The sequence below is a fragment of the Fervidobacterium sp. 2310opik-2 genome, assembly GCF_011057735.1.
Classification (GTDB): domain Bacteria; phylum Thermotogota; class Thermotogae; order Thermotogales; family Fervidobacteriaceae; genus Fervidobacterium; species Fervidobacterium nodosum.
The window spans coordinates 1-115,343 of record NZ_LNGG01000005.1 but is presented as its reverse complement, the minus strand read 5'-3'; the positions used below and the strand labels follow the sequence as shown (position 1 = coordinate 115,343).

At 35.3% G+C, this 115,343-nt stretch carries 113 protein-coding genes, 10 tRNA genes and 1 CRISPR repeat array (1 of these 124 running past the window's edge); of the genes, 64 read left to right on the top strand and 59 right to left on the bottom strand.

Annotation, left to right across the window (positions count from 1 at the left end; all coding sequences use genetic code 11):
• The 4 genes from AS161_RS03165 to AS161_RS03150 all read right to left on the bottom strand — a co-directional run.
• Nucleotides 1-786, bottom strand: partial view of an AEC family transporter gene (locus AS161_RS03165; protein WP_011994215.1) — the 5' portion only. It extends 99 nt beyond the left edge of the window; only the first 786 of its 885 coding nucleotides appear in the window; the start codon lies at nucleotides 784-786; its stop codon lies beyond the left edge, outside the window.
• 26 nt (nucleotides 787-812) lie between these two features.
• Nucleotides 813-2,219 carry a hypothetical protein gene (locus AS161_RS03160; protein WP_164541753.1) on the bottom strand — a complete coding sequence of 469 codons (1,407 nt, stop codon included), beginning with the start codon at nucleotides 2,217-2,219 and terminating at the stop codon, nucleotides 813-815.
• Nucleotides 2,201-2,428: a hypothetical protein gene (locus tag AS161_RS03155; protein WP_011994213.1), complete on the bottom strand. Its 228-nt coding sequence runs from the start codon at nucleotides 2,426-2,428 to the stop codon at nucleotides 2,201-2,203. The genes AS161_RS03160 and AS161_RS03155 overlap by 19 nt, the downstream gene beginning before the upstream one ends.
• Nucleotides 2,429-2,511: 83 nt before the next feature.
• Entirely contained in the window at nucleotides 2,512-3,264 is a 753-nt protein-coding gene (locus AS161_RS03150) for a C40 family peptidase (RefSeq protein WP_164541752.1), read from the bottom strand.
• Nucleotides 3,265-3,373: 109 nt separating this feature from the next.
• Here AS161_RS03150 and AS161_RS03145 point away from each other — a divergent pair, with 109 nt between their 5' ends.
• Together AS161_RS03145 and AS161_RS03140 are read left to right on the top strand one after the other, a co-directional pair.
• A complete protein-coding gene (locus AS161_RS03145; RefSeq protein ID WP_164541751.1) occupies nucleotides 3,374-4,324 on the top strand; it encodes an alpha/beta hydrolase in 951 nt (316 codons plus the stop codon).
• Nucleotides 4,318-5,325: an alpha/beta hydrolase gene (locus tag AS161_RS03140; protein WP_011994210.1), complete on the top strand. Its 1,008-nt coding sequence runs from the start codon at nucleotides 4,318-4,320 to the stop codon at nucleotides 5,323-5,325. The genes AS161_RS03145 and AS161_RS03140 overlap by 7 nt, the downstream gene beginning before the upstream one ends.
• A gap of 161 nt (nucleotides 5,326-5,486) precedes the next feature.
• Here the strand turns inward: AS161_RS03140 and pepV are convergent, their stop codons facing one another.
• Together pepV and AS161_RS03130 are read right to left on the bottom strand one after the other, a co-directional pair.
• The gene (pepV, locus tag AS161_RS03135; RefSeq protein WP_164541750.1) at nucleotides 5,487-6,881 is read right to left on the bottom strand and encodes a dipeptidase PepV; all 1,395 of its coding nucleotides are present in this window, start codon (nucleotides 6,879-6,881) and stop codon (nucleotides 5,487-5,489) included.
• 251 nt (nucleotides 6,882-7,132) lie between these two features.
• Complete coding sequence (locus AS161_RS03130) at nucleotides 7,133-7,426, bottom strand: extracellular solute-binding protein (RefSeq protein ID WP_041256924.1); 294 nt, start codon at nucleotides 7,424-7,426, stop codon at nucleotides 7,133-7,135.
• 301 nt (nucleotides 7,427-7,727) lie between these two features.
• On the opposite strand from AS161_RS03130, the gene AS161_RS03125 reads away from it, so the two are divergent.
• From AS161_RS03125 to AS161_RS03040, 18 genes are all read left to right on the top strand, one after another.
• A complete protein-coding gene (locus tag AS161_RS03125) occupies nucleotides 7,728-8,552 on the top strand; it encodes a VIT1/CCC1 transporter family protein (RefSeq protein ID WP_164541749.1) in 825 nt (274 codons plus the stop codon).
• Nucleotides 8,553-8,586: 34 nt separating this feature from the next.
• Nucleotides 8,587-9,354: a TSUP family transporter gene (locus AS161_RS03120; protein ID WP_164541748.1), complete on the top strand. Its 768-nt coding sequence runs from the start codon at nucleotides 8,587-8,589 to the stop codon at nucleotides 9,352-9,354.
• 31 nt (nucleotides 9,355-9,385) lie between these two features.
• On the top strand, nucleotides 9,386-9,874 hold the full coding sequence (locus AS161_RS03115; protein ID WP_164541747.1) for a GNAT family N-acetyltransferase: 489 nt from the start codon (nucleotides 9,386-9,388) through the stop codon (nucleotides 9,872-9,874).
• Between the two features lie 154 nt (nucleotides 9,875-10,028).
• Nucleotides 10,029-10,104, top strand: a tRNA-Glu gene (locus AS161_RS03110).
• Between the two features lie 34 nt (nucleotides 10,105-10,138).
• A tRNA-Val gene (locus tag AS161_RS03105) sits at nucleotides 10,139-10,213 on the top strand.
• Nucleotides 10,214-10,272: 59 nt separating this feature from the next.
• Nucleotides 10,273-10,348, top strand: a tRNA-Phe gene (locus tag AS161_RS03100).
• Between the two features lie 146 nt (nucleotides 10,349-10,494).
• Complete coding sequence (rpmH, locus tag AS161_RS03095; protein ID WP_011994204.1) at nucleotides 10,495-10,629, top strand: 50S ribosomal protein L34; 135 nt, start codon at nucleotides 10,495-10,497, stop codon at nucleotides 10,627-10,629.
• Entirely contained in the window at nucleotides 10,626-11,015 is a 390-nt protein-coding gene (gene rnpA / locus AS161_RS03090) for a ribonuclease P protein component (protein ID WP_011994203.1), read from the top strand. The genes rpmH and rnpA overlap by 4 nt, the downstream gene beginning before the upstream one ends.
• On the top strand, nucleotides 10,996-11,253 hold the full coding sequence (yidD, locus tag AS161_RS03085) for a membrane protein insertion efficiency factor YidD (protein ID WP_164541746.1): 258 nt from the start codon (nucleotides 10,996-10,998) through the stop codon (nucleotides 11,251-11,253). The genes rnpA and yidD overlap by 20 nt, the downstream gene beginning before the upstream one ends.
• A gap of 2 nt (nucleotides 11,254-11,255) precedes the next feature.
• A complete protein-coding gene (gene yidC, locus AS161_RS03080) occupies nucleotides 11,256-12,602 on the top strand; it encodes a membrane protein insertase YidC (protein WP_206518752.1) in 1,347 nt (448 codons plus the stop codon).
• A gap of 99 nt (nucleotides 12,603-12,701) precedes the next feature.
• Nucleotides 12,702-13,373 carry an RNA-binding cell elongation regulator Jag/EloR gene (gene jag / locus AS161_RS03075; protein WP_164541745.1) on the top strand — a complete coding sequence of 224 codons (672 nt, stop codon included), beginning with the start codon at nucleotides 12,702-12,704 and terminating at the stop codon, nucleotides 13,371-13,373.
• Nucleotides 13,330-13,668, top strand: a complete 339-nt coding sequence (locus tag AS161_RS03070) for a cupin domain-containing protein (protein WP_041256920.1) — start codon at nucleotides 13,330-13,332, stop codon at nucleotides 13,666-13,668. Before jag ends, AS161_RS03070 begins: the two co-directional genes overlap by 44 nt.
• 108 nt (nucleotides 13,669-13,776) lie before the next feature.
• Nucleotides 13,777-13,853, top strand: a tRNA-Pro gene (locus AS161_RS03065).
• Between the two features lie 3 nt (nucleotides 13,854-13,856).
• Nucleotides 13,857-13,932, top strand: a tRNA-Gly gene (locus AS161_RS03060).
• Nucleotides 13,933-13,959: 27 nt separating this feature from the next.
• Nucleotides 13,960-14,036, top strand: a tRNA-Arg gene (locus tag AS161_RS03055).
• Nucleotides 14,037-14,071: 35 nt separating this feature from the next.
• Nucleotides 14,072-14,147, top strand: a tRNA-His gene (locus tag AS161_RS03050).
• Between the two features lie 31 nt (nucleotides 14,148-14,178).
• Nucleotides 14,179-14,255: transfer RNA gene (locus AS161_RS03045), tRNA-Arg, on the top strand.
• Between the two features lie 105 nt (nucleotides 14,256-14,360).
• Entirely contained in the window at nucleotides 14,361-14,624 is a 264-nt protein-coding gene (locus AS161_RS03040) for a stage V sporulation protein S (protein ID WP_011994198.1), read from the top strand.
• Between the two features lie 56 nt (nucleotides 14,625-14,680).
• Here the strand turns inward: AS161_RS03040 and AS161_RS03035 are convergent, their stop codons facing one another.
• The 27 genes from AS161_RS03035 to AS161_RS02905 form a co-directional block, all read right to left on the bottom strand.
• Nucleotides 14,681-15,862 (bottom strand): TIGR04013 family B12-binding domain/radical SAM domain-containing protein, encoded by a 1,182-nt coding sequence (locus tag AS161_RS03035; RefSeq protein ID WP_164541744.1) that lies wholly within the window; start codon nucleotides 15,860-15,862, stop codon nucleotides 14,681-14,683.
• 8 nt (nucleotides 15,863-15,870) lie between these two features.
• The gene (locus AS161_RS03030) at nucleotides 15,871-16,113 is read right to left on the bottom strand and encodes a DUF370 domain-containing protein (RefSeq protein ID WP_011994196.1); all 243 of its coding nucleotides are present in this window, start codon (nucleotides 16,111-16,113) and stop codon (nucleotides 15,871-15,873) included.
• A 23-nt stretch (nucleotides 16,114-16,136) separates the two neighbouring features.
• Nucleotides 16,137-17,201 (bottom strand): DUF933 domain-containing protein, encoded by a 1,065-nt coding sequence (locus AS161_RS03025; RefSeq protein WP_164541743.1) that lies wholly within the window; start codon nucleotides 17,199-17,201, stop codon nucleotides 16,137-16,139.
• Between the two features lie 36 nt (nucleotides 17,202-17,237).
• Entirely contained in the window at nucleotides 17,238-18,164 is a 927-nt protein-coding gene (gene truB / locus AS161_RS03020) for a tRNA pseudouridine(55) synthase TruB (RefSeq protein WP_206518751.1), read from the bottom strand.
• A gap of 24 nt (nucleotides 18,165-18,188) precedes the next feature.
• Nucleotides 18,189-19,175, bottom strand: coding sequence for a phenylalanine--tRNA ligase subunit alpha (pheS, locus tag AS161_RS03015; protein ID WP_164541742.1), 987 nt, complete (start codon nucleotides 19,173-19,175; stop codon nucleotides 18,189-18,191).
• Nucleotides 19,176-19,199: 24 nt separating this feature from the next.
• Entirely contained in the window at nucleotides 19,200-20,039 is an 840-nt protein-coding gene (locus tag AS161_RS03010) for a DUF368 domain-containing protein (RefSeq protein ID WP_164541741.1), read from the bottom strand.
• Nucleotides 20,032-20,661 (bottom strand): metallophosphoesterase family protein, encoded by a 630-nt coding sequence (locus tag AS161_RS03005; protein WP_164541740.1) that lies wholly within the window; start codon nucleotides 20,659-20,661, stop codon nucleotides 20,032-20,034. Before AS161_RS03005 ends, AS161_RS03010 begins: the two co-directional genes overlap by 8 nt.
• Nucleotides 20,662-20,777: 116 nt before the next feature.
• Nucleotides 20,778-22,796: a type I DNA topoisomerase gene (gene topA / locus AS161_RS03000; protein WP_241241321.1), complete on the bottom strand. Its 2,019-nt coding sequence runs from the start codon at nucleotides 22,794-22,796 to the stop codon at nucleotides 20,778-20,780.
• Between the two features lie 57 nt (nucleotides 22,797-22,853).
• Nucleotides 22,854-23,837 (bottom strand): HD domain-containing protein, encoded by a 984-nt coding sequence (locus tag AS161_RS02995; RefSeq protein WP_011994189.1) that lies wholly within the window; start codon nucleotides 23,835-23,837, stop codon nucleotides 22,854-22,856.
• Entirely contained in the window at nucleotides 23,834-24,928 is a 1,095-nt protein-coding gene (alr, locus tag AS161_RS02990; protein WP_011994188.1) for an alanine racemase, read from the bottom strand. The genes AS161_RS02995 and alr overlap by 4 nt, the downstream gene beginning before the upstream one ends.
• A 47-nt stretch (nucleotides 24,929-24,975) precedes the next feature.
• Nucleotides 24,976-25,347: a hypothetical protein gene (locus AS161_RS02985; protein WP_041256917.1), complete on the bottom strand. Its 372-nt coding sequence runs from the start codon at nucleotides 25,345-25,347 to the stop codon at nucleotides 24,976-24,978.
• Between the two features lie 31 nt (nucleotides 25,348-25,378).
• Nucleotides 25,379-25,600 carry a 50S ribosomal protein L28 gene (gene rpmB / locus AS161_RS02980; protein WP_011994187.1) on the bottom strand — a complete coding sequence of 74 codons (222 nt, stop codon included), beginning with the start codon at nucleotides 25,598-25,600 and terminating at the stop codon, nucleotides 25,379-25,381.
• Between the two features lie 162 nt (nucleotides 25,601-25,762).
• Nucleotides 25,763-27,178 carry a pyruvate kinase gene (pyk, locus tag AS161_RS02975; RefSeq protein WP_164541739.1) on the bottom strand — a complete coding sequence of 472 codons (1,416 nt, stop codon included), beginning with the start codon at nucleotides 27,176-27,178 and terminating at the stop codon, nucleotides 25,763-25,765.
• 156 nt (nucleotides 27,179-27,334) lie between these two features.
• Nucleotides 27,335-27,772 (bottom strand): hypothetical protein, encoded by a 438-nt coding sequence (locus AS161_RS02970; protein WP_011994186.1) that lies wholly within the window; start codon nucleotides 27,770-27,772, stop codon nucleotides 27,335-27,337.
• Between the two features lie 7 nt (nucleotides 27,773-27,779).
• Nucleotides 27,780-28,142 carry a glycine cleavage system protein GcvH gene (gcvH, locus tag AS161_RS02965; RefSeq protein WP_164541738.1) on the bottom strand — a complete coding sequence of 121 codons (363 nt, stop codon included), beginning with the start codon at nucleotides 28,140-28,142 and terminating at the stop codon, nucleotides 27,780-27,782.
• A gap of 63 nt (nucleotides 28,143-28,205) precedes the next feature.
• Nucleotides 28,206-30,536 (bottom strand): ATP-dependent DNA helicase RecG, encoded by a 2,331-nt coding sequence (recG, locus tag AS161_RS02960; RefSeq protein WP_164541737.1) that lies wholly within the window; start codon nucleotides 30,534-30,536, stop codon nucleotides 28,206-28,208.
• Nucleotides 30,537-30,562: 26 nt separating this feature from the next.
• Nucleotides 30,563-31,696: an RNA methyltransferase gene (locus AS161_RS02955; protein ID WP_011994183.1), complete on the bottom strand. Its 1,134-nt coding sequence runs from the start codon at nucleotides 31,694-31,696 to the stop codon at nucleotides 30,563-30,565.
• Nucleotides 31,680-32,246: a hypothetical protein gene (locus AS161_RS02950; protein WP_011994182.1), complete on the bottom strand. Its 567-nt coding sequence runs from the start codon at nucleotides 32,244-32,246 to the stop codon at nucleotides 31,680-31,682. Before AS161_RS02950 ends, AS161_RS02955 begins: the two co-directional genes overlap by 17 nt.
• Entirely contained in the window at nucleotides 32,243-32,947 is a 705-nt protein-coding gene (gene rlmB, locus AS161_RS02945) for a 23S rRNA (guanosine(2251)-2'-O)-methyltransferase RlmB (RefSeq protein WP_011994181.1), read from the bottom strand. Before rlmB ends, AS161_RS02950 begins: the two co-directional genes overlap by 4 nt.
• Nucleotides 32,948-32,974: 27 nt before the next feature.
• Complete coding sequence (gene mazG / locus AS161_RS02940; protein WP_011994180.1) at nucleotides 32,975-33,730, bottom strand: nucleoside triphosphate pyrophosphohydrolase; 756 nt, start codon at nucleotides 33,728-33,730, stop codon at nucleotides 32,975-32,977.
• The gene (locus AS161_RS02935; protein ID WP_011994179.1) at nucleotides 33,703-34,692 is read right to left on the bottom strand and encodes an NAD(P)H-dependent glycerol-3-phosphate dehydrogenase; all 990 of its coding nucleotides are present in this window, start codon (nucleotides 34,690-34,692) and stop codon (nucleotides 33,703-33,705) included. Before AS161_RS02935 ends, mazG begins: the two co-directional genes overlap by 28 nt.
• A gap of 38 nt (nucleotides 34,693-34,730) precedes the next feature.
• Nucleotides 34,731-35,678, bottom strand: coding sequence for a tRNA (guanosine(46)-N7)-methyltransferase TrmB (gene trmB / locus AS161_RS02930; protein ID WP_241241320.1), 948 nt, complete (start codon nucleotides 35,676-35,678; stop codon nucleotides 34,731-34,733).
• A gap of 42 nt (nucleotides 35,679-35,720) precedes the next feature.
• Nucleotides 35,721-37,604 carry a hypothetical protein gene (locus AS161_RS02925; RefSeq protein WP_164541735.1) on the bottom strand — a complete coding sequence of 628 codons (1,884 nt, stop codon included), beginning with the start codon at nucleotides 37,602-37,604 and terminating at the stop codon, nucleotides 35,721-35,723.
• Between the two features lie 34 nt (nucleotides 37,605-37,638).
• A complete protein-coding gene (locus AS161_RS02920; protein ID WP_164541734.1) occupies nucleotides 37,639-39,153 on the bottom strand; it encodes an NAD(P)H-hydrate dehydratase in 1,515 nt (504 codons plus the stop codon).
• 5 nt (nucleotides 39,154-39,158) lie between these two features.
• Entirely contained in the window at nucleotides 39,159-39,641 is a 483-nt protein-coding gene (locus AS161_RS02915; protein WP_238374569.1) for a lytic transglycosylase domain-containing protein, read from the bottom strand.
• A 73-nt stretch (nucleotides 39,642-39,714) separates the two neighbouring features.
• Nucleotides 39,715-40,419 carry an A24 family peptidase gene (locus AS161_RS02910; protein ID WP_041256912.1) on the bottom strand — a complete coding sequence of 235 codons (705 nt, stop codon included), beginning with the start codon at nucleotides 40,417-40,419 and terminating at the stop codon, nucleotides 39,715-39,717.
• On the bottom strand, nucleotides 40,416-41,495 hold the full coding sequence (locus AS161_RS02905) for a tetratricopeptide repeat protein (RefSeq protein WP_011994173.1): 1,080 nt from the start codon (nucleotides 41,493-41,495) through the stop codon (nucleotides 40,416-40,418). Before AS161_RS02905 ends, AS161_RS02910 begins: the two co-directional genes overlap by 4 nt.
• 279 nt (nucleotides 41,496-41,774) lie before the next feature.
• Here AS161_RS02905 and AS161_RS02900 point away from each other — a divergent pair, with 279 nt between their 5' ends.
• The 4 genes from AS161_RS02900 (at nucleotide 41,775) to AS161_RS02885 (ending at nucleotide 46,023) form a co-directional block, all read left to right on the top strand.
• Nucleotides 41,775-43,136, top strand: a complete 1,362-nt coding sequence (locus AS161_RS02900) for a Do family serine endopeptidase (RefSeq protein ID WP_164541733.1) — start codon at nucleotides 41,775-41,777, stop codon at nucleotides 43,134-43,136.
• Nucleotides 43,137-43,264: 128 nt separating this feature from the next.
• Nucleotides 43,265-44,236, top strand: a complete 972-nt coding sequence (locus tag AS161_RS02895; RefSeq protein WP_164541732.1) for a TIGR00269 family protein — start codon at nucleotides 43,265-43,267, stop codon at nucleotides 44,234-44,236.
• Nucleotides 44,214-45,338: an FtsW/RodA/SpoVE family cell cycle protein gene (locus AS161_RS02890; protein ID WP_164541731.1), complete on the top strand. Its 1,125-nt coding sequence runs from the start codon at nucleotides 44,214-44,216 to the stop codon at nucleotides 45,336-45,338. The genes AS161_RS02895 and AS161_RS02890 overlap by 23 nt, the downstream gene beginning before the upstream one ends.
• 46 nt (nucleotides 45,339-45,384) lie before the next feature.
• Complete coding sequence (locus AS161_RS02885) at nucleotides 45,385-46,023, top strand: hypothetical protein (RefSeq protein ID WP_164541730.1); 639 nt, start codon at nucleotides 45,385-45,387, stop codon at nucleotides 46,021-46,023.
• A gap of 18 nt (nucleotides 46,024-46,041) precedes the next feature.
• Here the strand turns inward: AS161_RS02885 and AS161_RS02880 are convergent, their stop codons facing one another.
• Nucleotides 46,042-47,655 carry a sensor domain-containing diguanylate cyclase gene (locus AS161_RS02880; protein WP_241241319.1) on the bottom strand — a complete coding sequence of 538 codons (1,614 nt, stop codon included), beginning with the start codon at nucleotides 47,653-47,655 and terminating at the stop codon, nucleotides 46,042-46,044.
• Between the two features lie 155 nt (nucleotides 47,656-47,810).
• Here AS161_RS02880 and AS161_RS02875 point away from each other — a divergent pair, with 155 nt between their 5' ends.
• Genes AS161_RS02875 through AS161_RS02860 form a run of 4 tightly spaced genes read left to right on the top strand, consistent with a single transcriptional unit; the run spans nucleotide 47,811 to nucleotide 52,466 of the window.
• A complete protein-coding gene (locus AS161_RS02875) occupies nucleotides 47,811-49,142 on the top strand; it encodes a hemolysin family protein (protein WP_164541728.1) in 1,332 nt (443 codons plus the stop codon).
• A complete protein-coding gene (locus AS161_RS02870) occupies nucleotides 49,108-49,524 on the top strand; it encodes a cytidine deaminase (RefSeq protein ID WP_274376813.1) in 417 nt (138 codons plus the stop codon). The genes AS161_RS02875 and AS161_RS02870 overlap by 35 nt, the downstream gene beginning before the upstream one ends.
• A 43-nt stretch (nucleotides 49,525-49,567) precedes the next feature.
• Nucleotides 49,568-51,076 carry an AAA family ATPase gene (locus AS161_RS02865; RefSeq protein ID WP_011994165.1) on the top strand — a complete coding sequence of 503 codons (1,509 nt, stop codon included), beginning with the start codon at nucleotides 49,568-49,570 and terminating at the stop codon, nucleotides 51,074-51,076.
• A 31-nt stretch (nucleotides 51,077-51,107) separates the two neighbouring features.
• Nucleotides 51,108-52,466: a PP2C family protein-serine/threonine phosphatase gene (locus AS161_RS02860; RefSeq protein ID WP_011994164.1), complete on the top strand. Its 1,359-nt coding sequence runs from the start codon at nucleotides 51,108-51,110 to the stop codon at nucleotides 52,464-52,466.
• A gap of 3 nt (nucleotides 52,467-52,469) precedes the next feature.
• Here the strand turns inward: AS161_RS02860 and AS161_RS02855 are convergent, their stop codons facing one another.
• On the bottom strand, nucleotides 52,470-53,105 hold the full coding sequence (locus AS161_RS02855; protein WP_164541727.1) for a pyroglutamyl-peptidase I: 636 nt from the start codon (nucleotides 53,103-53,105) through the stop codon (nucleotides 52,470-52,472).
• Between the two features lie 239 nt (nucleotides 53,106-53,344).
• Between AS161_RS02855 and AS161_RS02850 the strand changes: the two genes are divergently transcribed.
• The 7 genes from AS161_RS02850 (at nucleotide 53,345) to nuoF (AS161_RS02820) (ending at nucleotide 59,611) form a co-directional block, all read left to right on the top strand.
• Nucleotides 53,345-53,611, top strand: coding sequence for a cupin domain-containing protein (locus AS161_RS02850; protein WP_164541726.1), 267 nt, complete (start codon nucleotides 53,345-53,347; stop codon nucleotides 53,609-53,611).
• Between the two features lie 24 nt (nucleotides 53,612-53,635).
• A complete protein-coding gene (locus tag AS161_RS02845; protein WP_011994161.1) occupies nucleotides 53,636-54,460 on the top strand; it encodes a DMT family transporter in 825 nt (274 codons plus the stop codon).
• Between the two features lie 139 nt (nucleotides 54,461-54,599).
• Nucleotides 54,600-55,100: an NAD(P)H-dependent oxidoreductase subunit E gene (locus AS161_RS02840; RefSeq protein WP_187146480.1), complete on the top strand. Its 501-nt coding sequence runs from the start codon at nucleotides 54,600-54,602 to the stop codon at nucleotides 55,098-55,100.
• On the top strand, nucleotides 55,097-55,477 hold the full coding sequence (locus tag AS161_RS02835; protein WP_011994159.1) for an NADP oxidoreductase: 381 nt from the start codon (nucleotides 55,097-55,099) through the stop codon (nucleotides 55,475-55,477). Before AS161_RS02840 ends, AS161_RS02835 begins: the two co-directional genes overlap by 4 nt.
• 61 nt (nucleotides 55,478-55,538) lie before the next feature.
• The gene (gene nuoF / locus AS161_RS02830) at nucleotides 55,539-57,371 is read left to right on the top strand and encodes an NADH-quinone oxidoreductase subunit NuoF (RefSeq protein ID WP_011994158.1); all 1,833 of its coding nucleotides are present in this window, start codon (nucleotides 55,539-55,541) and stop codon (nucleotides 57,369-57,371) included.
• Nucleotides 57,372-57,509: 138 nt separating this feature from the next.
• A complete protein-coding gene (nuoE, locus tag AS161_RS02825; RefSeq protein ID WP_011994157.1) occupies nucleotides 57,510-57,995 on the top strand; it encodes an NADH-quinone oxidoreductase subunit NuoE in 486 nt (161 codons plus the stop codon).
• A complete protein-coding gene (gene nuoF / locus AS161_RS02820) occupies nucleotides 57,992-59,611 on the top strand; it encodes an NADH-quinone oxidoreductase subunit NuoF (protein ID WP_164541725.1) in 1,620 nt (539 codons plus the stop codon). The genes nuoE and nuoF (AS161_RS02820) overlap by 4 nt, the downstream gene beginning before the upstream one ends.
• A 65-nt stretch (nucleotides 59,612-59,676) precedes the next feature.
• On the opposite strand, the gene AS161_RS02815 is transcribed toward nuoF (AS161_RS02820), so the two are convergent.
• Entirely contained in the window at nucleotides 59,677-60,687 is a 1,011-nt protein-coding gene (locus AS161_RS02815) for a polysaccharide pyruvyl transferase family protein (protein ID WP_164541724.1), read from the bottom strand.
• A gap of 74 nt (nucleotides 60,688-60,761) precedes the next feature.
• Here AS161_RS02815 and AS161_RS02810 point away from each other — a divergent pair, with 74 nt between their 5' ends.
• The gene (locus tag AS161_RS02810; protein WP_011994154.1) at nucleotides 60,762-61,511 is read left to right on the top strand and encodes an MBL fold metallo-hydrolase; all 750 of its coding nucleotides are present in this window, start codon (nucleotides 60,762-60,764) and stop codon (nucleotides 61,509-61,511) included.
• A gap of 3 nt (nucleotides 61,512-61,514) precedes the next feature.
• Here AS161_RS02810 and ybeY read toward each other — a convergent pair whose 3' ends face one another.
• From ybeY to AS161_RS02795, 3 genes are read right to left on the bottom strand one after another with little or no spacing between them, the layout of a single operon-like run.
• Nucleotides 61,515-61,958: an rRNA maturation RNase YbeY gene (ybeY, locus tag AS161_RS02805; RefSeq protein WP_011994153.1), complete on the bottom strand. Its 444-nt coding sequence runs from the start codon at nucleotides 61,956-61,958 to the stop codon at nucleotides 61,515-61,517.
• A gap of 21 nt (nucleotides 61,959-61,979) precedes the next feature.
• Nucleotides 61,980-63,362 carry an HDIG domain-containing metalloprotein gene (locus AS161_RS02800; protein WP_164541723.1) on the bottom strand — a complete coding sequence of 461 codons (1,383 nt, stop codon included), beginning with the start codon at nucleotides 63,360-63,362 and terminating at the stop codon, nucleotides 61,980-61,982.
• 2 nt (nucleotides 63,363-63,364) lie between these two features.
• Nucleotides 63,365-64,321: a PhoH family protein gene (locus AS161_RS02795; protein WP_164541722.1), complete on the bottom strand. Its 957-nt coding sequence runs from the start codon at nucleotides 64,319-64,321 to the stop codon at nucleotides 63,365-63,367.
• Between the two features lie 125 nt (nucleotides 64,322-64,446).
• Here AS161_RS02795 and rpe point away from each other — a divergent pair, with 125 nt between their 5' ends.
• The 28 genes from rpe (at nucleotide 64,447) to AS161_RS02655 (ending at nucleotide 95,713) form a co-directional block, all read left to right on the top strand.
• Nucleotides 64,447-65,085 carry a ribulose-phosphate 3-epimerase gene (rpe, locus tag AS161_RS02790; RefSeq protein WP_011994150.1) on the top strand — a complete coding sequence of 213 codons (639 nt, stop codon included), beginning with the start codon at nucleotides 64,447-64,449 and terminating at the stop codon, nucleotides 65,083-65,085.
• Nucleotides 65,086-65,089: 4 nt separating this feature from the next.
• On the top strand, nucleotides 65,090-67,651 hold the full coding sequence (locus tag AS161_RS02785; protein WP_164541721.1) for a DNA polymerase III subunit alpha: 2,562 nt from the start codon (nucleotides 65,090-65,092) through the stop codon (nucleotides 67,649-67,651).
• 53 nt (nucleotides 67,652-67,704) lie between these two features.
• Nucleotides 67,705-68,739 (top strand): AmmeMemoRadiSam system radical SAM enzyme, encoded by a 1,035-nt coding sequence (gene amrS / locus AS161_RS02780; protein WP_241241318.1) that lies wholly within the window; start codon nucleotides 67,705-67,707, stop codon nucleotides 68,737-68,739.
• A complete protein-coding gene (locus tag AS161_RS02775; protein WP_241241317.1) occupies nucleotides 68,709-69,797 on the top strand; it encodes an FAD:protein FMN transferase in 1,089 nt (362 codons plus the stop codon). Before amrS ends, AS161_RS02775 begins: the two co-directional genes overlap by 31 nt.
• A 42-nt stretch (nucleotides 69,798-69,839) precedes the next feature.
• Nucleotides 69,840-70,199, top strand: coding sequence for a YbaB/EbfC family nucleoid-associated protein (locus AS161_RS02770; protein WP_011994146.1), 360 nt, complete (start codon nucleotides 69,840-69,842; stop codon nucleotides 70,197-70,199).
• A 169-nt stretch (nucleotides 70,200-70,368) separates the two neighbouring features.
• Complete coding sequence (locus AS161_RS02765) at nucleotides 70,369-71,043, top strand: rhomboid family intramembrane serine protease (protein ID WP_164541720.1); 675 nt, start codon at nucleotides 70,369-70,371, stop codon at nucleotides 71,041-71,043.
• 27 nt (nucleotides 71,044-71,070) lie between these two features.
• Nucleotides 71,071-72,198, top strand: coding sequence for a hypothetical protein (locus AS161_RS02760; protein WP_164541719.1), 1,128 nt, complete (start codon nucleotides 71,071-71,073; stop codon nucleotides 72,196-72,198).
• 40 nt (nucleotides 72,199-72,238) lie between these two features.
• On the top strand, nucleotides 72,239-74,041 hold the full coding sequence (locus AS161_RS02755) for a TIGR03960 family B12-binding radical SAM protein (RefSeq protein ID WP_206518750.1): 1,803 nt from the start codon (nucleotides 72,239-72,241) through the stop codon (nucleotides 74,039-74,041).
• A complete protein-coding gene (locus AS161_RS02750; RefSeq protein WP_164541718.1) occupies nucleotides 74,038-75,333 on the top strand; it encodes a nicotinate phosphoribosyltransferase in 1,296 nt (431 codons plus the stop codon). Before AS161_RS02755 ends, AS161_RS02750 begins: the two co-directional genes overlap by 4 nt.
• Nucleotides 75,334-75,447: 114 nt before the next feature.
• Nucleotides 75,448-76,740 carry a glycine cleavage system aminomethyltransferase GcvT gene (gene gcvT / locus AS161_RS02745; RefSeq protein WP_164541717.1) on the top strand — a complete coding sequence of 431 codons (1,293 nt, stop codon included), beginning with the start codon at nucleotides 75,448-75,450 and terminating at the stop codon, nucleotides 76,738-76,740.
• A 36-nt stretch (nucleotides 76,741-76,776) separates the two neighbouring features.
• Nucleotides 76,777-78,102: an aminomethyl-transferring glycine dehydrogenase subunit GcvPA gene (gene gcvPA, locus AS161_RS02740; RefSeq protein WP_164541716.1), complete on the top strand. Its 1,326-nt coding sequence runs from the start codon at nucleotides 76,777-76,779 to the stop codon at nucleotides 78,100-78,102.
• Nucleotides 78,099-79,532, top strand: coding sequence for an aminomethyl-transferring glycine dehydrogenase subunit GcvPB (gene gcvPB / locus AS161_RS02735; RefSeq protein WP_011994139.1), 1,434 nt, complete (start codon nucleotides 78,099-78,101; stop codon nucleotides 79,530-79,532). Before gcvPA ends, gcvPB begins: the two co-directional genes overlap by 4 nt.
• Before the next feature lie 15 nt (nucleotides 79,533-79,547).
• Nucleotides 79,548-80,687: an aspartate aminotransferase gene (gene aspC, locus AS161_RS02730; protein ID WP_011994138.1), complete on the top strand. Its 1,140-nt coding sequence runs from the start codon at nucleotides 79,548-79,550 to the stop codon at nucleotides 80,685-80,687.
• Nucleotides 80,688-80,898: 211 nt separating this feature from the next.
• Nucleotides 80,899-81,075, top strand: a complete 177-nt coding sequence (locus tag AS161_RS02725; protein WP_164541715.1) for a hypothetical protein — start codon at nucleotides 80,899-80,901, stop codon at nucleotides 81,073-81,075.
• Entirely contained in the window at nucleotides 81,029-81,763 is a 735-nt protein-coding gene (locus AS161_RS02720; RefSeq protein ID WP_011994137.1) for an ABC transporter ATP-binding protein, read from the top strand. The genes AS161_RS02725 and AS161_RS02720 overlap by 47 nt, the downstream gene beginning before the upstream one ends.
• Nucleotides 81,760-82,716 (top strand): PfkB family carbohydrate kinase, encoded by a 957-nt coding sequence (locus tag AS161_RS02715; protein ID WP_164541714.1) that lies wholly within the window; start codon nucleotides 81,760-81,762, stop codon nucleotides 82,714-82,716. The genes AS161_RS02720 and AS161_RS02715 overlap by 4 nt, the downstream gene beginning before the upstream one ends.
• 1 nt (nucleotide 82,717) lies before the next feature.
• Nucleotides 82,718-83,185, top strand: a complete 468-nt coding sequence (locus AS161_RS02710) for a CBS domain-containing protein (protein WP_164541713.1) — start codon at nucleotides 82,718-82,720, stop codon at nucleotides 83,183-83,185.
• Between the two features lie 6 nt (nucleotides 83,186-83,191).
• Entirely contained in the window at nucleotides 83,192-84,499 is a 1,308-nt protein-coding gene (mtaB, locus tag AS161_RS02705; RefSeq protein ID WP_164541712.1) for a tRNA (N(6)-L-threonylcarbamoyladenosine(37)-C(2))-methylthiotransferase MtaB, read from the top strand.
• A complete protein-coding gene (locus AS161_RS02700) occupies nucleotides 84,471-85,220 on the top strand; it encodes an aminotransferase class IV (RefSeq protein WP_164541711.1) in 750 nt (249 codons plus the stop codon). The genes mtaB and AS161_RS02700 overlap by 29 nt, the downstream gene beginning before the upstream one ends.
• Nucleotides 85,208-85,486: a DUF721 domain-containing protein gene (locus AS161_RS02695; RefSeq protein ID WP_011994132.1), complete on the top strand. Its 279-nt coding sequence runs from the start codon at nucleotides 85,208-85,210 to the stop codon at nucleotides 85,484-85,486. The genes AS161_RS02700 and AS161_RS02695 overlap by 13 nt, the downstream gene beginning before the upstream one ends.
• Nucleotides 85,487-85,533: 47 nt before the next feature.
• The gene (gyrB, locus tag AS161_RS02690) at nucleotides 85,534-87,486 is read left to right on the top strand and encodes a DNA topoisomerase (ATP-hydrolyzing) subunit B (protein WP_164541710.1); all 1,953 of its coding nucleotides are present in this window, start codon (nucleotides 85,534-85,536) and stop codon (nucleotides 87,484-87,486) included.
• Nucleotides 87,487-87,666: 180 nt separating this feature from the next.
• Entirely contained in the window at nucleotides 87,667-87,906 is a 240-nt protein-coding gene (locus AS161_RS02685; RefSeq protein WP_011994130.1) for a S4 domain-containing protein, read from the top strand.
• A 44-nt stretch (nucleotides 87,907-87,950) separates the two neighbouring features.
• Nucleotides 87,951-90,287, top strand: a complete 2,337-nt coding sequence (locus AS161_RS02680) for a diguanylate cyclase (RefSeq protein ID WP_011994129.1) — start codon at nucleotides 87,951-87,953, stop codon at nucleotides 90,285-90,287.
• Nucleotides 90,288-90,402: 115 nt separating this feature from the next.
• Nucleotides 90,403-92,100 (top strand): ABC transporter ATP-binding protein, encoded by a 1,698-nt coding sequence (locus tag AS161_RS02675; RefSeq protein WP_049751095.1) that lies wholly within the window; start codon nucleotides 90,403-90,405, stop codon nucleotides 92,098-92,100.
• The gene (locus tag AS161_RS02670) at nucleotides 92,100-92,972 is read left to right on the top strand and encodes a radical SAM protein (protein WP_164541709.1); all 873 of its coding nucleotides are present in this window, start codon (nucleotides 92,100-92,102) and stop codon (nucleotides 92,970-92,972) included. Before AS161_RS02675 ends, AS161_RS02670 begins: the two co-directional genes overlap by 1 nt.
• 34 nt (nucleotides 92,973-93,006) lie before the next feature.
• Nucleotides 93,007-93,774 carry a flagellar biosynthetic protein FliR gene (locus AS161_RS02665; protein ID WP_164541708.1) on the top strand — a complete coding sequence of 256 codons (768 nt, stop codon included), beginning with the start codon at nucleotides 93,007-93,009 and terminating at the stop codon, nucleotides 93,772-93,774.
• Between the two features lie 26 nt (nucleotides 93,775-93,800).
• On the top strand, nucleotides 93,801-94,937 hold the full coding sequence (gene flhB / locus AS161_RS02660; RefSeq protein WP_164541707.1) for a flagellar biosynthesis protein FlhB: 1,137 nt from the start codon (nucleotides 93,801-93,803) through the stop codon (nucleotides 94,935-94,937).
• Nucleotides 94,934-95,713 (top strand): hypothetical protein, encoded by a 780-nt coding sequence (locus AS161_RS02655; RefSeq protein WP_011994124.1) that lies wholly within the window; start codon nucleotides 94,934-94,936, stop codon nucleotides 95,711-95,713. Before flhB ends, AS161_RS02655 begins: the two co-directional genes overlap by 4 nt.
• A 40-nt stretch (nucleotides 95,714-95,753) precedes the next feature.
• Here the strand turns inward: AS161_RS02655 and AS161_RS02650 are convergent.
• From AS161_RS02650 to AS161_RS02555, 20 genes are all read right to left on the bottom strand, one after another.
• Nucleotides 95,754-95,830, bottom strand: a tRNA-Met gene (locus tag AS161_RS02650).
• A gap of 41 nt (nucleotides 95,831-95,871) precedes the next feature.
• A tRNA-Leu gene (locus AS161_RS02645) sits at nucleotides 95,872-95,961 on the bottom strand.
• A 35-nt stretch (nucleotides 95,962-95,996) separates the two neighbouring features.
• Nucleotides 95,997-97,721, bottom strand: a complete 1,725-nt coding sequence (locus tag AS161_RS02640) for a phospho-sugar mutase (protein WP_164541706.1) — start codon at nucleotides 97,719-97,721, stop codon at nucleotides 95,997-95,999.
• A gap of 39 nt (nucleotides 97,722-97,760) precedes the next feature.
• Nucleotides 97,761-98,525 carry an SIMPL domain-containing protein gene (locus AS161_RS02635; protein WP_011994122.1) on the bottom strand — a complete coding sequence of 255 codons (765 nt, stop codon included), beginning with the start codon at nucleotides 98,523-98,525 and terminating at the stop codon, nucleotides 97,761-97,763.
• A 134-nt stretch (nucleotides 98,526-98,659) separates the two neighbouring features.
• The gene (locus AS161_RS02630) at nucleotides 98,660-101,872 is read right to left on the bottom strand and encodes a DUF3201 domain-containing protein (RefSeq protein WP_164541705.1); all 3,213 of its coding nucleotides are present in this window, start codon (nucleotides 101,870-101,872) and stop codon (nucleotides 98,660-98,662) included.
• A 191-nt stretch (nucleotides 101,873-102,063) separates the two neighbouring features.
• On the bottom strand, nucleotides 102,064-102,315 hold the full coding sequence (locus tag AS161_RS02625; RefSeq protein WP_011994120.1) for a hypothetical protein: 252 nt from the start codon (nucleotides 102,313-102,315) through the stop codon (nucleotides 102,064-102,066).
• A 24-nt stretch (nucleotides 102,316-102,339) separates the two neighbouring features.
• On the bottom strand, nucleotides 102,340-102,852 hold the full coding sequence (gene def / locus AS161_RS02620; protein WP_164541704.1) for a peptide deformylase: 513 nt from the start codon (nucleotides 102,850-102,852) through the stop codon (nucleotides 102,340-102,342).
• Nucleotides 102,830-103,609, bottom strand: coding sequence for a 5'/3'-nucleotidase SurE (gene surE, locus AS161_RS02615; RefSeq protein ID WP_164541703.1), 780 nt, complete (start codon nucleotides 103,607-103,609; stop codon nucleotides 102,830-102,832). The genes def and surE overlap by 23 nt, the downstream gene beginning before the upstream one ends.
• Before the next feature lie 17 nt (nucleotides 103,610-103,626).
• Nucleotides 103,627-104,715, bottom strand: a complete 1,089-nt coding sequence (gene ispG, locus AS161_RS02610; protein ID WP_011994117.1) for a flavodoxin-dependent (E)-4-hydroxy-3-methylbut-2-enyl-diphosphate synthase — start codon at nucleotides 104,713-104,715, stop codon at nucleotides 103,627-103,629.
• Between the two features lie 34 nt (nucleotides 104,716-104,749).
• Nucleotides 104,750-106,237, bottom strand: coding sequence for a site-2 protease family protein (locus tag AS161_RS02605; RefSeq protein WP_011994116.1), 1,488 nt, complete (start codon nucleotides 106,235-106,237; stop codon nucleotides 104,750-104,752).
• Nucleotides 106,221-107,333 (bottom strand): 1-deoxy-D-xylulose-5-phosphate reductoisomerase, encoded by a 1,113-nt coding sequence (gene dxr, locus AS161_RS02600; protein ID WP_164541702.1) that lies wholly within the window; start codon nucleotides 107,331-107,333, stop codon nucleotides 106,221-106,223. Before dxr ends, AS161_RS02605 begins: the two co-directional genes overlap by 17 nt.
• Nucleotides 107,312-107,923: a thiamine diphosphokinase gene (locus AS161_RS02595; RefSeq protein ID WP_164541701.1), complete on the bottom strand. Its 612-nt coding sequence runs from the start codon at nucleotides 107,921-107,923 to the stop codon at nucleotides 107,312-107,314. Before AS161_RS02595 ends, dxr begins: the two co-directional genes overlap by 22 nt.
• A 14-nt stretch (nucleotides 107,924-107,937) precedes the next feature.
• Nucleotides 107,938-108,378 carry an SRPBCC domain-containing protein gene (locus tag AS161_RS02590; RefSeq protein ID WP_011994113.1) on the bottom strand — a complete coding sequence of 147 codons (441 nt, stop codon included), beginning with the start codon at nucleotides 108,376-108,378 and terminating at the stop codon, nucleotides 107,938-107,940.
• 15 nt (nucleotides 108,379-108,393) lie between these two features.
• Nucleotides 108,394-109,272, bottom strand: coding sequence for a deoxyribonuclease IV (locus AS161_RS02585; RefSeq protein ID WP_011994112.1), 879 nt, complete (start codon nucleotides 109,270-109,272; stop codon nucleotides 108,394-108,396).
• Between the two features lie 14 nt (nucleotides 109,273-109,286).
• A complete protein-coding gene (locus AS161_RS02580; RefSeq protein WP_011994111.1) occupies nucleotides 109,287-109,730 on the bottom strand; it encodes a GNAT family protein in 444 nt (147 codons plus the stop codon).
• A 24-nt stretch (nucleotides 109,731-109,754) separates the two neighbouring features.
• Nucleotides 109,755-111,497, bottom strand: a complete 1,743-nt coding sequence (gene abc-f / locus AS161_RS02575) for a ribosomal protection-like ABC-F family protein (protein ID WP_011994110.1) — start codon at nucleotides 111,495-111,497, stop codon at nucleotides 109,755-109,757.
• A 36-nt stretch (nucleotides 111,498-111,533) separates the two neighbouring features.
• Nucleotides 111,534-112,373, bottom strand: a complete 840-nt coding sequence (locus AS161_RS02570) for a DMT family transporter (RefSeq protein WP_011994109.1) — start codon at nucleotides 112,371-112,373, stop codon at nucleotides 111,534-111,536.
• Between the two features lie 298 nt (nucleotides 112,374-112,671).
• Nucleotides 112,672-112,914 carry a hypothetical protein gene (locus AS161_RS02565; RefSeq protein WP_164541700.1) on the bottom strand — a complete coding sequence of 81 codons (243 nt, stop codon included), beginning with the start codon at nucleotides 112,912-112,914 and terminating at the stop codon, nucleotides 112,672-112,674.
• A gap of 150 nt (nucleotides 112,915-113,064) precedes the next feature.
• Entirely contained in the window at nucleotides 113,065-113,283 is a 219-nt protein-coding gene (locus AS161_RS02560; RefSeq protein ID WP_164541699.1) for a hypothetical protein, read from the bottom strand.
• Nucleotides 113,280-113,630, bottom strand: coding sequence for a hypothetical protein (locus tag AS161_RS02555; RefSeq protein ID WP_164541698.1), 351 nt, complete (start codon nucleotides 113,628-113,630; stop codon nucleotides 113,280-113,282). The genes AS161_RS02560 and AS161_RS02555 overlap by 4 nt, the downstream gene beginning before the upstream one ends.
• Before the next feature lie 73 nt (nucleotides 113,631-113,703).
• A CRISPR array of direct repeats spans nucleotides 113,704-115,109; the repeat unit is 29 nt; unit sequence CTTTACATTCCTCATAGTTCAGATAAAAC.
• Nucleotides 115,110-115,343 lie beyond the last annotated feature (234 nt).

The following is a 115,343-nucleotide window of genomic DNA, read 5'->3' as shown; positions in this document are numbered from 1 at the left end:
GTGTTTGAATGTGTTTATAACAACGACGCTGTTCACTCCTATAGGCATAGCGCTTTCAAGGACAAATACTTTCGCTTCAAATGGGTTTAATAGCAACGCGAATAATGTCATTACTAATGGTATGAATATCAATCTTTCAAAACTTAGCAAAACGTAGTCTTTCATGTCATGCCAATCAAATTCTATGCGCGAAATAGATAGCCCTACTTGCAAAAGTAAAAATGGTATAGCCATATCTCTAAGCCAGTTGAAACCCGTTAATATTCCTTGTGGAAGTTGTTTGTATGAAATACCTGCAAAACCTAAGCCCCATCCTAAGAATATCGCATAAATAAATGGGAGTTTCAATGCATTCTTAAGCTCTAATTTTCCACTTATCATGCTTGGTAAGAATGTACTTCCAAATAACACGTTTACAAAAGAATAAACTACACCTAAAGCTAAGGCTTTTTCGCCCCATAGGGCTAATAGTACAGGGTAACCCAAATAACCTGAGTTAACGTAAACATTACCTGTGAAGAATATCTCTTTATGTTCTTTGTGGGCTTTTGATATTAAATACGATATTACGAACATTAAAGCGAATCCAGCCGTGTACCTAAGTAAAACATCGATTTTAGGGATGTAGTCGTTCATGAAAGTGAATGTGATTAATGGTGCCATCAGCCAAGTTGCGATTTTGTTGAATATCCCAATTTCTGAATCTTTAAAGATTTTCCCGTACAAAAATCCAACGAACATTAGTAAGAACGATGGAAGAACCGCATTGAAACCTTCTTTGAGCATTATTTACAACTCCTAAAATAATTGTGTTAGAAATTAAATTCAAAGTTTAATCCAACAACCAAGGAGAAAAATGGTATGTTATTACCAGATACAGGTCTCATAAGTGGTTTTTTAACGTTGTCTGTGGTAACTTCGGTAAGTTCTGATTTGTTCCAGATGTATCCCAAAGATGTATTTAGCCATATGTTCAGCCCATCTAATATTTTGAATGAGTAATTTGCGTTTCCAACAAGTCTGTGCTCAAGAACCGGATCGTCGAGTAAGTGTGTTCCTTCCTTGAATGTTGTCAAATCATTCCAAGGGTTGACTGGGGAGCGTTCGCCTAAAATTACGTATTCTAAAGAAGTTTTCAAATTACTGATAAAATTTGGAGAGTAATTAATCAAAAAAGTAAGGTTGTTTTCACCGTATTTGTAACCTGCGTACAGCAATTCTAATGGAAATATTGTGTTTGTCCCATTGTAAGTGAAATAGTGGAAATATGTGTATCCATAGTACATTTGGTTTCCACTTTCCGAAGATGGTTGGAATGTGTATTTCGTCGCTCCAGCGTGGTGTATTTCTATTTTACCTACGTTGGTTGAAAAACTTCCACCAAACGACCATGCGATTTTATCCGGATTTTGGTATGAATCTGGGTGTAAAAATCTGTTCATGTTTATATCGTCGATAAGAATTTGTGTGTAAAGATATTTTTCCTTATCTGAATAATCCCCAAAAAATCCCATTATAAAATTTGATTCACCCAAACCTTCAGGGTACGGTCTACCTGCGCTGTTGACATATTGGATAAAAAAGCCGGGTATCGGATTAGCAAAATACTCAAAATCGAAGTTCTTTCCAATGTATACATTTACTTCTTCGTATCCAAATCTAATATTTGGGAATTTTACAGCGTAAACTTTGTAATTTGCGCTTCGGTATTTTTCTTGTAAGTTCGATGAATTAATCAGGTTGTTTAATTCTATCCATCTTGTAACGTAAATAAATTTATCATCTTCGTATCTGTATTCAAGAGTGTTTCTTGGATAATTCACAGATGAAACGAAAAGTGAATAAGGTGATTTGACCATATCACCAAGGTGTGTTTTTCCAAAAGATATTTTCGAGTTTCCGAGGTTAAGCGATATCGAGCCATCGTTTATGTAAAAATAAAATCCACCGTAGTAACTTTCGGAAAATGGGTCATTGTAGGCTTTGTTGTTTAAAAATGATACATCTGCGTTGAAGTGGATATTTTCAGATAAATAAGTTAAATTTGCGATGAACTCAAAGTACGTTTTAGGAGTGTTAGAATTATAAAGCGAAAATATGCTATCGCCGTAGTTGTATATAGCCGAAGTTTTTACTTCTAAAGAAAAAACGTTCAGAGATAAGAGTATGATGAGTGCTATAGATAGGATAAGATTTTTATTTATCCTTCTTTTTTCCATATTACGTTCCCCTTGTAAGTTACTAGTTTAACTTCTTCAGGGATTGACACCCCGGCGTTGAAGGCTTGGATTATGACATCTGTAGGTAAAGACGTTTCAAACCATATCTCTTCTATTTTTATTTCTTCCCAACCTCTTTCAGCAAATCTTAAGATAACTTTTTCAACGGCTTTTCTGTATTTTTCTATATCAAGTTCGTATTTGCCCATCTTTATCCCTCCAATTACCATTTTATTTTATAACACTTATGATTTTACCATATATTCTATGATACGTTAATTGCTTTATTTAATTATCCAGTTATTCTCCCGATTTTACGGATTTTGCTTTTCAGATAACTCCCGTAATTTTCTCTATCCAAATCGGTTATATTTACGCACATATCATGACCGTTTGCGTGGATTATTTTGTTATTTCCGATGTACATCATAACGTGTCCTTCCATGAATAATAAGTCTCCTGGTTGTGGAGTTTCAATTGATTGTAAATTTTCTTCTTGTTGATTAGCATCCCTTGGAAGAATTATGTCAATTACATCGTATACTCTATTTACAAAACCTGAGCAATCAAAACCATACGATGATGTGCCTCCCCAAAGATACGGTACTCCTAAGAATTGTATGGCGATTTCCATAGGCTCAGTTGATTTATAGAATGGTGTATCGACGAGTTTATAAACATTACCGTTTGGTAAGTAAAATTCAGTATATTCTGAAGAACTGTTAGTGTACAATCTGCTCCCAAATGGTAAGAGGTACTCTATGGCTCCGTAGCTTTTACAAAATGGTACGGAAATTTTTACCTCGTTTAATTTTGAGAAATCTTTGTATTCTTTTTCATCCAATATGAATAATGTATGTTTGTTTACGTATCCGCAGTAATTTAGTCTAATGTCGCAGGCGTAGATATAGTCGTTTTGTTTGATATTGTCGTTTTCATCTTTTATTAAAACTACTTCACCAAACACCAATTGATGAATTCGTTCACTTCTGAATTTCGGTTCGGAACGCATATCGGAGACAGGATACTTTACGATTCCGTACATTGTCTTAAGCCTCCTTAAGCATTGTTATGAATTTCAATATATTTTACCACATTTTAAATGATATAATTGGATGAGAAATAGATAGAAATAGATTTTTGGAGGGTATTAGATGAATAAAAAGAACATATTGTGGAGTGTAAAAAGCAAGTTGATTTTATTCTTTAAGATGTTATTTTACATATTTTCTATATTTTTGGCTTTTTGGAATTTTTCTATTTTTGTTTTCATAATCTTTTTGGTGAATATTCCAATCCTTAGAAAATCTATTTTCGGTAGATTACCGAATGACCCAAAAATGCCTACTTGGAAGTATGCAGAATCTGTAAGGTATACAGAAAAAAACTCGCTTGATATATTTTATCCAGACCTTGAGAGACTCAATTTGACAAAGTTTAAAGGTATAGTAGTCTTTGCCCACGGTGGTGGGTGGATTAGTGGATATCGCAGACAACCGAATAATATTTCTTGGTACAGGTATCTTGTTAGCAAGGGATTTATTGTGGCTACAATAGATTATACACGCGGTTATAAGGCTGGTATTGAAAAACTTATAGATGAACTTATAGAAGCGGTTGATTTTGTCATGAAAAAGTTTGAAAATCAGCATAAGATAGCTCTTATGGGACTTTCGGCTGGAGGTCATCTCGCGCTTCTCACAGCGTCACGCATTCCGGAAAAAATAGAAAAGGTGATATCTTACTATGCGCCATGTGATTTGTTAGATATTTGGGAATCACCTTCTTTATTCGCAAGGTTTGCTTCTGCGACAACGTTGAAGCGATTACCGAGAAAATCGAAAGAGGTATATGAAAAATATTCGCCTGTAAATAATATTCCTGATAATTTTCCAAAAACACTCTTAGTCCATGGATTAAGAGATACTGTTGTACCTTATGTTTCCTCAGTTAAAATGTTTAAAAAGCTAAGAGAAAAAAAGATACCTTCCAAACTTTTGCTCCATCCATATGGTAGTCATGGATTCGAATTTGTTTTGAGAGATGAAAAGACGTTAGATATGATTGAAAAAACTGCTATGTTTTTGGAGGGAGATGTATGGTAAGTTTTGAATATGCGGGTAAAGTAGAAGAATTTACCCAAGGATATATATTAAAAGCTAAAAAATTCAGAGGTTCATACGTAAGATTTAAGACACTTTACCCAGAACCGATAAAAGGTACTGAAATAGTTGAATATTACTTATTTGATCCAAAGGACGAACCTGTTGGGATATTATTTATACTCCATGGACTTGGAACTTCGAATATACCATTCTTGCTTTGGATGGCAACGCATTTGGCAAATGCTGGAGTTAGGGTGGTTGTACCTATACTACCTGGCAATTTTACGCGAGTTGCACACGGTTCAGTAAGTGGAAAAGATTTCTTCGATTCAGATGTGGAAAGGGCGACTAAATTCTGGGAACAATCTGTCGTTGATGTTTTAACGATAATCGACCATGTCAAAAGTCAACGTCTATGGATTGATAACGCTTATCTATTTGGTTTTTGTTTGGGCGGAATGATTTCTGTTATGATTAACGCTATCAGAGATGAATTCAAAAAGACGATACTTATGACCGTTGGTGGTGAGATGTCGACTTTAATGTGGCATTCACCTACGCTTGCGTTTTTTAGAAGAAGTGTTGAAAAATTGAAAGAAACGGGAAAGATAAAACACTTTATTGAAGACCAAAAGAAAATGAAGGAAATCTTCGAAGAACAATTGAAAAGTTTAAAGAGTTTTAAAAGCGTTCAAGAAATGCAAAATAGCGATATACATCCATATTTAAAATTAGATCCAATTGCGTATGCTCAGTTTGTTGATACTAAAAAAATTATATTTGTTGAAGCTCTTTTTGATAAAGCCTTACCGCTGAGAAGCAGGAAGTTACTATGGTATGCGCTTGGTAAACCAAAAAGGTACATAATTCCAAGCGGGCACGTAACGTGGTTACCTCTTCAATTCTTCATCGCAAGGTTTATACTTATGAATATGGGCATTAGGGAATTCAAGAAGCAAATGGAAATTTTAAGGAAGATAGAGCTTGAAGAAAAGAAATAAAAGAAATACTAATATCCGGGCCAACCAAAGTCAACACTTCCGCCAAATTCAAATTGAAGTTTTTTACATAAATAAACACTAAAATAGCACAATTTTTAGAAGAAAAACAGGGGATAAATCCATAATCCCCTGTTTGTTTTTCGATATGTCGATGTTTTATCTTATTCTGTGAGCCATCTGTATATTAATTTGGTGTATATTCTAATGAATTTTTTGAAAGATTCTAATGACCAATTTTCATTTGGTTCATGCATGTGTGTTTCTTCGCCTGGGAAAACAGCACCATAGGCTACTCCGTAAGGTACACTTCTTGCGTATGTGCCACCGCCTATAGCAAGTGGTTGTGTTTCGTCTTTGGTTTCTGAATAGTATATTTCCATAAGTGTTTTAACTAAGTCGCTGTCTTTTGATACGTAAAGCGGTTTGCTGTAACTCATCTGTTCAACTTCAAATCCTTTCATTGCTTCTTTGATTTGGAGTGTTATCATGTCTACGTTAAAGAATATTGGATGCCTTATATTTATTATTGCTTCGATTTTTCCATTTTCTAATTTCAGTACTCCGAGGTTGCACGTTAGTTTTCTACTTACGTCATCCTGACCTGAGATACCAAGTCCTATTCCGTAATAATCTTTTCCAAGCTTTTCGTAAAGCATCCTTATTGTCTCTGTCTCAGGACCTAAATCCAGCCTCGACAGTAATTCCAACATACCACCTGCAGCGTTTAATCCAGCTTCTGGGTGTGCACCGTGCGCAGATTTCCCAAGCGATTTTATGGTTATTTTATTTCCATCAATTGAATATTCATATCTGCAGGCGCTTTTGTAATTTTCCACAACATATGCTATTTCCTTAACTTTGTCACTTTCGATAACGGCAATGCATTCTTCTGGTACAACATTTGCCGCTGTTCCAGCTTTAAGTTCAACAATTTTTGTGCTGTAATTCTGAGACATGTTTTTGCTTATTTTATAAGTCACTATACCTTTTTCTGCAAAAACAAGCGGGAAATCACCATCAGGAGTTACTGCGGCATCAGGATAAGGTTCTTTCGTAAAGTAGTATTTCAAACATTTGGAACCATTTTCTTCGTTTGTCCCGAATATTATTCTTACTCTATTTTTTGGTTTATCAACCAATTCAGAAGCTATCTTCAAAGCAAATAGTGCACCTATACTTGGCCCTTTGTCGTCTGAAACTCCCCTTGCGTACATCTTCCCATCTCTAATTGATAATTTGTATGGATCTGTTTCCCATCTTTCTAAATCTCCTTCAGGTACAACATCTAAATGACCAAGCACGGCGTAGTATTTTCCATCTTTCGAACCGTATTCAACATGCCCTGCGTAGTTATCCACATTTACCGATTCAAAACCAAGTTCTTCTGCAATCTTCAATGTCTCTTCCAAAGCTTTTGCCGGACCTTCGCCAAATGGCATTCCTTCCTTCGGCTCTCCCATTACAGACCTAATAGCGATAACCCTATCAAGTGCCTTTAAAATACTATCAAAGTGCTTATCTACTAATTCTTTGATTTTTCCATCGATGTTTTCCATTTATTAGCCCTCCTTTTCATGTATGTGCCTTATAGATTTTACACGGTTTTACACAAGTATTATTATAAATCTTAAATCAATTTAAAACAAAATGATTTTTAAAATCATTAGTCTATGTTTTTGGTTTTAATTTATATTTTTCGCTTACTTATTCAATTATAATAAAAAAACCACACAATTACAAATATTGTGTGGGAATGGTGTGATACTACAAAGATAACACAAATATGGGCAAGAGACTAGACGACTTATTAGCGTTTTGCCACACTTTCTCTTTCTATAAAAGGCTCATCAACAGTTACTAAGTCATAGTCTGTCTTATCTGGCGCTACACTCACACCAATTTTTTGGAGCAAATTTCCGGATGGAATTAATTCAAGTACAACCTTTATACCTGTGGCTTTCTCGAACTCAGGCAATCCCTCTTTAAGTGCTTGTGTCAGTGCGTCATCCCAAGCAAGAACTTTGATGGTTGTATTGTACGGCGCACCAAAAACCAAAATCGCCATAAGGGCAGCGACAAGCAGAAAAACCGTTCTCTTCATATTCATGTTCCACCCTTGAAAAAGTTTTTGTTACCACATATGTGGTAACGTTATCACAATTTAACCACATTAGCGTAGAAAAAACGAAATTATTTTATTGTTATTTTTTGATTTATGAACTCAATAACGAGTAAAGAATTATATAATCTTTTGAATTTTGCCGAATATCTCAAAAAAATGTGGTAACGTTAAACATATTATCGTAAGAACAGCTTAATTCACGAATATAATATGTTATAATTTAATTGGCCTGATTAATTTATCCGGTTATTGAAATTTATCTGTGAAAGGGGGAAGAACATTGTTTGGGTTTTTTTCAAGACGTAAAACACGCGTTGAAAAGGCAAGAGAAGCGTTTTTTAAAGGTGATTTAGAAACACATAAAAAATTGCATGCGCCTGAAGAAATAGGTAAAGAACCTTGGCATAAAACAGAACAAGGTAAATACATAGGTCAAGCAGTTTATGGTGCAAGTGATGGTATTGTAACAACCTTTGCAGCTATCTCTGGTGTTGCCGGTGCGAATTTAAGTCCAAAGGTCGCTCTTATCGTTGGTTTGGCTAATTTATTTGCTGATGGTATTTCTATGGCAATTGGAGATTACTTGTCAGAAAAATCGGAGAAAGATTACTTAGCAGCTGAAAGGGAAAGGGAAAGATGGGAAGTTGAACATATGCCTGAAGCTGAAAAGCATGAAATAAGAGAAATATACAAAAGAAAAGGGCTTTCTGGCGAAAAATTAGATAAACTTGTCGATGCGATTACAAGCGACAAAGATTTATGGGTAGAAACGATGTTACACGAAGAACTTGGGTTGTTTGAAGATGATTCTTCGCCTCTAAAAAGTGCTTTAGTTACATTTTTCGCATTCATAATTGCCGGATTTATGCCACTTATAGCCTATGTATTTGCTTCACAATGGAATTTTCTTGCAAACAATCAATTTTTGATATCGTGTATAATTACAGGTATAACGTTATTCGCGGTTGGTGCCCTTAGGCAGATAGTTACAGGTGTTAAGTGGTTTATCGGTGGATTTGAGATGCTTATGATAGGCGGCCTATCTGCTACTGTTGCATATTTGATTGGGTGGATTCTAAAAGCTGTTTTTAATATTGTAGTTTGATTTCTTGATGTTATACAAAAGAAGGTGAATTATTTTGCAATTTACTTTAATTGATAAATTTATACTTTTTCCACTGATTTTTTTGGCTGGATTTGTAGATTCAATAGCTGGTGGTGGAGGTTTAATCTCCCTGCCAGCTTATCTTTTCATTGGTGTTCCAAGTCATTATGCTTTAGGCACCAACAAACTTTCTTCTACTATTGGTACAATATTTAGTACACTAAGGTATGCAAAAGGTAGGGCGATAATTTACTCTGTAGGGTTACCATCCGTTGTCGGTTCTCTGATTGGTTCGTATATTGGTGCAAAACTCGCGTTACTTTTATCTCCGGATAGATTGAAAATAATATTGACTATTTTAATACCTTTGGCGGCTTTATTTGTATTTTTTGGGCGAAAAAATGAACAATCAGTTGAAAAACAAATCAATTTCAAAAGTGTTAGAACTTATATAATGTCTTTTCTAATAGGCTTATCAATTGGAACATACGATGGTTTTTTTGGACCTGGGACGGGTACTTTTCTTATAATTTTGTACGTTTCAATATTGTCAATAGACCATGTATCTGCTTCTGGAACGGCAAAGATTGTGAATCTTGCTTCAAACATAGGGGCTCTTGTAACCTTTATTTTTGGTGGTAAAGTGATTTATTCACTCGGACTTCCAGCAGCTTTATTTGGAATAGCTGGTAATTGGCTTGGATCTGGTCTTGCGCTTAAGAAAGGTTCGAAGGTTATAAAACCGATAATGTTGGCAGTACTGGTAATTTTATTCGTAAGAATTATCGCTGATATGATTTGATATTTATTTTTAAACCAAGCGAGGTGATGTTATGCCGGATTTACTGGTAAAGTTGTACGAATTACCAAAATTGGCGCCCATAATAGAAAAACTAAAAGCTCAAGGAATAGAAATCAAACGCCCCATAGGACCGGAAAAATATTTCGTGGTAGAGTGGGTAAGGAAAATGTTTGGAAATCATTGGGCAAGCGAAACGGATATGACGTTTTCCAACAAACCCATATCATCGTTTATAGCTATCGATACAAATAAAGAAAACAAAATTATTGGTTTTGCTTGCTATGATGCAACCATGCGTGGATTTTTTGGCCCCACAGGGGTTGACCCAGATTATCGAGGAAAAGGTATCGGTACAGCATTACTACTTGCTTGTTTATATGACATGTTCAATGTTGGATACGCCTATGCAGTTATCGGAGATGCTGGACCAGTTGATTACTACAAGAAAACTGTAGATGCGATAGAAATTGAAAACTCCGAACCCGGGATATATAGGCATATGATCCGAAATATCGATTAATTCAATAATTTAAGAGCTTTTGCGATTAGCTGTAACTCAAAGTTAACTATCTTTTTTCATACATAATTTATATAAACTACTTGACAAAAAATTTTTCTTTGGTATCATAGGTAACGGTTACTCACTTCATGGGAGCATGAAGAAGTATGGTAACGCCCCCATCGTCTAGCGGTCTAGGACACTGGCCTTTCAAGCCAGCGGCACGGGTTCGAATCCCGTTGGGGGCGCCAGATTTTTCTAAAAAGAAAGTTATGAAAGCAGAGTGGGTGCGTAGCTCAGAGGGAGAGCGTCTGCCTTACGAGCAGAAGGTCGTAGGTTCAAGTCCTGCCGCACCCACCAAATGGAAGAAAATAAATCGAAGCGATTAACAGATAAAGCACATAAAACATATTACAGGTGGCCAGGTAGCTCAGTTGGTAGAGCAGTGGACTGAAAATCCACGTGTCGACGGTTCGATTCCGTCCCTGGCCACCAGTTGTTTTTTTAATATATAACATAATTATTTCAACTTGTATATTGCAGTTATTGAATTTTTTGATATAATTTCTTATAGTCCGATTTTTAAAATCCAAAGAAATAATACTACATCAGATTTTGGAAAAGAAAAGGAGGAAAGAGTTATGAAGAGAACATACCAACCTTCACAAAGAAAGAGAAAAAGAACACACGGATTTTTGGCGAGAAAGTCTACACCAGGCGGAAGAAAAGTTCTTAGAAACAGAAGAAGAACAGGTAGATGGAGACTCACAGTTTGATAGAACCTAAAGAAGTAAGAAGATATACTTTCAGGAAAAAAGAACGCCTGAAACTCAGGAGAGATATAACCCTTTTATTTAAAGAAGGTAAGTCCGTACAGAATGAGTATTTTGTTATTATTTACAGAAAAAATGGACTTGATTACAGTAGGATAGCTATTTCTGTAAAGAAGAAGTTTGGGAAAGCGAACCGGAGAAATAAATTGCGAAGATGGGTAAGAGAATGTTTCAGGACAAATAAGTATAATATTTCCAAAGGTTTTGACTTTCTCATTATTGCAAGGAAGAATTTGTCGGAAAAGTTTGATAAAGCAGATTACCGGAGTATTTGCAGTTCACTATTGAACGTTTTTGAGAGGATAATTGATGCGGAAAGTAATACTTAAGTTGATTAGATTTTACCAAAAGTATATTTCACCACTTAAACCACCAACATGCAGATTTGAACCAACATGTTCCACTTACACTTATCAGGCAGTGGAACGTTTTGGTATTCTTAAGGGTTTGCTCCTGGGTTTCTGGCGTGTTCTTCGTTGTAATCCTCTCTCAAAAGGTGGACATGATCCAGTTCCTACTGAATTTTACCTTTTTAAAAAATCAAATAATAGTCTAAGGAGGCGGTAAAATTGAAAAAATCAACCGTCGTTTTTTTGTTATTTGTACTGTTGGGGATATTAATCAGGGGCGTTGGATTTTCTAGTATTTTTGTGGAAGAACGTGTTGACTCTATTGTTGTTACAAGTAAGTATTTACAAATTGAAATAGGAAAAGATGGTAATCTTTCTAAAGTTTCTCACCTTCTTGGTAGAGCGTTTTTGTTTTATGTTAACGATAACGATGGTTTTGATATTTATAATGAGAATAATATTGAGATTTCAGAAGGCACACCTACATATACTATAAATTATGGTGAAAAGGCAGAGAAAGATAGTTATAAATCATTACAGATAACTTTTGATTATCCAAATCGGCTGAAAAAAACCTATATATTTGATGATAAACTTATAACGTATTCTTATAAGGTAAAGATTGAATCACCAGATTCAGTAAAAATTGCGCTTCCATTGATATGGTCAAATGATACGGTTAGATCCGCTATGAACTTCTTTGTTTCTTTTAGACCTGATAAAGATTACGCTTCGATTGTAAAATTTTCCGGTAAGTTAGATGGTACAAAGGTTGTAGGGAATAGCTTAGAGTTCTTTGTTTATATGGGACCTTACAAGAAGACAGTTTTAAAGCATGTTTTTGGAGAAGATAGTGGAAGGCTTATAGAACTTATCAAAACAATTCCTGGTGTTGGTACATGGTACAGTTTCATTGCCGATGGACTTACCGAGTTTTTCAATTGGATAAACACATTTACAAGAAATTTTGGATTGACGATTATAGTCTTTACGATAATTGTAAGGTTAATATTGTATCCATTCTACCATGCGCAGACAAAACAGATGATTCAAATGAGGAAACTCCAACCAGCTGTTGAAGCTATAAAGAAAAAATATAAGGATCCTCAGAAACAGCAAGAAGAGCTCATGAAGCTTTACAAAGAGAATAAGATAAATCCATCGAGTGGTTGTTTGATGTTGCTCATACAATTACCAATTTTTATGCTCCTTTACGGTGTTATCCAAAGTTATCAAGAACTTTTCTCTGTTTCGGGTGGATTTTTGATTTGGAAGGACCTCTCAGCAGGTGGTTGGGGAGCAAACTGGTTGTTCCTTATTATCACTATTCTAACATCCTATTACCTCGCGCTTATAACAAGCCAAGATTCAAGAACGGCATGGCAGCAGATAATAATGGGTGCCATATTCCCATTCTTCTTTATTAACTTGCCAAGTGGTATATTCTTGTACTGGACGATGAACTCTATCATTCAACTTGTTATAACATTCTACATTTACAAGCGATACAAAATACAAGGTTTAACACAACACGAACTTTGGGGAATAAGGCCGAAGAAAAAATAATAAATTTATTTTCTTGTAAAATATGATGTGGTTAGTTGAACTGGATGGAGAAAGTGTGAATGGAGAAAGTGTGAATGGAGAAAGTGTGAGGTGATAGACTTGAAGAGATTAAACTACATTGGAAAGACAGTGGATGATATTCTTGAGCAGTTTAAGATTGACTATGATGTTTTGGAAGGTGAGTACGAGGTAAACGTTATTGATAAGGGAACACACGGTATATTTGGTTTGTTTGCACGTGACGCTGTTGCGGAAATAACTATTACAAATAAGTATTACGAGAGAAAATTAAAAGACTTTTTGGAGAATATATTTAAATACTTCGGTATTGATTATTTTATTGAAGTCACAAGTAGGGGAAAAACATTTCTTGCTTCATGTCACAGCGAAGAGATTGGAAAAATTATCGGTAAGCACGGTAAAGGTTTGGGTGCTCTTCAACATTTGGCGAATATATTCTTAAATAGAATAACAGATACAAAGGTTACGGTAATTATCGACGCTGGTAACTACAGAGAAAAAAGAAGAGAGCAACTTGAGCAGATAGTTGAACATGCAATTGAGAAAGTAAGGAAGATTGGAAAGGTCAAACTTGACCCAATGTTTGCTTTTGAGAGAAAGATTGTCCATGAGATAGCCAAGAAGTATTCTGATATACACACATATTCTGAAGGTTTAGAACCTTACAGGTACGTTGTTATAGAAAAGAGAAAGGGGGCGCACAGGAATGAAGATAGGAAACATCAACGAAATGCAACCACAAGAAATTAATGGTGGCCAGATATTAAAACGTGTTTTGATAGGTCCAAGGGATGGTGCACCAAATTTTGTTATGAGATTGTTTACGTTAAAACCCGGTGCAGCAACACCTTATCATACACATCCATGGGAACATGAAGTATTTATAGTTGAAGGGGAAATAGATGTTATAAGAAAAGACGGTAAGCAAAGAGTCACAAAAGGTTCATATGTTTTTGTTGAACCAAACGAAGAACATCAATTTCAAAATAATGGAAATACAGAAGCATCATTTATATGTGTCATTCCAAAAGAAGGCGGAGAATAATCGAAATAACTAAAAATGGAATAAATACAATTTTAACTTTAATGTTTCACACTCTGATACTTGACATGCTAATAAGCACATGTTATAATAACTCACGGTCTTGGTAATCGGGGCGTAGCGCAGTTGGCGAGCGCGCCGGTCTTGGGAACCGGAGGTCGCTGGTTCAAGCCCAGTCGCCCCGACCAGTTGCGGGTGTAGCTCAATTGGTAGAGCATCGGCCTTCCAAGCCGAGGGTTGCGGGTTCGAGTCCCGTCGCCCGCTCCAATTTTTTTAATTTTTAGATTTCAGGCAGCGGCCGTAGCTCAACAGGATAGAGCATCGGACTTCTAATCCGAGGGTTGTGGGTTCGAGTCCCGCCGGCCGCGCCAGAAGATTCAAAAAATTAATAGTAAGATTATTTGTGGTGGCTATAGCTCAGCTGGCAGAGCGCCTGACTGTGGATCAGGTGGTCGAGGGTTCAAATCCCTCTAGCCACCCCAGTTTTTTTATAGATAGTATCTTTATTTGTGCGCGCTCGTAGCTCAACTGGATAGAGCGTCGGACTTCGGATCCGATGGTTGCGGGTTCAAGTCCTGCCGGGCGCGCCAGTAAGGTAAGAAATTTAGATAATTTTTTAATTTTTGCCGTTCAAACACTCTGATTAGACTACAAAGATTGTGATTTTCAGACGTCAGAAAAAAGGAGGTATTACCATGGAAGTACTAAAGGTTTCTTCAAAATCTAACCCAAACAAGGTTGCAGGCGCTTTAGCAGGTGTTATTAGAGAAAAAGGAAAAGCTGAAATTCAAGCGATCGGTGCAGGAGCTGTTAACCAAGCAATTAAGGCTGTTGCAATTGCAAGAGGTTACCTTGCACCAAGTGGTTATGACTTGGTTTGTGTCCCAGCTTTCACGGACGTCAACGTTGAAAATGAAACAAGAACAGCTTTAAAGTTTATTATTTTCCCAAGAGAGTAAAAAAATTATAATTAAAAGGCTGGTTTCAAAACCAGCCTTTTTGTTTTATTACTGGATTATTCAATTTTTTGTGAAACAACTTTTCTTGCAAGTTCTTCTTGTGTGGTCCAATACCCATCTAATATTCCTTGCGATGCAAGTGTACCTAAGAATTTGTAATGATAGTTTTTTAGTATTCCCGGTCCAACATTCCAAAGGGGTGTGCCCGGAAGAGGCATAAATGTATGGGCGTGGATTTTTGCGTTGTATTTTTTCACTATTTTTTCTATGAATTTAAATGTTTCTTCGACATCTTCTTTTGTTTCGAATGGGAAGCCGAATATGAAATCAACTTTTGCGTAAAAGCCATTCTGAGCCAATATTTCTAACGCCTCTTCTACTTTTTCTACAGTATGACCACGTTGGATTTTCTCAAGTATCCTGTTGCTCCCACTCTGTGCACCTATTACTATGTAATCGTGGTTTACGTACTTTTTTATTATTTTTAAGACTTCGTCAGTAACACTCTCTGGTCTTACATCTGATGGGAATGTACCAAAATATATCTCAGTCACACCGGTGGCTTTTACTTTATAGAGTAACTCGTCTATTGCTTCAAGATTAGGTGTAACACCGTTCTTACTCCCGTATCCAAACGCGTTCGGAGTGATGAATCTCGCGATTGTTTTGCCATATTTGACAGAAATTTTCTCGTATTCTACAATCTGTTCTATACTTCTGTGTCTTACAATTTTTCCTGCCAAGCGTGGAGTTTGACAATACCCACAGTTAAATGGACAGCCTCTTGATATTTCTAATGGCATAAATAGTTTTTTCTTTTCGCAAATGGCAGGATACTCATCAAGGTTAATACGCTTTGATATTCCATCAAAAATTCGATTTTCTGGTCTCTCGCCTAAGAGAAATCTTACGATATTTTCCTCACCATCACCGGTAAAGACATAATCGAAACCAATTTTTAGCGTTTCTTGAGGCAACGCTGTTGCGTGCGGTCCACCTGCTATGATTATATATCCGTGTTTTTTCAATTCTTGCACTTCAACCTTAACGATATCTATGTCAAAACTCATAAATGAATAAGCAACTACAGTACCCTCAACAGGGTACTGTAGTATATCGCTTATGCTTTTTGATTCAATTACATCTATATCAATCCGCGATAATATCGCGCCAACTAACGCGGTTATACTGTAACGATTATGTTTGTTTGTTCTAAATAATATTCTTTGGAATTCCATCTAATTATTTAATCACCCCATACTTTTTTCCTAACTTCTTTTGCACTTTCAGCTAAAAGTAAACTGTGACCACTGTTTAGAAATATAACAGTTCGACATTCTTTCCCATACGAAACGTTAAGCATTTTTCCTCCAAGCTGGTTGCTCGCTCTAATTCTTCTTGAGATAGTTGAACTTATAGGAACAATTGCAACTACCCTGTCTCTAACAACGTATACATTGTCGTTTATTTTGACAATAGGGTCTGACATGTTAGCCCTCCTCTCATTAAATTTTAAATGTTAAACCTAATAGTAATTATATCACCATCTTCTATGATGTGTTCTTTTCCAACCAATTTCATTAATCCAGCATCTTTTACAGCCTTTTCAGAGCCTAGTTTTATTAAATCTTCGTATTTTATAATTTCTGCTTTTATAAATCCTCTTGCAAGGTCTGTGTGAATTACTCCAGCGGCATCGACAGCTGTTGAACCTTTTCTCAATGTCCATGCACGGACTTCGTCTTTTCCTACTGTAAAGAATGATATTAGACCAAATTGACTGTAAAGAGCATTCGAAAGTCTTTGGATGCCGGTTTCTTCAACACCTAAGTCTCTTAGTAATTCCATTTTTTCCTCTTCGCTTAAAGTGTTTAATTCCATTTCAAGTTTTCCGCAGAGTTCAACGTATGCAAATCCATTTTTCTCACATAATTTCACAATTTCATCTTTTGTTTCATAGTTTTTATCTGTGAATTGCTCCTCATCTAAGTTTACGACTATGGCGATAGGTTTAAGTGTTGCTAAAGAAAACCCACCTAACATTTTTTTCTCTTCTTCGCTGATTTCAATTTGTGAAAGTAGCTGTTCATTTTCAAGAGCTTCTTGTATTCTTTTAAGCAGTTTCAATTCAATTTCTTCTTTTGGTTCCAACTTTCTTTTGGCGTTTTCCAGTCTTTCTATACGTCCCATCACAACATCAAGGTCTCTGAATAAAAATTCATCTAATGTTGCTTTGAGTTGGTCTATAGGTTTTTCTACTTCAGGGTACGGTACGGAATCGTTTTTAAAAGCTCTAACTACAATAAGCATTGCCTCAACATTTTGTAGTAAGTTGAAAACCGCTATTCGTTCTTTCTTGTCGTTTATCTTTAAAGCTGGTGTATCGAAAAATTCTAATGTTGCGTAAGTAACTTTTTTTGGTTCGTACATTTTAGTTAATATATCTACTCTTTTATCGTGTACCTTTGCCGTTCCTCTTTGGTGTTCTTGAGAGAAAAGGTCAACTTCTATACCAGTTAAAAGTGAGAATATTGTTGTCTTTCCAACTTGTGATAATCCGACGATGCCAACTTTCATAGCCATGCCTCCCGTCTACTTACATTAATTGGTTTCCTAATCAAGTCTAAATACTTTTTCCAAAGTTAATATGCGCTCGTTTCTCGATTGTTTTTTTAGTGTTTCTATAAAGCTTGAGTTACGTTCAGCCATTGCGATGGCTATTAATTTTCCATCGGCAAATATTTGAACTAAGTCATCTTTTTTGAAATTATCGTATGATATTAAATCTTCCACTTTTGGGTGAATTCCGTTGTATACTTTTGTTTTATCTAAGATGACAATTTTTGGTAAGTCTAAGATTTCTTCCATAGGGATTACATGTCCTTTTACCTTTTCAATGTTTTCATCTATTCTTACCGCATTTCCAACATCAAATTTTCCTACTTTTGTTCTTCTCAATTCAACTGTGGTTGCTCCGCAGCCTAGTTTGTAGCCTATATCCATACAAAGGCTTCTTATGTATGTTCCCGCGGAGACTTTTGTTGTGAATTCAACGTATGGTAATTCGATTTTTATATCAGATATTTCATATATCGTTACTTCTCTTGGTGGAAGATTTATTATCTTGCCTTCTCTTGCAAGTTCGTACAACTTTTTACCCTGGTATTTTTTCGCAGAATAGGCAGGTGGAACCTGCTTGTAAGTGCCGATAAATGAATTAATCGCTTCTATGATTTCCCTTTCCGAGTTGTTAATGTTATTTTCTTCCATTACTGTACCGGTTATATCGAATGTGTCTGTGATAATTCCTAATTGCATTTTTACTTTGTATACTTTTGTTTCGCCTTGTAGGTATTCAAGAAGTCTAGTTGCTTTACCAATTCCTACAAGCAATAAGCCCGTTGCGAATGGGTCTAACGTTCCAGCGTGTCCTACTTGTTTTATGCTGAAAATATTTCTGACTTTGTTAACTATATCATGTGATGTCGGACCTTTGTCTTTATCAACGAGCAAAAGTCCTGAAATTATTTTCTGTTCCATTGTGTTCCTCCATTTTAGCGAATTTTACCAATTTTCAAGGAACCTCACATCGTTCCTGACAAGATCTCTTATGTCTTTAATTCCGTATTTGACCATTGCGATTCTTTCGATACCGAAACCGAATGCAAGTCCTCTCCATTCTTCTGGATCGTAACCAACATTTTTAAATACGTTTGGATGGACCATTCCGGAACCTAGAACTTCGAACCATCGGTTGTTGAAATATATGTCAACTTCAAAGCTCGGTTCTGTAAATGGGAAGAAGCTTGGTCTTAGACGTATTTTTGTGTTTTCACCAAGCAGTCTTCTTGCGAATTCTTCTAAGAAGTATTTTAAGTGTTTTACCGTAACGTCGTGGTCAACGTAAAGTCCTTCCATTTGGGTGAACATCGGAAGGTGCGTTGCATCATAGTCTCTTCTGTACACCCTACCTGGTGAGACTATTGCGAGTGGAGGTTTTCTTGATAACATTGTTCTAATTTGAACCGGTGATGTGTGGGTTCTTAAGAGATGTTCATTATCTATATAGAATGAATCGTGCTCATCTCTTGCAGGGTGCCACTCTGGGGTGTTAAGCGCGTCGAAATTGAACCAAGGGGTTTCTACCTCTGGACCTTCAACAACAGAAAAGCCCATTGAAATGAATATATCTTCAAGCTCATTCCTTACTTTTGTGAGTATGTGTAGATGTCCAACTGACCTAATCGCACCTGGCATTGTTGGATCTACCCAAAGCTTTTTGTAAGCTTCTTCTTTTTCATATTCGGTTATCTTTTCCTTTTGTTCATCTAAGAGTTTTTCTATGCTTTCTTTCAACTCATTGACAACTTTACCGAAAATAGGCTTTTCTTCATTTGGAAGGTCTTTGAGTTGTTTCATTAAACTTGTAACGATACCGGATTTACCTAAGTATTTAACTCTTAAGTCGTTTAATACTTTACTATTTTCAGCATTTGTAATTTCATTTTTTGCCTGTTCGAGTATAGATTTCACTTCTTCACGGTAAGACATTGAAAATCCCCCTTTGTTTTACTTTTATTGGTTTTTGTTAACTTTTTCTATTAATAATACAGATAAACTACCTATTGCTATCCATGTAAGCATCCATAATGTGCTACCTCTACCGTGGAACGAAGGAGTTATTGGGTAAAGAGAGCCTGCAACGAGTCCAAGAATGAAGTTCAAAATTGATTCTCTTGCTTTTTCAAACCAGACTTTGAGGGCTTTTGCGATTATTCCTATACCAAAAAGTACGCCAAATCCAAGGATAACTAGAAATAGCAAATCACTTGAATTGAAATTCCCAGATTTTATATTTGTTATCTTCGAGACCGTATCTATAGCTCTTTCGTAAAATCCAAAGAGCATCAATACTAAAGAGCCACTTAAACCCGGTAAAATCATCGAGGCACCTGCAAGGGCACCAGAGACGAATAGGTAAAAATAGTTAATATTAGTGGGCTTTGTTACACTAATTGAACCATTTGAGTGAGATAATATATATGGGATTATTACAATTGCCGCACCTATGGCGAATTCAAGTATTTTAAATTTCATTATGTCTTTCTTCAAATTAAAAAGTGAAAAAAGGATTAAGCCAAAGAAGAAGCTGTATGTGTAAAATGAATAGTTGTTAAATGCCCAAGATAATACCTTACTTCCGCTTAAAAGACCGATAATTTGCCCTATTCCTAAGATAAGTATAAATATGAAATCTTTCTTTTTTAATGATATTTTAGTTATTTTATTTATTATATCTATCAATCTTTCAAAGACACCTGTGATTACAGCTATTGTGCCACCGCTAACTCCCGGTATGACATTTGCTAATCCCATCAAAAAGCCTGCAAAAATAGGTTTAATTATGCTATCCATTTAAGCATTCCACCTGCACTTTCTTAGATAACGTTAGATTGTATGCTGTGAGTTTGCCACCGTAGACACACCCCGTGTCTATACCTATTTTATCTTCTCCTATAAAAACATCTTCAAAAGGTGTATGTCCAAAAATGACTATGTAACCTGTATTGTGCTTTTTACTTATAAACTCTTCTCTAATCCAAATTAAGTCTCTTTTGTCTTGTTTTTCAATAGGAATGTTTGGTCTTACACCACCATGAACAAATAAGTATTTATCTTCTATAAAATAGTATTGTGTATTTCTAAAGAATTCAAGATGTTCGTCGTTGTACAATAAATTTTGAAGGTTGCCGTAACTTCTCCAAGTTGCTGTGGCACCGTTTATAACCCAAAGATACGTATCATCACCATTATCAATAACATCCAAGAGCATTTGTTCATGGTTACCTCTTAAAAAAATACAATCTGTTCTTTTTGATAATTCTATAAGAAAATCTACAACACCTTTCGAATCAGGGCCTCTGTCTATATAATCGCCTAAGAAGACAAGTTTATCATTTGGCGTTGGTGATATTTCGTTAATCAATGTTTCCAACGCATTGAGACAACCATGTATATCGCCTATCGCCCATAACATTACAATGCCTCCACCGAGTTATGCATCACTTACTTTTTTTGCTTTTATTAGTTTGTTTAGATTGATTTTTAGCCGATTTTCGCGAAGAAGTTTTGTATCTGTAGTAATTCTTTTTGCTAGAGTATCCCGATTTTTTTTTCATTAGCTTCGTCTTGAGTTGTGTCGCTTTCATCTTCTGTTTTTTCATCTTTTTCTTCGATGAAGTACATTTTACCTTCAAGTAGGACACCAAGTTCATCGATTTTTACAGACTTATTTGTATTGCATTTTTGACAATTAAGATACAAGCCATATTTTCCAACTCTTAGATGGTATGGTTCTTTACACGTTTCACAGATTTTATTAGTTTCAAAGTTTATTGTGAAGAATTCTTTCCCTGCGTTTTCCAAGTCTCTACCGAATTCTTTCATAAAATTCTTTATTACATCTTTCCATTGTGCTGTACCATTTTCAATTTCATCAAGTTGTTTTTCCATCTCAGCCGTGAAACCTTTGTCAACTATATCGGGAAATTTCTTTTCAAGATAGTCATTTACTACAAATCCAAGTACAGTAGGAATAAGTGTTTTTCTATTCCTTATAATGTACTTTCTATTTAATAATGTTTGGATTATCGTTGCATAAGTACTTGGTCGTCCTATACCTTCACTTTCTAAAATTTTTACAAGAGATGCCTCGCTGTATCTATCAGGTGGTGTTGTTTCCGCTTCCGCTGTTTTTGGTAAAACATCGTAACTCTCGCCGATTTTTAACTCTTTGTGTTCCTCACTTATTTCGTTATCTGTGCTGTATACAGATTCAAAACCATCGAATATTCTCTCGCGTATAGAAGCTTCAAATATGTAATCTCCTGATTTAAAATCGTAACTGTATTGCTTATAAATGGCACTGCTCATTTGAGATGCGATAAACCTTTTCCAAATCAATTCGTACAATCTGTAATGGTCTTTATCTAAAAGTTTTTGCGCTTCTTCAGGAAGAAGATTTACGTTAACAGGTCTTATACATTCATGTGCGTCTTGAACTTTGGCTTTACTTTTTTCTTTTGAAGTTTTTCTTATCTCATCTCCGAGATAGTCTTCGCCAAACTTTTTTGATATTAGTTCTTTTGCAGCTTCTTTTGCCTCGTCGGAAATTCTTGTTGAATCTGTACGCATGTAGGTTATGAATGCTATGTGACCTTCCGGCGTGTCTATACCTTCGTAAAGTTCTTGAGCGATTTTCATCGTTTTCGCAACTGGAAATCCAAGTTTGCTTGAAGCATCTTGTTGCAGTGTACTCGTTATAAAAGGTAAGGGTGGATTTTTCTTTACTTCTTTTACGTCTATGTCTATTAAATTGACGCTCTTAACGTTTTTTAAAACATCATCGGCTATCTCTTTTGTGATATCGGTTGGTTTTAATTTTTTGTTGCCAATTTTTGTGAGATTGGCTTTAAGTCCTGCGATTTCAATCCAAACTTTGTAGTATTTTTGAGGTACAAATTTTATTCTTTCCCTTTCACGTTCACAGAGAATTTTTAGAGCAGCCGATTGAACGCGTCCAGCGCTTTTGGCATCTTTTATTATCTTCCAAAGAAGCGGACTGATTTTGTAACCAACGATTCTGTCAAGCACTCTTCTTGCGAGTTGGGCATTTACTTTCTTCATATCTATCTCACGTGGTGATTTAACCGCTTCTTGAATTGCCTTTGGCGTGATTTCGGAAAATGTTATTCTATTTTTTCCATTTATGTTTAAAATAGTTGCAAGATGCCACGCGATAGCTTCTCCTTCCCTATCAGGGTCGGAAGCGAGAAGCACTTCTTTACCTTTAACTGTATTTTTAATCTGCTCAACGACTCCTTCTTTTCCCGGAATTATTTCAAAAACAACATCTAAGGATTTTAAGTCTACTCCGAAATCCCTTTGCGGAAGGTCACGGATGTGGCCTTTAGATGATATAACCTTGTATTCCTTTCCGAGAATGTTTTCTATTGTTTTTGCCTTTGCAGGGGATTCAACTATAATAACTTTTGAAACGTTTGAATTATCGATAATTTGAGATGAAGATTGAGATTGTTTCTTTTTAGTTTTATCAGCTTTTTCATTAGAAGATGAAGACTTTGTTGTTTTCTTTGTCTCGGATTTTGCCATGAATTATCACCCTCATGTTTAAATTTATATAGTTTATATAGTTTATATAGTTTCAAATCATTTGAGCAGGAATCTTCTGCTCAAATTAGTATCGTATTCGCTCCATTCTTTTCCGTCGTTTTCTTTGTCCATTATCTGAAAGACTCTATTTAACTTCGAATCCATATTTTCAATGAAGTGTAATACTAATGCCTCCGGCGTTTTGGGTACCACAGGAGAGCCCCATTCAAATTCACCGTGGTGTGAAGCGATAAGGTGCTTCAGTTTTATCAGCTTATCATAAGGAATACCTTTAACTTTTCTATCTAAATATTCTACCCCCATTATGATATGACCGATTAACTCACCCTCTGTTGTGATTTCGATACCTTTTTGATTGATGGTGTACTCTTTGACTTTTCCAATATCGTGCAAAAGTGCACCAGCAATGAGTAAATCCCTGTCTAATTTATCGTAAATTACGCAAACTTTATCTATTATCTTTGCAACGTTTAATGAATGTTCAAGTAAACCACCGATGTATGCATGGTGTATTCTCATTCCAGCAGGTGTTGTCTTAAATGCTTCCGCAAAGCTTTTATCCTCAACGAAGAATATTTCAAGTACTCTTTTATAGTCTTTATCTTTTACAGAGTCTATAAGTTCAACGAGTTGTTTGTACATTTCCTCAGGATTACTTGCTTTTGAAACAAATCGCTCAATGTCGTATTCTGATTCATTTAGTTTTCTCAAGGCATTATCAGAGTTTGATATATTTATTTGCAACCTTTCTTCAAAATATACTACGCGACCAGTTACTCCAACTATCGTTCCATTTTGGATTATTTGGTCATTTTTTTCTGCGTTATACCAATCTACCGCCCTGATGCTTCCAGTTCTATCTTCTAATGTTAAAAGCAGGAATTTTTTTCCATCCTTTGTTTCTTGCAATTTTTTACTACGTACTTTGAATATCCCATCTATTTCCCTTTCAACAAAATTTTCTAACTCCTCGATGTACGGAGCTTTCAATTTTTCAAGAATCTCTTTTGGTATATTCACAATTCCAACCCCTCATATTTTCGTGGTACACGCTCTGATATTCGGCATGTAACCTCGTAATTTATTGTTCCAACAAGTTTTGCAATCTCTTCAGCGGTGATGATGTTATCGCCTTGTTTACCAATTAATATAACCTCATCACCAATTTTTACGTCTTCTAAATGTGTAACGTCAACCATAAATTGGTCCATGCAAACCCTACCAATAATGGGACATTTTTCACCATGGATAAGTACATATCCTTTATTTGATAAATGACGCCAATATCCATCGGCGTAACCTACTGGAATTGTTGCTATTCTCATCTCAGTGAACGCTTTGAAAGTCCTACCGTAACTTACGGAATCGCCAGGTTGAATTGTCTTCACATGTGAGACTGTCGTTTTCCATGAGAGAACAGGTTTTAATTGCTCACTGTAAACACTATCACTTGGTTGAAGACCATAACTGGCAATTCCAACTCTTACATAATCAAAGCAGTTAACGATTTTTGAAACAGACGCTCCACTGTTGCAAAGATGCTTTATCTTAACATCAAGATTCAAATTTGCGAATTTTTCTACCTGTTGCTGTGTAAATTTTACATCCTCATCATCTAAGCTATCTGCTACTGCAAAGTGTGTATAGGCTCCCTCAACTTCGAATCCGACGTTACGCGCGGATTCAATGAAGTCTTTGGCTTCTTCCGGATAAACACCTAACCTTCTCATTCCGGTATCTATTTTAATATGTGCTTTTGGGCGCCATACGTATTTAGTGTACTTCCACAATTGTTCCCAAGAATATAGTGTAATTGTTATATTGTTTTCCATGGCGATGTGAAGTAAATCAGGTTCAATGTAATTGAAAACGAGTATATCTTTAGATATACCGTGTTTTCTTAACTCGATAGCTTCTTCTAAAAATGCGACGGCAAAGTAATCAATGCCAATTTTTTGCGCAGCTTTTGCAAGTTGAACTGCCCCATGACCGTACGCGTTAGCTTTAACGACGGGCATCACCTTTGCGGGCGCGCAGTGTGTTTGAAAAAATCTTAGATTGTCTAAATAATTTCTAACATTTATAACTGCATAAGTCCTCCTGCTTTCCATGAGAACACCCCTATCCAATCTTTCCAATTTTGAGTAATTCTTCCGTCTTAAAAATGATTATCACTTTTTAAAGTTCTAATTTTAGGAGACTTGTGATTTAAATTTATCTTTTCCATAGGTGGTAAATAATACATTTTCCACATAGTCCTAATCTTTGTGGAAAAAATGCCATTTTCTATATCTATTATATCACTCAGCTTTACTTTAAAAAACATAGATTCAAGGAATTCGCCATTAATTTTTATATTTAAGAAAAAAGCTTCTGCTGTTAACAGCAGAAGGCATAGGTAACTTATCGTAACTATAGTATTTGCTATTGTTGAAAGTTGCAAGGAAAAAAGATAAAACACAAAAGGTGAACTAATTAATAACACAACGAAAGTGAAATATTTGTAAGTTTTTCTCACTTTATATATCATACTTCAAAAAAAGCGGGGAAAACCCCGCTTTTTATGCCTCCAATGCTACGGATTGTGATTTGCTTACGTATCTTCTAACTTTTCCTGCTTTTAAACAGCTGGTACAGACATTCATTCTTTTAACTGTTCCATCGTCGAGAAGAACCCTTACTTTTTGAACATTTGGCTTAAACCATCTGTTTGTATGTCTGTTTGAGTGGCTAACGTTTTTACCAGCTCTTGGTTCTTTTCCGCATATTTCACATTTTGCCATCTTTGATTCCTCCCTTTATTTATTTTCCGTTTCTAATATTTTATTTTATGCTTAAAGAAAAAATAGTGTGATGATAAAACATCACTCGTATATTATACCAATTATCTTGTTAAATTCAAGAGGGTAATTGTATATTTCATATTAAATTTTTAAAATAGAGTTTTAGAGTATTGTTTGTACTTGGACTGTATTTGTTGTTCCTGGTTTACCCCACGGTATACCAGCTACTATTATAACTTTGTCATCTTTCTTTGCTAATCCAAGCGATTTGGCTTTGTTTACGACACTTTCAATCATCTCATCTGTTGTTAGTTTTTCTTCTAACATGACAGGTATTACACCCCAAGTAAGGCATAGTCTATGGAATGTTTTTGAATTGTTCGTAGCTGCCATAACAGGAATGGATGGTTTGTACTTTGAAATGCTTATAGCTGTTGTCCCTGTATTTGTAGCTATTATTATAAGTTTTGCCTCTACATTTTTTGCAAGATTTGTGGCAGCATATGAAATTGCGCTTGTTAAGTCAAAACTTGAAGAGTATTCTTTTAACCAGTCGAATTTATATGTTTCGTATTCTTCCATATATTGTTCAGTATTCTTAGCAACTTCGTCCATAACTCTTACCGCTTCGCATGGGTATTTTCCAATTGATGTTTCTCCAGAAAGCATTATAGCATCGGTACCATCTAATATAGCATTTGAAATGTCCGTTACTTCCGCTCTTGTTGGGGTTGGTTTGTTTATCATGCTTTCAAGCATCTGGGTTGCGGTTATGACCGGTTTCTTGTAGAGGCTTGCTATCTCAATTATCCTTTTTTGCGCAATCGGTACTTGAGAAACTGGAATTTCTACTCCCAAGTCGCCCCGCGCAACCATAACAGCATCTGCGACACTGACAATTTCCTCTAAATTGTCTAATGCTTGAGCTGTTTCAATTTTTGCTATGATAGGGATATCTGTAAGTTCCTTTGCCATTTTAACATCTTTCGCTTTTCTGACAAATGAGAGAGCGAAGTAGTCAATTGCTTCTTCGTTACCAAGTCTAATGAATTCTTTATCTTTATCTGTTATCGATGGTATAGAAACATCTACGCCTGGTAAATTCACTCCACGCTTGTGTGTAATTGTCCCACCACGGTCTACTTTGCAGATAATTGTTTTTTTATCTTTTATAACTTCCTCCACCGTAAGCGCAATTGCACCATCGTTTATAAGGATTTTTTCAGAAGGTTTTATTTCTTCGTATAGTTTGTCGTAGTTTATCCAAAATTTTTGCTCATTTCCGACGAATTCCTCACCACAGACGATTTCAACATTGCTACCATTTTCAAGTGTTACGTATTCTTTATCAAATTTTCCTGTTCTAATTTTCGGACCAGCCAAGTCTAAAAGTATAGCAAAATTGTATCCTTTCTCTCTAATTTTTTTGAGTCTATGTATCCTTTCTCTGTGGATTTCTATGGTTTCATGCGAAGAATTTAAGCGAAATACGTTAACCCCACACTCAATGAGCTTAACAATATTATCCTCTTGTTCACAGGCGGGACCTATGGTAGCAACGATTTTTGTTTTGCGCATCTTATACACCTCCATTGATTAAATTTAATCTCTGTTTTTCCTGAAAATTATACCATAAATTTTAAAAATAAAAAACAAGAGGCATCTTATTTAAGATACCTCTTGTTTTTAAACCAATCCGGATATTTTTAGCTATTAATCTCTAATTTGTAAAGTTTATTCGATGTTCCACTTCATTAAACCAACTATAATGCAAATTACAAATGCCCAGGTTAGTGATAAAAGAGGAATAAGCGCAGCACTTTTAACTGTGAAAAAGTCAATTACGTTAATTAACACCATGATAATTCCTAATACAAAAGCTTTTCTCATGCCATTTCTAACTCTCAACTCGCTAAAATCTCTAGCTATTATAAAGGTTAAAATGGCTATTATTACGTAGGCAACAGGTGATATTGAGAGCCCTAATTTTGAGAAGAAAGATTTAAAATCACCAGAGAAAAATCCAACTGAAATAAGTATGTAAACTACTGATACCACGTTTGCTATGTTCATAGAAGCTTTAGACTGTTGGATAACGGCTAATATCAAAGGAACAGCAAGTACAATATTTGCTATGAACATTAATACGGAGTAAGCGTTTATATTCGTCATCTTTAAATTATTCCCCCTCTAATATTTTTTTGTACTCTTCTTCTGTAAGAAGTTCTTCAATTTCTGATGGGTTAGTTGGTTCGATTTTTACAAGCCAACCTTCACCTTCTGGATCTTGGTTAACAAGCTCCGGTGTTGCGCTGACTTTTTCGTTTACTTCAACAATTTTTCCACTGACTGGCGCGTATATATCGCCTGCTGCTTTAACGCTTTCCAATGAAAGTATTACTTCGCCTTTTTTAACTTCTTTTCCTACTTGCGGGAGGTCAACAAAGACGATATCGCCAAGTTGTTCTTGAGCATGATTAGAAATTCCTACCAAACCTGTTTCTGTATCGAACCATTCGTGAGTTTTTGCGTACTTTTTCATACCTTGATACCTCCTTGATAAATTTAATGAAGTCCCGTTCTTATTATAACATAATGAAAAACTTTATCCAACATCTAAAAGTTTGATTCTATCACCGTATAATTCAAATACCTTTTTTATTATACCGCTTTCAGCTTGATTTTCAATTATCCATTTCGCGTCCTCTCTTGCTAGCATTATTAACTCTGAATCAGAAATCAGATCAGCTACTTTAAAGTCCATCATTCCATGTTGACGTGTTCCAAAGAATTCACCAGGTCCTCTAAGCCTCATGTCGTATTCCGCAACTTTGAATCCATCTGTTGTACTGGCAAAAAACTGTAATCTATCCCATGCTTCTTCACCTGCTTCGCTTACAATTAAGAAACAATAGCTCTGTTTGCTTCCTCTTCCAACTCGTCCACGAAGTTGATGTAATTGCGCGAGTCCAAATCTTTCGGCATTTTCTATAACCATTATTGTTGCATTAGGCACATCAACCCCGACTTCTATAACGGATGTTGAGACCAATATCTTTATTTCACCCTTAACAAATTTACTCATAACTTCGTTTTTTTCAAAATCTGACATCCTTCCATGCAAAAGCCCCATAGGTATATCCGCAAAAGCTTCTTTGCTTAGTTTTTCATACATATCTTCAGCTGCCTTTGCGTTTATTTGGTCGGATTGTTCGATTAGTGGATATACTATGTAAGCTTGATCGCCGTTTTCGATGATTTGGTCTTTGACAAATTTGTATACTTCTTTCGCGCGTGTATGTTTTAACGTAAATGTTTTTATTTCTTTTCTTCCAGGTGGCATTTCGTCGATAATGGACACGTCAAGGTCACCGTATAAAGTCAGTGAAAGTGTGCGGGGGATAGGAGTTGCCGTCATTATTAGCGTGTCAACAACCTTACCTTTTGATATCAATTCTTCTCTTTGTTTAACGCCAAATCTGTGCTGTTCATCGATAATTACAAGTCCAAGGTTGGCAAAGTGTACATCTTCTTGAATTAGCGCATGCGTACCTATGATTACATCAAGGTCACCATTTTTGAGCGCGAATTTAATCTTGTCTTTTTCCTTTTGACTCGTGGAGCCAATTAGCAACGCTACACGTATTCCCAAATTCGTTAAGTGGTTAAATATTTTTTGATAGTGTTGAATCGCAAGTATTGATGTTGGAACCATTAATGCACTTTGGAAACCTGCCTCGTAATTATCTATTATCGCAAGTTCCGCGACTAATGTTTTACCACTACCAACATCACCTTGCAAAAGTCTGTTCATAGGATTTGGACTCATCAAATCTTGTCGAATTTCGTTATGGGCTCTGATTTGTGCGTTTGTGAGTTTGAATGGCAGTGAATTTACAAATTTTTCGGCTAATTGACCGGAAAGTTGTTTAGCAATACCACCGATCTTTTCAACATTTTTTCTTGAAATGAAGAGTGCCAACTGGAATAACAACAATTCTTCATAAGCAAGTCTTTTTCGACTCAATTTCTGATGGAACGAACTTCTTGGAAAGTGCATTCCAATGTACGCTCTTTTGATGTCTAATAGTTTTCTGATTTCTACTATTTCATTTGGAATAACGTCTTGATAATTACACACTGCCGATATGTTGTCTTCTATAATTTTCCTCAGAGTTTTTTGCGTTAAGTTTTCAGTAAGTGGATATATCGGTATTATTTCGCGTTCAGGAGAGTTGCTAAGACTTATTTCAGGATTTTGTATTTCAATCGCTCCGAAAAATCCTCGCTTTGGTGTGCCTGAGACATAAACCTCTTTATTAATGAGTTGCTTTAATTCAAGTTCTTTGAATTCTTGGTTGAACCACTTCAAAACAACCTGACTTATTCCATCCTGTAGTAGTGCACTGATAATGACTAAATCCCCTTTTTTAATTTTTTCAACACTTTTAATTATCCCCTTGGTAGTTACTTTCTCATTTTCCCTTATAAACACAATAGGAATTATTTTTCTCCTATCTTCGTAATCTCTTGGGAAGCAGTTTATTAGATCTCCTATAGTTTCAATACCTAATTTTTTCAACAATTTTTCTCTTGAAGGTCCAACACCTTTTGCGTATTTAATTGGTGTATCAAGTGGCTTTGGAACGTCTGAACATTCTAAAGTTGAAGTTAGGTAATTGTACTTGAATCTTTCTACCATTCCACTGACTTGTTGTAGCCTTTTTAGGGCTCTTTCGATAGGTAATTTTTTTGAAGAGAGAATATATTCCGTAAATTCGCTTAATTTTTGTTTTATTTCGTTATCCAACAGTAAGGGATCATCTATTTTATCGAAGTTATCTTCGATATATTCGATAAGTTCGTTTAAACTAGTTTCCTCAATTTTTTTTGCTATTTGATAACAATTGTCTAGGAATTCTTCTATGAGAAGCATATTTCACCTCTCTATGATTAAAAGTTTCAATAGTACATATACAGATATGTCCATATTCCACTATTTTGGAATTTAAATTTTTTTGTTGCTTTGCCAAAGTATTTTTCAAAATCTTCAGATGGATGGATTAAATAAAATTTTCCTTTTGGAAATTTTTCTCTTAATATTTTTATTTCTTTAAGAATATCCACCTCTATTCTTTGACCGTATGGTAGGTTTGAAATCACATAAGCAGGTTCATTAAAGACAGGAAGTTTTCTGAAGTCGGTACATTTGAAATCTATATTTGTGTTGATGTTAAATAATTTTTTTGCTCTATTGTAGTTTTCTTTTGCGATATTTATCACTTGACAATCTACGTCTGATGCGTATATTTTTTTATTTTCAGTCTTAATGTTTTTTCCATTATTCTTTTTTATTATTTCCCATTCTTTCTTTAATATTTTCCAATTTTCTGAAACGTACTTTCTTGAAATATTTGGGACTTCTAATATTGCGGCTTCGATTGGTATCGTCCCACTGCCACAGAATGGGTCAAATAATGGAATTTCACTATTCCAATGCGATAAGATTATTACTCCAGTCGCTATCGTTTCTCTTATTGGAGCTTTACTCGCTTTTATTCTGTACCCTCTTTTGTGAAGACCGATATTTCCAGTCGTATCAAGTAATAGATAAACCGTATCATCCTTTAGGATAATTATAAATGGATATTCTGGACCTGTTTCGTTACTTCCCTTTATGTTATCTAAGATAGCTTTTTTCACAACCGACGCTATAGCCCCGGTTGCACTAAGTTTTGAATTAGTGACCTTTATTTTCTCTATAGTGATTTTCGCGTTTGGTTCAACGTAATCTTTTACACCACTTTTCAGAATATTATCGTAAAGTTCATCGAATGTTTCAGCGAAAAATTGAGAAATGAGTATAGCGATTCTATCTGCAGCTTTGAGTTTAGTATTTATGGAAGGGGTATCTTTCAAATCGGCGGTAAAAAATATCCTCCCGGAGGAGGAATATGTTATTTTGTAATTGTTTTTTCTTAGTTCATTAGCTAAAGCACCTTCTAATCCTGATGTACAGAACGCAACAAAAGTCGTATCACCCATTTTACTATTGTTAGAAAGTATGTTTTGAATATATTCATTTTTCTTTTTCATTATCGTTGTTGTTTTCTCCTTTCGATTTTTTCACATGCCATATAGTATGTTTGTTTTTGCTTTCTTGCTTAGTGAAGTATGAGTCATCTATTACAACGTGCGTTGTCCCTTCAAAAATTATTCCTTCGTTAATTTCTGCTTTCGGGGAAAACAAGACTCTATTTACCGCATTGGTGTAAATCACTTGACCAAAAACATTTGTTTTTGAAATTTGTGCGCCAATCCACATTTGGGCTTTTCTGTAAAAATATTTTGAAGGATATGATGTTTTGTCAAAGCAGATGAAAATGTCAGGCGGTAATTTTACGTAATTTTCTGCGATGCCTATCTCATTACCAATCAATATTCTGAATATATATTTATCATATTTTATATCTATCTTTTTATCGATTGTGTATTTCAATTCCTTGAAATGGTATATATGGAGCTTCAAACCGTCGAAATAAAGAGTGTAAGGAACAGCAAAATGGTGTCCTTTTATTGTTGTTGTTATAAAAATTTCCGGTTCGTATTCATCGATAAATGAAGGTTCTGCTGATAAAATTATCATCCACCCATCTCTCTTCTAAGTACTTCGTATATTAATATACCAGCACTTACAGAGACATTCAGTGAATCTATAGGGGTCTTCATCGGTATTGAAACAAGTTCATCACAGGACTCTTTCACAAGTTGTCTAATTCCACTTCCCTCGTTACCAAACACAATGCCTAAAGGTCTTTCAAGTTTTACTTCCCAAAGTGGTTTACCACGCATGTCGGCACCGTATATCCATACACCTTTATCTTTCAATTTCTCAATGTATCTTGCGAGATTAACGGTTATAACTATCGGTATTCTAAAAATAGTACCAGCCGATGCTTTAATTGAACCCGGCGTAACATGTGCGCTATTATCTTTCGTCAGTACAACCATATTGACACCTGCGGCTACAGCTGTTCGAACAATGGCTCCAAGATTTTGCGGATCTTGAACTTGGTCTAATAAAACTATAAATGGGTTTTCTGGTAAGTAGCTTTCGTCAGCATATTGGAAATCGCCAATATCTATAACAACCCCTTGATTTTTTTCCTCACCACAGAGTTTTTTTAAGACATTTTTTGGTGCTATGGTGTACGGTAATTTTCTTTCTTTTACTTGTTCAATTAACTTATCTAGTTCCTTATCGTGTGAATCCGAAAAGTAAATTAACTTTACTGGGTGGTTGCTTGTCAATATTTCTTTTAGTACATTCCTACCGTATACTATCACCTATTCCACCTCTGGTTAGATGATTTTTTATCTATTTTCTTTTACTTTATTCCAATATTCGTCAAGTTCTTCGAGGTTTAATTCTTCTACTTTTTTATTATCCATTTCGATTAACTTTTCCATCTTTTCAAATCTGCTAATGAATTTCTCTGTGGCCTTTCGAATGGCTGTTTCGGGGTCAACATTTAAGAATCTTGATAAGTTAACTATGGCAAATAACAAATCGCCGACTTCTTCTTCAACTTCTTCTGGTGATTTTGCGTTTTTAAGTTCATCGATTTCTTCATGAACCTTGTTCCATACGTCTTCAATTTTTGTCCAGTCAAAACCAACACCAGCAGCGTTTTCTTGGACTCTTCTTGCAAGTGATAATCCAGGTAGCGCGTGATTCACATCTCCAATACTTGTTCTTTTCTTTTCACCTTTTTCTTTTGCCTTTATTTCTTCCCAACGTGCATATGAATAACCTTGAGCATCACCAAAAACGTGCGGATGTCTTCTTACTAACTTATCGTTCAAGGTGTCTATAACATCATCTATGTTAAAAACCCCACGTTCTTTCGCGATTTGTGAGTGAAAAACAACCTGTAACAGTACATCACCTAATTCTTCTTTTAACTCTTCATCATCTTTCAAATCTATTGCGTTTAATACTTCGTAAGCTTCTTCGATAAGGTATGGCTTTAAAGATTCATGTGTCTGAGCTTTATCCCAATCGCAGCCATTTTCTCCTCTAAGTGTAGCCATTATTTCGACTAATCTTTCAAATTTTTCTCCAGCCATTTTTTTACTTCCTCCATCTCCACTTTTAATGTACGATTCATCAAAGATTTTATAGATTCAAGTGGTGACTTTTTATTGTAAATTACCTCATAGACTTCCTTCATTATAGGAAGGTCGAATTTGTGACCGTAATTTTCGATTATTGCTTTGCAAGTGTACGCTCCTTCAACAACTTCCTTACTTGCTTGTAGTAAATTTATAGGGTCAAACTCTTTTGTTAGCATTTCACCATAGCGTCTATTTCGACTATGTTTGCTATTACATGTAACAACCAAGTCGCCTAATCCAGCAAGTCCCATGAACGTTAATGGATTCGCATCAAAATGCATACCAAATTTTATCATTTCGTACAAACCGCGTGTAATAAGCGCAGCTTTTGCGTTATCCCATCCTCCAAGTCCATCTACTATACCGGCAGCGATGGCTATAACGTTCTTTAAAGCACCGGCGAGTTCAATGCCAGTTACATCATCGTGGGTGTAGACTCTAAAATATTCATTTGAAAATTCTTTTTGGAAAACTTCTGCGTTACTTCCAGCAACAACAACAGCTGTTGGAAGCTTTTTCGCAACTTCTTCAGCATGTGATGGACCCGATAAAATAGCATATTCACAACCTAAAATTTCATGCACAATTTCAGATATTCTTTTTCCGGTTGCTATCTCTATTCCTTTAGAAAGATTCAGTACAATACTTGGTTTATAATCAATCATCTTTAGTACATTTCTTATAAACTGCGTCGGTGTTGCTATTACAATGACATCGAACTCTTTGCCAATGGAGATATCACTGGTTACATATACATCTAAATTAGCGTCTATGTGTGGCATAGTTTTCGATGTATTTAACTTTTGGGCAAGCTCGTTGGTATGTGCCCATAAAAGAACGTCATGACCATTTTCTTTAAGTAATTGTGCGATTGTACAACCCCAGCTTCCAGCACCTAAAATAAAATATCGCATGGAGTCACCTCTGTTTGTTAAAACGTTTAATTTATTGTTTAATTTCCTTCCAAAAATTCGGCTATTGCCTTGACAGAGAATTTTACAGCTGGTGTTCGATAAGGATTTGATGAGCTATCTAACTTTATTATCCAGTTTGAATTTCTATCTTCTTCTGGGTAAGCGACTAAGTAATAATGTTGTTGAAAATCTTTATCCGATGATATTACTTTTATCAAATAGGCATCGTTTGATGTCGATTTGTAAATACCTTTAACAACCACGACAGATGCATTTTCCTTAAAAATTTTTCCATGTAATTCCTTAAATTTTTCTTCATTTATTCTAACTTTTTCGTGGGGCATTTCATGAATACCTCCAATCAATCTTTCAACTTCTATGTGCTTTATTTTTTTCAGTCTTAGCAAATAAATATTCCTTCCGTATTTTATCCATTTTTGTTCGTAGCGCGTTTTAATTTCTCTGTCAGGATTTTCCACAAAACTTTCTAACTCGAAATATCCTTTTTCGGTAGCAATTTCAATTGTTTGTTTAGCGTACCACTCAACATCTGTTGCTAATTCGAATATTCCTCCATCATCGAGAATGTTGGCAAGCGTATCAAAAAACTCAGGAATTATGACTCTTCTTCTTTCATGGGACTTTTTATCCCAAGGAATTGGGAAATTCATAATGACCTTCTCGACAGATTTTGGACCAAAAAACTCACGCATTCCGAACCTTGCATCGGCTATTATTAATCTAACATTTGGGAATTCTTTAAGTCTGTTATTTGCTTTTTTCATTGATGTTATAGAAACTTCAAAACCTACAAAGTTCTTTTCTGGATAATGTGAAGCATAACTTTGTAAATATTCGCCGCCGCCAAAGCCTATTTCAACGATAATTCCATTTTTATTACCAAATATCTCTTGCCAATTTAATGGAAAATATTCGGAAAAAGCTAGTTTTATCTCTTTACTAAAAAGCTCTATCAAAATTAACACCTCACAAAAAATCTCAAGTCTTTTAGATTTGAATTGTCAAAATTAGAAAAATTGTTCTAATTCTTTTATATACTGTCCCGACGGATACTCTTTTTTATAATCCTGATAAATTTTTAAAGCTTCGTCTTTGTATCCAAGTTTTATCTTGCTCATAATCTCATAATAGAAAACATCCTCTTTAAAGTAAATATCGATTCCCTCAAGTTGATCTCTAAGATATGCCATTATTTCATTTGAGATTTCATATTGCGAATTGTTGTAATATTTCAAACCAATTAGGAATATCTCTCTTAAGTCTTTAGTTTCTTTTAATATATCCTGTATATTTACACTGTTGTTTTGTACTTGAACTTGTGTACTTTGATTCGTTGGTTTTGAAACGTTAGAGGAATCACTAAGACTTTTTTCGATTCTATTCATTTGTTCTTTTATTTCCGATATCTCTTTTTCAATTTTTGATACAGTGTCTCCTAGTGAAGCGACTGAATTTTTTATTTGGGTTACATCTTCAATTTTTACACTCTCAGTAGTTTTAGAATCCTTTATGTTATTTAATGATTCTATGATTTTCAGCAACTGTGATTCGATTGAACTAATTTTATCCTCAATGTTCATCGAAGGTGAGGCTGATTGTACATTTTGCGAGGAGTTTACTTGAAGTTTGTTTATTCTGTCTATCAATATATTGAGTTGCTCCTGTATATTTTTAACTTCAGGCTGATTTGTTCTTATTTCGTTGATAGCAGCCTTCAATTCATCTATTTTAGATGATAAATCTGCTTTTTCTTGCGTGTTTTGCGTATTTTGTATAACTTGACTTATTGAATCGATTTTGCTTGAAAGATTCTTTATATTTTCTCTAAGTATTTGGAAGTCTTGGCTATAATCTTTTGAGCTTGTTTGATTTTGTATTTTTTCGTATATTTTAGTCATTTCGTTTTTGATTCCAACTAGCGACTTTGATACTTCCAAGATAAATTGTTCATCGTATACATATTCTTTTGTTTGAGTACCTTGATTTTTTTGGTTGCTTGTTTGATTGGTTGAATAAATTTTTATACTATTTATGCTTTTTTCAAGCGAATTGATTTTTTCAGAGATAAATTGGAATTGTTCATTAATCGATTTTAAACTTACATTGTTTGATTCAGAAGTTTGAGGTTGAATTTGTGAGATTTTGTTATCAAGATATTCGATGCTTGTTTTTATAATTTCAATTGTTTGAGATATATTCTTCATTTCTTGGTCAGATTTATTGGAGAAACTTTCAATTAATTTCGAAATGTTTGTTATTTTATTATTTAATGAGGACAGTTCTAAGCTTCCAGATTTGGTTAACGAAAAGACGGATACTAATAAATTTGCGAGTACTATTACAAAGAGAACAATTAAGAAAGCAGATCCGATTATTGGGGTGAAGTTTTTTCCAGATTTAATTCTGGTTAGTAAAGGGTGAGATTTGTCTATTTGGTAAAGTAATTCTGAAAGTAATTTAATTCTTTTCTTGTCATTCTTTCTAATTGCAGCAAGCAGTTCAAAGGCAATTGCTTCAACAACTTGAGGATAAGTTCGTTTTAATTTTTGTACTTCAGCGATAAAAACTGCGTAGTTTTCCTGCTCATACTCTTTGATTATTTTTTCTATAGATTCAGCAACATTTTCGGCATCGTTTTCGATACGTTGTATAATATGTAAATAATTTTGTTGCTTATCTTTCGGAAGATAGTTATATATTTCGACAGCCCTTTTGTAATTTCCCGCCTGGACTTCCAATTCGAATAGTAAATAAATATATTTTTCACCCAACGCTTCTAATATATTTCGGGCCAGTGATAATTCATTATTTGCGATTAATAACCTTATAAATTTCTCAACAGCTCTAGATTCATCAGTTGGCTTATTAAAATCATTCGTTTCGATAGCCACTTAAAACCCCTCCCAAAAACCTCTTCTTTGCTTTCTAAATTTTTGAAAATGCTTCTGGTAATTTAGAAATGACATCGTAACTACTATTAAAGCCTTCCGCTTGTATCATCTCACCAGCTATCCCAAAAATGTACACACTTGTCTTTACCGCTTCAAGTGGATCAAGATGTTGAGATATTAAAGATCCAATAATTCCAGAAAGAATATCTCCACTCCCGGCTTTGGCGAGAGATGTGTTACCTGATATGTTGAAGAATGTTGTGTTGCCGTCAGTTACAATTGTTGTTGCATCTTTTAGTACAGTAATTACTTGATATTCCTCAGAAAATCTCTCTGCGAGCGTGTAATTTCCCTTAACTTCCTTTGTACTCAACTTAGTTATTCTGGAAAACTCACCGGGATGAGGAGTTAGTAAAATACTTTTTGTGATTTCTTTTTGTTTTAGTATATCAATGTTTGATGATAGTATGTTTAACGCATCCGCATCAATAATAACTGGATTTTGAATTTCAGTTATAATAAAAGATAATATATTGATTTTTTCATCAAAATTATCTTGACCCCATCCAGGACCCACAACGATAACAGAATTTTCCGAGCAGTTCTTAACAACGGAGCTTACGAAATCTTTACTTACCGAATCCATTCTGTAGCAAATTAAAGAAGGATCATAGCTAAGGGCAATATCACATACTTCAGAAGGACCTATAATTTTAACCATCCCAGCGCCAGTCTTCTGAGCCGCTAACGCAGATAACACGGGAGCACCGATATACTGTTTTGAACCACCTATTATTATCACTTCACCAAAGCTTTTTTTATGAGCCCACCTTGGTCGAAGAGGTTTCTTTAAATTTTCACCTGTTATTAGAAATCTTTTGAATGATTCAGATAAAAAAGTCTGGGAAGGTATACCTATTTTCGCAATTTTAAGCTTACCTATTAGGTCTCTCCCCGGGAAGAGAAGATGACCGGGCTTTGGAAATCCAAAAGTGACAGTCATAGTTGCTTGAACGGCCGAACCTAAAATTTCTCCTGTATCAGTGTCTATTCCTGAAGGTATGTCAACAGATACTACGCAATTTGAATAAATGTTTATCGCTTCAATCAAGTTAGCTATACTTTCATCCGTTATTTCCCTTTTTAATCCTGTTCCAAATATTGCATCAATAACGATGTCTGCGCTTGAAATCATCTCAATAGTTTTTTCTAATCCGAGTTCTTCGTATTTATAAATTATGCCACCGTGTTTGAGAAATCTATTTCTATTAATTTTTGAAACTTCTGTTTTGGGTTCACCTAAGGTTATAACCCTTACTGCCTCTGTATAATTCAGTATATCACGAGCTATTACATAACCATCGCCACCATTGTTGCCTGGGCCACATATCACAACGAAGTTTTTTTCTGATAGACTACCATACTCGTTCCAAATTGCTTGGACAGTTGAAATACCAGCTCTTTCCATGAGAATTTCTTCTGTCATCTCAAACTTTTCTATAGCACATTTCTCTAATTCACGCATTTCTTGGGAAGTTACAACAACCATACAGGTCATCTCCTGTATAAGAATTTATAAAGCTTATAGTTTCTCATAACTTTTTTTATATATCTTTCACCAGCGTCGTTTTTAATTTCATCTGATGCGTACGGTCCTGTGTTGTAATGAACGAGAGCTTTGTAAATATCACCGTCTTTTTCCATAAGATAATTAAGATACAAACAGCCAAGAGCGATATTATCTTCTGGAATTTTATAATCATAATTTGTTTTAAACTTTTTATTTAGCCATTCCGCTGTTTCAGGCATTAGTTGCATCAAACCATAAGCCCCTAAACTTGATTCGGCATTTTCCCTAAAACTACTTTCAGTTTTTATCACACTTATAACAAGTAAAGGATCTAAAGACTTACAATTTTGAACAATTATGTCATAATATTTTAATGGAAAATACTGTGTTAGTAAAAAAAGAAAAACTATAATGCTTAGAAAAGCAAGCAAAGCCATATGTCGCATCTTTACTTTTCCCTCTTTCATATTTTTTAATCTCATAAAATTATAACACACAATAACTTAAATTTACAACCTGTATTGTATTGAATGGAAAAAGCTATAAGAATATTGAATATCTAAATATTGTTAAAATATAACCACTTATAAGTATAAATGGACCGAAAGGAATGAGTTTGTTTTTCTTTAGAAAAGAAAAAATTATACCTGAAACAGAAGAAATTAGAAGGAGCAGAGGCATGAAAATAAATCCTGTTGAAAAAGCAACTACTGGAAAGAGAAATATGTCACCTTCACCTATGCCGTCTTTGTATCTTATTTTAAGAAGCAAAAGAATTACTAAAGTAATTAGAGCACCGAAAGTGTCTAGCAAAATATTTTCTTTAAAATGAGCAACATTTGAGTAGAAAGATGATATTAAAATCACTATCCATGTGTAATCTGGCAAGAGCATTTTTTTAAAATCAATGAATACGGCCGGAACGGAAACAGTGAAAATAATGTTTAGCACTATGGAGATATCAAGAGGGAAAAATATAGCATTTAGTGTAAACACTATGGCGTATAAAATCTCTATAATTGGATACCTTATGCTTATCTTACTTTTACAATATCTACATTTCCCGCCAAGAATAATATAACTTAATATAGGTATGTTATCATACCATCTTATTCTATTTTTGCAATTTGGACAGACTGAAAAGCGAGGCTCATTTAATTTGAGCCCCGCAATAGGTCTATATATTAAAACATTAGCAAAACTACCAAATATAGCACCTAGTATGAATGAGATAACATACTTCATTTTATACCACACAATTCCTTTTCACTATTTGTCAAAAGCTCATCGAAGAATTCACGTTTACCATACAAGTACCAGAAATTATCGTCTTTCAATTCTTCAACAACCCGTCTTGCTTTTTCTATCTGATTTGTTTTTACGTACGCTACCGCCAATACTAAATTCAGATGTTTGGCTTCTGGATTAGCTTTTATTGCATTTTCTATTACCGATATTACCTTGTCGTAATTCCCTTTTTTCAAATGTACTTTCGCCCAGATTTCGATGCCATTTGGATCTTTTTGTGGGTCTATTTCCATAATTAAGGATTCGTACTCTTTTGCCTTCTCTTCATTACCTTTCTTTCTGTATAATTCTGCGAGCTCGTAAAGGGCTATAATACTATTTTCTGACTCTTCTCTGTACTTTTCCAAAATCTCTATCGCTTTTTCGAGTTTTCCTATTTTCGTGTAAGCATCCGAAATCATGAAATAGGTAAATGTATTAGATGGCGAAATTGCGATTTCTTTTTCCCAGTATTCTACAGCTTTTTCATAGTTACCAATGTTGTAATATGCCTCGCCTATCATTGAGTAAGATTGAATAAGCCAAGGGTCAAGTTCGATAGATCTATTTAAATACTTTATCGCTCCTTCGATGTCTCCTTCTTCTAGTAACAATGAACCGAAAAATTCATAGGCAGGAGCGTAATTTTTGTCTAGCCTCATTGCGAATTTTAAAATATCTTTTGCAACTTCGATTTGATTCTTGTCTGCATATTCTATTGCTAATTCGTAAAGCCCATCGGCTGTGGCATGTAACATATTTTCTGGGGTCAAACCATATTTTTCAAGAAATTCCTTAACTTCTGTCCAAACGATAGGTTCGTAAACGAGTTCATTCAACAATACGATTTTTTCTTCTATCTTTTCAAGAATTTCTACACTTTCATATAACTCTTTAAGCTCTTCGATATCTTTCTTTAAATTTCTCCAATCACCAGAATAGAAAAGATCTCGTAAAATAACAAGAATGGGCGTTTCTTCATCAATATCAAAAATAAATTTGCTTTCTAAGCCCAAGATAAGTCTTATAATCATTAACAACACCTCCTGTTTTGTAACGTTGTATTTACATTTTATCATATTTCTTCATAAAAGTAAATACTTTATAAAAAAGAGCAATAGTTAGGGATATTTAGATTAGAATTAAAGCATGCTTTTTATTATAAAATGTGGGTAAATTCTCTAAAAAACCAAATAAAAGCTATTGTATTTAAGGTTTCTTTAAGGTACGGTATGATATAATAACTTCGGAATTGAATCTTTGAAAGTATATTTAAAGACATATGAAAACATATCTAAAGGAGGTGCTAGTTTATGAAAAAAGTTAAGATTTTAGTTTTTGGCATTTTAACAACATTATTTGTTTTATCTTTTGGTATAGTAAATGCAGATTACCAAAGTCCTATTGTGAACGTAGTTAAGGCTGCAGCTCCAGCAGTTGTCAAGATAGACGTTGTCGTTCAAACTGAAGTTTATATTGACCCCTTTATAAGAGAGTTTTACAAGCAGTTTTTTGGTGACATTCCAAGACAATTTGAAGAATCGGATAGTGTCGGTTCTGGATTCATAATAAGTAAGGAAGGTTATATAGTTACAAATTACCATGTTGTGGAAGGCGCGAAGAAGATAACAGTTACCCTTCTTAACGGTGATACATACGACGCTCAATACATTGGCGGAGATGAAGAGTTGGATATTGCAGTCATAAAAATTTCACCAAAAAAAGATTTACCAGTTATCGAGCTTGGCGATTCAGATAAGCTTCAAATTGGTGAGTGGGCGATAGCTATAGGTAATCCTTTAGGATTCCAGCACGCTGTAACTGTTGGTGTTATTTCGGCCGTAGGTAGAAAAATACCAAAACCAGATGGAAGCGGTTATTACACAAATTTGATACAGACAGACGCGGCAATTAACCCAGGAAATAGTGGAGGGCCTTTGCTAAACATATATGGACAGGTAATAGGTATAAATACAGCAATAATTAATCCATCTCAAGCTATGAATATTGGATTTGCGATACCAATAAACACAGCCAAGAGATTTATAAATCAAATAATAGCTACTGGAAAAGTTGAAAAGGCATACCTTGGTGTATATGTTCAAACTGTCACAGAATCCTTGGCAAAGAGTTTGGGTTTAAAAGTAAATAAGGGAGTTTACGTTGCCCAAGTTGAAAAAGGTTCGCCAGCGGAAAAAGCAGGGATAAAAGAAGGAGATGTAATAACAAAGCTAAATGGTAACTACGTAGAATTTGCCGAAGAACTAACATCGCTTGTTAGAAACTACACCCCCGGTACAAAGGTAAAAGTTACTCTTAACAGAGCGGGTAAAGAAATCACAGTTGAGGTGACACTTGGAACTTTCCCAACACAAACTACAGCGAGTTCGGCAGCTAAAGAATTTTTAAATTTGAAGGTTTCAAATATAACAGCCGATGATAGAAATAAATACAAGGTACCTGCAGGTGTCGAAGGTGTTATTGTTAAGGAATCTCAAAATTCGTACATAAAAGTTGGTTCAGTAATATGGAGAATTTCTGTGAACGGTTATTCTTACGACATAAAAGATATTAATTCGTGGAATAAAGTTGTAGAAAACATCAAAAAAGGTGACTATATTGGTATATTCTATTACTATAATGGTGTTAGGTCTGTTTTTTCACTGAGATACTAGTATAGTACTATTAATTAAGTTTAAATACTTTTCGTTTAGATAAAAATCCCCGCTATTCAAAGGCGGGGATTTTTGGTACAATTACACAAGAAAAAATAGAAAATGAGATTTATTTCGGAGGTGGGAGCTTGAAATGTAAAAAATGTTCAAATCAAGCTGTGATACATTTGAGGGCTCATAATGTAGCATTTTGTAAAGAACATTTTATTGAATTTTTTGAAAAAAGAGTGCAAAAGGCTATAAATGATTTCAAAATGTTTCAAAAAGAGGATAAAATACTCGTTGCTGTTTCAAGTGGTAAAGATAGTAGTGCGGTACTTTACGCTTTAAAGAAACTTGGTTACAACGTAGAAGGATTATTTTTAAAGATGGGAAGACATACGAACGCTGCTGAGAGAGTTGTCAAGAGTTTGCAGGAATCTATAGGAGTTCCCATCAACATTTACGACACAACGCAACATTTTCACGGACTCGGCACTTCTGAAATAGCAAGTATAGTTCGCCGTCCCGTGTGCAGTATATGTGGAATTGTAAGAAGGTACTGGATGAATAGATTTGCCGTTGAGAATGGTTTTAGCGTACTTGTGACAGGGCATAATTTGGATGATGAGGCGACTTTTCTCTTCGGGAATATACTAAACTGGCAAGTTGAATATTTTGCAAGGCAATGGCCCGTACTCGAAAAGACTCACGAGAAATTTGTCAGAAAAGCCAAGCCACTTATTTACGTGACAGAGCGTGAGACATATGCGTACGTGTTCTTAAACAATATACCTTTTATGGAACAAAAATGTCCATTTGCAAAAGGAGCGACTAGTTCTAATTATAAAAAATATTTAAATTTAATAGAGAGTGAACAGCCAGGTGCAAAGCACAGATTGTTGTTTGGTTATTTTGATAATTTAAGAGATATCGTTTATAAAGAACAAAAAATTGAGCTTAAAGAATGTTCAGTATGTGGATTTCCAACGACTGAGGAAAAATGTCAATATTGCAGACTCGAAGAAAGAGTAGAAAATAGTTTTAAAATCGGTTTTGATAATTCTGAAAATGGAGGTATAGCGGGAGCAAAAGACGATGAAAGCAAAAAAGAAGCATAAGGTTGGTTTGGAAAATATGAAAGAAAACGAGTTCTCTTTCTTTGATTATTTACTTATATCCCTTGTGATTTTACTAATTTTAATTGGTTTAGTGACTCTTAAGAGTGTTGTAAGGGATACATCACAATCTTACAGATTCCAAAGACAAATTTTTTGGGATATCGTTGCTTTAGGGGTGATGTTCTACATAATTTTTGAAAAAGAGTCTAGATTGAAAACATATGGAAAATATTTATATGCGTTATCAGTTTTACTTCTTATACTTGTGCTTTTAATTGGTAAGACGGTTTACGGGGCTAAGAGGTGGATCGACATAGGACCTTTCGATCTTCAACCATCTGAACTTTTTAAATTTTCTATTGTGCTTTTATTATCAAATATTTTTTCAAAGCAAAAAAACAACAAAGCGTTTTTATACTCTATATTTGCAGTTTTTCCAGCTTTTTTGGTATTTCTTGAGCCAGATCTTGGCATGACATTATTAGTTTTATTTGTTTGGTTTGTGATGTTACTAGCAAGTGATGTTGATAGAAGATACATTTTTCTGATCTTACTTATTGGTATTTTGCTAGCTCCGATTAGTTTCTTTTTTGTATTGAAAGATTATCAAAGGGCGCGCATAATTTCCCTTTTTAAGCCAGAAGAACACTTCCAGTACGGTGCCTACAACGTAATAATGTCTAAAGTTGTAATTGCGAACGGTGGTTTATTTGGTACAGGCTATGGTCTTGGAACGGGTACAAATATGCATATAGTTCCTATGCAATACACCGATTTTATATTTTCAGCTTACGCCGAGCAATTTGGAATGATAGGTTCTTTGGTTTTAATTTTAATTTATGGTACAATAATATTTGGTGGTCTATTAAGAATAGGAAGATATAAGGATAGTTTTTGGGAATATGTGTCAATTGGTGTTTCTTCTATTTTTACTTTTCATGTTATTGAGAACATAGGTATGAACCTTGGAATTCTTCCAGTTACGGGGATACCTCTTCCATTTATAAGCTATGGTGGAACATCAACTGTAATATTTGGTGCTCTAATTGGTTTATTAATCAAAGCAAGGCTTGTATCAAAGATTCCACGTCCAATTTATTAGAATTTTGATAAAACAAAAATCTTTCACAACATGGGGTGATAGATTAATGCCAGTGGTTCGTAAGAAAAAAACACGTGATTTCTCCTCGTTCTTTGGGATACTTTTTTTATTAATAGTTATAGTATCAGTTGTATTATCTCTTGGAAATTTCATTAGGTACAGAGAGATTCTCCAGAAATACGATCAGTTGAAAAAGTATGTTGATAACAAAGTTTTGGAGATGAATCAACAGCTTGAACAAACCAAGACACTCATTGGCCCAAATTCAGTTATTGATAAATATATATCGGCATCAACACACCTCAAAGAATTTGGCTATGATTTTGAAAAAATACTAACGGCAATAAACGATGATCCAACAACAGGCTATTTTATGATGTTCGTTGTTGGAAACGAGTCAGTTTGGGTCACAGTAAAAGATAAGGATAATACATATTTTTCAAAAGAAGTAAAACCTGGATTATCAAACTACAGATTCTTCTACTTTAAGGAACCCAAGATAAAAACAAACTACGATATAATTATTCCACCTGAATCGACTATTACGGTTGGTAAAACGGGAAAGGTTTATTTACTATTTTACGGTGTGGGCTTAAGATTTCATCCAACTAAAGTTGTTCAGTTAACTGATTTAACATATGAAAACATTGCAACGAAATTTTCGCTTTATATCCCAGGTAGATAATACTATTCGTAGATAATACTATTCATTGTATTCGTTATCGATAATAATTAAATTTTTTCCAAGGCTTTTCGCTTTATACAACAATTCATCTGCACGTTTGAGTGTATTTATTCCTTCATCATCGTCTGTTTTAATTATATTAGTTATACCTGCGCTGAAAAGAATTTTAAACTTTTCAGTACTTTCAGAATTAAACTTTTCCAATGTTTCTTTTAATCTGTAAGCAATTACCTGGGCTTTACCCACAGGTGTTTGTGGCAAAAGAATTACAAACTCATCCCCACCGAAACGAGCACATACATCTGTAACACGCGTGCTTGAAATCATGGCCTGCGCTAAAGTTTTAATTGCCAAATCGCCTTTGTCATGTCCAAAAGTATCGTTTATCTGCTTTAAGCCATCCAAATCTATCATCATTACAGATGATTTTGTTCCGTACCTTTTTGCCCTTCTTATTTCATTTTTTAGCATTATCATAAAATACCTGCGGTTATACAATCCTGTTAGTGGGTCTTTAAATGATGCCTCTTCAAGTTTTTGTACATAATAAAATTTATCAGCGAATGAAAAGAGGAAATTCACTACGTTTTTAATACAATTTTCAGTTGCATATTTTGGTAATTTTTCACATTTTATGTATATTCTTATAGTTTTATCTTCCGTCTTTTTCTCGTATGTTTTTAATCCTTCCAAATTTTCTTGTTCATATTTATTATTCTCAGTATTATCTAATATTAGAAACTCGTGAGTCTCTTCTGATGTTATAACTTCTGCTTTTACGAATGAAAAATTGCAAGATTCACTCAAAACAGTTGAAATTCTTCCTAATGCTTTTTGATAATCGCTTTCTGAAAACGTACTGAGAAATCCTAACAATATGCTATCTTCGAAATCTTTTATTTTCTGGTCGGTAACATCAACTCCAACACTTATCGTTCCAAAAGGCTCGTTATTTTTTACTAATAGTTTGTTTTCCCATAGCACTGTTATAAATTTTCCATCTTTGGTCAATATTTCATTTTCATAAGTTTGAGCAAGTTCAATTTTTTTATCTAAAATAAGTTTGAAAACGTCAAAAACTTTATTTCTAATATCTTCAGGTATGAATATTTCAAACCAATTTTTCCCTATAATTTCTTCAAAGTTATACCCTGTTTTCCTAAGAGCCCAAGAATTTATGTAATCGATGTTTCCCTCTTTGTTGAGAACGACAAAAAATACAGGGGCAAACTCAAGGTACATGTTTAATGTGTTTAATCTTTCTGAAATATATTCATCTATAAGTACCTTTTGAGTTACAACTTCGCCAAGTATGAGATAATTATCTTTTTTGATTATTGGTATTAATCTAAGTTTTTCTACGATAGGCAATTCTTTTGATTTTTTTGTGCTAAAAAAATTATCCAGCGATACGCTGGATTCATATTTAATATTTTCTATAAACTCTTTTAGTCCATCAACAACATCGAAGATATTCCTATTTTTAACTATGAATTCTGGAGCATTATCGGAATAATTTAATATATTGCCGTTGCTATCGCATAGTATTAGAAAAATGGAAGACTTAGACAAACTACTAAAAAGTTGGAATAGTTCTTCGTTAGAAATTTCTCTTGTATTTATAAATACCACCACCCTAAAAAGCCTTAGACCATTATAAACTTCTAATCTATTATATCAAAATCCTATTATTTTTCAAAATTTTTAGATAATAGTTATTAGTTTAAGTCATTATGGTATAATAAAAAGTGTAAATAACAATATCATATTGTGGAGGTGTGTTGTTTGTGGATGATCCATTGAGTTATATGTGGAGCATCTTGATTATAGTTTTTCTGATAATTTTATCTGCGTTTTTTTCAGCTTCTGAAACAGCATTGACTTCTGTAAGTAAACATAAGCTAAGAATCCTTGCAAGGAAAAAGGAAGATGAAGAGGAAAAAACTGAGATTCATTTATTTAATAAATTGCTAACAGCACTTTTGATTTCAAATAATTTAGTTAATATATTAGCTTCTTCTATAGCAGCCGTCATGTTTTCAAGAATTATAGTTAATGAATCACTTTCAACTATAATTTCAACATTGGTGATGACTTTTCTACTTCTCATTTTTGGTGAGATTACTCCAAAAATTTTATCAAGGCAGAATAGTGAAAAATTTTTCGAGATAAGTATGAAATTAGTTGTACCAATTTCAAAACTTCTTTCTCCACTCGTTTCATTCTTTGTCACCGTATCTAATTATTTTGTAAAACTTTTCGGTGGTCAAAAAGTATCAGAAGCACCTTTTATAACAATGGATGATATTGCCTCTTATCTTGAAATGGGACGGGAAGAAGGCACTATTGACCACGAAGAAGGCCTTATGATAGAAAGAACGATTGCGATGGATGAAACATTAGTTAAAGAGATAATGATACCAAGGATAGATGTTGTTGCAGTTGAGGAAACTCAGACACTTGGAGAGGTAATTAATGTTATCATAGAAGAGGAATATTCAAGAATTCCAGTTTATAGAGATACAATAGACAACGTTGTAGGTATATGTTACGCGAAGGATATACTTTCTTTTATTGCTCAGCGTGGTTCTGATGTTATGAATAAAGTGAGAGTGAAAGAACTCATGCGGCCGCCACTTTTTGTCCCAGAGGTTATGCCTGTTTCTGAGTTGCTTAAAGAGTTTAAAAGCAAAAAAGTCCACATGGCGATAGTGGTTGACGAGTATGGTGGTACCGCAGGAATTGTCACTATGGAAGATATACTTGAAGAGATATTTGGCGAGATAATGGACGAATACGATGAGCATGAAAGCACAGGAATTAAAAAGCTAGATGATTTTACATATTTGGTCGACGCAACGCTTTCGTTAAATGACATAGAAAGAGAACTCAGAATAGAGTTTCCGGAAGGCGAATTTGAAACGCTTGCGGGATACCTTCTAGATAAATTCCATCATATTCCAAAAGTTGGTGAGCAATATGAAGATAGTAATATAACTTACAAAGTTGTCGCGGCTTCAAGAAATAGGATTGAAAAAGTACTTATGAAGATAAATGTCGATATCGATAAGGAGGAAAAAAATGATGATGGAGAAAACAGACAAAGAGAGGAAAATTAATGAACTTATAGAAATTGCAAAAGAAGTGCGTGAGCAAGCTTATGCGCCATATTCGAATTTCAAAGTTGGAGCTGTGCTTGTTACTAAAAACGGGAAAGTTTTCACTGGAGTGAATGTTGAAAATGCTTCTTACGGCTTAACAAACTGTGCTGAAAGAACAGCTATTTTCAAAGCGGTATCTGAAGGAGAAAGAGATTTTGATACACTCGTTGTTATAGCCAATACAGATAAACCTGTAGCCCCTTGTGGTGCGTGCAGACAAGTGATGGCGGAATTTGGGAATTTTAAGGTTATACTTGCAAATACAAAAGGAGATTGGATTGAAACAACAGTACAAGAATTGTTGCCGTATGGATTCGATAAGAGTGACCTTGAAAAATAAATTTTTGAAATTCTATAAATACAAAAATTGAGAGGTGTCACGATTGATTGAACTACTGCATATAAACGAATATGTTTATCTTAAGGATATTGATATTTATTTTTCCGAAGGTTTAAATGTTATCACAGGCGAAACAGGCACTGGGAAAAGTTTGCTATTAGATATAATTGGTGCGTTTGTTGATTATGGAAACGTGAGAAGTGATGTTTTCTCTGCTGACATCGTTTTAAATATTGATCATCCTAACGAAGAATATGGAATAAGCAGTGGGCAACATATATTCAGTGTTGAGAAAAAGGGGAAAAAGGTTTTTTACAAGATAGATGGTAAACTTGTGCCAAAAGATATTGTTCAAAACATCGTATCGAATATAATTACTATACATAAGCAAAATTCTCATATGAAATTACTTGAAAAATCGTTTATATTAGAGATACTCGATAATATTGCACAGCACGAAGAAAAAATAATAGAATATAAAGAACTTTACCAACGTTATAATAATATAATAAAGATGCTTTCTGTTGTTGATAAGGACAAGTTAATTCAAGAAATTGAGGAACTAAGGCAAAAAATTAGTGAGGTAGATTCAGCAAATTTAAGTGTCGAAGAAGAGGAAGAACTTGAGAATGCTTACAAAAAAGCTTCAAACATACAGACGCTTTTACAAAATTATAACTTAGCATCTCAGCAACTTGAGGAAACGGAAAGTGTATTACGGAAACTTTACTCTTTCCTAGAGGAAAAATTCCACAATGAATTGGATAAGATAATTGAATCAGTAGCAGAACTTGAGAACAGTTTGTCAAAAGAATTGATAAAACTTGATGAGGTTAATATAGAGGATATAGAGAACAGGTTATGGGTTTACAAAAAGATTAGAAGAAAATACGGTCCAACAACCGAAGACGTACTTGAAAATCTTAGCATATGGAAAAAAACTTTGGAAGAGAAAGAAAAGACCTTGTCGCTGATTGAAAATGCCGATTACGAAAAATCTACTCTTGAAGATAAATTGTACAAAATTGCTGAAGAAATAAGTCTTAATCGTAAAAAATCATCTGAGAAGATTATAAGTGAAATTCAGGAGCATCTTAAAGATTTGAATATGAATGCGAGGATAGATTTCTCATTTTCAAAAACAGAACTTTCTTCAAATGGTATAGATGAAGTAGAGTTGGTTGGTAGTACTTTAAGTGCAGGCCCACTTTACCCGCTAAGAAAAATAGTTTCTGGTGGTGAACTCTCAAGATTGATGCTTGCACTTGAACTATCTACTGTAAGTACACCTGTTTTGATTTATGACGAAATAGATTCTGGAGTTGGTGGAAAAACAGCGGTCAAACTTTCCGAAAAACTTGAAAGATTGGCAAAAGAACATCAAATTATCATCGTAACGCATTTGCCACAGATAGCTTTGAGGGCTGAAAAACATTTTTCTATTGTAAGAAACGGTGATAGTGTAATAATAAAAGAACTTAACGATAATGAAAGAAATGAAGAGATAAAGAGGATGTTCGGTGGGGAAGAAATCGTAGAAAAAATTAAATAAAATTAGTTATTTTGGATAGGGTGAGGATATATTGGTTGACAAAATATGTGTCTTATCTAACAAAGAAGAAATTGTTAGCGAAGTCCAGGAATTGCTAAATTTTGTTGGATATGAAGTTTTTTTAATCAATAGTGTAGAAGACTTAAATATGGAAAATAATTTCCAAATTATTTTAATTTATTCATCCAATACACACGAAAGCTTTACTTGGATAAAAAAGATAAAAACAGACAGTAAACTTAAAGATATTCCCATAATTCTTATAGTCGAAAAGAAGGAATACACCATACTTTTTGATGCATATCAAATTGGGATTTCGGACTTTATAGAACTTCCCGTTATGGATATTGAGCTTATTTCAAAGGTTGCGCTCCATATAGAACTTAAGAAAAATAGAGAGAGAATAGAGAACCTTTACACTGAATTGAAAGATAGTTTAAGCCTGGCGACTAATTTACAAAAGCTTATGCTACCACCAGAAATATCTTTTAAGAATGGTGTATGGTTCACTTCAAGGTACTTACCTGCACAGATTGTAGGTGGAGACATTTACGATTACTTTGAAATTGATGGAAAGGTTTTTGGATATGTAGCTGACATATCCGGACACGGAATCCAATCTGCTCTTTTATGTTCTGCGGTAAAATCCGCTATACGTTCTTCCACAAGCAGAAATACGTCACTTGTTGATATTGTTAACGAACTTCACGAAGGAACAAAAAGTATATTGGCAAATAACTATTTGACGGGAATATTTTTCAAGATACATCCTGGTGGTAGCGTCGAATATATTAACTGTGGCCATCCGGGTATTATCGTATATGACGGAAAAGATTTTTACCCGCTGGATATGAAAAATACTTTCCCGATAGGCTTGATTGACCATATTTATTCAATAGAAGATGTTGGAAAATTCTATATGGAAGAAGGTAACGCTTATCTTCTTTATTCCGATGGCCTGTATTCAATCTTTGAGAAAAAGTACCCTAATGAAAGTTCACACAAACTTTTATTTGAGTTTCTAAAAAGAGAAGTTGCCGGTGTTCCAAGCGAAATTCTGCCATTTTATATAGAAAACATTATAAAGAAATTGTACGCAGAGATACCAGATGATTACTCAGTAATATCCATTGGTAAAAACGAGCACTTTTGTTTTGTGGATAACGAACAAAAAATTATAAATACGAGCAATAGAATTATAGAAGATATAGTAAAAGAACTTGAGTTGAATTCTTTCTCAGATGATTACGCAATTTTATGTAATGAGTACAGGGCGTATAGTGTATTCATGACCAAAGGTATAGAAATAGGACACATTTTGAGAAATTTACCGATGAGTATCTCACTATCTTTTGGAGATGTAGCAATGATAAAAGTATTTTATCAATAAATTTCATATGAATTTGTGTATATTTTTTATTACCTCCATAACAGCTTTAAATTGTAACTGAATAGGCATTGACGGCAATTTATCATTCTTGGGGTACTTTTCACTTACTTGCTGAGGCAAAAATGGCACGTGTATGAATAGAGAAAACTTTGGATTACTACTTTTCTCGGAATTGTAAAGTGAAAAATAATAAACTTCATTACATATATACTGTCCTGCCGTATATGATATGCTTGTTGGGATGTTCTTCTTATTTAAAAATTCCGCAAGTTCTTTTATTTTTATTTTTGTCATGTATGCGTCGTTTCCATCTTCGATAATCTTTTTATCGCTTAACGTTACATTATCATTATCCGGGTGGATAGAATCCATAAGATTGATAGCAACCCTTTCAAGATTAATAGTTGCTCTTCCCCCAGCTTGCCCTAAATGAATTGCTACATCAACTTGGTTTTTAGAATAGTACTCCTCAAGAATTTTAATACTTTTCTCATAGCTAACCGGCAAGACTATAGTATCAATCAGAACGTTGTCGAATTTTTTCTTTCGAATTTTTTTGATAATATTTTCACTTGGATTTATTTTCTCTCCTCCAAATTTCTCAAATCCTGTTATTAATACGAATAATTTACCCTTCATTTGTATGCCCCCTTAGGTTAGCACAATTTACTTTTATTTGTTTTAGCTCATTATAGCATCTATTAAATTTAGGGTCAACGGTTATTCTTAAAGGTCTTTATCTAAATAATAACTCGAATGTTAATCTTTGTGTGAATATTTTCGCAAAGATTAACAATTTTTTGATTAACAAATCAGAGTTTGGATAGTAAAATTGTAATAGAAGTTTTTAAATCTTTGATTGTGGGGAGGGAAATACTATGGAAAAAGTTAAGGTTTGGAAGCCAACGGAAGAAGAAATAAAGAAAGCCAAGATGTGGCCTACTTGGAGTAAAGAAGAAAGTGTTTTTGATTGGTATTATGATGAGCCAGAACAATTCTATGTTGTAGAAGGAGAAGTAGAAGTTACACTTGACGATGGTACGAAGGTGAGCTTTGGGGCAGGTAATATGGTTTGGTTTAATGCGGGTGTAAAATGCACTTGGAATGTTAAAAAGAAAATTTTTAAACACTACAGTATTGGTTAAAATATTATACAAGGGGTTGTTTTTATGCTTAGTTCATATTTATATTTGGCATTTACGCTTTTTGCTTTTTCAAGTATAGAGGTTGTTTCAAAACCGTTGATGGGGATTGTCGACCCGTTTTTCATGACGGCTTTTCGGTTTTTGTTAGGTGGATTAGTTTTAATGATATTTGTGAAAGATGATATTGAGATAAAAGATTTTCTGCCAATTACACTTGTTGGTATTTTGAACAGCGTAATTTCGATGACATCTTTGCAGTTGGCTGTCAAATATTCAAATGCCTCTACTGCTGCAACATTGGTTGCGAGTAACCCTATATTTGTGTCATTATTTGCTTGGATAATACTCAATGAAAGGTACAAATTAAGAAAATACGTAGGTATTGGATTAGGATTTCTTGGATTAGTTATTTTTAGTTTTGGAAAAATAAGTGGAGATTCTTGGTTGGGAATTTTCTTTGGTGTAGTTGCCGCTTCAACATTCGGTCTTTACACTGTGCTCATGAGAAAATATACAAAAAAGTACAATTCTTTAGTTGTTACCGCGTACTCTTCTCTCTCTTCTGGCTTGATTTATATTTTACTTTTAACAATATTCAGAAAGTTTGAAATTCCCATTTTGAGTATAAACCAATGGTTTATCTTGATTTATCTTGGCTTAATAGTTACAGGTGTTGCTTATCTAACTTTTTTTAAAGCCATGGAAAAAATTGGCGCAACGCAATCGAGTAGAATATTCTTTTTGAAACCTATAGTTGCCACACTTTTAGCGATAGTATTTTTAGGTGAAAAATTGAGTTTATTAAAAATTATAGGTATGATTATTGTTTTATTTTCCCTGACTTTGTGAAAAAATGAATATGTATCAAATTAATATATAAATGGTTGGATAATCAAAATTTTCTAATTAAATCTCCAAAATTAAGCTTTTTCTGATATGTGAAATTTTCTTTTTGTATGTTATAATAATCACGAAGTGTGAAGGAGGGATGTGTGTGGCCGTATGTGAAAAACACAAAGAACTTTACGAGGAGTTGGATGCTTACATTGACCAGGTAAAGGATAAACCTGGAATACTTATTGGTGTGCTCCATAAAGCACAAGAGCTCTTTGGCTGGTTACCGCAAGAAGTACAAGAACACGTTGCTGAAAGGTTAGGAGTACCAATATCAGAAGTGTATGGAGTTGTAACATTCTACAATTTCTTTGCTACAAAGCCAAAAGGCAAAAATCAAATTAAAGTTTGCCTTGGTACAGCGTGTTACGTTAAAGGTGCGGACAGAGTTATGGAAAGATTTTTGGAAGAGCTGGGAGTTAAAGCGGAAGAAGTAACAGAAGATGGTCTTTTCTCAGTTCATCCGGTGAGATGTCTTGGTGCTTGTAGTATGGCACCAGTTGTGCTTGTTGGTGAGAAAGATTTCTATGGTAAAGTAACGCCTGATATGGTAAGTAAAATTATAGCTGCTTACAGGAGGGGTGGGTCGCAATGAGTAAAGTAAAGAGTTTAGAAGAATTAATGAAGATTAAAGAAGAGGCACTTCAAAATATAAAGATGAGAGAAAGTGGAAAAAGAGGAAAAATTATTGTTGCAATGGGTACATGTGGAATAGCCGCAGGTGCGAAAGATACGCTAAAAGCCATAGTTGAATACATGAACGAAATGAAAATTGATGATATCGCAGTTGTTCAATCTGGTTGTATGGGACTTTGTGAAGTTGAACCGACGATAGAAGTTTCTCTTGAAGGGCAAGAGCCTGTAATATACGGACACGTTACTCCTGAAAATGCAAAGCGAATCGTTCAGTCACATATACTAGAAGGGAAAGTTGTTTCCGACCTTGTTGTCAAAAGAGGCGAGGTTGGATAATTGCATAACACTTTAGACAAGTATTTTTGATTATCCGATTATTTTCAGGGAGGCGAATAGCGTGGCTTTAACTACTAATACAATCCTTATCTGCGCTGGTGGTGGCTGTATATCCGCTGGTGAAGAAAGTGTTAAACAAGCTTTTGAAAGAAAGTTGAAAGAATACGGTCTGGACACCGTTGTTTCCGTAGTTGAAACTGGTTGTATGGGTGCATGTAGCCTTGGCCCGTTGGCGATTGTTTATCCAGACGGAGTATACTACCAAAAACTTACACCGAAAGCCGCGGAAAAAATCGTTGAAGAACATATACTTAAGGGTCGTATAGTCCCCGAATTCTTATTTGAGGGAGCAAAGGAGAAATTAACTGTAAAGGCCAAACCTGTCCAAGAAGAGATTCCATTCTTTGCGAGGCAAGTGAAAATCGCGCTTAGGAATGTCGGTGTTGTTGATCCAATGAGCATTGAGGAATACATCGCAAGAGATGGATACTTTGCTTTGCACAAAGCTCTTACGACAATGACACCTGAAGATGTTATAAAAGAAATAAAAGATAGCGGTTTAAGGGGACGTGGTGGCGCTGGATTCCCAACAGGTTTGAAATGGGAGCTCGCACGTCAGCAGAAATCTGATATTAAGTACATGATTTGTAACGCAGACGAAGGAGACCCAGGAGCTTTCATGGATAGGTCAGTTCTTGAAGGTGATCCACACTCGATAGTTGAAGCTATGACAATTGCTGGCTATGCAATTGGTGCTCAAAAAGGTTTTGTCTACGTGAGAGCCGAATACCCACTCGCTATAGAAAGGCTTGGAAGGGCTATCGAAACAGCTCATGAGTACGGTTTCCTTGGTGAAAACATACTCGGAACAAACTTCTCATTTGATATTGAAATAAGAATAGGTGCAGGTGCGTTTGTCTGTGGTGAAGAGACTGCATTAATGCACTCAATAGAGGGTAAGAGAGGACAACCAAGGGTCAAACCACCATTCCCTGTCCAGAAAGGACTTTGGGGTAAACCATCAGTTATAAATAACGTTGAAACATTATCTCTTGTTCCACCGATAATATTAAAAGGTGCTTCATGGTTCAGGCAATATGGAACAGAAAAATCACCAGGTACAAAAGTTTTCGCTCTTGCTGGTAAAATTAAAAACACTGGTCTTGTTGAAGTCCCAATGGGTATAACACTTAGGGAGTTGCTGTACGAAATTGGTGGTGGACATCCACAGGGTAAACAGATAAAGGCTGTTCAAACGGGTGGACCAAGTGGTGGAGTTATTCCTTCTGAATTCTTCGATACGCCGGTGGATTACGAATCACTTGGAAAGCTCGGCGCGATTATGGGTTCGGGTGGTATGATTGTTCTTGATGAAGACGACTGTATGGTCGACGTTGCGAAATTCTTCCTTGAATTTACAGTTGATGAATCTTGTGGAAAGTGTACGCCTTGCCGCGAAGGTACGAAAGTGATGTACGATTTACTTGATAAGATAACAAAAGGCGAAGGTACGATGGAAGATATTGAAAAGCTCGAAAGACTCGCGCAAGTAATTAAAGATTCTTCACTCTGCGGTCTTGGTCAAACAGCTCCAAATCCAGTCTTATCAACGCTTAGATATTATAGGCACGAATACGAAGCACACGTAAAAGACAACATATGTCCAGCGAAAAAGTGTAAAGCGTTTATAAGTTACGTAATCTCTCCAGAAAAATGTGTTGGTTGTACGGCATGTGCAAGAGTGTGTCCAACAAATGCAATACACGGAGAGGTAAGGAAAGTACACGAAATAGATCAAGAAGCATGTGTAAGATGTGGTAGTTGTATAGAAGTCTGTAGATTCGGAGCGATAAGCAAAGTAACACCAGCAGTAGAATCAACGATTTCAAAGTAAAAATAGGAGCAGGTGAGTATCTTCCGCAGTGAAGCTCACCTGCTTTTATTATTTTTTAGGTTTAATCATTTTTTAATTCTCTATTGTGGGCTTTTTCAAAATTTTTTCAAAATTTTTGTTTTCGGGGAGGGAAGGTGTGTGGATCGCGTGACTTTAAGAAACATTATTAACGAGATTAAAGAAGAAAGTCTTGAAGAAAGAGATATGCTTGTATATTTACTCCACCGTGTCCAGGACCATTATCAAAGTCATTATATTCCACCAGAAGTTGGTGAAATGATAGCAGAAGAGTTAAATATACCATCTTCAAAAGTTTATGAGGTCCTTACATTCTATACTATGTTCTCCACTAAACCTCGTGGAAAGTACATAATCAGAGTTTGTACAAGTCTTCCTTGCCATGTGCCAGGCGGTAGGGAAATTGTACAATTTTTAAAGCAAAAATTAGGAGTAGACTTTGGAGAAACAACAAAAGACGGATTATTTACATTGGAAGAGACAGGTTGCCTTGGCCTTTGCGGTGTTTCGCCAGTTATTATGGTTAATGACCAATACTACGGAGATCTTACAGTGGAAAAAGTAAATGAAATTATTGAAAACTTAAAAGGTGGTGAGGGGAAATGACACCAATCACCGTCCTTATATCTGTGGACAGCAACAGTATATTACTTGGTGCAAGAGAATACGCAAATTATTTAAAAGAACTTGTAAATAACTATAATCTCTCATCACTCGTAACAGTTTTAGAAACTGTCTCTCTCGGTTCTTATAACGGAGTAGTAATGCATGTTCTTCCAGATGATGTCTATTATTCAGTTAAAAGTAAAGAACAAGTATTAAAGATAGTTGAAGAACATTTATTAAAAGGAAGAATCGTTTGGGATTTTACAATACAAAAATCTGATATAAAGCTTCCAGAGAAATTCGCGCTTAAAGAGACAAGGATTGTGACACGAAATATAGGGGTTATCGACCCAAGGAATATAGACGAATACATCGCAAGGGATGGATATTTTGCGCTTTCAAAAGCGTTAAAAATGACCCCTGAGGAAGTTATAAAAGAGATAAAAGACAGTGGTTTAAGAGGGCGCGGAGGAGCAGGCTTCCCAACGGGTTTGAAATGGGAATTTACAGCTAAAACAAAAGCTGATCAAAAATACATAGTGTGTAATGCAGATGAGGGTGAACCAGGTACATTTAAAGATAGGCTTATAATGGAAGGAGATCCTCACAGTGTTATAGAGGCAATGATAATAGCAGGATACGCAGTTGGTGCAACGAAAGGTTATATTTACATAAGAGGAGAATATTATAACTCTGTAGAAAACTTGAAAAAAGCCATAAAAGACGCATATGAATACGGCTTCTTGGGTGAAGATATACTAGGTAGCGGATTTAATTTCGACCTTACTGTAAGGCTTGGGGCAGGTGCTTACGTTTGTGGAGAAGAAACAGCGTTACTCGAATCTATAGAAGGCAAATCAGGTAGGCCAAGACTTAAACCACCTTATCCACCACAATCTGGTCTTTTCGGAAAACCAACTGTTATAAACAATGTTGAAACGCTCGCGAATGTCCCTCAGATAATACTTAACGGTGCACAGTGGTTTAAGAGTATTGGAACGCCAAATTCACCTGGCACAAAGGTGTTCTGTCTTGCTGGTGATGTTAACAGACGAGGTATGGTTGAATTACCAATGGGAGTTACAGTAAGAGAGATACTTTACGGATTCGGTGGAGGAATAAAAGGTGGACGTGAACTTAAAATGGTTCAAACAGGAGGTCTTGCTGGTACATTTATTGGACCAGACAAATTAGATACACCACTTGATTACGATTCAATGAAAAACTATGGTGTTAGCCTTGGTTCTGGTGTTATACTTGCAATTGATGATTCTCACTGTGCTGTAGATATCGCATTAAACACTATGGAATTTTTCAGGCACGAGTCTTGTGGTAAATGTACACCATGTAGAGAAGGCACGAGACTTGCGTGTGAAATTCTCGAGAAAATGACAAAGTTCGAAGCAGATATGGAAGATTTGAAATACTTAGAGCAGATAGCTATTGTAAGTGCCGATGCTTCATTCTGTGGACTTGGACAAAGCATAAATGTGCCTTTGTTGTCGCTTATAAATAATTTCAAAGAAGAATTTATCCAACACATAGAAGAAAAATATTGTAAAGTTGGTTTGTGTAAAGAAGAAAAGAAAGAAAAGAAAAAGGTTATAGCTAAGTAAATTGCAATTGAAATAAAAAAAGCGTGCTTCCAAATTTAAAATTGGAAGCACGCTTTTTATTTGCACTATTTATAAATTATGTTCGATGTTGCTCTTAGCAATGTTTTATACAATTTTTTATAACTTTCATCGCTTTCTTTATCCATTATTTCATTAAGTTTTAGAGGTTCATTTAAAATTGGCATTAATCTTTTTTCTATATCGATTAAATTTTTCGCAAAAAATTCCTTTCGATTCGTATATTTTCTGAAAAATCTCTGTGATTTCGAATTTTCAAGTGATATAAATGGAATGCCATAGTATGATGCGACAACAACCGGATGAAACCTTTCAGAGATGACGAATTTTGACGATAATATAAGTGAAGTAAATTTGTCAACATCTTCTATATCTTCGAATAGCTCACATTCAAGTTTTTTAGAAAGCTTTTTTGATATTTCCATATCAGTTCTTTGCGCAGGTGCTATTATTATATTTTTAAAGTAATTATTTAAAACACTATATTCTTCAATATCTTTCTTATTATTCTTTGGTACTAAAAGTAAATCATAAGTTTTGTCAAAATTTTTACTTTTGAACTCCTCCACACTTAAAAATTTTCGAAGATATCTTATGGATGGGTCACATGAAAGCTCGGTCTCCTTGTTTAAGCAAAGCCCGTATTTGTATGAAACTACATCTCTTGCAAATAAAAATGTATTTTTGTTTTTTAATATGTTTCTTAGTAAAATTCTATTACCTTTTTTCTTAACAGGACCAATACTATTTCCGAAGAGTATAACAGGTGTTCTCATGATTAAGCTCAGATTTATCACAGAAGCATAATACAAGAAACTCCTTGTACTTGTAATATCTTGGAGTAAACCGCCTCCACCGTATATAACAGCATCACTGTCGTAAATGTATTCCAATATTTCAAAAATATTAAACCGAGAAATTGTGTCTTTGCTAATTCTTTTTGGAAGGGCAGTGACATATTGTATATTGAATTTTTTTAGAAAATCTGTAATACCGAGTCGCATGAGCTCATCACCGTAATTACCGTAGCCATAATAACCTAGTAACAAAACTTTCAAGGAAAATACCACTCCTTTAGAGAACTATTTTAAGTGAAAAGAAGATAAAAATTTTAATTTAAGAGGTGTAACCCATGGTTCGTAAAGTAACAGAAAACGTATATGTAATAGAACACGAAGAGGCAGCGAATAATGTTATTATTATTGGGAAAAAGGGTGTAATACTTGTAGACACTTCCTTATTTCCCGAGAAGGCAAAGAGTATTAGCAAATTTGTCAAAGAATTTACTATGAAACCGATTTCCTTGGTTTTAAACACACATTACCATCCAGACCATACTTTCGGTAATGTTATTTTTGATTGTCCAATTGTTGCTCACTCGCTAACACGAGAGAAAATGGAGCAATTTGACCAAAATTACTTTGTGGAAATTGGAATTGATTATTTTAAACCAAAACTTCCAGACGTTATTTTTGATGATATATTTGAGTACGAAGATGGATTAAAAATCAAATTTGTCCATGCACCAGGTCATACTCCAGATTCTTCTTATGTTTATATCCCTGAAGAAAATATTCTGATAACAGGTGACACTGTTATAAATACTATACATCCTGAAATTGTTGAAGATAGTAATTTAAACGTATGGATTAAGACACTTGAAAAACTTCCTAAAGCCAAACATGTAATACCAGGCCATGGAGAATATGGTGATTATAAATTAGTTACAGATATGATTGATTATATTGAAAAAATCAAAAAGATAATAATTGGTGAATTGAGACCAGCAGATTTTGAAGCTGATGAAAATTTCTCTAAGAGACTCCATCCCGAAATGTTAGAGTGGAGTTTGAAAAATCTTTTATCAAAAACTAATTTTTAGAATTTAAAGCTCTTTGTTGAATCCTTGCCAAATTTTATCAACGTATTCCTCTTGCTTTTTAAACATCTCTTCTGAGTTTTCCGAAGAGTACTCATGGTCGTAGCCAGCCATGTGTAGTATTGAATGGACGAGAACAGTTAATAATTCTTTTTCGAGAGAATTCCCAAATTCTTTGCTGTTTTCTAAGATTTTTTCTAAACACAGATAACCTTCGGAGTAAGGTTCTTCTTCTCCTTCCGCGTTGTTGCCATAAACAAAAGTTAATACGTCTGTTGCCCCATCTTTTCCCCTATATTGTTTATTCATTTCAGCCATTGTTTCCGGTGTTATAAATATAAACGATACATCAACGTTTCCAATTTCTTTTTTCACAATAGCTTCTAATTCATTTTTCACTTTTTGGATAAAATCTTCTAATCCAGAAGGTAACTCATTGAAAATTATCATTCTATCACCTCGTTTTTTTGACTATCCAGAAGTTTCCATTTCTTGGTTTAATGTAGGGTACTCTATTCTTTGCTTAGACAAACTTTCGAAGACGATAGTAAAACTCTCTATTATCGTTCTAAGCTCGCTAATAGTTAGACCTGTGTCATCTAATTGACCCTCTTCAAAAAGCTCAATAACCGTTTCCTCTATTATTTTACTTACGTCATTTATATTTTTATCTTTGATACTTTTCAATTTTGCTTCCACAACATCCGCGAGCATTATTATTCCTAGTTCCTTTGTCTTTGGTTTTGGGCCAGGGTATTGATATTTCTCAATGTCGCTTTTTCCGTTCTCCTGAACATCTTTGAGGTAGAAGTATTTTTGTAACCTTGTGCCATGGTGCTGAGGAATTGCCATTTCTATTTGTATGGGCAATCTATATTTTTTGGCGATTTCTATTCCATCGGTCACATGTTTCATTATGATTTTTGCGCTTACTTCCGGTTGAAGTGAATTATGGGGATTATCATCAATGCTCTTTAAATTTTCTATGAAGAACTCAGGATTTCTAACTTTCCCTATATCGTGATAGTACGCACAGGCTCTTGTAAGTATGGCATTTACATTTATACTTTCTGCAGCGCGTTCCGCAAGTTCTGCCACCCTCATGCTGTGATAATAAGTCCCAGGCGCATGAACTGAAAGCAACTTCAACAACGGATGGTTTATAGTTGAAATTTCTGAAAGACCTATATTTGAATATATCCTTGATGATACCTCTATATATGGGAGTATACCAAGAACAATTACCGATGATACCAAAGGATTAATAAAGACAATCACATAATCTTTTAAGGAAAAATAGAAGTGTCTAACAGGTTCTTGGAGAAAAATCATTAATAGACTAGCTATTCCTGAAAATAGCCCTGCTTTTGTAACTTGTATCCTATTTTTAACGTTTCTTAGCGTATAGGTAACTATGAATACCTGAGGGAAAAAGTGAAGGAACATAAAGAAATCTTTGTGATGGAATGCGGTTGAAAGTGATAAAATCAAGCCAGCACTTGCGCCAAATTCGTAGTCAATCAAGAGGGTTATAAGCATTGGGACTGCTGTTATCGGGATGAAAGTAATACCGTATGATTTATATATTAATGTATTTGTTATTCCGCCAAAGAGGAAAATACTATAAAAAAGCAGTCTATACCTAAGGTCGATGTTAATTATATTGGAATTCCTAATGAAATGTTCTATAATACCATACCAAATGACAAGTATAAGTATAAATTCGTTTGCAAGATCAAGCAAGCTAAGGTCATATATGTTGTTGGCAACGCTTATGATAAGAGCAAGTATTATACCATCATAGATAAATGCTTCATCTTTAAGCATATTCCCTTCAGGAATTTTTCGGTTCATTTTTATCTCCTCTTTTGAAGTTTTTCCTCTTTTTTGTTTTTCTCAAAACTATCGTAAGCACGTATTATCTTTTTTACCAATGGGTGTCTTACTACGTCCGCATCAGTTAAATAGACAAATGCTATACCATCTATATCTTTGAGAATTTCTTGAGCTATGACAAGTCCAGATTGCTCTTCTATATCTATTTGCGTAATATCACCATTAACTATAACTTTTGATCCAAACCCCATACGTGTTAAGAACATCTTCATCTGTTCGTAAGTTGTGTTTTGCGCTTCATCTAATATTATAAATGCGTTATTAAGCGTTCTTCCTCGCATATATGCCAGAGGAGCTATTTCTATAACATTTTTTTCGCGAAGTGAAATAAATTTCTCTATTCCGACCATATCTATGAGCGCATCGTAAAGAGGCCTTAAGTAAGGATCGACTTTTTCAGTTAAATCACCTGGTAAAAAACCAAGCTTTTCACCCGCTTCTACAGCTGGGCGTGTCAATACAATTCTTTGTACCCTTCCTGATTTGAGGTAATCGACTGCAACAGCCGAAGCAAGATAAGTTTTTCCAGTGCCTGCGGGACCTATAGCGAAGACTATATCATTTTTCTCAATAGCTTCAAGATATTTCTTTTGTCCTTCGGTCTTAGCCTTCACTTTTCCAACGGATTTTTTATAAACTTCTTCTGGTTTTTCTATCTTTTCATTTTCCTCCACGATGTATTCAAATTCTGTCCAATCTAATAAATGCCCTTCTCTTGTGATATTTATAACTTCCCTTAAAATCTTTTCTACGGTGTTGACAGATTTTTCATCTTCGCCCTTAATCCTTATTTCATCGTCAATCACGTTAATTTCTACGTTAAATCTTCTTCTTAAATATCTTGCTTTGTTATCGTATTGTCCAAGGATTTCGACAACTGCTACGTCTGAAGGAATAGAAATTCTACGTAAATTCACTTGACCACCTCTACAATAAAATTTTTTACGTTTTGAATAATTGTTGCTTTTTACTTTTTATACAAGTATAATTATACCAGAGAATAGCTAAATAGTAAAGAAATTAGAGAAAGGAGTTGATTAAATTGGCAATTATATCTGCGTCTATTTTAGCAGCTGACCTTTCAAGACTAAAAGAAGAACTCGAAAGAGTAAAACCATTTATCGATGAGATACACCTTGATGTTATGGATGGGCATTTCGTTCCAAATTTGACGTTTGGTTATCCCATGATAGAAACATTGAGAACATTTACAGACCTTCCCATAGATGCTCATCTTATGGTAACAAATCCAGATGACCATATCAAATTATTCATAGAAAAAGGTGCGACGCGTGTTACAATTCATCAAGAAACTTGTTATCATTTACATAGAAGTGTTGAATTAATAAAATCACTTGGCGCAGAGGCATTTGTTGCTATAAACCCTGCAACTTCTATCTATACCCTTGAAGAAATTTTATCTTACGCGGATGGAATTTTAGTAATGACGGTTAACCCGGGATTTTCAGGTCAGAAATTCATACCAACGATGATGGAGAAAATCAAGCGCTTGAATGAAATAAGAAAAGAAAGAAATTTATCTTTCAAGATAGCTGTAGATGGTGGTGTTGGTAACTCAAACGCTCAAGACTTAATCAACATCGGAGTTAATATACTTGTAATGGGGTACGGTGTTTTCAGAAACGATAAATTACATGAATTAAATAAGTTCAGAATGTAAGTTTGTGGAGGTGCTTTATATAGGCTATATCAACTCACTTAAGAAACGTGGCCTTTGTTTTGTTTCACCATACTCTTTTGAAGGTTCGGTACTGGATTTCGATAAAATTTTCCAATGGGCTATTGAAAATAAAATTGCTGTCCTTGTCTTATCAGATACAACACTCCACGGTGTTGTAAAATTCATTCGTGTAAGTAAAAAATATAAAGACATAATACCGGTTATAGGCTATAGAAAATATGATAAAACGTATATTTTCAGAAATACATCAGAATTTACTGAGTTTCTGAAAATATATAACTCAAGAGATTTAACTGAACATAATTTGAATATTTTAGAACAAAGATTTATACATATCAAATCAAAACCCATTTACTTTCTCCCCGGTCAAGAAGAAATTTACAAAATACTTTGTGATTACATAGGAAAAAAGATTGAAACAGATGATATTGACAATTTCGATATTAACAAGCACATATTTGAAGTCGATGATGGTCAATTTAACATACAAGATTACTCTTTCAAATCTTCCCAAAAATTGCCGATTCCAAATAATGACTTTTTAGAGGAGCTAATAAGTCAAGAAAAAGAATACAAAGAAAGATTAGAAAGAGAAATAAAACTTGTTAAAGCTTTTAAATTTGAAGATTATTTTTATACTGTAAAAAAGATAGTTGAGATTGCTAAAGCTCATAACATTGAGGTCGGATACGGTAGAGGGAGCGCTGTTGGTAGTTTACTTGCTTACAGACTGGGCATAACGAAGATAGACCCAGTTAAGTACAATCTTTTGTTTGAACGATTTTTAAATGAAGGAAGAACTGACTATCCAGATATAGACTTAGATATAGAAGATGTAAGAAGACAAGAGCTTATAAAATTGTTGAAAAGTGAATTTGGTTACGTTTACAACATATCCACTTTCGTTGGAATCCCAAAGAAATTTTTGGATAGCATACCAGAAGAATATGCGAACGAGTTGTCAAACATTCCTATTCAACGTTCCACCCATGCCGCAGGTGTTATAATTTCAACCACACCTTTAAACGTGCCTATGATTCATAGTGAAAGTGGCATTGACACAATTGAATGGGATATGGACGATTTACAGTATCTTGGATATATAAAGTTCGACTTGCTCGGCCTAAAAACTTTAAGTATATACAAAGAATTAAGAGATACTATAAGCCAATCTTTCAAAGAAGAAAAAGAAGAATTCAAGAAAAATACATATAGATATATTTCTGCTGGTTTCACAGACAATGTTTTTCAACTTGAAAGTAGCATAGGAAAATCTGTTGTCAGAGATGTCAAACCATCTAATATCTCCGAATTAGCAATCACAATATCACTAAACAGACCTGGGCCTTTGAGGTCTGGAATTACAGGTGAAATAAGAAATTTGAAACTCAAGAAATTGAAAAAATACAACCTTGAAATTTTAGACGAGACTTATGGCCTGCCGATTTATCAAGAACAGATAATGAAAATTGCTATGGAATTAGCAGGTTTTAGTAGTACACAAGCGGATATCTTGAGAAAAGCGATAGCGAAGAAAGATATCGATAGCATAAGACAACTTTATGAAAGATTGAAAAACGCCCTTTTCGGTAAACTTGGGAAAGAAGGCTTAGAACTCGCAAAGAATATCTTGGCATTTGGTGAATACGCATTTAACAAATCTCATGCTATTGCTTATTCTCACTTGACGTACTATATGGCGTATTTTAAAGTGAATTTTCCAGATATTTTTTACGATACTTACCTAAAATATGACACGTCGATATTGCAAGATGCGTTGTACAATCTTCAAACTTTAAATTACAAAGTGCTTCCACCTAAGCTTTTCTCAAACTTAAAAACTATGAATAAAGACGAGAAAATATATCACTTACCGTTACACATATTACCTGGTATATCTGTGGAAAAGTCAAAACAGCTACAGACAATGGAATTCAAAAGCTTCGAAGATTTTGTCGAAAAAGCGGATTTACCACTTTCCGTTATCGAGGCTCTCATAAAAGTTGGGGCCTTTGATGATATCTTTGATAGCAGGCGAAAGGCTATACAAAAACTTAGAAGTCTTAGGAACAAATTCAACCAAGAAGCTGTAAAGATAGGCAACAAACTCTTTGGAAAAATTGTTAAAGTTGACGAAGCAAAAGTGGAAGAAGATTGGGAACGCACTAACATGGAATATGATATATTAGGAATTGCATTGTTTTTACCTACTAAAGTTACCAATAACCTTGCGCCATATTGTATTGCCTATTCTCTTGATTTACCTTATGCCGTACACATTTCGGTGAAAGCAGGTTACGGTACAGACGGAAAGAGCGTTTTCAAAGTCAATTTACCAGATGGAAATTACACACTCATATACCCGAATAGATTTGAACCAGGGCATTTGAAAGTCTCTTATGAGGTGAAAACTATGCCTACGAAATCAGAGATTTCAAAATTGTCAACGCAAGGATTTGAGCAGATAATACTTCCAAGCGGTAAGGTTATACAAAACGTAAGGCCAATTATGAATGGTATTAGGACTGTACTCAGAGATAAGTGAGTTTTCAGCATTAGTTAATTTTGCATTTTTTGAAATAAGGAGGCGCCTCTGATATGTCTAATTACCGTGAGGCGAAATATTGGGAATGTTTGGAAAAGTTTGAAAAGTCCGAAAGTGATGAAAATAAGCTACAATGTGTTTTATGCCCCCATGAATGCGTAATCTCAGATGGTAGGACTGGGATTTGTAAGGTAAGAAAGAACATAGAAGGTAAATTGTATTCTTTAAATTATGGTGAAGTAACATCTATGGCGCTTGACCCCATAGAGAAGAAGCCTCTCTTTCACTTTTATCCTGGCAGTTCGATAATATCGGTCGGAACTTGGGGATGTAACTTTAGATGCGCTTTTTGTCAAAATTGGGAGATTTCTCAACAAAGACCGTATTATGTTAAAAGAATTGAACCATACGAGCTTGTAGAAATTGCTCTGGAATACAAACATGAAGGAAATATAGGAATTGCTTACACTTACAGTGAGCCTATAGTGTGGTATGAGTTTGTGCTTGAAACAGCAAAACTTGCTCGCGAGGCAGGCCTTAAGAACGTATTAGTGACCAACGGATACATAAACCATGAGCCGCTTGCTGAACTTGGAAAATTCATAGATGCTATGAATATAGATTTGAAAGCATTTAACAACGAATTTTACCGTAAAGTTTGTGGAGGAGATTTTGAACACGTTTTGAACACGATAAAATACTGCGTTTATAACAATATCCATGTTGAAGTTACAACACTTGTGATACCTGGGGAAAATGACGATATTCAAGAACTTGAGGAAGAATTTAAAGCACTAGCGAATATTTCAAAGGACATACCACTCCATTTATCTAGATATCATCCGGCTTATAAATACACAAAGCCGGCGACAAGCGTAGGAAAGTTAATCGATATATACAACAGTGCGAAAAAATACCTAAATTATGTTTATCTTGGGAACGTTTGGGACGAAAAATATGAAAGTACATACTGTCCAAAATGTGGTAATGTTGTTATAATTAGAAAAGGCTATAATATAGAAATTGTTAATCTTGATGAGGAAGGGCGGTGTAAAGTGTGCAGCAACCAGATCCTAAGGAATTTATGATTCTCAATAAGATTGTTGTCTTTTCGACAATTGTTATCTTCATAGTTTTGATAGCTATTTACCTTTTCTTTATCTCTGGTAAGACTGGTCAGTACAATGATTATGAAGATTATATCTTTGGTACGTATGTAAGGATTAAAATCGCCTCGAAAGTAAATCCTTCAACTATATCCAAAGCTATTTTCAGTGAAATGAAGAGAATTGAGAGTAAGTACGATGCGTACTCATCAAATAGTGTGCTATACAAAATTAACCATTCACAAGATTGGATAGAGGTTGATGATGAAACGTTAGCTTTGGTAGACTTAGCATTAAAGATCGCCAATCAAACAGAAGGTGCTTTTGACCCTGCTATCGGAAGGTTAGTAGATTTATGGGGGTTTAGTAAATTTACTGAAAGAAGTGCTACTGAGCAATTCAGCGTACCAACGGTAGAAAAAATAGCAGAAGCCGATTCGCTCTCTGGATACAAAAATATAGCGATAGACTATATGAAAAAGATGGTCAAAACAAATGGTGCTTGGTTAGATTTCGGTGGAATGCTGAAAGGTTATGCTCTTAAAAGAGCTTACCAAATAGCTAAAGAATATGATAAGAACTGTCACGGATTTATCGAAGCTGGTGGTCAAATAATGATACTTGGTCCGAAGTATAATAAGGCGAATTGGATTATAGGTGTCAGAGACCCTAGAGGGCAACCTGGCGAAAACATAAAGCTTGTGTATATGAAATCGGGTTCTATCGCAACGAGCGGTGATTATGAGAGATTTTTTATTGTAGACGGTGTTAGATATCACCACATAATAGACCCGAAAACCGGATATCCTGCGCGAGGAGCTATAAGCGCAACGGTGATAAGTGAGGATCCTGTTATCGCAGACGCGTTTTCAACAGCCGCTTTTGTTCTTGGGAGGGAAAATTGGTTGCTTACAAGAACACTCTTCCCAAAGTATGGTGCTGAGGTGTTTCTTGTTTATCAGGAAAAAACACCAGAAGGACTTAAAACAAAAACACTCCAAACAGATAACTTTGTAATATGGGAGAATCCTGATAAGTAATTAATTATAAATTTGAAACTTAAGAATGGGGAGGTTATTAGTATGAAAAAGCTTAAGAGTTTTGGTGGTAAGAATTTAGGAGGAAGTAGTGGAGCACCTGGATTACCAAAGAACTTTGCAGAATTACAAAGATTGCAAGAAAAAATGGAACAGGAACTCAAAGAGTTAGAAAATACACTTGCGAATGAGGAAGTTACCGTAGAAATCGGTGGAGCTTTAAAAATTGTTGCAACGTGTGATAGACAAGTGAAAGACATAATTTACGAATCTGATATACTTGAAGACCAAGAAATGTTCAAAGATATGCTTAAAACAGCTATAAGTGAGATATGGCAAAAAGTTGACCAGATAAGAGAAGAAAGAACAAACGAGATAATTGCCAAATACAATCCATTAGCTTAACAAATTCGAATTTTAGTAAATAATTAACTTAAACAAAAAGGCTGGAACACTAACCAGCCTTTTTTGTGTTTATTACATTTATAACTTTTGATTAGTTTATCAAGCGGTGATATAATTGTACTAAGTAAATAAGTTTATACAAAAATAAAAATTTTCGGGAGTGAGATTAGTGTACGAAAGGAAAAACCCAGCGTATTTGTATTTGATATTAGTGAATTCTCTTATTCTTCTTATTTTTTATGTATTCAAAACATTTTTTATAAAAAGTGACTTAGCATACTTACTTTTTGGTGCGCAATACGGTCCACTTATCAAATCTGGTCAGTGGTACAGGATAATTACCGCTATGTTTATGCATGGTGGTTTTTTACACCTTGCCTTTAATATGTATGCTTTGTACATCATTGGTAACTATGCTGAAGGTATATACGGAACTTACCGATTTATTACTTATTATTTTATTACTGGAATTGTAGGAAATGTAGCAACCCATATTTTCTATTATGGCTCTCTATCCGTTGGTGCAAGTGGAGCTATTTTTGGTCTTGTTGGCGTGCTTTTTGGTGCTGGATTTAGAAAAGATACACCATTCTTTTTAAAACCTATAACGGGGAGCGCTTTACTTCCAATGATAGTGATAAATGTTGTTCTTGGCTTTATTCCAGGTTCAGGTATAAACAACGCTGCCCACATAGGTGGATTACTAACGGGTATCTTACTTGGTTACGCACTATCAGTTTACGATAATTATCGTTCGCAAAAGATTTGGAAATTATTGGCGTATGTGTTAATAGGTTTAACGGTTATTTCTTACGTTTGGCTCATAAAGGATGCTTTGGCGTAATTAAAAAAAGAAAAGAGGTGTTATTTTATGGGAAAGTTACCAATATTTAAGTTTTACTTATTTTTCTCAATAATTGTGCTCAGCTCAATGTTATTAGCTCAAAATCAGTCGCAAGATATTTTGGTTCTCTTCAGTTCCAATGGATTGTTTTACACAACAGTTGATAAAGAATTTGAAATTCCGGAAGGTTGGAGAGTTTTGCAGGTATCTTCGAACAGATGGTATATTGAAAGCTATACTGAAAATCAAAAGTATGAAATTCCAACAGAGCTTCCACATGGTATTTACGAATTAAACGGCAACGTAGCGATTTTTGAAAATGGTGAAAAGTACGTTCAAACACCGTTTGGAATTGGTAGGATTGTCAAAGAATCGCAAGCGAAGAATGTTCTCAAATCTTCTGATAAAGCAGAGGCTTTGTTTGCAGTACCCGGTGGATTTAGAATTTATTATGTGTTGAAAGAAAACACATTGGAGCAATTCTTTGAAATTCGCTCTCCGATTGATAAAGCTTATGTTGTGCTCTCCACAGCTCCAGAGGAGAATAACGTAAGGCTTATGTATTCAAAGGCAGTTGCGGCAGAATCTGCAATGGCTGAGGAGGTAACAGTGGAAGGTAGGAAGATATTCATACTTGGATACCAAGAAGGCCTGAAAAATGGTGTGAATATACGAAACAAGGTATTGAACATTACGCGAAAAGATTGGCAAAAGATAAATCTCCAATATACATACACGTATAACTGGCAGCCTGCTGATTACGTTATTGAAATAAATACAGGCGAAGAACTTCCAGCAGGTCAAGTTTATATATACTCAAATGTATCTGGAAAGGTTATGCCAATAGGTTTGGGCACAATGCCTGACATAAATAAGCAAGGTGAGATATACGTTTCAAAGAGCTGGCAGTTGTACCACTCTTGGACACTTAATAAACTTACAAAACTTGGAGGGAGAGTTTACATCGTTGGAGATTTGAATTTAAAAGGTTACGGTAGCGCAAAGGTTATACTGAATGGGAAAAGCATAAAAGATCTTTCAATAACTCCACAGAATACTTACAAAATACTAAAATCATCGGCAGACTACTATGAAATTGAAATTCCTGTCTCAGGAACAGCCAAGATATCTATTTCATTCAGCTACAATGAATAGTAAAACATAACAGTAAAACACAAAAAGGAGTGATATTTTCTTGCATAATTCTGAAAAAATTCTTCGGTTCTTATCTGAAAATCTGATAACAGTTTCAAAACCGGCAAGATACATAGGCGCTGAGTACAATAGCGTTATCAAAGATACTTCAAGCAAGGATTACTTAAGAGTGGCTTTCGGTTTCCCGGATGTTTATGAAGTCGGTATGTCGCATTACGGTCTTGAGATACTGTACTGGCTTGCTAACAAGCTTGACTATGTGTATGCTGAGCGTGTTTTCTTACCTTGGGTTGATATGATTGAAGCGATGGAGAAAAATGATATACCACTTTTCACACTTGAAACACGAACACCAGTTTACGAACTTGACATGCTTGGAATTTCACTTGAATACGAACTATCGTACACAAACGTCTTAAAGATGCTCGAACTCTCAAGAATTTCGATTAGGGCAGCGGAACGAAAAGACGATGACCCGATAGTAATTGCCGGAGGGCCTGTTACGTATAATTGTGAACCGATAGCCGAGGCATTTGATGTGATATACATAGGTGATGGAGAAGTAAATCTACACAAAATGCTCCAAATTATATACGAAACAAGGGGAATGAAGAGACACGATAGACTCAGAGAGTTAGCGAAGATAGAAGGTGTTTATATTCCAATATTCTACGAACAAAAAGGTCGGAAAATCGTTCCAAAGTACGATTTCGCCCCTGAAAGAATTTCAAGAAACATACTAAAAGACTTGAATTCGGTTACCCCTCCAGAAAAGAAGATATTACCACACGTTGAAAGCGTGCATGATCGTGCTGTAATTGAAATCAGTCGGGGTTGTACACGTGGATGTAGATTTTGCCATGCAGGATACGTTTATCGTCCTGTCAGGGAGCGTAGTGCGGATGAGATCGTCAAATCTGTTAAGAAACTCATAGAGAATACAGGTTACGATGAAGTATCTCTTCTTTCGCTCTCATCGCTTGACCATTCTCAGATAAGTGAGATAGCGGAAAAGTTAATTGAACAATTGAAAGATAAGAAAATATCAATTTCCATTCCTTCGACACGTGTTGATGCTTTTAATATAAAAATCGCTGAGAAAATTGCTGAGGTTAGAAAGACAGGCTTAACATTTGCTCCCGAAGCAGGGAGTCAAAAGATGAGGGATGCCATAAACAAGCAAATCTCATACGACGATATAATAAACACAGCGAGTGAAGCAAAACGTGCTGGTTGGAGAAGGCTAAAGCTCTACTTTATGGTTGGATTTCCAGAAGAAACGGAAGAAGATATAAAGGAAATAGGAGAGTTAATTAAAGATATTAAAAAACTTGGCTTTTCCGATATAACGGCATCTGTTAATCTATTAATCCCAAAACCACATACCGCATTCCAATTCGCAAAATTGCAAGAGCCGGAATACATGAATATGGTAAAAAAAATCTTAGGACCTTATAGAAAGTATGGAAAGATTGATATCAATGATGGAAAAAAGAGTTTTGTCGAAGGAATCCTTTCGCGTGGTGATAGAAAGCTATTTTCAGTTATTGAAAAGGCATACAAAGTAAGTTATTATGATGAATGGGGAGAATTTTTCTCATTCGAAAAATGGATGAATTTATTTAACGAGTTAGATATTTCACAGTATATAGGTCCTTACGGTATAGAAGATTTTCCATGGGACCATATTGATAGTGGTGTAAATAAAGAATTTTTGTGGAATGAATATCAAAATTATTTTGTTCAGGCAACAACGAAAGATTGTCGAAAAGGTTGTACAATTTGTGGAGTTTGTCTTAATTATCCAGTACGCAATGTGATAATGGGAGGTAATGAAATATGAACAAAAGACTTCATCCAAAGGTTTTTAAAGTACCAATTGATAGGATTAGGATGGGATACTATTCTGATAAATACTTTACAAGGTATGTTGAGGTGCTTAAAAAAGACAACAGGCATCCAAGAGTTTATTATCAGTTCTTTCCAAGGGATAACGCAGTTGTCTGCGGTGTGGATGAAGCTCTTGCTATTTTGAGATACTGCACCGGTTATTACAAAGATGAAGAACAGGCAAGAAACCTTTACAACGAGATTTTAAACTTAGATAAAATGATGCAGAGCTTATCTGTGGAAGGCAATGTGGAAGAAATAGTCGAACTGACGAGAAAAAAGTGGGATTTGAGATTAAAGCTCAACGAGCTTTGGGTAGACAAATGGGATGAAATAGAAGTCAAAGCGGTTTACGACGGTGAGTATGTTCCAGATGGAGAACCTTTAATGACGATAGAAGGGGATCCGATATACTTCGGTTATCTTGAGACAGTTTTACTGGGCGTTATCGCACGGGCTACAAGCACAGCAACGGCAGTTAAGAAAGTCGTTGAGGCAGCAAATGGTAAGCCTATATTATTCTTCAGTGCAAGATTTGACCATTACTGGGTCCAAGCAACTGATGGCTATGCAGCGCTCAAAGCTGGGGCATTTGGTGTCTCAACAGATGCGAATGCAGATTATTGGGGCGTAGAATCGATGGGCACAATTCCGCACGCGCTAATTGCCGCATACGATGGTAAGACAGAAGATGCAGCAATCGCGTTCGATATACATATGCCGGAAACCGTTAATAGGATAGTTTTAGTTGATTGGGATAACGATGTCATTGGTACAACGTTTAGGGTTGTTAAGAAACAATATGAATACGTTATGGGTAAAGAATTCATACTTGGTGAAACAGATCCTTCACCGATTATAGGACCGGGTAAGAATAAAATTTGGGGTGTCAGATTTGATACATCTGGAAGTTTAAGGGACAAATCAGTAACACCCATAGGTCCGCAATCGTTTGGTGTATGTCCAGAACTTGTATGGAAAGCAAGACAAGAATTTGATAAAGTGGGTCTGAAAGATTTGAAAATAGTTGTTTCAGGTGGTTTTGACGAAGAGAAAATCAAATTATTCGAATCGTTAGGTGTACCAGCTGATGTTTACGGTGTTGGATCGAAACTATTGAAGAAGAAAATCGACATAACAGCGGATATAGTTGAAGTGAATGGAAAACCATGTGCAAAGGTAGGAAGATATAAAAAAGATGCTTCACATTTGAAAATTGTTAGTAAACGTTATTGGGAAGAATAATTTACCATTAACTTTCCTAAATCATTCTTAAATAATTCTTGATGCATTTTTGAAGAGTGATAGAATTTAATTAGAACTGAAAAATATTAAAACATATCGTTAGGAGAAACAATTATGTGGAAAATCGTTGCAACAACCGTTGGTGAAATCGAAGCAAGCATAATTGAAAAATTATTAAATTCTCACGATATACCCGTTTTAGTTCAAAAAACGGACGTTTTTATTCACCCTATATTTGGTAGCAGTGTTCAATGTGAAATACTTGTGCCCGAAGATAAATACAGCGAGGCAATAGAACTTATCCAATGGGAGGGAAAAACAGTGAAGTATACTCCATTATACGAAGACCATGTGAAGCTTGGTGCTAAAATAGTTGAATTTGCTGGGTACTATATGCCACTCCAATATGAAGGTATCATTCCAGAAGTGCATTTGGTAAGAAAAGAAGTTGGAATGTTTGATGTATCTCACATGGGAGAATTCATATGTGAAGGACCAGACGCTGTGAAATTCGCAAACTATGCGGTAACAAACGATTTTGGATCAATTAACTACGGTGACATAATTTACACAGCCATGTGTAACGAAAATGGTGGATTTGTAGATGATTTACTTGTTTACAAGATTGCTCCAGAAAAAGTCATGTTCGTTGTAAACGCTGCAAATATAGATAAAGATTTTAATCATCTTTTGAAACTCTCTGAAAAGTTTAAAGTTAAATTGGAAAACATTTCCGATGAAACAGGACTAATTGCAGTGCAAGGTCCAAAAGCTCAAGAAAAAATACAACCTCATGTTAACTTTGACCTTGAAGAAATTGGATATTATTCGTTTAAAGAAGGAGAAATATTTGGCGTGAAGGGAATTATATCAAGAACAGGTTACACTGGCGAAGATGGTTTTGAACTTTACATTCCCGCAAATCAAACCGCGTTTGTCTGGAGAAAACTATTAGAAATAGGTATAAAACCTGCAGGCTTAGGTGCAAGAGATGTTTTAAGACTCGAAGCGGGCTTACTCCTTTACGGTAACGATATGGATGACACAATTACACCTCTTGAAGCATCTATACCTTGGGCTGTAAAATTCGAAAAAGGCGACTTCTTTGGTAAAGAAGTCTTACTTAAACAAAAAGAGGAAGGTTTAAAGAGAAAATTAAGAGGTGTGGTTATCGAAGGAAAGCTTGTACCAAGGCATAATATGGAAGTTTACAAAGATGGTCAAAAAATAGGTTATGTAACAAGCGGTACATTCTCTCCTACACTTGAGAAACCAATAGCTTTTGTCATGATTGACGCAAATGTAAAACTCAATGAAAAAGTACAGATAGCAATCAGAGATAAGATGGTCGATGCTTTGGTTGTCAAAACACCATTCTACAGAGGAAGCGTAAGGTCAAGAAAATAATAATATATCTTTTGAATGCAGAAGGGAGTGAACAATGTGCACAGATATATTCCAAATACTGAAGAAGAAATTCGACAGATGCTTGAAGAAATAGGTGTGAAAAGTATAGATGATTTATTTGTAGACGTTCCAAGAACGATAGATGGTTACAACATACCGGAAGGAAAAGATGAATTCACCGTTAGAAAATTCGTTGAGGGAATAGCTAAGAAAAATATAAACTTTGACCCTGAAAATATCTTCCTTGGTGCGGGTATATACTATCATTACATCCCAACAGTTGTAAAACACATGGCTTCAAATCCAAATTTTGTAACTGCCTACACACCTTACCAAGCTGAAGTTTCCCAAGGTACTCTTCAAATGCTATTTGAATATCAGACAATGATGTGTGAATTAACTGGTATGGAAGTCTCAAATTCATCGATGTACGATGGAGCAAGTGCGTTTGCCGAAAGCTTATTAATGGCAGTTAGAGTCACCGGAAAAACGAAGATGGTTGTTGCAAAGACAATAAATCCGGAATATAGGACTGTTGCAAAGACATACACAAAACCACAAGGAATTGAAATTCACGAGCTTGATTATGACCAAAGTGGAAAAGTTGATATCGAAAAATTAAAATCGAGTGTTGATGATAAAACCGCAGCTGTTGCAATAGCTTATCCTAATTTCTTTGGTGTAATCGAAGACTTAAAAGCGATAAGAGAAGTTATTCCACAGAATGTAATGTTTATAGTTGTAGCTGAACCGGTATCTCTTGCGCTCCTTGAAGCACCTGGAAAGTTTGGCGCAGATATCGTGGTTGGAGAAGGACAATCACTTGGTGTAACACCAAACTTTGGTGGACCTGGAATAGGATTTTTCACAACACTTGAAAAGCATGTTAGAAAGATGCCCGGAAGAATAATAGGTGAAACAAAAGACTTGGAAGGAAACAAAGGATACGTGATGATACTTCAAACGAGGGAGCAACACATCAGAAGAGAAAAGGCAACATCAAACATATGTTCTAACCAAGCGTATATCGCTTTAATCAACGCGATATATATTTCAACGATGGGACCAGAGGGACTAAAAGAAGTTGCGTGGCGCTCTTTCAACAACGCACATTATTTAGCAAAGAAGCTTGAAGAAAGAGGCTTTTCAAGAATATTCAATGGTGAATTCTTCAATGAATTCGTTGTAAAGGTACCAGAGACATACAGACAGAAATGGCATGAAATGGTGAAAGATGGTATATTAGGTCCTATCCCAATAGATAGAGTCTACAAAGAACTTGGTCCAAGCGCTTTGGTCTGTTCCACAGAAGTTAACACCAAGGCTTCCATTGAAAGATTAGTCGAGGTGATGTCAAAATGACCATATTTGAAAAATCCACATCCGGAAGAAAAGGATATGAATTACCCGAATATGAATTGCCAAGTGTTGATTGTGGTATACCAGAACATCTTGTAAGAAAAGAAAAACCACTACTTCCAGAAGTTTCCGAAGTCGATGTCGTAAGACATTACACGGAACTTGCATCTAAGAATTACTCCGTCGACAAAGGCTTTTATCCACTTGGCTCATGCACAATGAAATACAATCCTAAGATAAACGAGGATATGGCAATGTTGTTTACGCAACTTCATCCAATGCAACCAAGAGAAACAATTCAAGGCGCAATAGACCTCATGGGGCATTTAAAAGAAATGCTTTGCGAGATAACTGGTACGGACGACATGACCTTACAACCAGCCGCTGGAGCGCACGGAGAACTGACAGGATTGCTTGTTGCAAGGGCTTATTTTGAAGACAAAGGAGAGCTTGATAAGAGAAGAAAAGTGCTTGTACCAGACAGCGCACATGGTACAAATCCAGCATCGGCTGCCATGGCAGGATTTGAAGTCGTGGAATTGAAATCAGGAAAAGATGGTTGTGTCAATTTGGAAGAGCTAAAAGCACACCTCGATGAAAATGTTGCGGTTATAATGCTTACAAATCCTAACACATTAGGTTTATTTGAGAAAGATATACTTACAATAGCAAAAATGGCACACGAAGTTGGTGCGCTACTTTATTACGATGGAGCGAATTTAAACGCAATAATGGGCAGAACAAGACCTGGTGATATGGGCTTTGATATTGTCCATTTGAATTTACACAAAACCTTTAGCACGCCACACGGAATGGGTGGTCCCGGTAGCGGACCTATCGGTGTTAAAAAACACCTTGCACCATACTTACCAGTTCCAGTAATTAGAAAAGCTGGCGAAAAGTATGATTTAGATTACAATTTACCAAAGAGCATAGGAATGGTAAGAAGCTTTTACGGTAACTTCACGGTTATGGTTAAAGCTTACACTTACATACTTACAATGGGTAACAAAGGTTTGAAACATGTAAGTGATATGGCTGTTCTGAATGCGAACTACTTAAGGGCAAAGTTATCGAAAATTTATAAAGTTGCGTACGATAGGATTTGTATGCACGAGTTTGTTATCGACAACGAAGAATTTGTTAAGAAAACTGGTGTAAAAACACTTGATATAGCGAAGAGATTACTTGACTATGGTCTCCATGCACCGACAGTGTACTTCCCGTTGATAGTTCACGAAGCGATGATGATAGAGCCAACAGAAACTGAAAGTAAACGTACACTTGACGAATTTATAGATGCTATGGAAAAGATATACAACGAAGCTATTGAAAATCCAGAACTTGTTAAAAAAGCTCCGTACAAAACACCGATCAGACGTCTTGATGATGTAAATGCGACAAAATACCCTGTTTTCAGATATAAAAAATGATTAGGAGAGATAAATATGCATCCTGTTGATTTAATAGCTCCTTCAAAAACATTAGAGGTAGATTCTCTTGCAAAAAAACTCATATCTGAAGGTAAAGATGTTGTCAACTTAACGGCTGGAGAACCTGATTTTCAAACGCCAAGACCTATTATTGAAGAAGCAATTAATGCGCTTAATAAAGGACTTACAAAGTACACAGACAGTAATGGGATACTACCTTTAAGAGAGGCTATTTCAAAATACTTAAAGGAAAAGAAAAAAGTTCAATTTACTCCTGATGAAATTGTTGTGAGTAACGGGGGAAAACAGGCGCTTTTCAATGCTTTTGCCTCAATTCTTGATGAAGGTGATGAAGCTATACTCTTTGCGCCGTACTGGGTTAGTTACCCTGCTCAAATAACAATGGTCAGAGCGAAACCAGTTGTAGTTAGAACAAGTTTTGAAAGGCAATTTGTCCCAACCGTGGACGAATTACTTTCAGCGATAACTCTTAAAACAAAATTGATAGTTGTAAATTCACCAAACAACCCATCGGGTGGAATTTACGATTATGAAACAATGAAAGCAATTGCAGACATAGCCAACGAAAAGAGAATATACGTAATAAGTGACGAAGTTTATGATGATTTAGTTTACGAAGGTAATCATGTTTCAATGTATGGTCTTGTAGATGACGATTTATTGATATACGTGAACGCATTCAGCAAATCGCACGCGATGACTGGTTGGCGGGTTGGATACGTCGCGACAAAGAATAAAGATATCAAAAAGAGAATTTCTAAAATACAAAGTCACTTAAGTTCTAACATAAACACAACCGCTCAATATGCAGCTATCAAAGCGTGTGAAACTGACAATTCTTACATGATTGAAGAATTTAAAAAAAGAAGAAAATTTGTTGTTGAAAAAGCGGAAGAATATGGCCTTTCTTTTGTAGAACCAAAAGGTGCATTTTACTTGTTCTTCAAAGTCAAAGGTAGCGATGAGGAATTTTGCAAACGATTGCTTTCAGAAAAGTTAGTAGCGACAGTTCCTGGAAGCGCTTTTGATATGCCAGGCTTTGTAAGAATGAGTTTTGCAACAAATATTGAAACTCTCGATAAAGGCTTAAAAAGAATAAAGGAATTTATGGAAGAATGGGATAAAAATTTCTAATGCTTTAAACTTTTTGACTTTGGCAGGTTAAAAATTAAAAAACATAAAACTAAGGTGAGGCACTCTTTAAAGGGTGTCTCACCTTAGTTTTTTATTAATAAAACTTAACTTAAGAAGCAGAAAATTAAAAAAGCATACAAGACCTTTTAACTGAAAAATGGTATAATATTATCGAAAAAAGAAAAATAGAAATCAAAAAGGGGATGAAATGATGCAGAAGTTAAAAAAGAAAACTCAGGAAAAGATATTATCTCAGTATGAACTTATAAAATTAGCAAATCTTGGTAACGAAAAGGCCCAGGAAATGCTTGAGGAAAGATTGAAAGATACGGTGAAAAAAGATGAAAAGAAAAAACAACGAGAGCAAAATATCGAAAATAAAATGTGAGAATTTTTCAGCAAGTGTTGGTGAAAGTGTACTTTTTGAAAACATAAACTTAACTCTCAATGTTGGCAATATAGCAGTTCTTTATGGACCAAGAGGCTCAGGAAAATCCGCTTTCCTGAGAAGTTTTGCGTGCTTAAATAAAGAGATATACCCAGATATAAAGTATTCTGGAAAGATGTACTTTGACGATAAAGACATTCAAAGTATTGATGAAAAAACAATTAGGAGTATTGTAGGGTATCTTGATACAAATTTTTTGGAATCTTTAGATTATATTAATTTGAAAGAGTTGATACATATCGTTTTTGGTCGTGATTTTGAATTCAGTGTTGAAAAATACGCTACTCAGTTAGACGAATTTGGAGTATTAAAAGCTCTTTATAAATTTGAAAAAACACCTCTTTCTGATTTGTATGTGCTTGAAAAAATAGGCCTGTTGTTGTTTATATCCTCGCTTAGAAAGGCTTCTATACTTGTTTTCGATTGCATCCTTGACCATCTTGATGATGAACACGTCGAGTTTGTAACTAAGTTGCTCAAAAACCTTTCAGAAGAGAGGATAATAATATTAGCGACGCGTACATTGAAGAGATTTATAGGGTTGGGGGATATCTTAGTTATTATGAAAAATGGTAGAATGACTTATAACGGTAAACCGGAAGATTACATATTGGGGGTAAAATCATGAAAAAAGTGCTTGCAGTTTGTTTGAATCCTGCCTTGGATAGGGAATTTGTAATAGACAACTTCACTTTAGATAAATTAAACATCGTACCAAACGAAAAAAATAAAATGACACCTGGTGGAAAAGGTGTAAATGTCGCGGTAATACTTTCAAAGTATGGTATTCCATCAATAGTTACTGGTTTCGTTGGGGGATACGTTGGCAAAGTTCTCATTTCTGAACTTAAAAAGACTGGTCAAATGATAACGACAAGTTTTGTACATATAAACGATGAAACACGTGAGAATATAGCGATTGCTGATACAATTAATCACACTCTTACAGAGATAAATTCTGAAGGACCAATTGTCGATTCTTCTTCAATAGAATCTTTTATAAGACGTTACGAAGTTCTCGTACAACAAGTAAGCACGGTTGTTATTTCTGGAAGTGTACCACGCGGTGTGCCAAATAGTATCTATGGTGAATTGACAAAAATAGCTAAAAAATACAAAAAAACAGTTTTTTGGGAAGCACGTGATGAAATAATAAATGAGTCAATAAAGATATCCTTTCCAGACGTACTAAAATACGATATGAGAAGAAGTGAAAAGATACTAGGAAATATACTGAATACAGAAAAAGAATATATTGAAATGACAAAAGAATTTGTAAAACGTGGTGCAAGCCTTGTCATATTATCTTACAAAACAGTATTCGATTTTGTTGGAACAGCTGATGGAGTTTGGAAATTCTCACCAAAGACAGATATTGACCATTCGTACTTATTGGGTTCTGGAGATATCTTTGTTGCAGGTATGGTAATAGCTCATTTTGAAGATAAATGTTGCATCGATATGGCAAGATATGGTTACGCTGCAGCAGTTGCTAAAACTACGTACATGGGTAAAGAACCACCTTCAAGGAACGAAATAGAGAGGTTTTTAAGTTTAATAAACAGTGAGAGGGTGGAATAATATGGAAACTTTAAAAGTTAAGGATGTGATGACTTACGATTTAACATTTGTCTTCGAAAATGAAACTGTTGAGCAAGTTATAGATTTACTTGAAAAATCAAGTATGTCTGGAGTTCCGGTTGTTGATAATGATTTAAAAGTCGTTGGTTTTATTAGTGAAGAAGACATAATCAGGGCTTGTTTACCAAGTTATTTCAACTTGCTTCAAACTGCTGCGTTTTTGCCAGATACAAATCTTGTATTAAATAATCTTAAGAAAATATCTCGTGACCCTGTTGGAAAATACATTTCAAAACCAGTTTTTACTGTAAAGCCTAACGACACAATCCTTTATGTAGCGGACGCATTTATGAGAAAGAATTTCAAAGTAATTCCTGTTGTTGATGATAATAATACTTTGATTGGTGTAGTGATGAGAATATCGGTATTAAAGAGCGCTATAAGGAAAGAAACGGTGGTGAATGGTTAAAAGATTATGAATAAAACAAGGGTATCTGTTATAACACAAGGTTGTAAAATGAATCAATATGAAAGCGAATTAATGATAGAAATGTTGGAAAACGCAGACTATATTGTCATTCCTGAGTCAGATGTTAACGCAGATATTTACATAATCAACAGTTGTGCTGTAACCGGTGAAGCAGAAAGAAAAGTAAGGCAGACCATTAGGCATATACGAAAAGAAAACCCAGATTCAAAGATAATCCTTACTGGTTGTTATACTCAGATTCCAAGAGAGAGCTCAGAATATGAAACACTTGGAGTAGACTTAGTTCTTGGCAATTCTGAAAAGAAAAGCATTGTGAAATTTTTGAACGAAAATGGTATATATTCAAAAATAGATTATTGGCGTGAAGATGATATCTCTTACGAAATGGTAAAAGATTCTATTGCTGAAAGGTCAAGAGCTTTCATAAAAGTTGAAGATGGATGTAATAATGGTTGTACATATTGCGTTATAAGAAGTCTGAGGGGTACAAGAATTAGAAGCAAACCCATAGAAGTTGTAATCAAAGAAGCAGAGCAACTCATTACTAAAAAACATAAAGAATTAGTTATAACAGGTCTTAACCTTGGTAAGTACGGTAAGGATATCGGTACGAATTTAGCTAAACTACTTAACGAGGTCTCGAAAATAAATGGCGACTTCAGGATAAGATTAAGTTCAATAAACCCTGAAGATTTAGATGATGAACTTATAAATATAATCCTTGAAAACGATAAGATATGCAATCATTTACATATTCCTATCCAAAGTGGTAGCACCAGCGTTCTTAAAAGAATGGGAAGAAACTATACGGCTGATTATTTATTGGGTTTAGTTGAAAAATTAAGGGCAGCTGACCCGCTATTTTCAATAACAACGGACATAATGGTTGGTTTCCCAGGAGAAAGCGAGCAGGAATTTCAAGAAACAATTGATTTGGTATCAAAATTAGAATTCAGCAAAGTTCACGCATTTAGGTTCTCGGAAAGACCTGGCACGAGAGCGGCTCAAATGGACAGAAAGGTACCTGGTAATGTCAAGAAAGATAGAGTTGAAATGCTCATATCACATTCTCAAAATGTCGCAAACGCTTATAAGAGAAAGCTGGTAGGAAAGACAACAACAGTTCTTGTTGAGGGAGTTATGAATGGAATATACATTGGTTACGATGAATATTACATACCACACGAAACAAATGGTGGAATAATTGGCGATTTTGTCAAAACCGTTATACTGTCAGTAACAGCAGAAGGTGTGGTGTCGAAAGTTGCTAAAAAGCAAGTTTCAAACGACTGAACTCATAGAAGTTTTAACCAAAGGGATAGGTGTTTATGAAACATTAAGAACATACAACGATAAACCCTTTGCGGTAAAGGAACATTACAATAGATTATGCAAATCATTATCTTATTTGAAAATCGATCCACCGTCGTTTAAAGAATTTGAAAATCTCGTATATGAGAATCTTTCTGAAAGAATAAGGATTGTTTATGCTTATTCAAACAAATTGGTCAGTTATGTATTCAGAGAGACGGCAGAAGATATGAACGCCGGATACATTAAGATAGATTTTACAAACGTTCGAAGGGCGGATCCATGGAGCATTCCACCAGATTTAAAATCTCTTGGAAGACCGGACATATACCTTGCGCGATTGACAAAAGGGGACAATTATGATGTTTTAATGTTAGGAAATAAAGGGCAAGTGTGTGAAGGGACTTTCAGCAACGTGTTTATAATCAAGCAAAGAAAGATTATCACCCCATCTCTCGAATCTGGAATACTAGATGGAATAACGAGAATGTATGTAATGATTTTTTTGAAAGAAAAAGGATACACAATCGAAGAACGATTCGTTGAACCTTACGAACTATTTGAATGTGATGAAGTGTTCTTAACTCATACAAGTAGAGGAATAGTACCTGTCAATCAAATTGGAGATATCCAAACCAGATCCTATGAATTAAGTAAAAAGTTATCAGAAGAATTTGAGGGATACATTAAATGCTTACTTTAAAAAACGCCATAAAGGAACTGTCAAGAACAAATTCATTCTTTCAAAAAGTTTACTTTCTTTCCATTCTCAGTGAAAAATCTCAAGAGATATTTGGCCAGATTATAGCAAAACACATTAAATTCATTGAATATAAAGAAGGCACTCTTTCTATTGAGTGTGATGATTGTATTTGGGCTAGCGAAATAAGAAAAATGTCGAGACAAATAAAAAAAAGAATATACAACATCGTGCAAATTAAAGTTGATAAAATTATCGTTAGTTGCTGAGCATTAAATAAGCAAAATATTAAAAATCCCGGTATGGAGGTGTTTTGATGATAGATAGAGTAGACAATCCCACAACAAATGTTAATAATATCAATGAAGCAAGTGATTACAATGCTCAAAATATACAAGTTTTAAAAGGTCTTGAGCCTGTCAGGCAAAGACCGGGTATGTATATTGGTTCAACAGGAAAGAATGGCTTACACCACCTTGTATATGAAATTGTTGATAATAGTATCGACGAAGCCCTTCAAGGATTTTGTGATACTATAAAAGTTACAATAAAGTCCGATGGTTCAGTTGAAGTGGAGGACAACGGTAGAGGTATCCCTGTCGATATCCATCCCGAAACAGGCACAAGCGCTCTAGAAGTAGTCATGACTACGCTTCACGCTGGTGGAAAATTCTCAAAAAGCAGTTACAAAGTTAGTGGTGGTTTACATGGTGTTGGTGCTTCCGTTGTTAATGCGCTTTCTGAGTGGATGGAAGTTGAAGTCCACAGGGATGGGAAAATTTATAGACAAAGGTACGCCAGAGGTATAAAAACAACAGAAGTTGAGGTTATTGGAGAAACAAACAAGAGAGGAACAATCGTAAGGTTCAAACCAGATAAACTCATATTTACAACTACCGAATTTGATTCGGATACCATATTAACACGCTTAAGAGACTTGGCTTTTCTCAATCCAAGCATAACAATCGAATTTGTTGATGAAAGAAACGATATTAAAAGGACACTCCATTACGCTGGCGGTTTGAAGGAATTTATAGCTCATTTGAATAAAGGTTCAAAAACATTACATGAAGTGGTTGTTATCGATGGTTCTCAACAAGATTGCGAAGTGCATATAGCATTCCAATACACGGATGAAGATGGTGAAACAATAGTTTCATTTGTCAATAATATAAAAACAATCGATGGTGGAACGCACGTTACTGGTTTTAAAACGGCTTTCACAAGAGTTGTTAATGAACTTGGGAAAAAGAAAAATTTAATTAAAGGTGAACCGTTCAAAGGTGAAGATTTACGTGAAGGTATGACCGCTGTTGTTAACGTACTTATGATGGGAACACCTCAATTTGAAGGACAAACAAAATCAAAACTTGGAAATGAAGAAATCCAAGATGCCGTTGCAAAAGTTGTAAGGGATAAACTAACCGATTATTTCGAAGTTAACGAAACAGTTTTAAAGATAATCATTCAAAAAGCCCAACAAGCAAGAGAAGCAAGAGAAGCTGCAAAAAGAGCAAGGGAAGCCGTAAAAAGGAAGAGCGCGCTTGGCGCGTCAACATTGCCGGGTAAACTTGCTGACTGTATAACCAAAAATTTCGAGGAGGCAGAACTATTTATTGTTGAGGGAGATTCCGCAGGTGGTAGTGCAAAACAAGCTAGAGATAGAAACTTCCAAGCCATTTTACCACTCAGGGGAAAAATACTAAACGTTGAAAAGAGCAGTGAATTAAAACTTCTCAAAAATGAACAGGTAAAAGATATAATAATGGCTATTGGTGGAGGGATTGGCGAGAATTTTGACACAAGCAAACTTAGATACGGAAAAATTGTTATAATGACCGATGCTGACGTTGATGGCGCGCACATACGAACGCTCCTCTTAGCCTTATTCTACAGGTACATGAGACAACTAATAGAAGAAGAGAGAATATACATAGCAATGCCACCTTTGTACAAACTGTCTATAAGCGGAGAAAAACCGATGTATCTATATTCCGATGAAGAATTGAACGAAATGATAAACATAGCTAAGCAAAATAACAAAAGATATGAAGTCCAGAGGTACAAAGGTCTTGGTGAAATGAACCCTGAACAACTTTGGGAAACCACGATGAATCCGAAAACAAGAAAGATAATAAAAGTAAAGATAGAAGACGCGGAAGAAGCAGACAGCCTTTTCGAAATACTTATGGGTAAAGATCCTGAAGAACGAAGAGAATACATAATGAGACACGCAAGACAACTTAGCTTAGTCGATTTAGATGTCTAATATATGATATATTTTCAAAAATTCCGCGAAAAATCATTTTCAGCAATCTCGGTCCAACGTGACCGAGATTTTTGTTAATTCACCTTGTCACTTAATGCTATTTCAAAAAGCTTGGTAAAATTCATAAATTGTTCGTATAACGAATAAAAAAAGTGTGGTATAATTTTAAGGGGTGAGTTTATGCGCTTGGATAAGTTTTTAAAGCAAAACAGAATAATAAAAAGAAGAACTGTGGCGCAGGAAGTCTCTAAAGCTGGACTTGTAAAAAAAGATGGTAGACCGTTGAAACCAAGTTACGAAGTTAAACCCGGTGATATTCTCGAAATTTCTTATGGCACAAAGATAATAATTGTTAAAGTCACGGATGATATGAAATATGAGGTATTGGAGGAAAAAACAATAAAAATTGAAGAGTGGTAATATTAAGTAAAAAAATAAAAAATGAAAAGTGAGGAGGTTATTAAATGCGTAGCTTGGTTGAAAACCACATAGGTGATTTTCTTGATATTTTAACATATCAAAAAAAAGAATGGATCGAATTTTGGAAAAAGCTTCCTTATAAGCCAATTACCGACAACTATGCTAACAAATTCGACGGTTTCTATGAGAAACTTTTATCTATAAGCAGAAATGAACTTACCGAGCTTTCGCATTGGTATGACGAAAATAAAGAAAATATAAGAGATGAGCTCACAGTTCGCATCAGAAAGAGCGCGCGCGATTTTCAGCTTTCTAAGGAAGATTTTGTGATTTACCTTATCGTTGGTATTGGTGAGAAGGATTGGATTGTTGTTGACGGGAAGAGTGAAAAAGTTATCGTTTTTGATGTGTACTCCATATGGAAGAAAGGTAAAATAGACAAGCTTGCAGATGCCATATATCAATCGGTTGTCCACTTTAGGCATGGAGAACTTGAAGGAAATTATTACGATAAATCAGAGATTTTCGAATATTTGAAAAAACAAATAGTATCTGCCAAAAACGAAAATTTACTTGAGATGATTTGTAAATTGCTTGATGAACATGTCCCATACTACAACTGGACAGGTTTTTACCTTATGGACGATGAAGGAATGCTAGTCCTTGGTCCATACGTGGGTGAACCTACAGAACACGTTAGAATTCCTGTTGGAAAGGGTATATGTGGTCAGGCGGCAGATACAAAACTTACCTTCATTGTGCAAGATGTTTCGCAAGAGACAAATTATCTTTCTTGCAGCCCTCATGTGAAGAGTGAAATTGTTGTACCTATATTTAGAAATGATGGAAGCGTATTTGGTGAAATAGACATAGATAGTCATTACATTGCTCCATTCGATAATAGAGATAAAGAATTTCTTGAATGGATCGCAAAGCAATTGATGGTTAGGACTGTACATTGGGATGAATTTAAAAGGCGTATAAAGATTGCTTACATAGACAGTTATTTATCATATCTGTTAAGTGAAATAATAAAGTACAATGTGACTTACTTTGTTGACTTGTACGTTTTCAACGACCCAAATAAAGTTCCAGAAAATCTATTTAAACTTTGGAGAATTTCTGAAAAACTTTCATGTTCTGAAATTAAAAACATCTATGTTGTTGACAAAGTAGAAGAACAAAGAGCGGTTTTGTATTCAGAAATTGATAGTATATCTCTTGATTACAATATACTTAACCTACCACCTCAAGATGTTGTGTTTTACATGATAAAAAATCTAAGGGAAGAAATGGCCAAAAAATTGTTCTATATTCATTACCAAGCAACAAGACTTGCGCAAAGCTTTATAAACTCCAAATTAATTATTAAGTATACTCTTAATAAAGATTCAAATATAAACACTATACTTTACGCATTTCTCACAGGTATAACTGCCGGTTACGCAGGTTCTTTCAATAGAGCAATGTTCTTTTATTATACCGATGAGAAGTTTGTTTTCCAAAAAGCCATTGGTCCAAGAACACAGGAAGAGGCTAATAGGATATGGGAAGCGATAGAAGATATCGAACTTAATATGAAAGACTTTTTAGATACTGTGTCTAAAGATTTCAGATCGGCTCTTGAATTACTTTACGAGGGAAAAACTATAGAACTTGATGTTGTTAAAAAATACACCGATGGAGAGGCTCACGTAATTTCCAAGGAAGAGATTCCAGAACTTGCTGAAACATTTGATATATTAAAAGAGTTCGCGCTTGTCACTGTCAAAAGCGGTGAAAATATACTTGGATTGATTATAGCTGATAACAATTTCGATTTAAAACCTATCAGTGACTATCAACTCACCGTTCTAAAAGACCTTGCTGACCAGATGGCTTTTATACTTGAAAACAGAAGGTTTTTTGAGACAGTGAAAGAAAAAGCGGAGATTGATGTATTGACTGGGTTGAAGACACGAAGAACATTCGAGGAATTTATTCAGAACATTCCACTTAACAGTTTTTCACTAGCGTTTTTAGACTTGAACAAATTTAAGATGATTAACGATATGTATGGACATGAGAAAGGCGATGAAATTTTGAAGAAATTTGGTAAGTGTATAAATATGAACATACGAAAAACAGATATCGCGTTCCGTTATGGTGGTGATGAAGTCATAATTATACTCAATACAACTGAAGAAACTATCGTCGAAAAGGTAATTGGAAGGATATTAGATTGCTTTAGTTCTTCAGCGGGTATGACATTTTCAACAGGTGTTGCAATCTATCCTGCGGAAGGGGATATCAACAAGGTATTGAAACTTGCAGATGAAAGATGTTATAAATCCAAAATAACTGGAAAGATAGAATTCGAAGATAGTGAACTAAATTCCTAAGGGGTGAGCTATTTTGGAGATTAAACAGCAAAAAGAAGCGGAAGATAGAGAAAGCAAAGTTAAAAAAACTGTCTTTTTTAGATTATTGAAGTATTCGTTCCCTTATTTCCATTTAATGATTGTCGCTATACTGATAGTCATTACTTTGACTTATCTTACACTCATGCCTCCACAAATCGTTCGAAAGGCAATTAATACTTATATACTTTCCCAGGAACTGTCCGCAGCGGATAAGCTTGCAGGTATCTCAAGACAGGCTTTGTTATTTTTAATTGTTTCTGGTGGTATATTTCTCTTTGAATATTTGTCTATCTTTGTTACGACTTACATAGGCGGAAAAATCGTTTACGATATTCGAAGACAGCTTTATGACCATATACTTAGACTTCCAATGTCGTTTTTCGACAGACATCCCAGTGGGCAGATAACAACGAGAATAACGAGCGATACGCAGAATGTCCAGGAGTTTTTCACCTCAGTTATCACAAGTATTATTAACGATGTTTTTCTATTGACTGGTGTTATTATAATGATGTGGAGTATAAGCTCCAGGCTATTTTTGGATATCATTTACGTATTTCCACTTATAATAATCGCTATGGTAGTGTTTAGATATTTTGATATAAAAGCGTACAGAGCCGTTAGGGCTGGTATTGCGAAGATAAACGCGTACATTGCTGAAAATCTTGCTGGAATGCCTGTAACAAAACTTTTTAATGCTGAAGAGTTTAAAAGAAAAGAATTTGATAAAGTTAATAGAGAATTGTACAAATCACGTATGAACCAGTTGTATGTATTTGGTATATTCAGGCCACTGATAAACTTTCTTTATTACCTCACCATGTCTTTGATAATATGGTTCGGCTCAAAGTACATACTAAACAAAGTTTTGAATTTCGGTGATTTATTTGCTTTTGTTTCGTACATCGACACTTTCATGAGGCCAATAGAAGATTTGTCAGAAAAGTACGATATCATACAAAACACAACGGCAAGTGCGGAGAAGATATTTGCACTACTTGATGAGCCAACGGAAGAAATTCATACGCAAGGGAATGTATCAGAAATAAAGGAAGGCAAGATAGAATTCAAAAACGTTTGGTTCACGTATGACAATGAAAGATGGATATTGAAAGACGTTAACTTAAAATTCCATCCCGGAGAATTAGTCGCTATCGTTGGTGAAACTGGCGCAGGTAAGACTACTATAATGAACCTTATAAACGGTATGTACAGAGCACAGCAAGGAAGCATCTTGATAGATGATGTCCCACTTGAAATGTACGATTTACAAATGCTTAGAAAACAAGTTTCCGCGGTCCCTCAAGATGTTGTTTTATTCAGTGGAACATTGCTTGATAATATAAGACTATTCCACGAAGAATACTCGGAAAGTGATGTTTATAAAGCACTTGAGAAGGTTCAGGCGTTGGATATCATTGAGAGACTTCCGAAGGGTGTTTACACGGAAATTGTTGAGCGTGGAAAAGGTATATCTGCCGGCGAACGACAACTGATTGCCCTTGCAAGGTCTGTACTTTTCGGTGCAAAGATATTCATATTAGACGAAGCGACGAGTAACATCGATGTTGAAACAGAGCACAGAATCCAAAAAGCAGTCAGAGAACTATCAAAAGAAAACACGGTAATAATGATTGCTCACAGATTGTCAACAGTTGTCGAAGCTGACAGAATAATAGTCGTTGCTGATGGTCAAATAGCTGAGGAGGGTAAACACCTTGAACTTCTCAGAAAACGTGGAGCGTATTATAGACTGTACGAGATACAATTTGCAAAGGAAGGTATAGCGTAATGGTTCTAAGAGCTTCATTTTGGACTTGGAAACTTCTGAACGGCGAAAAAATTCCAGACGAAATGCCAACCGCCTATCTCATGTTAGACGGTGATTGCTTATACGATTGCGCTTATTGCACACATGCAAAAAGCTCGAAGACAGACCCTTCTTACCTTTCGAGGGTTACATGGAAAGAAATTAATATCGAGAATTTATTGGCTAATACAAAACTGTTCAAAAGAATATGCGTCCAAACGGTAAATTACAAAGCATATGCAAAAGACATACTCAGTTTAGTTCAAAAAATAAGGGAAATAGACAAAGAAGTACCTATATCCGTTTCAACGCGTGTCGCGAATAAACAAGAATTAGATACATTTATGAATTCTGGAATTGACCAAGTTGGGATAGCGATAGATATTGTAAATGCAAACTTGCATAGGCTTTACAGAGGTTGGCCCATTGATTACACATTAGAATTAATTAGTTATGGAGCTTTGAAATACGAAGGAAGAATAACAACGCACATCATAGTTGGACTTGGCGAAAACGATATGGAATTGTACGAAATCTTCAAAAAGATGAAAAGTTTAAACGTCCAGATAGCGTTATTTGCATTTACACCTGTTAAAGGCACGAAATTAGAAAAGTCGCCCCAACCAACACTTGAAAGATATAGGAAAATCCAGATTCTCAGATACATAATGTTTGATAAAAATCAAGAGCCAGAAATTAAATTTGACGAAAACGGGTACATATCTGATATAAAATACGAACAAATTCCAGACATCCAAAACGCATTTTTAACCTCAGGTTGTACTCACTGCACAAGACCATATTACAACGACAAACCTACCAACAAAGTGTTGTATAATTATCATAAGGGATAAAACATACGCCTCCGAGAATTAATTGGGGTGAAGCATGGACATTTACGCACTGCTTCAAAGATACGCGCTTAGCTGGGGGCTTATTTTAACAAGGCTCACAGGAATGATGGTTATAGCACCTATGTTTGCTGGATTTTCACTACCATTAGAAATAATGGTAGTTTTGCTTTTGGCTCTCAGTTACGTAACATTACCTATGGTAAATATAATGGTTCCGATAACTTTACCGATATCCACATTAGTCATATCCCTGCTTTTTAATTTCTTTATAGGCTTTGTCATAGGTTTAATGGCTTACACAATCGTAGGTGCGGTCTATATTGGTAGTGAAATTTTCGGTATACAATCTGGTTTTAACGTAAGTGGCTCACTCGATCCAACGATGGAAGAATCCCCCATTACAAGTGAGTTTGTCTACCTTATATCCATTTACGTATTTGTTTCCTTAAAAGGACATCTAATTATCTACTCAAGTGTGGTAAAATCGATAGAGAAATTCCCGCTTGTCATAACGGACATACCATTTAAAGAAATAAACAGCCAGTACTTTGAATTATTTATGGATGCGTTTATTTTTTCGCTCCAAATTGCACTCCCGATCATCGGCTTAATGTTTTTAATCAACGTGCTCTTTGGAATACTATCACGCCTTGTTCCTCAGATGAACGTCTTTATGGTTGCAATGCCAGCGAGTACCATGATAATGTTTTTACTGTTAGTTACCATGATACCTGTGTGGATTGAGATGATTACTAGAATGATTTACAAACTTGAGCCGTATATTAGTAGATTATTGAAATAGTTTAAAAATTAGGAGGTATAAGTTTTTTGATATCAAAAATTGAAAAATTTGAACCGGTTAAATTAAGCGTAAATAGAATAGATAGAATAGATATACAACTCTTCGCAGACCCTGACAAAACAGAGAAAGCGACACCAAGAAAGCGTCAGAAGGCACGCGAAGAAGGTCAGGTCCCAATTTCGAGGGAATTGGTATCTGGTCTTGGATTTCTATTTGCTTCCATGGTTTTTCTTTTACTTGGGAAAAGGTTAATCGACGCACTTATCACAAGTACACAGAGTGTTTTTGAAATAAGTGATAATGATATAAGAACTCTTGAAGACTTTATTATATACGCATCTCAGACATTTAGACCAGCATTCTTAGTTGTTGCCATTCTTGTCTTAGGAACCGCGCTTTTTTCACTTATTATAGGACTTTTACAGACAAGATTTTTATTTACTTTCAAACCATTGAAAATGGATTTAAATAGACTTAACCCCATCACTGGATTAAAGAGAATGTTTTCTTTAAGGTCTTTATTTGAGCTTTTGAAAGCTATTTTGAAACTCGCGATAATTGGTTTCGTTGGGTACAGTGTGATAAAGGGTAATTTTGATAAAGTTTTATTGACTGTGGATAGCAGTTTAATTGATGGAACCTTAATTATGTGGGGTGTGCTTTCAGAATTAATAATAAAATGTGGCATAGCACTTATAGTAGTTTCCATAGCGGATTATTACTACTCAAGGTACGAATACGAACAAAACATCAAGATGACTAAGCAAGAAATAAAGGAAGAGTTTAAAGAAATAGAAGGTAATCCCGAAATAAAACGTAGACAAAGACAAATAATGATGCAGTTTGCAATGCACAGAATGATGCAGGAAGTTCCAAAAGCTAGTGTTGTTATAACGAACCCGACACACTTTGCCTGCGCTCTAAAATACGACCCAGAAGAAGATTTCGCTCCAAAGCTTGTAGCTAAGGGAGTAGATAAAGTTGCGTTGAGGATAATAGACATAGCAAGGAAGAACGACGTACCAATAGTTAGAAACCCAAGACTTGCCCGTGAGATATACTACAGCACAGAATTAGGTGATATAATACCAGAGAAACTTTACAAAGCGGTTGCTGAGGTATTAGCATACGTTTATACATTAAGAGAGGGAAGAATCACGTGAAAGTATACTTTGACCCAAATATTTCATTTAATGAATTGATCGATTACTATGCGCCTATAATAATAGATATAAACGGGAAGAAATTCATTGATTTGCACTCAATGAGCATAATTAACTTACTTGGTATAAGTTACAGTTTCAATACCACTGAGGAAATGTTTGGAATGATATTTTCTGTTTTTGAATTCGATAACACTAATATTGATATTCCTACAGATAATTTAATAGAACTAAATGAAGAAAATTTCGAAAAATTCAAAATTTCAAATTTGATTTCACTTCAGCAAATGTACCAAATGGCCTTTCCCGGTCAATACGTATTAAAACTTGAAAACACGCCAAACAACCTTGAATTTTTGGTATCGCTCTGTCCGCAGTATGTATTAGACAAAAAAGAATACTTTCAGAATAAAGAATTTGAAATACTCCTTGAAATGGTTATCTTTTTAGAACTTAAAAAGTTTGCCGAAAGGACAAATGTAGATTTTTCAATGCCACAGCCATTTATATTTATTTTCGACCTTTCCAAAGTCAGTCTTGAAAAAGCTCACATACTTATTGACGAAATTCAAAAATTGAATAAAATACTCACAAATAAAGTAGATGCCATCTATGAATATGCAAAAGATAAAATAAAAGCACTTGAAAAGCTATTCCAAAGTATAGATAGAAAATCATTTTCAAAGTTACTTTACATTTTTGCTTCTATAGACGACATTATTTCCGATCTTCAAGTGCTTAAAAACTTACTTTCGGAGATAGAGAAAATAGAATAGAAAAAAGAAGGCACTGGTTAAACCAGTGCCTTCTTAGTTCTGGTAGCGGGGGTGGGATTTGAACCCACGACCTTTGGGTTATGAGCCCAACGAGCTGCCAGACTGCTCTACCCCGCGACGTATAATGTATCTCAATAAGATTCCAAATTGCATCCATCTGGTGCCGGGGATCGGAGTCGAACCGACACGGGGATTCGCTCCCCAGCGGATTTTAAGTCCGCTGCGTCTGCCAATTCCGCCACCCCGGCTCCGATGGATATTATATCTCTATAAATTTGTTTTGTCAAGCTTCGTTTATTATTTTTAATAGAGTGTCTTTTATCAATGATAATTTTTTCTTTGATTCTGTCTCTATTTTATCGACTGTGTAAATGTAAACTTTAAGCTTTGGCTCTGTTCCAGATGGTCTTATAGCATACCAAGAGCCATCACTTAGGAAGAACCTTAATACGTTGGACTCTGGGATATGTTTTTCTACTTCACCAATGACATTGCCGTTTCTGTCGTAAACCTTTCTTTCTTTGTAATCTATGTATCCTACTAATTCAAGAGGACCTATTTCTTTTGGGAATTTCTTTCTGAAAACTTCCATGATTCTTCTTATCTTTTCCATACCTTTTAATCCTTCATATATCATTGAGAAGTTGCCCTCAAAATAGTATCCGAACTTTTTGTAGAGTGATTCAAGGACATCTACCAATGTTTTTCCTTGTTTTTTGTAGTAAGCTGCCATTTCGGAGATTAACATGGACATCATTACACCGTCTTTATCACGTACAAAATTACCTGTGACATACCCTATACTTTCTTCGTACCCAAATTGGAATGAGTACTTGTCTTCGAGCATGTTCTCAAGTCCGCAGATATTCTTGAAACCTGTAAGTGTTTCAAAAGTCTCTACACCATATTGCTTAGCTATCAATTTTCCAAGGTCCCCAGTAACAATGGATTTTATTATAATTCCATTTTTTGGCAATAAGCCTTTTTCTTTCCTTTGTGAAAGCAGGTACTCAATGAGCAACGCTCCTGTTTGGTTACCGTTGAGTGGTACGTAATCTCCATTGTGTTTTACCATAACCGCGTTTCTATCTGCGTCTGGGTCTGTTGCGAGTATTAAATCTGCGTCTTTTTCTTTCGCGTATTTCAATGCTAGGTCAAATGCCTTTAGATCTTCTGGATTTGGATATTCAACAGTTGGAAATTCGCCATTTGGTTCTTCCTGTTCTGGGATTATCGTGAAATTAGTGAAACCTCTTTTTGTGAGAATATACCTTACAAACCTTCCGCCAGTCCCGTGGAGAGGTGTGTATATAATCGATATGTTTTTATCTATATTCTCATCGTTAAGTGATAAGCCAAGTACTTTCTCAAAGTATGCTTCGTCTATCTCTTTCCCAACTATCTTGATTAACCCCTTACTAATCGCTTCGTCGAAATCCATCTTTTTAATTTTTCCAAAATCATCTATCTTCCTTATGTTTTCTTCAATAGGTTCCGCTATATCATCCATTATCTGGGAACCTTGTTCCCAGTAAACTTTGTAACCGTTGTATTCTGGTGGGTTATGACTTGCCGTTATAACTATTCCAGAAGCGGTTTTTAAATGCCTAACGGCGTAAGAAAGTATAGGAGTTGGTCTGATATCGTCGAATAGATAAACTTGGACACCATTTGCCGCTAGTATTTGAGCTGTAGTCCTTGCGAATTCTCTTGACATTCGTCTTACATCGTAAGCTATAACAACACCGCGTTTTGCGTATTCTTCTCCTCTGCTTAAGATATACTCAGCAAGGCCTTGCGTAGCTTTTCCAACCGTGTATATATTCATCCTGTTCGTTCCTGCGCCTATCTTACCTCTCAGACCAGCTGTACCAAATTCAAGTTCAAAAAGAAATCTTTCCTTTATCTCTTCATCGTTGTTAGCAATAGACCTTAATTCATTTTTTGTTTCCTCATCAACATGAGGGCTTTCAAGCCACTTTCTGTATTCAGCCATGTAATCTCTCATCAGTTCTACCTCCCTTTAGATGTACTTTTCAAAATTTTACTATTTAGCTTCAAACACAACATTCACAGTTACCATTATTTCTTTTTCCAAAGTTGATGTGTCGTATGAGCCATAATCACTTATTTCAACACTATTCGGGGCAAGAACTTGTACAACACCACTTCTCGCGCTAAGGACTTTTCCAACTTTTAACCCACCGCTTTTCGCAATTTCTTCCGCTCTTCTCCGTGCGTCCTTGACGGCTTCCGATAAGAGTTGAACTCTTTTTTCTGGAAGTTTTGAGTAATAATACTCAACAGGGAAAGATTGGAAAGCGATTCCTGTATCCAAAATCTTTTGGATTATACTCTTCGATTTTTGAGCTATATGTTCTACATCCTTTGTTTCCACGTATATTTGTTGAGTGAGTATGTAGAACCGTTCAGTTTGACGTTCTGGGTCAACGTAAAGCTCGTTTACACTAATTGCGGAAATTGTTATCTCATCTTCCGATATACCATTTTCTTTAAAAATCTCGAGCACATTTTTTTCAAAAGATTTTATCAATTTGAATCCTTCTTCAAGTTTTGATTCTGTGACCTTTACAGAATAATTCGAAGACCATTTCGCCAAATCCGATATTACGCGTTCCCTTGCAGAACCTGTTACAGTTAATGTTTTTTGAGGAATTCTCGATAGATAGAAAAGATAACCGAAAATTGACATTCCAATTATGAACGCCAAGCCTAATATGATACTTGCGAAAAACAACGGACGTTTAAATATTCCTACGTTATTCATGTCCTTTGCGTTTTTTTCCACCATGCCAATCGCCCCCCTAAAGTTGAAAACAATTTAGAATCATAGATATTATAGCACAACATTCGCTTTGATGATTAAAACAAAAAAGCTACCAGAAATTATCTGGTAGCTTTAATCCTTGATTTTTGAAATGGTTTTTAATCCAAGTAAACTTCTATCTTTTCTATTTTCAAATTTCTTACCATTTCTGCATATGGGTTTTCGATTTTATTGTTGTTTAAAGTTATTTTTTCTCCATCTTTTGTATGTAGTACTATCTTTTGTTTTTCTGGATTGAGTTTGTAAGTGTCTTGTTTTGAATAGTTATGGTAAATCACTTTGCATTTGCCAAGGAAGTTGAATGATACCGTGCCGTTTTCATCAAAGAGCCAAGAAGGTAACGCTGGGTTGAAGGTAAGTATCAATTTTCCATTTTCATATCTAAATGGCTTTTCACCGATGAACATAAGCTTCCAAATGCTTAAAAATTCTGCGGTTGCTCCGGATAACCTTGCGACGAAACCGTTACCATGCACGGATTCGTCTGGATTTGCGCTACTCGCTATAAATGAAGAATTTTCGAGCGTGCTTCTACCATACACAGCTGGGTCTAAGAATGGTATGAAAACATTCTTGAAGTCACTGTAAAATTCATCGTATAAGCCGGCTTTTATCACTTCTAGCATGTATTTGTACTCCATATGTAACCATATGGATTCGTTTTCAAGCCAACCTGGTGTAAACGCTTTCGCCCTACCTATTTCAATTGGCTGATCGCTAAGCGACGCGTTAACTTTGTACATCTTAAGCTTTTCATCAAATAACGGGCTTTCTTTGACTTTATGATAGACATTTCTAAGAAATTCTTTACCTTTGTATATCTTGTAAACTTTGAATCCCCTAACGATACCTTCCAAAAATAGAGGCATTTTCTTTTGCTTGAATTTGAGTACTTTAACGTACTTTTGCCCATTTTCTTCGCAAATTATTTCGTATTTTTCAGCCTCATAGTAATAGTAAGCGGGCATAATACCGTTATTTTCTTCTATCGCTTTGTCCAAAGCTTTTAATAATTTATTTCTCAGCTTCTCAAGTCTTTGAGCGAGTTCTTCGCTCTTGCATTCGACTTCTTCACCAGTAAATCCATATTTTGTTTCTTCACGGTATTTTTCCCTTAAATCAGATATATCGTTCCAGTACTTGTAATTTTTAATTTCTAGGTCCTCGTTTGATTTTTCAAATTCTTCCACTAATTTTACTTCTTCATCAATCAATTTACTTACCTCAATTGGCAATAGCACAGCCTTTCCTTTGTAATTGTTAAGTTTTTCTATAACGAAATTCAAAAGTCTAACGAGTTCGAAAGTTTCGTTGACAGAAGAGCCAAATAGTCCCGGTAAGCCGTTGAGCGCATCATACCAACCAGGTTTTCCAGCCTCCATTTCAATTCCAACACCGCACGGGTCTGTGGTTGAAAACTTTATAGCTGCAAGATTGATAAGTTTGGAAATCAACGTTGTTCGATAAATTTCACCTGTGCCTTTAGATATTCTCATAACGTTCTTGTATTCGTTTCTTGACTCGATTAGCTTTCTTTTTTCTTTATCTTCGACAAGAGAATTGTACTGTCTTACCTTTCCATCGACGTAAACGTACCTTCTTTCTCGTGGTAAGACTACCATGTAATTATCGTAATACGTGTAATCTTTATCATCGAAAAGAAGATTTTCCTCCCTATCGGGATAAATCTCTAAATAGCTTTCTATAAGGGCAAGGTTGTACGTCCAATGGTCTGTCCAGAAACCTTCACCATGTACAGCGTCTGTTTCTTCATCTGATATCTCGATAATACGTCTTAGGAATTCCTCCTCGTCAACTTTGAGTGATATATTCTCTCTTTCTAAGAACATAGAAACCTTTCCAGGTGTGAACGTGTTTTTCGATAGGAATTCTTTAACTCTGCTGGTGTAATTTTCTTCGACAAGTTCATCGATTATTCCAAGATTTTCAGGTGATATTTTGTACCTGACTCCGTTGATTACAAGTGGATTGTATCCATCGGTTTGTATAAGGTTCATGAAGAATTTTACATTGTACCTTTCAATGAAAGGATTGAAATAAACGTCGTTTCTTCTGTTTTGATTGACATCTCTGTAGTTTCCATTTCCGCTTGAATAATATTCAGGAAGAAGCACAAAATAGTTATAGTCTCTTTCTAAATCCCCGTGTTTCCTTGAGTATATATGATAAACTCGTGGTTTTTCACCATTTTTGAAAACTATAGGGTAACCACCTCTAAGAAGGTTATCAAGGTAACTCTGCTTGGAATATTCATTGAAAAGTTTTGAAGACGTCTCTGTATCGATATCGCGCGTAATTTCTTTGATTATCTCATTTCCTTCGATGTATTTTTCTTCAAAATACTTTGGATTGGTAAATTTAGATTTATACTCATCAAGTACTGAAGTATCTGGTGCATGACCTGTTACGGAATAAATCTTTATACTCTCACCAGGTTTTAGTGTTACAGAAACAGGCGCGAATGCGCACGGTACTTTATTTGTTTTTATTTGCTTTCTATTTATTAATTCACTCAATGAAACATCAGCGAACACACTTGGATAATCAAAAGACGTGTTGTAACCAAATACAAGGTCTGTATCTATTATCATCTTCGCATGTGTTGTTTCATTGTTATTCTGAATAACCGATGTGTAAAAATTCCCTTCAGAGAATTCTTTTACTTCAACTGTATCTTCCGTAGAAGAACGCATTTTGAAAATGGGAATCCCACTCTCGAGGTTGTAAACTTCCATCCACGCTTTTAATGTGTTACCAACGTGCTTAAGTCCATAATCGTTAATCCCGTAAGGTATAACCGTTGGTAAGCCGTCTAAGACCTCGAGTTGTTTATCACTATCTGAGGTATTTTTAAGTGTAACTATCCTTACCAAAGCGGCGATTTTCTCTTGTGAAAGTGTAAAGTAAAGTACGGAAGTCTCTATACCTTTTTCTTGGTTTGTTTCAACCAATTCAAGCTCGTTTATACCGATGTGCATCTTTTGGGAAACAGCCTTATTTTTTGGATATTGGAATGGTTCGTATATCATGCCTTTTTCTTTTATAAACGTTCTAAAACCATGCGTAAATACAGTTTGATAGCTTCTAAAAGCAGGGTGAAATTCCATTATTGGGTTGTCTTTGTGGGCAATACCAAAAGAAGCAATCCCCTGACCTCTGTTGACGTAAAAGACCCACAGCGGAATGCCTTTTTTACCGGCTATTCCCGGTAGGAAACTTGCGAATGGTTTAGATGAATTGTAATTTTCAATAACGAATCTTTGTTTTTCATCGAAATAGTAATTTTTCATAAGTTAAGCCTCCTTTAAACAAGTTCAGGTTTTCAACTTTAGAATGATTATATCAATGTAACTTGTTTCGTAAAAAATGTGTTTTTGTTTAATGGGAGTATTATATTTGCGTTGAAAATAAAAAAACGTCGGGATTTCTTCCCGACGTTTAAAAGCTTACAGTTATTTCTAGCTTTCAGATTTTCTAAAAGTTACTCTTCATGCCCAACTGATTTAAGCCATTCTTTTATATCCATCCCAGTCCATGCCATGACACGCATCTCTGTAATCGCGGTTTCGATAATGTTGTTATAGAGCATTTTAGCTAAGAAATCGTTTGACCTCTTTAGCTCATCAAGAAAATCTTTAAGGTCTTTTTCCGGTAACCCATTTACGCTGATTTTTTTGTTAAGAATATCGAGTTCATAATCTATGGTGAACGTCTTCTTAACTTTTTCCGTCATTTAACCCACCTCCAATTATTTTGTTCACTTTTTTCCTTTACTTTCTTTATTTTTCCTGCTTTCCTCCATTATTTTTTTCAATTGTTGTGCCAAAGCTGTTCTTGTTTTTGAATCTAGATGGTCTATGAAAAGTACTCCATCGAGATGGTCATACTCATGTTGAAAAATTCTCGCTGGATAACCTTCCAAAAGCTCTTCATGGTAGGTTCCGTGTTCATCTTGGTATCGGACTCTAATCCACTTGTGTCTCAACACATCAGCAAAAACACCAGGAACGCTTAAACACCCTTCTTCTCCTAATTCTTTTTCTTCTGACTTTTCTATGATTTCAGGATTGACTATCATCTTAAAACCGCTTCCATCGTCCATTCCAAAGAATCTTAGAGATATACCAACTTGTGGTGCAGCGAGCCCGACGCCATCTTGTTCGTACATCGTCAATTTGAATTCCTCAATTATCGCTCTTACTTGAGCAAAATCTGTTACCGACTGAGCCTTTTTTCTCAGTATAGGATCACCTAAAATTCTTACCGTCACCGTATATTCCCTCCAATTCTTTAAGTAACTCTTCGTTTGTCATAAATATCGTTATGGGAGTTACGGAGATATACCCTTCCTTAAGCGCTTTGTAATCGGCTTTTGGGTCGGGATCATCCTCGATTATATCTCCCAACATCCAATAGTAATCTTTTCCATATGGGTCTATTCTTTTTTCGAAGTAATCTTCGTATCTTCTCTTGCTTTGTCTTGTCAGCCTCCAACCTTTGATTTGTTCATACGGCACTGAAGGTACGTTTATATTCAAAGCTGTAAATCTTGGTATTCTTTTTACATCGAATTCTTTCAAAAAATTCAATAAGAATCTCGCACCTGTTTCGTATATTGGGTCTTTGAAATCAGCCACGGAAATAGCTATCGATGGTACTCCGGCTATCGCTCCCTCCAGTGCACCACTGACTGTTCCAGAGTAAACAACATCCGTTCCCAAATTTTCACCACGATTTATACCACTTATCACAACATCTGGCATGATACCCTTGTCTTTGTATATAACGTCAAGTCCTATCTTAACACAATCTGCGGGTGTACCTGAGACTGCGTACATCTCGAATGGCTCGTTTATATCCAACTTCCTTGCCCACAGTGGAAATCTCAACGTTATACCATGCCCCACAGCGCTTTGCTCTGATTCGGGAGCGGAAACAACAACGTAATGCTCTTTACTCAAATATCTGGCGGCGCATAATATACCTGGTGCTGTCACGCCATCATCGTTTACAAGCAGGATGTTCATCCAACCACCTCTTGAAATCACCAATTTCTAAAATTTCTATTACTCGCTTTCTCTTCTATAACTTTTTCTACGTACTCTTTCAATTTCTCCATTCCCATTTCATACGTAAAAGTTCCAACAATCTCACCTTTGTGGAAGACCACTACTCCTGATTTTGTACCAGCTATACCTACATCTGCCTCTTTACCCTCACCTATTCCATTAACAACACAGCCAAGCACAGATACAGTTATCTCTTCATCAATATCCGAAAGCATTTTTTCAACTTCCAAAGCGACATTTTCAACGTCAAATACAGTTCTCGAGCATGTTGGACAAGCTACGATATTTGGTCCTTTCCGTAAATGCAGGAACGTTAACAACTTTTTAGCCGCTATAACCTCGTTTACAGGCGCTCCAGCTATAGATATTCTAACAGTATCAACAAGCCCTTCTAAAATCAATACACCCAAAGCTATTGAAGATTTTATCAGCGAATTGTACAATGTTCCCGCTTCCGTAACGCCAACGTGGAGCGGATAATCAACAAGTTTTGCGATGTATCTATTCGCCTCAATCGTTTCCAATACATCGGAGCTTTTTACGGATATCACTATATCTTCAAAACCGTATTTCTCTAAAATCTTAACTTCTCTTAATGCCGCCTCACCTAACGCTTGAGCCTTTGGAAGATTTTCTAAATCTTTTGGCAACGAGCCACTATTTGCCCCTACTCTTATCGGGACTTTGTATTCCTTTGCAGCTCTGACAATCTCTTCAACTTTTGACTCATCACCTATATTTCCCGGATTAATCCTTATCTTATCAATCCCATTCTTAATAGCTTCAATAGCGATTTTGTAATCGAAATGAATATCACCAACCACTGGAATACTTACTCTCTGTTTTATTTCTTTAACTTTCCTTGCGCTTTCCAAAGTTGGAAGTGAAATCCTTACAATCTCACAACCCGCTTTTTCAAGCTCATTTATTTGATTAATAGTCGATTCTACGTTCTCTGTATTAGTGTTAGTCATTGATTGAATAGAAATCGGATGACCACCACCGATGAACGCGTTACCTACTTTAACTACCCTTGTTTCACGTCTTTTAATAACCGTATCCATACTTTATCATCCCTATTTTAAAAATTTATTTGAATTATCTAAAAAATCTTCCAATATCGATAAACGTTATGAATATCACAAGCCCCAATAGTATAAAGAAACCTATCGTATGGATTATATTCTCAACATTCCTATTTATCTTCTTCCTAGTAATCATCTCGATTAACGCGAATACTATCCTTCCACCATCGAGTGCTGGCAGTGGGAACAAATTGAATATACCAAGGTTAATTGTTATCACAGCGACGATGGTGAGAATTGTTTCAAGACCAATTTGCGCAGCTTGTCCTATTATCTGTACCATTCCAACAGGTCCTGTGACATCTTGAATGTTCTTCCCAACGAATATACCGGGTAATGTTTTCCAAATGTACAACGCTAATCTATTACTTCTTGCGATTGCTAATTTTATCCCTTCGATACCCCTTGGTTTTAACCTTGTACTTCTTTCTTTTAAAGCACCTGGCGTTGAAAGTGCTTCAAGTAATTTTGATTTATCCAAGACGATTTCCTTAATTTCACCATTGGAAGTTGAGTACACAACTTTTACCCTTTCTGGAAGAGGTTTTACAACGCTTTCAACTACGTTACCATTCGCTACCACGTATAACTCATCGGGTTTCAGATTAAGAGCTGTTACAAGGTCGAGTAAATCTGTGCCACTTTGGATTTTCATATCTTCAACTTGCAGTAGATTATCTCCGACTTTGAATGGTTCAACATCTTTAGCGAAAACATTTGAAAATTGGCCGTAATAAATACCTATCGTGTATCTTTCAGGCAAAGAATTTAGACTATCTATAACACAATTAAGCTCTCCTGCTTCAGATTTTATCGTAACTAGCTCTTTCTTGTAATTTTTAACATACGTTTCAAACTCTAAATTATTTACCGTTTCTATTTTTCCGCCTATATCACCACGCACATCTTTTAGGTAAAGATAATACTGGGCGTTAGAAAGTTTTGGTGTGACCACTAAATTCATTCTCTGCCCATCTCTAAGAATCTCAAGTTCTATAGCTCTTCCCTTTCTTATTGAATCGGTCATATCGACCGTATCAAATATGTACTTACCATTTAACTTTAAAACGATATCTCCATCTTTCAAACCTGCCTCTTCAGCTGCCGAGTTAGGGATTACTTTATCGATGATTATAGGTGTATATCCCCATGCGGAAATGATGATTACAAAAAGCAAATATCCCGCTAATATGGAAAATAAAGGTCCAGCAAATACAACAAGAAATCTCTTCCATGCGGATATTCCATACAAAGAATCTGGGTCTTCCTCTTCAGATGGGTCTTCACCTTTCAAGCGAACATACCCACCAAGTGGGAATATGTTAATCCTGAAGTCTGTTTTTTTACCTTTCTTTCTAAAAATCTCTGGTCCAAATCCAATCGCAAATTCGTGAACCTTTACACCGAACAGACGGGCAAAGAGAAAATGCCCAAACTCATGTACAACAACAATGAACATGAATACTGCTAAGAAAGAAATTATGTTAATTAATACAGTCATATAAAACCTCCTCTGTTATTTTTCTTGATAGTTCGTCAACTTTGTAAACATCTTCGAGTGAATTAACTGTTATGGCCCTTTTTTGCACCTCTTCTACGGTTTTAGTTACTATTTTTTCAATTTTACCAAATAAAATCTTTTTTTCAAGGAAATATTGCACAGCTATCTCATCTGCGCTGTTGAAAGCTATACGTTCCGCGAGTCCCCCTGATTTTGCAATTTCAAGTCCGAAGAAGAAGAGAGGATAACGCGCCTTCTCGACAGGTAATAACCTCATATCAAATTCATCAACTTGAGCTACATATGAAGTATATTCTCTTGAAGGGTAAGTCAAAGAATAAGCGATAGGAACACGCATATCTGGTTTACCCGCGTGAATTTTTATCGTTCCATCCTTCAAAAATACCATTCCGTGGATAAAGCTTGATGGATTAATGTAAACTTCTATCTTTTCGTATGGTAAATCGAATAACTCATGCGCTTCAACCACTTCAAAAAATTTATTCACCATCGTTGCGGAATCAACGGTTATTCTTCCACCCATATTCCACGTTGGATGTTTTAAGACTTCTTCAGGTGTGAGGTCCGCTATTTTATCTAGTGGTAAATCTCTTACAGCACCACCCGATGCGGTTATAACTATATGGTCTATATGCGGTTCGTATATTTGAAATATAGCCGAATGTTCACTATCTACTGGAACAATCTCAACGTTATTCTTTTTAGCTAATTCTTTTACAAACTTTCCAGCGCACACCATCGACTCTTTCGTGGCAAGAGCTATTCTTCTTGTGTATTTTAAAGCTTCTATTGTGGCTTTAACTCCTTCAAAGCCCGGAATCGCACAAATAGTTATATCAGGCTTAGTCATTTCCAATAACTCGCCTATACTGTCAACTCTTCTTCCGACCGATAACTCAGCGCCACCATGGTAAAACTCAACATCAAACTTTTGAACAATCTCTTCAGCCATTTTTTTATTCTTTCCAAATGATATCCCAACCAATTTGTAATTTTTCAATTTGGATATAACATCAACGCTCTGAGTTCCTATCGAACCTGTTGCACCCAATATCACAACGGTCTTTTCTTCCAACGTATGTACACCACCTTACCACTTCTAACATTGACTTTAACGTTATTTTCCAAAGCTTCATTACTTACACCTATTGGAGATGTTATACTCATCTTACCATCGAATTTATACTTAAAACCAGAAATCGAGAAATCCGCTTCACATAAAGGAATGAAAGACCAAGTTTCATCTCTAATGGCTTTTAAAGAATGTTCTCCCGTGCTAAGCACACCAATTTCACAATTATCAGCTACCGCGGTTATATTTTCATATTTACTCATCAAACCTATCATAGCAATAATCATATCAATTCTCTCGCCTTGCCAATTTAAAATCTCAATCTCCGTTGCCCCGTATTTCAACGCGTAATTTATTGCGAGTTCCAAATCTGTTTCATCCTTTTCGTGAGGGTATACTTGTATCTTGACACCTTTTGACTGGAAATATTCAATAGACTCGTCTGATATAGAATCTAAATCACCGATAATAACATCAGGAAGTAAATTTCTTCTTCTCAATTCTTCCGCTCCACCATCCGCTGCGATTAACATCTCACCTGTGATAAACATCGTACCGTTTGATACGCCGTTCAAAACAATCGTTGCTTTCAAGCAAATTCCCCCCTTTATATAACAATTAATCCTTTCTCTATGTAAATCTTCGCGAGCAACATCATCTGCCCCCAACCGTAAGCACAACCATACCTTACATGGAGCTCTTCCTCATCTTTTACCAACGTTCTATCCTTGACAGTCACTATCGTTTCGTTATCTCCGGTTGGTTGGAAGTGCATCTCAACAAACGAACGGTAACCATCTTCGTATTCGTACCACCAGAAGGAAAACAACCGTTCTTTAATAACACTAACTATTTTTCCATTGTCCGTTACAACTTGTCCATCGGTTAGCCTGAACCACCTAAAATAAATCTCACCGTCTTCAGAAATCTTCATACCATCTGTGAACCATGGGTCCCAACCGTTTGGATTATAGAAAACTTTCCACACTTCACTAACTGGTGCATTGAACCTCTCACTAAATTCCATCTCTTGAGTGTTCAAACTCAAAATACTCAACTCCTTTTAATTTGGCGCTTCTATCGAATCATATATTTCTTTAATCTTCGCAATATCTTCGGCATGTTCCGGGTTATCTCCAGGGGTCTCAAGAAGCAATGGCAAAGATGAAAATACTGGATTACTCAGAAATACCTTCAACCCTTCAACACCCAAATTACCATTTCCAATATTTTCGTGCCTATCTTTATTTGAACCTAAAGTATTTTTCGTATCGTTAAGGTGGACAAATTTAATCCTACCAATTCCCACTTCTCTATCTATCTCTTCCAACAACTTTTTAATACCTTCCGGTTTAGTTACATCGTACCCCGCGTCGTACCCGTGGCATGTATCGAAAGTTAGACCTATCCTTTCAGGATACTTACACTGCTCTATAATCCTCCTCATCTGAGAAAAATTGTAACCTATATTCCCACCCTTCATTACCACATTCTCAAGCATTATATGTACACTCTTTTCCTTTTCCATAACCAAATTCAGTGCCTTAACAATCCTCTCAATTCCGACTTCTTCACCTTCACCAAGGTGACTTCCAGGGTGAATGTTCAAATATTTTATCCCAAGTTTTGCGCAAATCTTCATCTCTATTGCGAGTAACTCAACCGATTTTTCCCAGACATCATCTCTTGGGCTTGCTACGTTAACAAGATATCCCGAATGGCACAGAAAGTATTCTGGATTTAAATTGTACTTTTTTACGTCCCTGAGAAAGTGTACTACATCATCCTCATTTGGTAACTTGGCATTCCACTGCCGTGGATTGTGTGGGAATATCTGGAATGCATTACCACCGATTTCTATTGTTTCTCTTGGAACTCGAGCAAATCCACCACCTATAGGCATATGAGCACCGATTATAAGTTCTTTATCTTTTTTACTCACAATTACACCCCCAATTATATGTCCTCTCTCAACAACCCATACACAATTATATCCCAAAATCTCGAATTATGAAATTTTGCTTTCCTAAGCCTGCCTTCTTGGATAAATCCAAGACTTTCCAAAATTTTAATCGAAGCCGTATTGTACTCGTACACTTCGGCGGTTATCCTGTTTAAATTCAATTCATTAAACGCAAAATCAATAGCCTTTTTCACCATCTCTCTACCCAAACCTTTGCCACGATACTGTTTTTTCAAAAAATAAGTCATGTAAGCGTTTTTATTTACCACGCGCACATCAAATTCAACAAAACCAATTTCCTCGTTTCTATCGTTGATTTTGAATACAAGCAAAACAGGATTAGCCTTTATCATCCTGCGCTCTGAAAAAAATGGTAAATCATCTTGTGATAATTCGAATTGAAAACGATCTGAGATTATAAACCTCAAATCATCCATACAAACACCTCGAAATCACCATTTTCATTCTCCAACAGTCTTTTCTAATTCTGAAATTTTAACTTTCAAATTTTCCATCTCCTCCAAAATATTTAATTGCTCTTCCTCAAGTTCTTGCTTTTCTTTTGTTAAATTCATTAACTTAACGTAATCATTTAAATAAGACATCTGAGAATCTATTTCATCTATCCTTGAGCTTATCTCTTTCTCTCTCTGCTCAAGCTCTTCTAACTTCTTCTTAGAGCTTTTTAATTGATTTTTCAATTTCTTTTTCTCTTCAAAATCAATATTCTTAACTTTCTCCTCTTTTTTCACCTGCTTTGCGAAAAACACAGGCTCATCAACTTCTATAATTTTACCATCCTTTATACTCAAAAACCTATTACACACATTCCTAATCAGTTCCAAATCGTGTGATACGATAATAATACCACCTTTGTATTCTTTCAAAGCATCTTCAAGTGCCTCGACAGTTTCAAGGTCCATATGGTTTGTAGGCTCGTCCAAAATAAGCAGATTAGGCTTTCGAAGAAGTATCTTTGCAAGCGCAAGAATTTGCCTTTCTCCACCGCTTAATGAATCTATCGTTTTAAATACATCCTCACCTTTGAAGCCAAATCTACCAGCATATGCGCGTATAACGTAATCAGGCTTATCTGGCATCTCATCGAATATCTCATCAAAAACGGTATTTTCCAAATCTAACTGGTCAACAAATTGGTCTACATAAGCCACATTCACCTTGTAACCGTAATTTACACTTCCAGAGTACGGTATTTGATTTGTGATTATCTTTAGCAAAGTTGTTTTACCAGAACCATTCGGACCGACAATCGCTATCTTATCTTTCTGGTACACTGTAAAAGAGACATTTTTCAATAAATTATTCCAGCTTACATCCTTAACTTCCAATACCATATACCCTGTATTTTCAGGTTCAGGTATGCCTATCTTCTTTTCCTCTTCCTCCAAATAAAGATTTGGCATATTTTCAAGTTCCTCTAACATCTTTTCGAGCATCTTCTCTTTACTCTTCGCCTGCTTAGTAAATTTCTCTCTTCCCCACTTTTTGTACCTATCGATAATCGTTCTAAGCCTTTCAATTTCCTTCTGGATATTTGCAACTTGACGACGTTGTGTTTCCATTATCCTTTGCCTTTCAAGGTGGTATCTATCAAAATCCATATCGAAAATCCAAACGCGCTCATTATTTATCTCCCAAAACTTATCACACACACTCCTTAAAAAATCCCTATCGTGGGATATAATTATATACCCACCTTTGTACGATTTGAGCAAACTCTTAAGGAACTCTATACTCTCAATATCGAGAAAATTAGTTGGCTCATCGAGTAAAAGAAAATCAGGCTCTTCTATAAAAAGTCTCCCCAATTGCAATCTTGTCTTCTCTCCACCGCTAAAAGTTGAAATATTTCTATTCCAATCATCCTCATTGAACCCCAAACCCTTCAATATACTCCTAACTTGCCTTTGCTTTTCCGGAGTATCCGCCACTTGTGAATAATACTCAAAAGGCGTCGACGCATCAAATGTCCTGTACTGGTCCATATACAGTACTTTACCTGAAACATTAATCTCTCCACTGTAATCTTTGAATATACCAGCTATCGCTTTTAGCAAAGTACTCTTCCCGCAACCGTTTTTCCCCATCAAACCTATCCTATCTCTTGGAAAAACTGTGGCGTTGAAATTTGAAAACAAATTCTTCTGTGGGAATGCGATTGAAAGCTTATTTATGCTTATCACTTTTACTCTCTCCTCTCACACGCTATCACCCTTAATTCATTTTTCTTTTGTTTCAACAACTCCCATAATAATCGACACCATCATCAATATTATACCAACTCCCTGCAGGAGAGTTATTCTCTCATGCAAAATAATCATGGAAAGAACCATTGCAAAAACGGGTTCACCGACGAATATAAGTGCTGAAATGTTACTCCCTACAACCCTTTGGTATTTTGCCTGAATTATTATCGCAACAATCGTGGCTGTTACTGCGGTAAATGCGGCAACACCAAGCGCAGGTAAATTAAAACTCCAATTTGGCTTTGTATAGAAAAAATTAAGAAAAGTATTTAAAAGGGCAACTGTAAGAAATTGCGGAGTAAGCAAACTATACTCACTTGTTTCCTTTGAAAAATGCGTGATTAAAACAACATGCAATGCGTACATAACACCACAAATAGTGGTTAGAAAGTCCCCAAAATTGAAACCAGTCAACCCACCGCTGCTAAGCAAATACATACCAACTATCGCACCAGCAAACCCAACAACTTGTAATGGCTTAATCTTCTCCTTTTCAATCAAAAAAGAGAAAAACGGCACAATAACTATATAAAGAGAAGTTATAAACCCACTTTTTGTTGAGGTCGTGATAGTCAATCCCCACGTTTGCGTTGCGTACGCAATCCCCATAACAACACCAAGAATGACTCCACGTTTCCAATCAGACTTTCGAAACATAAAAGCAGACAAAATAGTCGCTATCCAAAACCGAACGGCATTGTACAAAAACGGCGAAACTTCTTCTACAAGAACCAACTTCTGAATAGGAAAAGTCAACCCCCACAGAAACGTAAGCACAAGAAGCCAAAAAACAGCAACGAACTTCTTATTCAAAAACAACTCCCCCTTTTCTTTTTCACTTTCTCAAACAATTATATACTAAAATTCACTTTTCTTGAATAAAAAATACCCTTGCACAATTATATGCGCAAGGGTGTTTGGGAATGCTTTTAAAACGTTATAAAAAGTTTAAATTCCTATATTTTAGATAAAACTCTGCCTACTTTGCTCTTGCCTCCAATTCATCATTTTTTACATTCATCATAGTTCGATAAAACACTAATTCCCAAAAGTATTTCTTTTGTTTGTCGCTTGACTTAGCTGCTTGCTTATTCTTTGTTTGCTGTGTCGATTATTGTATTACTTGTTTTTGCGTTGGTTGTGCTTGTGCTGCATAAATTTGCCCTGGCTCATAGTCTTCTAAATTTTGCGTAAATACATTTGATGTGCTTAAGTTATTTAATACTGCACCAACGTGACTTCGTTTCTTAGCTATCTTGATTATCGTATTTGCGTTGTCAAGTGGAGTCTGTTTCCAGTGTACTTTTTCATCGCTTGTTGCAACGCCATATCCAAATACCAATAACTCTGCCATCTTGTGTTCTCAGTTCACAACAGAATTTATATATAACAAAAGTTCTTTCTTCGATTGATTTTAATTCGATAAACTCAGGTATAAGCCCAAATAGTTCGATAACTTTTCTGCGCCTGATTTGTGCAATGATGGATTTTGGTCAGGTGATTTTTATCTTGCTGGAAAGCCGTAGTCAATGTTCTCTTCCAAGACTTCTTTTTGTAACTTCCTAAACATATCATACCTTTGCTTTAGTGTGCTGACCATATCATCAGTAATGTACATTAGAATGTTTTGCTGTGTTGATTCTTGCGTGACTGGTACAATATCTTGCGGTGTCTGTTCGTTTGTTGTTTCAACGTTTTCCGTTACCTTTGTTTTTTCTGTCATACTAATTTCTCCTCCTTTTCCTTGCTGGTAATTTCACACAATTCATGGTAATCCTCTTCTGCCATCTGTTCCATTATCTTGCGCTCTTCTTCTGTTGCTTCTGTCAGTTCATTGGAGAATATTACATAGTGACCAAGTACTTCTATATCGTTTTCATTGAGCAATATTTTCATATATGCCAATTCACGCGGTCGTACAAAATACCCGTCTTTGTGCTTGCCCCGTCTTTGTATTGAGTCTGCCGTGATATAAAACGTTTTACCATACTTTTTTAATTCATTGAATCTTAACCTGCGCCTAAATAATTTATAGGTTTTCTCACTCACCAAAAAATATGCTCTGCGCATATTATCCCTCCCATCATATTTTTTTAAATCGTATAGTGTATTCAAGTAATATTTTTTTGTCTTTGTTGTCGATCTTTACATTCCTCATAGTTCAGATAAAACCTAAAATCGTTGAAACACTTTGAAGATATTGAGCTACTTTACATTCCTCATAGTTCAGATAAAACTTATTTACTCCACTTGAATGTAACTGCCTTACAATACTTTACATTCCTCATAGTTCAGATAAAACACCTTCGAATTTAATGGATTTGAGAAAGCTTCGCTACTTTACATTCCTCATAGTTCAGATAAAACTGGAAGATACGTACAAAAAGAGTATAGACCAGATCTCCTTTACATTCCTCATAGTTCAGATAAAACACAAATATCGAAAACACACAAATCGAGATCTTAGAAGACTTTACATTCCTCATAGTTCAGATAAAACGGTGTCTTTGAAAAATGAATATTCCGCACAGACAGAACTTTACATTCCTCATAGTTCAGATAAAACATGGGGGTGACGATGACGATGAGTAAAGAGACAAAACTTTACATTCCTCATAGTTCAGATAAAACTGCTTGAGGATGAACTCGAAGAGGCGCAAAGAGTTTTCTTTACATTCCTCATAGTTCAGATAAAACGTGAACCATCTCTATAGATTGTGATACCTTTAATAACCTTTACATTCCTCATAGTTCAGATAAAACACTTGTTGCCGTCACTATAGTATACAACATATATATACTTTACATTCCTCATAGTTCAGATAAAACAGTATCCAATCGACTAGAAATAGCCTGATCCAAAGCTCTTTACATTCCTCATAGTTCAGATAAAACAATATCAGTGAGACTTTGAACATTTCCCCATTCTTCCTTTACATTCCTCATAGTTCAGATAAAACGAAGATTTGACGGTGAAATCTGGATGATGTTTTTGTTCTTTACATTCCTCATAGTTCAGATAAAACCGGACCTATCGGGTATACTTTTTAACATTGACACTTCTTTACATTCCTCATAGTTCAGATAAAACGTGGTGTTGTCGCATCACGTGTTAGATTAGACAGTACTTTACATTCCTCATAGTTCAGATAAAACAATATGAAAGTTGGCGACAAGGTCATTCTTGCGGGCTTTACATTCCTCATAGTTCAGATAAAACCATATTATATACAAAAAGTGTATTAGAAAATTTACTCTTTACATTCCTCATAGTTCAGATAAAACAAAAGGCCGCGGCAAGAACCGCGGCAAACAATAAAGCTTTACATTCCTCATAGTTCAGATAAAACTTATTTGAAAAGTACAACGAAACAAAAGACGTATTTCTTTACATTCCTCATAGTTCAGATAAAACTTTGATTGTCACGCCACTTAAAGTAATGCCACTTGCCTTTACATTCCTCATAGTTCAGATAAAACTCTCAGCTGAATTTGTTGAGAATTACACGGACAAGCAGACCTTTACATTCCTCATAGTTCAGATAAAACTTTTTCATGTTAATCCCTCCTCGTATAATAAGTTCGGTAAAAATTAAAATTGGTCTTTGAAAATTGAATGCATATTTTTTAACACCTCTGGTAAAATAGTTTCAGGTTGCCCCTCCTTGAGACTTTGTTCTCTTAAATAAGATTGCCTAACTAGAGTACAGCTTTTTACTTGCCGGAAAATGTTTTGCCTCGTTTTCTTATGTACCGCGAGGTTGTAAGGCTGTACTCAATCCG

Excerpts from the sequence above, each read along its gene's own strand:
- AS161_RS03160 (WP_164541753.1), bottom strand. The coding sequence starts at position 2,219 with ATGGAAAAAAGAAGGATAAATAAAAATCTTATCCTATCTATAGCACTC.
- AS161_RS03155 (WP_011994213.1), bottom strand. The coding sequence starts at position 2,428 with ATGGGCAAATACGAACTTGATATAGAAAAATACAGAAAAGCCGTTGAA.
- AS161_RS03150 (WP_164541752.1), bottom strand. The coding sequence starts at position 3,264 with ATGTACGGAATCGTAAAGTATCCTGTCTCCGATATGCGTTCCGAACCG.
- AS161_RS03145 (WP_164541751.1), top strand. The coding sequence starts at position 3,374 with ATGAATAAAAAGAACATATTGTGGAGTGTAAAAAGCAAGTTGATTTTA.
- AS161_RS03140 (WP_011994210.1), top strand. The coding sequence starts at position 4,318 with ATGGTAAGTTTTGAATATGCGGGTAAAGTAGAAGAATTTACCCAAGGA.
- pepV (WP_164541750.1), bottom strand. The coding sequence starts at position 6,881 with ATGGAAAACATCGATGGAAAAATCAAAGAATTAGTAGATAAGCACTTT.
- AS161_RS03130 (WP_041256924.1), bottom strand. The coding sequence starts at position 7,426 with ATGAAGAGAACGGTTTTTCTGCTTGTCGCTGCCCTTATGGCGATTTTG.
- AS161_RS03115 (WP_164541747.1), top strand. The coding sequence starts at position 9,386 with ATGCCGGATTTACTGGTAAAGTTGTACGAATTACCAAAATTGGCGCCC.
- rpmH (WP_011994204.1), top strand. The coding sequence starts at position 10,495 with ATGAAGAGAACATACCAACCTTCACAAAGAAAGAGAAAAAGAACACAC.
- yidD (WP_164541746.1), top strand. The coding sequence starts at position 10,996 with ATGCGGAAAGTAATACTTAAGTTGATTAGATTTTACCAAAAGTATATT.
- AS161_RS03070 (WP_041256920.1), top strand. The coding sequence starts at position 13,330 with ATGAAGATAGGAAACATCAACGAAATGCAACCACAAGAAATTAATGGT.
- AS161_RS03040 (WP_011994198.1), top strand. The coding sequence starts at position 14,361 with ATGGAAGTACTAAAGGTTTCTTCAAAATCTAACCCAAACAAGGTTGCA.
- AS161_RS03035 (WP_164541744.1), bottom strand. The coding sequence starts at position 15,862 with ATGGAATTCCAAAGAATATTATTTAGAACAAACAAACATAATCGTTAC.
- AS161_RS03030 (WP_011994196.1), bottom strand. The coding sequence starts at position 16,113 with ATGTCAGACCCTATTGTCAAAATAAACGACAATGTATACGTTGTTAGA.
- AS161_RS03025 (WP_164541743.1), bottom strand. The coding sequence starts at position 17,201 with ATGAAAGTTGGCATCGTCGGATTATCACAAGTTGGAAAGACAACAATA.
- truB (WP_206518751.1), bottom strand. The coding sequence starts at position 18,164 with ATGGAACAGAAAATAATTTCAGGACTTTTGCTCGTTGATAAAGACAAA.
- pheS (WP_164541742.1), bottom strand. The coding sequence starts at position 19,175 with ATGTCTTACCGTGAAGAAGTGAAATCTATACTCGAACAGGCAAAAAAT.
- AS161_RS03010 (WP_164541741.1), bottom strand. The coding sequence starts at position 20,039 with ATGGATAGCATAATTAAACCTATTTTTGCAGGCTTTTTGATGGGATTA.
- AS161_RS03005 (WP_164541740.1), bottom strand. The coding sequence starts at position 20,661 with ATGTTATGGGCGATAGGCGATATACATGGTTGTCTCAATGCGTTGGAA.
- topA (WP_241241321.1), bottom strand. The coding sequence starts at position 22,796 with ATGGCAAAATCCGAGACAAAGAAAACAACAAAGTCTTCATCTTCTAAT.
- alr (WP_011994188.1), bottom strand. The coding sequence starts at position 24,928 with ATGGAAAGCAGGAGGACTTATGCAGTTATAAATGTTAGAAATTATTTA.
- AS161_RS02985 (WP_041256917.1), bottom strand. The coding sequence starts at position 25,347 with ATGATATATAAAGTGAGAAAAACTTACAAATATTTCACTTTCGTTGTG.
- rpmB (WP_011994187.1), bottom strand. The coding sequence starts at position 25,600 with ATGGCAAAATGTGAAATATGCGGAAAAGAACCAAGAGCTGGTAAAAAC.
- pyk (WP_164541739.1), bottom strand. The coding sequence starts at position 27,178 with ATGCGCAAAACAAAAATCGTTGCTACCATAGGTCCCGCCTGTGAACAA.
- AS161_RS02970 (WP_011994186.1), bottom strand. The coding sequence starts at position 27,772 with ATGACGAATATAAACGCTTACTCCGTATTAATGTTCATAGCAAATATT.
- gcvH (WP_164541738.1), bottom strand. The coding sequence starts at position 28,142 with ATGAAAAAGTACGCAAAAACTCACGAATGGTTCGATACAGAAACAGGT.
- recG (WP_164541737.1), bottom strand. The coding sequence starts at position 30,536 with ATGCTTCTCATAGAAGAATTCCTAGACAATTGTTATCAAATAGCAAAA.
- AS161_RS02955 (WP_011994183.1), bottom strand. The coding sequence starts at position 31,696 with ATGAAAAAGAAAAATGAATATATTCAAAACATACTTTCTAACAATAGT.
- AS161_RS02950 (WP_011994182.1), bottom strand. The coding sequence starts at position 32,246 with ATGATAATTTTATCAGCAGAACCTTCATTTATCGATGAATACGAACCG.
- mazG (WP_011994180.1), bottom strand. The coding sequence starts at position 33,730 with ATGGCTGGAGAAAAATTTGAAAGATTAGTCGAAATAATGGCTACACTT.
- AS161_RS02935 (WP_011994179.1), bottom strand. The coding sequence starts at position 34,692 with ATGCGATATTTTATTTTAGGTGCTGGAAGCTGGGGTTGTACAATCGCA.
- AS161_RS02920 (WP_164541734.1), bottom strand. The coding sequence starts at position 39,153 with ATGGTTGTTGTAACTTCCCAAGAAATGCGTGAATTAGAGAAATGTGCT.
- AS161_RS02915 (WP_238374569.1), bottom strand. The coding sequence starts at position 39,641 with ATGAAAGAGGGAAAAGTAAAGATGCGACATATGGCTTTGCTTGCTTTT.
- AS161_RS02910 (WP_041256912.1), bottom strand. The coding sequence starts at position 40,419 with ATGAAGTATGTTATCTCATTCATACTAGGTGCTATATTTGGTAGTTTT.
- AS161_RS02905 (WP_011994173.1), bottom strand. The coding sequence starts at position 41,495 with ATGATTATAAGACTTATCTTGGGCTTAGAAAGCAAATTTATTTTTGAT.
- AS161_RS02900 (WP_164541733.1), top strand. The coding sequence starts at position 41,775 with ATGAAAAAAGTTAAGATTTTAGTTTTTGGCATTTTAACAACATTATTT.
- AS161_RS02890 (WP_164541731.1), top strand. The coding sequence starts at position 44,214 with ATGAAAGCAAAAAAGAAGCATAAGGTTGGTTTGGAAAATATGAAAGAA.
- AS161_RS02885 (WP_164541730.1), top strand. The coding sequence starts at position 45,385 with ATGCCAGTGGTTCGTAAGAAAAAAACACGTGATTTCTCCTCGTTCTTT.
- AS161_RS02870 (WP_274376813.1), top strand. The coding sequence starts at position 49,108 with ATGATGGAGAAAACAGACAAAGAGAGGAAAATTAATGAACTTATAGAA.
- AS161_RS02855 (WP_164541727.1), bottom strand. The coding sequence starts at position 53,105 with ATGAAGGGTAAATTATTCGTATTAATAACAGGATTTGAGAAATTTGGA.
- AS161_RS02850 (WP_164541726.1), top strand. The coding sequence starts at position 53,345 with ATGGAAAAAGTTAAGGTTTGGAAGCCAACGGAAGAAGAAATAAAGAAA.
- AS161_RS02845 (WP_011994161.1), top strand. The coding sequence starts at position 53,636 with ATGCTTAGTTCATATTTATATTTGGCATTTACGCTTTTTGCTTTTTCA.
- AS161_RS02840 (WP_187146480.1), top strand. The coding sequence starts at position 54,600 with ATGTGTGTGGCCGTATGTGAAAAACACAAAGAACTTTACGAGGAGTTG.
- AS161_RS02835 (WP_011994159.1), top strand. The coding sequence starts at position 55,097 with ATGAGTAAAGTAAAGAGTTTAGAAGAATTAATGAAGATTAAAGAAGAG.
- nuoF (WP_164541725.1), top strand. The coding sequence starts at position 57,992 with ATGACACCAATCACCGTCCTTATATCTGTGGACAGCAACAGTATATTA.
- AS161_RS02810 (WP_011994154.1), top strand. The coding sequence starts at position 60,762 with ATGGTTCGTAAAGTAACAGAAAACGTATATGTAATAGAACACGAAGAG.
- ybeY (WP_011994153.1), bottom strand. The coding sequence starts at position 61,958 with ATGATAATTTTCAATGAGTTACCTTCTGGATTAGAAGATTTTATCCAA.
- AS161_RS02800 (WP_164541723.1), bottom strand. The coding sequence starts at position 63,362 with ATGAACCGAAAAATTCCTGAAGGGAATATGCTTAAAGATGAAGCATTT.
- amrS (WP_241241318.1), top strand. The coding sequence starts at position 67,705 with ATGTCTAATTACCGTGAGGCGAAATATTGGGAATGTTTGGAAAAGTTT.
- AS161_RS02770 (WP_011994146.1), top strand. The coding sequence starts at position 69,840 with ATGAAAAAGCTTAAGAGTTTTGGTGGTAAGAATTTAGGAGGAAGTAGT.
- AS161_RS02760 (WP_164541719.1), top strand. The coding sequence starts at position 71,071 with ATGGGAAAGTTACCAATATTTAAGTTTTACTTATTTTTCTCAATAATT.
- AS161_RS02750 (WP_164541718.1), top strand. The coding sequence starts at position 74,038 with ATGAACAAAAGACTTCATCCAAAGGTTTTTAAAGTACCAATTGATAGG.
- gcvT (WP_164541717.1), top strand. The coding sequence starts at position 75,448 with ATGTGGAAAATCGTTGCAACAACCGTTGGTGAAATCGAAGCAAGCATA.
- gcvPB (WP_011994139.1), top strand. The coding sequence starts at position 78,099 with ATGACCATATTTGAAAAATCCACATCCGGAAGAAAAGGATATGAATTA.
- aspC (WP_011994138.1), top strand. The coding sequence starts at position 79,548 with ATGCATCCTGTTGATTTAATAGCTCCTTCAAAAACATTAGAGGTAGAT.
- AS161_RS02725 (WP_164541715.1), top strand. The coding sequence starts at position 80,899 with ATGCAGAAGTTAAAAAAGAAAACTCAGGAAAAGATATTATCTCAGTAT.
- AS161_RS02720 (WP_011994137.1), top strand. The coding sequence starts at position 81,029 with ATGAAAAGAAAAAACAACGAGAGCAAAATATCGAAAATAAAATGTGAG.
- AS161_RS02715 (WP_164541714.1), top strand. The coding sequence starts at position 81,760 with ATGAAAAAAGTGCTTGCAGTTTGTTTGAATCCTGCCTTGGATAGGGAA.
- AS161_RS02710 (WP_164541713.1), top strand. The coding sequence starts at position 82,718 with ATGGAAACTTTAAAAGTTAAGGATGTGATGACTTACGATTTAACATTT.
- mtaB (WP_164541712.1), top strand. The coding sequence starts at position 83,192 with ATGAATAAAACAAGGGTATCTGTTATAACACAAGGTTGTAAAATGAAT.
- AS161_RS02695 (WP_011994132.1), top strand. The coding sequence starts at position 85,208 with ATGCTTACTTTAAAAAACGCCATAAAGGAACTGTCAAGAACAAATTCA.
- gyrB (WP_164541710.1), top strand. The coding sequence starts at position 85,534 with ATGATAGATAGAGTAGACAATCCCACAACAAATGTTAATAATATCAAT.
- AS161_RS02685 (WP_011994130.1), top strand. The coding sequence starts at position 87,667 with ATGCGCTTGGATAAGTTTTTAAAGCAAAACAGAATAATAAAAAGAAGA.
- AS161_RS02680 (WP_011994129.1), top strand. The coding sequence starts at position 87,951 with ATGCGTAGCTTGGTTGAAAACCACATAGGTGATTTTCTTGATATTTTA.
- AS161_RS02675 (WP_049751095.1), top strand. The coding sequence starts at position 90,403 with ATGATTGTCGCTATACTGATAGTCATTACTTTGACTTATCTTACACTC.
- AS161_RS02670 (WP_164541709.1), top strand. The coding sequence starts at position 92,100 with ATGGTTCTAAGAGCTTCATTTTGGACTTGGAAACTTCTGAACGGCGAA.
- AS161_RS02665 (WP_164541708.1), top strand. The coding sequence starts at position 93,007 with ATGGACATTTACGCACTGCTTCAAAGATACGCGCTTAGCTGGGGGCTT.
- AS161_RS02640 (WP_164541706.1), bottom strand. The coding sequence starts at position 97,721 with ATGAGAGATTACATGGCTGAATACAGAAAGTGGCTTGAAAGCCCTCAT.
- AS161_RS02635 (WP_011994122.1), bottom strand. The coding sequence starts at position 98,525 with ATGGTGGAAAAAAACGCAAAGGACATGAATAACGTAGGAATATTTAAA.
- AS161_RS02630 (WP_164541705.1), bottom strand. The coding sequence starts at position 101,872 with ATGAAAAATTACTATTTCGATGAAAAACAAAGATTCGTTATTGAAAAT.
- AS161_RS02625 (WP_011994120.1), bottom strand. The coding sequence starts at position 102,315 with ATGACGGAAAAAGTTAAGAAGACGTTCACCATAGATTATGAACTCGAT.
- surE (WP_164541703.1), bottom strand. The coding sequence starts at position 103,609 with ATGAACATCCTGCTTGTAAACGATGATGGCGTGACAGCACCAGGTATA.
- ispG (WP_011994117.1), bottom strand. The coding sequence starts at position 104,715 with ATGGATACGGTTATTAAAAGACGTGAAACAAGGGTAGTTAAAGTAGGT.
- AS161_RS02605 (WP_011994116.1), bottom strand. The coding sequence starts at position 106,237 with ATGACTGTATTAATTAACATAATTTCTTTCTTAGCAGTATTCATGTTC.
- AS161_RS02580 (WP_011994111.1), bottom strand. The coding sequence starts at position 109,730 with ATGGATGATTTGAGGTTTATAATCTCAGATCGTTTTCAATTCGAATTA.
- AS161_RS02565 (WP_164541700.1), bottom strand. The coding sequence starts at position 112,914 with ATGGCAGAGTTATTGGTATTTGGATATGGCGTTGCAACAAGCGATGAA.
- AS161_RS02560 (WP_164541699.1), bottom strand. The coding sequence starts at position 113,283 with ATGACAGAAAAAACAAAGGTAACGGAAAACGTTGAAACAACAAACGAA.
- AS161_RS02555 (WP_164541698.1), bottom strand. The coding sequence starts at position 113,630 with ATGCGCAGAGCATATTTTTTGGTGAGTGAGAAAACCTATAAATTATTT.